The following is a 111808-nucleotide window of genomic DNA, read 5'->3' as shown; positions in this document are numbered from 1 at the left end:
GGTGGCGGGGCCGTCGTTGGTGACGGTGATGCGCAGGCGGGAGCCGGAGTAGGCGAGCCGTACGCAGGCCGCCTCCGTGGTGGCGTGCTTGGTGACGTTGGTCAGGGCCTCCTGCACGATCCGGAACGCGGTCAGGTCCACACCAGGGGACAGCGGCTGCGGCTCCCCCTCCGTGGCGACGACGACGCTCACCCCCACGGACGCGCAGGCCGCGACCAGCTCGGGCAGCCGGGCCAGTCCGGGCGACGGCTCCAGCGGCGGGGAGTCCGGGTCGCCGCTCTGCCGCAGCAGCCCCAGCGTCGCCTTCAGCTCGCGCAGCGCGGCGGAGGTGGTGCCGTTGAGATCGGTGAGGATCTTCTGCGTCTGCTCCGGGTCGGTCAGCGCCAGGTGCGCGGCCGTGCCGGCCTGGGCGTTGGCCAGGGCCATGTGGTGGGCGACGACGTCGTGCAGCTCACGGGCGATGCGCATGCGCTCCTCTGTGACCCGCAGCCGCGCCTCCTCCTCGCGGGTGCGTTCGGCGTGCTCGGCACGGGCCTGCACCGCCGCCAGGTAGGCGCGCCGCAGCCGGGTCATGTTGCCTGCGGCCAGCGGCAGCAGCAGCCAGAAGAACGGGCCGATGGTCCGCAGCAGCAGCGAGACGTGGTCCATGGAGTCGGACATCGCCGCCGCGGCCGTCACCGCGACCATGGTGGCGATGCCGTAGACACGGGTGGTCCCGCGGTCGGTGTGGGTCGCCAGCCAGTAGAGCGCCGCCATGACGGGTGCCAGCAGCAGGGGGGTGAGGAGGTAGCCCAGCGCGATCACGACGACCGTGCACACGGCGGTCACCGCGACCGCGGTCCGCGGATGGCGGCGGTGCCTGAGCAGGGCGAGACAGGCCACGCCCAGCAGGACGGAGGCGGTCGTGTCCTGGTCCGGCGGTTCGGCGCCGGGCAGGGTGAGCATGCTGCCGAGGGTCGCGGAACCCATCAGCGCCGCGGCCAGGACCACGTCGACGACGACGGGGTTGCGGCCCGAGAAACTCTCCAGGCGGTCCGCGTAGCGCCGCTCCGGGGTGGTGATCATGGTGCTCTCCGGTCGGTGGGCTGGGTCCATGGTGGACGCCTCCGGGTGCGAACGGACCCCGGGACCGCCCGTGTCCTCGGTCACGGGCGGTCCCGGGGTGGAGCGGCCGGATCAGGTGCGCGCCGGTTCCAGGTCGGCCGGGACCCGATCCGGTGTCCCGGCCCGGCGGCCGAGCGCCTCGCCCTCCACGTCGACCCGGGGCAGGATCCGGTCCAGCCACTTCGGCAGCCACCAGGCCCGGTCGCCGAGCAGCGCGAGCACGGCGGGCACGATCGCCATCCGGACGACGAACGCGTCCAGCAGCACGGCGGAGGCGAGCCCGAACCCGATCATCTTGATCATGGAGTCGCTCTCCCCGATGAACCCGGCGAACACCGCGATCATGATCAGGGCGGCGGCCACGACCACACGGGCGCTGTGCCGGAAGCCGGACGTGACGGCCTCGGACGCCGACTCGCCGTGGACGTACGCCTCCCGCATCCGCGAGACGAGGAAGACCTCGTAGTCCATGGCGAGTCCGAAGACGATGCCGACCAGGAAGATCGGCATCAGGCTCATGATCGGCCCGGTCTGCTCCACGCCCAGCAGTTCGGCGCCGTGGCCCTGCTGGAAGACCACGACGACCGCGCCGAGGGAGGCCAGCACCGACAGCAGGAAGCCGGCGGCCGCCTTCAGCGGGACGAGCAGCGAACGGAAGACCACCAGCAGCAGCACGACCGCGAGGCCGACCACGACGACCAGATACGGCACCAGCGCGGCCTGCACCTTGTCGGCGATGTCGATGTTCATCGCGGTGGTGCCGGTGACCTCGAAGGTCGCCCCGGTCTCGGCCTCCGTCCCCGGGCGCCCGCCGCGGATGGTGGTCACCAGGTCCTTGGTCCTCTCGTCGGTCGGCGCGGTGGCCGGCACGACGGAGAACACGGCGGTGTCGCCGGCCTCGTTGAAGCGGGCGGGGGAGACGGACACGACGCCCTCGGTGCCGGCGATCTCCCGGGAGACGGTGGTGACGGCGCCCTTCGCGTCGCTGTCGCCCTTGGCGTCCACGACGACGGTCAGCGGCCCGTTGAAGCCCGGCCCGAACGCCTCGGCGAGCGCGTCGTAGGCCCGCCGCTCGGTGGTGGACGTCGCCTTGGCCTCGTCGCCGGGCATGCCCAGCTGGAGCTGCGTCATCGGCACGGCGAGCGCGCCGAGGCCCACGACGCCGAGGAGCAGCACGGGAAGGGGCCGCCGCAGCACGAACCGCGCCCACCGCGTGCCGCCGTTGTCGTTGCCGCTCTCCTCCATACGGCCGCTTTTGCGGGCCCGCCGCGGGAGCACGGCGTTGGGCCAGAAGCCGAGGAACGCGGGCACGAGCGTCAGCGCCACGAGTACGGCGACGACGACCGCGCCCGCCGCGGCCAGGCCCATCTTGGTGAGCATCGGAATGCCGACGACCGAGAGTCCGGCGAGCGCGATGACGACGGTGAGCCCGGCGAAGACGACCGCGGATCCGGCCGTACCGGCGGCGAGTCCGGCGGCCTCCTGGGGAGTGCGGCCCTTGGCGCGTTCCTCGCGGTAGCGCGAGACGACGAACAGGGCGTAGTCGATGCCGACCGCGAGGCCCAGCATCATCGCGAGCGTGCCGGTGGTGGTGGACAGGCCGAGCGCCTGGGACAGGACGAGGATCGTGGCCATGCTGACGCCGACGCCCACGACCGCGGTCAGCAGCGGCAGCCCGGCTGCGGCCAGCGAACCGAACGTCACGAGCAGCACCACGGCGGCTATCGCCATGCCGATCACCTCGGCGGCGCCGCCCGCGCCACCGCCGTCGTCCATCGCGCTCCCGCCGGCCTCGACGGTCAGTCCGCTGTCGCGGGCGTCGTCGAGCGCCTTCTCCAGGTGGGTGCGGCCGGCGTCGGTGAGGTCGTCGGAGGCGACCTTGTAGGTGACGGTCGCGTAGGCGGTGGTGCCGTCCCTGCTCACGGTCTTCGCCCGGAACGGATCGACGACGGACGCCACCTGCGAGCCGTCGCCCAGCTCGGCCACGGCCTCCTCGACGGCCTTCTTGTGGGCGGCGGCGGTGACCTTCTCGCCGTCCGGCGCGACGAAGACGACCCGCGCGGTGGCGCTGTCGGCCGTCGCCCCCGGGAACCGCTCCTCCATCAGGTCGTACGCCTTCTGGGACTCGATCCCCGGCATGGAGAAGCCCTCGTCGGCGGCGCCCGGGGCCTTCAGCGCGCCCAGGCCGACGGCGGCCAGGACGGCCGCCCAGACCAGAGCGACGTACCAGCGCCGCCGGAAGGCCAGACGGCCCAGTCGATACAGGAAAGTAGCCACGGCAAGGGGTCTCCACATCTGGGACTCGAACGTGTGCCCAGGCTCTCGGGGAGGGGGGTGCCGTGTCGTCGTGCGGATGCCGACAATCGCCGGTACTGAGAACGCAGTACGGGAGGGGGGCGGGTCCGCCGGGAGTACGACCGCCCGGTAGGACCCTGGTCTCACCTCCCCCTGGCACCCGACCCGATCTCGACCACCCGCGCCCAGGCCGGTGGGGTGTCCGGCACGTAGTCGGGGTCTTCCTCGTCGCCCGCTCCGCCGCGTGAGCGCGGGAGGCGGGGAAACAGCCCGACCACCGTCCGGCACGGCGGCCGGGTGCTCGGCCACGGGGTCTGACCGTCCGTCAGGGCGACGACGACATCGGGCCGGGGCCGGGCCCGCAGCGCGGTCGCGAAGCCCGCGCGCAGATCCGTGCCGCCGCCCCCGACCAGCGGAATCCCCTCGGCGCGGCACACCCGGTGCACATCGCCGGCCGCCGCGTCGCACGACACCACGCTGACCAGGTCGGAACGCCCGCCCACGGCACGGGAGATCGCGGCGACCTCCAGCAGGGCACTGCCCAGTTCGGCGTCGCTGACCGAGCCGGAGGTGTCGACGACGACACAGACGTGCGGCGGCCGGCGCCGCAGGCTCGGCAGGACCGCGCCGGGCACGGAGGTGGAGCGGCGCGAGAGCCGGCCGTAGGTGTAGTCCTCGCCCGCGCCGGGGGCGGAAGCGGCCGACCGTACCGCCGCGCCGAGCAACTGCCTCCAGGGCTGCGGCGGATGGAAGGCCTCCTCCGCCCACCGCTGCCAGCCGTCGGGGGCGCTGCCCGGGCGGCCGGTGATGCCCTGCGCCACCCGGAACCGGACGGCGTCCCGTTCCTGAGGGCTCAGCCCGTGCGCGCCGTCCGGCCCCAGATCCCAGCCCCGCTCCAGGCCGTCGGCGCCGCTGCCGCAGTCCAGCCAGGCCAGGTCCTGCATGCGCGGGCCCAGCCGGAACTGGCGCAGATAGTCCTCCATCAGCTCGCCGTCGCGCAGCATCAGGCTCGCCGGGTCGACGGCGCCCTCGGGCCGGGCAAGGCCGTCCCCGTACACGTCGTCGTTGATCTCGCAGTCCGCGGCGATGTTCATCCGCAGCCGCTCCCCCGGCCCGGTCAGCCCGCGCTCCCGCGCCACCCGGTCGCTGCGCCCGTGATGGTCCCGCAGCAGATGCGACACCTCGTGCACCCACACCCCGGCCAGCTCCTCCACCGGAGTGCTCCTCACGAACCCCGGCGACACATAGCACCGCCAGTGCCGATCGACCGCCATCGTCGGCACCGACCGCGACTCGACGACATGCAGAGCGAAGAGGGCGGTCGCGAGATAGGGCCGGACTCGTGCGGCGTGCAGCCGGGCGGAGAAGAGCTTGTCCCGATCGAGAGGCAGGACCGCCCCACCCCGCCCCCCGGGCAGGACGTCCCGCCGCCATCGGTCCTGGCCATGGTCCCGGTCCTGGCCATGGTCCCGGTCTGGGCCATGGTCCCGGTCTGGGCCATGGTCCCGGTCTGGGCCATGGTCCCGGTCCTGGCCATGGTCCCGGTCCCGGTCTCGGTCCGGGCCCCGGTCGAGGTCTCCGTCGAGGTCCCTGTACCGGTCCCGGTCTGGGCCACGGTCGCGGTCGCGATCCGGGGCGGGGGTGAGGGCCGCAACCGGGGCGACGGGCGGGACCGGGCCATGGTCCCCGTGACGGCTGCGGTCCGGTGCAGGGGCTGGGGCAGGGGCTGGGGCAGGGGCTGGGGCAGGGGCTGGGGCAGGGGCCGGGGCTGGGGCAGGGGCTGGGGTCTGGGCTGGGGCCGGGGCTGGGGCCTGGGCCGGGTGTCCGTCGTGGGTCATCGGCGTCCCGCCTTCCGCCTCGCCGCGGTCTCCGCCGTTCCGGCCGCCGCCCGGTCCGCTCGGTGGGACAGGGTCACGACGCCGGAGAGGCGTTCGATCGACGTCGGGACGTCCCAGTCCTCCCGGCGCAGGGAGGCGAGGGTGCTTGCGGGGACGACGATCAGGTCCGGGGCGCCGGTCTCCAGGGCGCGGACCAGCAGGGCCCAGGCCGCGTCCCAGCGGGCCTTGTCCGGACGGGCCCGTACCGCTTCCACCACACCGTCCAGCGCGGCCTGCCGCAGATCCCCGCGTTCGGGCAGCTCGGCACCCGACGGGTCGGCGAGCAGCAGCTCCGGGTCCGGCAGGTCCATCCGGTCGACGCACGCCAGCAGTTCAAGGCCGGGCCCGTCCCCCACGGTGCCCCGCACCAGCATCGACAGCACCTCCCGCGAGGACCCGGCGGCGGTGGCGAAGGCGACCAGTGACTGGGTCATCTCCCAGCTGCGCGGCGACGGCCAGGCCCCACCCCGTCGTGCCTCCCCGCTCGGCAGCCGGTGCACGAGCGCCGGACGCCCCGACAGCAGCCCGCCCACCGCGCGCCGCGCGAAGTCCACGGCGTCGGCCAGCCTTTCGGGGTCGAGCCGGGGCAGGGTCGCCCGGGGCCAGGTCCCACCGAGTCCGCGTACGACGACCTCGTGGTCGTGGGCCCACTGCAGATGCACGAACCGGTTGGCCAGCGGCGCGCTCAGTTCCCAGCCGTCGGCGGCCGAGGAGCGCGGGTTGGCGGCGGCCACGATCCGCACCCCGGCCGGCAGCCGCAACGCCCCGACCCTGCGCTCCAGCACCAGCCGTAGCAGCGCGGCCTGTACGGCGGGCGGCGCGGTCGACAACTCGTCCAGGAACAGCAGCCCCCGCCCGGCCTTCACCAGCCGTACGGCCCAGTCCGGCGGCGCCATCGGCACGCCCTGCTCGGCCGGGTCGTCCCCGACGACGGGCAGCCCGGAGAAGTCGGACGGTTCGTGGACGCTGGCGATCACCGTGGTCAGCGGCAGGTCGAGTTCGACGGCGAGCTGGGTGAGCGCGGCGGTCTTGCCGATCCCCGGCTCACCCCACAGCAGGACGGGCAGATCGGCGGCCACGGCCAGCGTGAGCGCTTCGAGCCGGGGGTCGGGCCGGGGTTCGGTCGTGGTGTCCCGCAGCAGCACCAACAGGTCTGCTGCCACGTCGAGTTGGGAGGGGGAAGGCGGGGAGGAGGAAGGTGCGGAGAGGGAAGGTGTGGAGGGAGAAGAGGGCAGGGTGCGAACGGGCATGTGTCATCACCATGGGTCTCGTGAGGGAGGCTGAGGAAGAAGGTGGGGGGCGCGCGGCTCAGGAGAAGGTCGCGTGCCGTGGGCGCGAGCGCCGGGAACCGGGCCGTCGGGGGACGTGCTCGTCGTAGCGGGCGGGTCCGGGGCGGGGACCGGCCAGCCCGGCCCGGAAGAGTCCGTACGTCACCCGCCGCCGAGCGATCGACTCCAGCTCGTCCCGCAACGCACCGTCACGCAGCATCGCGTCCGGCCCCAACAGCCCCTCGACGACGGCCAGCGCGCCCGCGATGTCGCCGTGCCAGAGGCGTTCACGCACGTCGGGCAGGCACTCGGGACGGCGGTGCGCGTCGTCGATGGCCTGGAGACAGGGCAGCGGGGTGCCGGTCAGCGCGGCGAGGAGTTCCTCGCGCCGGATCTCGTCGGGCGCGTGGTCCAGGGGCGCCAAAACCCCGTCGACCAGCCCGATCCGATGCCGGTCGCCCCGGCACCGCACGACCCGCACCGACCCGGCCCGCTCCGGCCCCGCGGCACGCCCCGCCCCGGAGTGCTCCGGTACGAGTGCGGCGGCGACCAGCGGATGCAGCCGGCCGGCGTCGATCGCACCGGCCCGCAGCAACTCCAGGTCGGGCAGGACCCAGGTCGCGGCGTCGGGCAGCACGGGCAGGGCGGACGAGGCGCGGGCGCCGCGCCCGGCGGACTCCACGATCCGCAGCCCACCCGCACCGCCACGACCGTCATCGGTCACCTCCAGCAGCAGCCGCTGCCGGTCCCCCAACCGCACGACCACGGCACCGGAGGACCGCCCCTCGGCACGCAGCAGCAGCGACGCCTCGTCGGCCCACCGGTCGACGGCACAGAGGGGCCCGTACGGAACGCCGTCACCCGGCGGTTCAGGACCCGCCCCGGCGCCACAACCGGCCCGGCTCCGCAGCTCACCGGCACGGCCGGCGTCCCAGAGGTGCCGGTGCAGATCGAGCCGGAACCGGCGGCTGGGCCGGGGGTGCGGGTGGGGATGGGGATCGGGGTGAGGATCGGGATGGAGATCCGGATCGGGGTCGGGATCGAGGGGTGCGTTCGGTGGGGCACCGCCGCCGCCCTGCCCGCGTCCCCCGTCCCACAGCGCCAGGCTGATCCGCTGGCCGGCGTCCGCCCACGCGGGCGGAGTCCGCACCACGAGTTGCAGCGGCTGCCGGCGTCCGCGGCCCGTGTCGCCGTACCGGGCGAGCGCCAGGGTCAGCCCCGGGCGCAGCAGCCCGTCGGGAGCGATCCGGGGCATGTGCCAGCGCAGCAGATCGGGGGCCAGAGCACGCAGATCGGCACGGACCCGGGCGGCTGCTTCCCGCCCGTACTCCCGTGCCAGGGACCGCAGATTGAGATCGACGTCGATTCCCGCGGCGGCACAGGCCCCCGCCCAGTCGCCGACGAGCCGGCGGGCGGTCGCGGTCTCGATCATGGAGGCCGGCACGGCGAACTCGCGCACGCGCGGCCAGAAGGAAACCCGGGGTTCCTCGTTCGCGTTCGGAGTGCCCATCAGCACTCACCTTGCGCGGACGGGTCCCCCAATCTGTCAACAGAGTGAGTCGTCATCGCGGCGAGCGTAGCGCCCAGCGCGCGAACACCGCGAGGGATTTTCCGCGCACCCGAATCCACGGCACCCTTCTCCGAACACCACGGCAACCTTTCCGGCACCAGCGGCCACTGACACATGGCCAGCTCTCACCGAACCGCCCAAGGACCCAGCTGTGGCATCCAGTTCCCGTTCCCGTTCCCGTCCCCATCGCCGGTCCCCGGGGAAGCGGCGTACCGCCCTCGTCGCCGCCGCCCTCGTCGCGACCGTCGCCGTGGCCGTATCCCTGGTCATGGCCCTGCGCCCCGACGGTGAGACCACGGCGGTCGAGTCACCGGCCGCGCCGGCCGCGTCCACCGCCCGCTCGGCAACGGCGACCCCGCGCTCGGCACCCACCCCGAAGCCGACACCCGAGCCGACCCCCACCACGAAGAGACCGGCGCCCGAGCCCTCCAAGGCGGCCGCCACGGCGACACCTCGACCCGCCTCGGCCTCCGCCCCGTTGGCGGGGCGGATCCGCCCAGGTGTCGACTACCGGGGAACCGCCACCTTCTACGACGCCGGAGACGGCGACGGCGCCTGCCTGTACGGCCCGACCGACGACGTCTTGACCGCGGCGATGAACACCACGGACTACGAGACCTCCAAGGCCTGCGGGGCGTACGTCCAGGTCCGTGCGGCGAGCGGCGCCACCGTCACGGTCCGGATCACCAACGAGTGCCCCCTGCCCTGCGCCCCCGGCCAACTCGACCTCAGCGCCCAGGCCTTCGCCAGGCTGGCCGCGCCCGTCACGGGGCAGATCCCGATCACCTGGCGGCTGCTGAGCCCGGCCGTCTCCGAGAAGATCTCGGTCCGCTACAAGACCGGCTCCAGCCGCTACTGGTGCGAGATCCAGGCGGTGGGCCACAGAAACCCCCTGGCCCGCCTGGAGGTGCGGACGGCCGGCGGCTGGCAGCGGCTGCCGCGCACCGAGTACAACCACTTCCTGTCCGAACAGGGCGCGGGCTGCGGGGCGGCGATCCGGCTCACGGACATCTACGGAGAGACGCTGACGGTCGACGGGCTCGCGATACGACCGGACGTGGCGCAGCCGACCGGGGTCCAGTTCGCGGCGCACTGACCCGCCACCACCTGACTACCCGGCGGACGGTGTCGCCCCGTCGCCGGCCCCGCGCGTCGGCTCCACCGACGGGCGGGCCGTGGGAGTCACCGTCGCGTCCGGCGTCCGCGAACCCACAGCCTGTGGATCGCGGGTGGGCACCGAGGTCGGTGTCCCGGGCCGCGGGGTCGGTGTCGGTGACGCCGTCCGGCCCGAGGGCGGGGTGCGGGTCGGGGACGCCGAGGGGGCCGGGGTGGAGGGCGAGGGGGTGGGCGGTGTCGTGCGGTCGCTCGTGGGCGGGGGCGCGAGCGGGGGCGTGGGGTTGGTGGGCACGTCCGGGCCGCTCGTGGTGAACGGCAGCGCGACCAGCAGCGCCAGGGCACAGGTCACGCCCACCCCGGTCGCCGTACGCACCAGGCGCCGGCGGGTCGCCTTGCGGCGCAGCGTCTCGTAGTGGCCGGGCGGTGGGGCGAGGTGGTCCGCGGGCGGGCGGAGGATGACCGCGAGGGGGTCGTCGGGGGCGAACTGCGGGCCGTCCACGTCGTCCTCGTCAAAGCGTGTGGTCAAGGCTTCTCCTCAGATGGACGCGGAGCAGTTCACGGGCCGCGTGCAGGTCGGCCTTGACGGTCCCTTCCTTGCGTCCGGTCAGCACGGACACCTCCCGGATCGGCATGTCAGCGTAGTAGTGGAGGAGGATCGGGGTGCGCAGTCGTTCGGGGAGGGACTGGACCAGCAGGCGCACCGACGGATCCGCCTGTTCCGTGTGCGCGTTGACGGCCGCCTCGGTGGTGGCCCGGCGCATCGCCCTGCGCTCGCGCTCCAGCTTGCGCCAGTGGTCCCGGACGAGGTTCGCGGCGGTGACGTAGAGGAAGCCGCGCGGTTCCTCCACGCGGCTCCAGCGGGCCCACAGCCTGGTGAAGGCCTCGGAGGCGATCTCGTGGGCCGTCTCGTCGTCGTCGACGAGACGGCGGCACCAGCCGGCCAGGCGCGGATACAGGGCAGCGAACAGCTCGGACGCTGCCTTGTCTCGGGACCGTTTCAACGCTCTCCATGGTCGGGACGGCGGAACGACGTTCGTGGCGCCGGCGCCTGCGGGCTCGTAGGGGAGGATGCCGGGCCGTCGGCTCGCGTTCCCTCGGCCGCCCGGCCCGGATCCCCCTCCTTCGGTCAAGGGGCCGCCGAGCTCAGCGACGCGAACACGATCACGTTGTCGCGGTACTCCTCACCCTCGCGCGGGCCGCCGCAGGTGATCAGCCGCAGCTCCGGGCGGTCGACGTCCCCGTAGACCTGCTCGGCCGGGAAGTCCGCCTTGGCCACGGTCCGTACGGCGCCGACCGCGAACTCCGCCGAGGAGCCGTCCTCCCGGCGCGCCACGATCCGGTCGCCGCGCCGCAGTTCCCCCAGGCGGCGGAAGACCCCGTCGCCGTAGGCACCGACCGTGACATGGCCGAGGATCACCGACGGGCCGACCTGGCCCGGCGTCGGGGAGTGCCGGTACCAGCCCGCCCGGTCGTCGGCGGTGATCGGCGGCACCTCCACGGTGCCGTCCCGCGCCAGGCCGAGCCCCATGACGGGGGTGTCGACGCCGATCGCGGGGATCCGCAGCCGGACCGGGGCCGAACGGCCCATCGCGCGCTTGGAGTTCGCGGCGGACGAGGAGCCGGAGGACGAGCCGTCGCCCGCCCCTTCCCGCCCCCTGGTCCTTCTGGCGCTCGCGCTCGCGTTCGCGTCCTGCTCCGTGGCCTGCCCGGCGCAGCCCACCAGCAGCGACGCCGTGGCCGCCGTGGTGAACGCCCGCCTGGTCAGGCCCGTCATGCCCCGGTCGCCCTCCGCCGCCGTACGACGAACGTCGTCGCGCCCCCGGCGAGGAGCAGCGCGGCGGCGCCACCGCCGATCAGTCCGCCGTTCCCGCTGCCGGTGTCCGAGGCCGGCGTCACGCCGGTGTCGGGCGCCCCGGACGGCCGGACGGAGACCTGTCCGCCGCCCGGCGCGCGGGTCGGCTCGGCCGACGGTGCCGTGGGGACGGGGGACGGGTGCCGGGTCGGTTCGGCGGTGGGGGTCGGCGAGGCCGTGGCCGAGGGGACCCGGGTCGGGCTGGGGACGGGGCTCGGGGTGGAAGAGTCGGCGAACGCGGGCGTGCCGGCCGCCAGTAGGGCCGTGCAGGTCAGTGCCAGGGCGCTGAACGTGGTGCGGCGCATGGACTCGCTCTCTTTCGTCGGTCCGCCGGTACTGCCGTACCCGGCGGGCTGGGTGACGGGTCGAGCGGAGAGACGAGGCAGCGATGGGGCAGGTTGTAAAGAGATGGCAAAGTCACCCGTGGGGTCACCTCCCCGTGGCCGATGAGTCGCTCGGGCGCGGCATACGTACGATGAGGGCGTGACAGCCCGTGCACCGCACCACCGTGCGCCGCGGCTCCCGATCCCGGGACCGTGGCGCATGCTTCTGCTGCTCGGGCTGCTCGCCGGTTTGTTCGGGATGCACGGACTCGGACCCGGCGACGTGGTCGCGGCGCACTCCGCACCGGGGCACGGGCACGCCCTCGCCATGAGCGGCCCCACGACGGCCATGACCGACGAGGCCGTCTGCCACGGCGACGGCACGAGCGGCGGACACGCCCAGCACGCCGACCCGACCTGCGCCTCCGGTGCCGTCGGCACCGGCCCCGCGCTCCCGGCCCTGGTGCCCGACCCGGCCGGGGCCGGCGTCACGGGCGCCCTCGACCGCCGCTCCCCGGCCGCGGTGCCGGACGGCGAACGCGCGCCTCCCTCACTGGCCGAACTGCAGATCCTGCGGACGTAGGACAAGGCCGAGCCGTCCCCCGCCACTGACGGGGCGCACGGCGCTCAGCCATGTCCGTGCCACGCCCCCGCGAGGGCGCGGCATCCCCCGCACACCGCAGGAGTCCTCAGCATGACCAGCACCAACCGCACGAACAGCACGACGCGTACGACGCGTACGACGCGTACGACGCGCACAAACAGCACGACCCGGACGACCCGGAGGCTCGTCCGGCGGACCGCCCTGGCCGCGACGGCCGTCACAGCGGCCCTCGTCCTCGCCGCGTGCGGCGGCGACGGCGACGGCGGCTCGGACGCCGCGGCCGACGCGCCCGCCTCGTCCTCCGCGAGCGCCGACGCGCACAACGACCAGGACGTCACCTTCGCGCAGGGCATGATCCCGCACCACCAGCAGGCGGTGCAGATGGCGGAGATGGCCGCCGACCGCGCCTCGTCCGCCGAGGTCAAGGACCTCGCCGAGCGGATCCGCACGGCCCAGGACCCGGAGATCCGGACCATGTCCGGCTGGCTGAAGTCCTGGGGTGAGGACGTGCCTTCGGCCGCGCCCGGCATGGACCACTCCGGTGGCTCAGGTCACTCCGGTGGCTCCGATGGCTCCGGTCATTCCGGTGGCTCCGATGGCTCCGGTCATTCCGGTGGCTCCGGGATGGCCGGGATGATGGACGCGAAGGACATGGACGGGCTCATGAAGGCGTCCGGCAATGCCTTCGACTCCCTGTTCCTCACCCTCATGGTCGAACACCACGAGGGCGCCGTGGAGATGGCCGGGACCGAGAAGGCCGAGGGCCGCTACGGCCCGGCGACCGAGCTGGCGGACGCCGTCGTCACCGCCCAGACGGCCGAGATCAAGGAGATGAACAAGCTGCTCGGCAAGACCGGGGGCTGACGCCCCGCCGGGCGGCGGCCCGGACCCCCGTCCCGGGCCGCCGCCCCCTCACTCCAGCCCCAGCGACCGCCGGTACGGCTCCCCAGGGCCCGCCCGGTCCACGATCGCCGCGCACGCCGGACGCGCCGCGCAGTCCGCGGCGGGGCCGGCCGGGCGCAGCAGGGTGTTGCCCCTGAACTCCAGGTTCTTCGGGTCGCCGCAGTCCGGTGCGGGCGGCCAGCCGCCGGGGTAGTCGCGGCGCGGCAGCCAGTCGGGGACGGTGTCGTCCCAGAAGTTGCCGTGGAAGCGGACGTCGCGCACGGGCCGGCCGCCCCAGTCCTCGCTGCACCCGCCGATCGAGGCCCGGTAGCCGTGCACGGCGTTGTCGCGCACGGTCATCCACCGGCTGCTGTCGTCGGTGTAGATGCCGACGTTCCAGATGCCCCAGGCACTGTCCGAGACCGCGTTTGCGCTGACCAGCGCGCCGTCCGCGTACGACGTGCCCTGCTCGCCGCGCAGATAGACGCCACCGCCGTCGGCAAGGAGCCGGTTGGTCGCGAACACCCTGTTGCCGACGATGCGGTTGCCGCTCATCAGACCGCGCACGTCCTCGGCGGGGCCGGAGAGGATGCCGCTGTAGGGCAGATGGTCGACCTGGTTGTGCGCGATGGTCGTCCGCCGGCTGCCGCCGTCCCAGATACCGGAGGAGGCGCTGTAGTCGGCCCCGGTGTGGTGGATCCAGTTGTTGCTGACGCGGTTGCCGCGGCTGGTGCCCTTGGTGTGGGGCGGCAGGACGCCGAGCGCGATGCCGCCGTCGGAGATGTCGGTGAAGAGGTTGCCGTCCACCGTGTTGTGCGCGCTGTACCCGGAGAACCGCAGCCCCTGGGCGCCGAGATGGACGAACCGGTTGCCCTGGAAGGTGATGCGTTCGGCGCCGTGGAAGGCGACGTTCCCGGGCACGGTGAGCAGCCTGGGCTCGTCACCCTCCCCCGGCCGCAGATACATGCTCCACGCGGCGGCGAATCCGGCGGGCTCGCTGGGCGCCGTCCAGCCGGCGTGCGCGAACGTCAGCCCCTTGAAGGCGATGTCGTGCACCGGCCGGCCCGCGCTGCCGCTCCCGCCGACCAGTGTCCGGAGCACCGGCGCCGTCACGTCCGTGCGCCGCATGTCCTCACCCGTCCTCGGCCGGTACAGCAGCCGGTGGTGACCGGGACGGGAGCGGTCGAGGTACCAGCTCCCGCGCCGGTCCAGGAAGCCGGGGGAGTTCTCGACGTCGGACGGCAGGGCGAGCAGCTCCGGCCCGTACAGTTCGCGGGCCATCCGCCAGCACGGCTGGTCCATGGTGATCGTCGATCCGCCGCCGGGGCCGCGCGAGATGTCCGCGATGCCGCAGCGGCCCTCCAGGTAGTCGAAGCGGAACCGCAGCTCCATGTCGCGGGGCGTCCGCCAGGTGCGGGGGACGGCGCTGGTGGTGGTGAGGCCGGTGCCGGTCACCTTGAGTCTGCCGGGGATCCCGTCGCCGAGACTCGCCCGGTCGGCGCGCCGGCCCGCCACGTACAGCTGCCGGGTCTCCAGCGCGCCGACGTCCGCCCGCCACACGCCCCGCCGCCGCGGATCGGGCCGCCAGCCCCCGATCTCCCGGCCACCGCTGAGGGTCACCGGTTCCTGCCGCGCGGTGCCGTGGCCGTACGCCTGGTAGACCACCCGGTGACCGCCCCGGCCGGAGTCGCCGGCCGCCTCCGACATGCGCAGCGGAGCGGTCAGCCGGTACGTCCCGCCGCGCAGGTTCACCACGATGTCCGAGGTCATCGTGGCCGTGCCGGCCCGCACCGCCTGCTGGGCACGCGCCGGTGTCGCGAACGGACGCTCGTAGGTGCCCGGCCATCGGTCGTTCCCCCAGGTCGCCACGTACAGCTGCCGCGCGTCCGGCCGGGTGTTCTGCGCCGGCACCGCGGGCGGGGCCGCCCAGGTCCCAACGGACAGCGCCACCGCCATCACCGACACGACCGCCCCGACCCGCAGGTACGCCATGTTCCCGCTCCTCCCGTTCGCCGGTCGTGTCCATGGTCGGGCGGGGGCGGGGCCGCGCGCGTCGGCCGATCGTCGCTCGCGGTGCCTCTTTGGTAGCTGTCGCGTCCTACGGAGGTTTCGGTCCCCGGCGGCACGGAGGATCGTTACGGGCATGGCAGAGCAGCGCTTCGACGTGTGGTCGTCGGGAGCCGCCTACGAGCGGTACATGGGCCGGTGGAGCCGTACCGTCGCACGGGACTTCCTGACCTGGCTCGACCGCCCGGCCGGCCTGCGCTGGCTGGACGTGGGCTGCGGCACGGGTGCGTTGTCGGCGCTGGTGACGGAGCGGTACGGCCCGCGCCGGGTGCTGGGGTGCGACCGTTCCGAGGCTTTCGTGACGACGGCCGCCCGTACCACGGCACCGGCCGAGGCACCGCGCTTCGTCGTGGGGGACGCCCTGGCGCTGCCCGTCCACGACGGTGTGTTCGACGTTGCGATCAGCGGTCTGACGCTCAACTTCCTGCCCGAACCGGCCGCCGCCGTACGGGAGTTGACGCGAGCCGTCCACCCCGGTGGCCTGGTCGCGGCGTACGTCTGGGACTACGGCGACGGCATGGGCTTCCTGCACGCGTTCTGGACGGCCGCCGCCGCGACCGACCCGGCCGCCGCCGCGCTGGACGAGGCCCGCCGCTTCCCCGGCTGGGGCCCGGAGACTCTCCACAGCCTGTGGACCGACGCGGGCCTCACCGACGTCTCGACGATCCCGGTAGACATCCCCACGGTCTTCGCGGACTTCACCGACCTGTGGTCCCCCTTCCTCACCGGCCAGGGCCCCGCCCCGGGCTACGTCACCACGCTCACCCCGGCCGCCCGCGACCGTCTGCGCGACGCCCTGCACGCGCTGCTGCCCATCGCGCCGGACGGTTCCGTCCCGCTCATGGCACGGGCCTGGGCGGTGCGGGGCGTACGGCCCCGGGGGAATCATCCGCCTTCGCGGTCGGGTTGACGAAGCACGACCGTCGAAGAGTCGATACGTCGAAGAGTCGAAGATCCGAAGCCTCGATGCCTCGAAGCTCGAAGCCTCGAAGCCTCGAAGAGGAGCCGTTCATGTCCGAGTCCGCAGCACCGGCCGAACGCCACGCCCGCGTCCACGAGCTCCGCCTGGTGGTGACCGCCGCCGACTACGACGAGGCGCTGCGCTTCTACCGGGACGAGCTCGGTCTCCCGGAGCGTGCCGCGTTCTCCTCGCCCGACGGGCGGGTGACCATCCTGGAGGCGGGGCGGGCCACCCTGGAGCTGACCGATCCCCGGCACGCCGACTTCATCGACGAGGTGGAGGTCGGCAGCCGGGTGGCCGGCCACATCAGGGTCGCCTTCCAGGTGGACGACTCCACGGCGACCACCGCGAGGCTGGCGGCGGCCGGGGCCGAGGTCCTGGCGGAGCCGACCCGCACGCCGTGGAACTCCCTCAACTCACGCCTCGAAGCACCGGGCGCCCTGCAGCTGACGCTGTTCACGGAGCTGGGGGAGCCGGACGGACCGGAGAAGCCGGAGGAGCTGGGCGAGCCGGAGGAACGCGCGTAGACCCGCGGACAGACCCGCCGGTGCCGCGGAACCCTTGGTTCCTCGGGGCGCTTATTCATCCGTTTCGGTGATAATTGGGGCATGAGTACGGCGACGCTTGAACTAGCGGCCACGTCGAGCGAAGTACTCAACGTGATCGCCGCCTTCGTTGGTGGAATGGTCATCGCCGGCGCACTGGTCTGGGCCGTGCAGTTCGGCATGCGGGTCCGTGACCGGGAGCTGCCACGGCCCACTCCGGAGGAACAGACACATCTGCCCGACACCGGCCCGGTCCATGAGCTCCGGGAGGTGCGCGAGCCCGACGAGGTCCCGCACGCGGAGGGCAGAGAACGCCTGCTGCCGCACGACCTGCACCATGCGGGCAGCAGAAGGAGCGAGGACCAGCACCGCAAACGCTGGCTGCCCGGCAAGAGCGGCTCCTTCGGCGGCGGCGGGATAGGACACGCCTGAGCCGTGGCCGTAATGGGGGGCCGTAGCCGTAATGGGGGCGACGGGGGCCATGCCCCGATGCCACCCTGTCCTCGTCCTGAGTACTGATGTCGGAACAGGGGGCTGGGGGCCGTTGAGCAGGCGACGCTTCGTGGCCAGGGGTGTGCCCGGCGGCTATCGCATCTGGGACAACCACGGCCGCCGTTTCTGGGGCGACCTCTACGAACTCTGCCCCGACGATCTGCTGACCGAGCTGAACGGCCGGAAGGACCCGGCCAGGATCAGCGAGCTGCTGAGGCGTTACCGCGGTTTGAAGCGCTAGTCCGGTCGGAGGCGTCCGGGGCCAGGGCGAGTGCGAGGATCACGAAGAAGTCGATCCCCACCATGATCACCGACCAGACCGGGGTGTACGGCAGGAACAGGAAGTGGGCGACCATACTCAGGGACGCCAGGAAGATACCGGTGATCCGGGCCCACCAAGCTCCCTGGAGGATGCCGGCGCCGACACCGACGGCGAGGACGCCGAGGCTGAGCAGGATCCAGCCCCAGGCCGTGAGGTTGGCCTCGAAGACATAGTCTCCGATCCGGGCGTACACGTCGTCCTCGGCGATGGCGGAGATGCCCTGGAGGATCGCCAGCAGCCCGTTGACCAGCATCAGCACACCGGCGAAGACGAGTCCGCCGGTCATCCAGTCGGAGCTGGGGGCGCCGCCGGGTGCGGTGCCCGGCGTGGTGCCCGCTCGGGCGGAGGGCCAGGTCGCCCGGGACGTGTCCGAACCTCCGGATCCACCGGGTCCGCCGGCCGCCCGGTTCCCCGGAGGGCTATGGGCGGCATCGCTGGCATGCGACTGCGGCTGCGACTGCTGCTGGCTCATGGCTGCCGTACCCCACTTCTCGCGTGTCCCACGGTCGGGCTCTGCGGTCGGTACGACGATCGACCGGCCAGGGGGTGCCCACCACGGGGGAGACGCCGATCGGGTGACGTCCGGAGTGCGGAGGGGGCGGTGCCGATCTTCACTGAAGGGACTGGAACGCACCCTTGGAGCCCCGCATGCCCGCTCACCGCCCCCGCCGGCGCACGACCACGCCCCTCCTGGTGACCGCCATCCTGGCGGTCACGGCCCTGACCTCCTGCTCGGACGACGACACGCCCGCCTCGGTGGCCACCAAGGCGGCATCGGCCTACGCCTCGGCCACGGCGGAGGCGGGCCGCCAACTCGACGAGATCAAGGGCGGCATCGACGCCAAGAGCTCGGTGCGGCTCGGCGACCCCACGACCGACTCGGACGGCCGTGCGTCGGTGGAGGTCACGGCCGAGAACACGACCGACTCGACGAAGTCCTTCGCCGTCCAGGTCAACTTCAAGGACGAGAACGGCAATCTGCTCGACGCGTCCGTGGTGACGGTGTCGGACGTCGCGGCGAACAAGTCCGGCAAGGCCACCGTCCGCAGCACCCGCGACCTGAGCGGGGACGTGCGGGCGGAGGTGGAACGGGCGGTGCGCTACTAGCCACGGCCCCGGCGGGGCAGAGCCAACCGTGGCCCTCGCCGGGCAGAGCCGGCCACGGCCCTCGCCGGGCAGCGGAGCAACGAGGCCGCGCCACGAGACCGGGCCACGACGCCACGCCACGAGGCCGGGCCACGAGGCCGTTCTACAGCCGCCCGCCCCCACCGTCCGACACCGTGTCGTGCTGCTCCTGTGCCGACCCGCTCACCGTGATGTCGACCTGCTCGCTCGTCGCGCTGACGCCGTTCAGAGTGGCCGTCGCCTGGAGACGGCCCGGGCCGGCGGGAAGGGCCAGGCCGGGGACGCAGGACCAGGTGCCGTCCGGTGCCGTCGTCGCGCAGACCTCCGCCTCCAGCGCGTCGCGGACCGTGATCTGGGCGCCCGGGTAGGCCGTGCCGGACGCCTCGGGAAACGCGCTCAGCGGGGTCCCCGACGCGGGGCGGGAGAGGGTCGGGGCGGGCAGTCCGACCGTCACGGAGCAGGTGCCGCGCAGACGCACGGTGCCGTCGGCGTCCTTCAGGGCGAGGGTGCAGTCGGGGAGACGGGTGCCGGGTTCGGCGTCCGGGGGAACGGACAGGACGAAGGGAAAGGCGGACCCCTCCCGCCCTGACGCGGACGGTCCGGCCGACGGCTCCCTCACCGACCCGGACGGGCCGACGGACGGCGCCGTCCCGTCGAAGGCGTACGCCCCATCGGCGGCGTACGCCCCATCGGCGGTGTACGTCCCGTCGAAGGTGTACGTCCCGCTGCCCCCGCCCCGCGCCACGGCACCCCGGTGTCCGAGCCCGGAGAACGGCGCACCCGTCACCCGCGCGCCGGCCGGCGCGGTCAGCGTCAGGGCCGATCCTGCGCCGAGCGGCTCGCCCTCGTGGCCCCGGACCTCGACGATTCCCTCCCGCCCGGGTTCGATGGTCGCGGAGGCCGCCCACAGCCCCTGACCGCCCGGCCCGCCCGACCCGCCAGGCCCGCCCGACCCGACCGGTCCGCCCGACCCGACCGGTCCGCCCGGCCCGCCAGACCCGCCCGACCCGACCGGTCCGCCAGACCCGCCAGACCCGCCAGGCCCGCCCGACCCGACCGGTCCGACCGGTCCGCCCGACCCGCCAGACCCGCCAGGCCCGCCCGACCCGACCGGTCCGCCAGACCCGCCAGGCCCGCCCGACCCGACCGGTCCGACCGGTCCGCCCGACCCGACCGGTCCGCTCGGCCCACCCGGACCCTCACCGCCGTATGCCGTCCCCGGCACGACCACCGCGACCGCCACCGCGAGCGACCCGAGCACCGTCGTCTTCCAAGACCTGGGGGACCGGCTCATCGTCGGCGGAGCTCCTCACACACGTCGGCGGCACCCCACCCTCACCCGCGATTCTCACGGCCGGGCCCCGCGATGACATGCACTGTTCGGCCGTACGGGCCGACGGGGCGGGGAGCACCACCCGTCCGGGCGCGAGGCCGGATGCCGCGGGCCTTCTCGATCAAGGGGTCGAACAGGCGGCGCACCAGCTCCGCCGCCGAGTCCAGGCCCTGTCGAGAAGTGCACAGCCCTCTTGCGCAAGTGGCCGAGGAACGCCGCTCGCGCGGATCTCGCTCAGCCGGCGGCGGACCGCGCCGTCAACCGCGCCTGCAGACCGTCGAGGATCGTCTCCACGCCGAACGCGAAGACCTCCTCCACCTGCTCCCCGAAACTCTGCCCCCGGCGCGCCTGCGCCTCCCCGCTGGCAGCCAGCCGTGGGTACTTCGCCGCGATCGCCTGGGCCTGGGCGACGGCCGCGGCCTCGTGCTCGGGCTGCTCGGCCCCGTCCCGCGACGCTCGTTCCTTGACCTCGGCGGCCTCGGTCGAGGTCATGAACGCCAGCCCCGTCACGAACATGAAGGGGGTGCTCACGGCCCAGTCGAGGTCCGCGTCGCGGAACCCGGCCGCCTCGAAGGTCTCGTACGCACGCTCCTGGAAGGAGGCCATGCCGTCGCTGTAGCCGACGTACGTGGTGATCACGCGCACCAGCCAGCGGTGCCGGTCGCACAGCTCACGCGCGGCGTACATCAGCTCGCGCGCCGCCGTCCGCCATCCCACCGTCGGGACGTCCGGCAGGGTGATCTCGCGCCACACCTCGTCGGCCGCGAGCACCAGCAGGTTCTCCTTGTTGCCGACGTGCCAGTACATCGCCGTCGCCGCCGAGCCCAGCTTCTGGCCGAGCTTGCGCATGCTCAGGCCGTCGATGCCCTCGGCGTCCAGCAGCTCGATCGCCGCCCGGACGATCTGTTCTCGGTTCAAGGTCTCTCGCGCCATGGGACCAGCGTAACCGCCACTTGCACACCGTAAAAGTTCTTCGCCGAAAGGACTTGCACACTGTGCAAGTCTGGTTTTACGGTGTTCAAGTCTTCGAGTTGCACACCGTTCAAGTCACCGGGGAGAGTCATGACCGCCATCCACGCAGAGGGCCTGCGCAAGTCGTACGGGGAGAAGTTGGTGCTCGACGGCATCGATCTGCGGATCCCCGAGGCCTCGGTCTTCGCCCTGCTCGGCCCGAACGGCGCCGGCAAGACCACCACCGTCCAGATCCTGTCCACGCTGATCGGCGCCGACGGCGGAACGGCCCACGTCAACGGGTACGAGCTCGTGCGGCAGGCCGACGACGTCCGCCGGTCCATCGGCGTGACCGGCCAGTTCGCCGCGGTCGACGGGCTGCTGACGGCGGAGGAGAACCTGCTGCTGATGGCCGACCTGCACCATCTGAGCCGCTCCGAGGGCCGCCGGATCGCCGCCGAGCTGCTGGAGCGCTTCGACCTGGCGCAGGAGGCGAAGACGCAGGCCTCCACGTTCTCCGGCGGTATGCGCCGCAAGCTCGACCTCGCGATGACCCTGGTCGGCAACCCGCGGATCATCTTCCTCGACGAGCCGACCACCGGTCTCGACCCGCGCAGCCGCCGCGCCGTGTGGGAGCTGGTCCGCGGCCTGGTCGCCGACCTGGGCATCACGATCTTCCTCACCACGCAGTACCTGGAGGAGGCCGACCAGCTCGCCGACCGTATCGCCGTGCTGCACGGCGGGCGGCTCGTCGCCCAGGGCACCGCCGACGAGCTCAAGCGCCGCATTCCCGGCGGGCACATCCGGCTCCGGTTCGCCGACGTGCGGCAACTCGACGCCGCCGCCCGGGCCTTCGAGGTCGCCCAGAGCGATCCCGAGAACCTCGCACTTCAGGTCCCGGGCGACGGCACCCCCGCCACCGTGCGCGCGGTCCTCGACCTGCTGGAGGCCGCGGCGGTCGAGGCCGAGTCGCTGACCGTGCACACACCCGATCTGGACGACGTGTTCCTCGCGCTGACCGAGACCCGCCAGACCAGCACCACCACCACTGCCGCCTGACCGCCGCCCGACCCGCCGCCCAACCCCCCGCCCGTCCCGTCCGGCTCCGTCCGGCTTCATCCGGCTTCATCCGGCTTCGTCCCGTCCCGCTCCGTCCCGGTCCCGAAAGGACTTCCCCGATGACCACCGCCACCACCCCGGCGCGCGCCCGCTCCTACGCCTTCCGCGACTCGATGACGATGCTGCGCCGCAACGTCAGGCACATGCTGCGCTATCCGTCCCTGACGGTGCAGATCGTCACCTTGCCCGTGCTGATGCTGCTGCTGTTCGTGTACGTCTTCGGAGGCGCCATCGGCGAGGGAATCGGCGTCGGCGACCGCGATGCCTACATCAACTACCTCGTCCCCGGCATCATCGTGATGGCGGTGACCTCCGGCACGATCACGGTCGCGGTGACCGTGTGCACCGATATGACCGAGGGCATCATCAACCGCTTCCGCACGATGGCGATCTGGCGCAGTTCCGTGCTCACCGGGCATGTGCTGGGCAACATGATCCAGATCGCGTTCATCCTCGCCCTGGTGACCGGGGTGGCGTACGCGATCGGTTTCCGCCCCGACGCCACCGCCGTCGAATGGGCCGCCGCCCTCGGTCTGCTGCTGTTCCTCGCCTTCGGCCTGAGCTGGTTGTCGGCCGCGATGGGCCTGAACTCGAAGACGATCGAGGCCGCGAGCAACGCCCCGATGCCGCTGATCTACCTGCCCTTCCTGAGCAGCGCCTTCGTCACCCCCGACTCGATGCCCACCGGACTGCGCTGGTTCGCCGAGTACCAGCCCTTCTCCCCCATCAACGAGACCCTGCGCGGCCTGCTGCTCGGCACGGAGATCGGCAACGACGCCTGGATCGCCCTGGCCTGGTGCGCCGGCCTCGGCCTGACGGGCTACCTGTGGGCCCGCTCGACCTTCCGCAAGGGCGCCGAGCGCTGAGCCGCCCGGGCACGGCTTTACGGAGCCGATGCCAAGCCAAAAGGCTTCCGGTGCCACGCGATCCCGCCCCCCCCGTACGACCGACCCGGCCCGTCCCCACCGTGGGGGCGGGCCCTCGGGCTACCGGGCGGCTGGTCGACTTCGACCGGGCCTGTTCCAGGAGGTGACGCTGACGCCCTGGAACCCGGCTCCACGGGCGCTACGTCAGCCAGGCCGTGGTGTCCGGGCCCAGCAGCCCGTCCTGGAGCGGCCCGCTGGTGAGGAGCACCTCGCCCGGCGGCAACTCCACCGGCGCATCGGAGAGGTTGGCCACGCAGCGCCAGCCGTCCGAGCGCGCGAAGTGCAGGACGCCGGGCGGGGTGTCGGGCGCCCAGGTCAGTTCCTCGCCGTCCAGCAGCTTGCGGCGCAGCCGCAGGGCCCTGCGGTACAGCTCCAGGGTGGAGCCCTCCACCCCGTCCTGGGCCTGGACGGCGTACGCCGCGAATCCCGACGGCTGCGGCAGCCAGGACCCGCCCGCACCGAAGCCGTACGACGGCCCGGTCGTCGTCCACGGCAGCGGCACCCGGCAGCCGTCCCGGCCCTTGCGCACCCGTCCCGTCTGTTCCCAGATCGGGTCCTGAAGGACCTCGAAGGGCAGGTCGGCGACCTCGGGCAGGCCGATTTCCTCGCCCTGGTAGATGTACGACGAGCCGGGCAGCGCCAGCATGAGGAGGGTCGCGGCGCGGGCGCGGCGCAGGCCGGCCGCCTCGTCGACGGCCGGGGCGTGGCCGCCGGACAGCAGCCAGGCGTTGTCGTCGGTGCCGGGCGGGAGCATCAGGCGTGAGGTGTGGCGTACGACGTCGTGGTTGGACAGGACCCAGGTGGCGGAGGCGCCGGCCGCGCGGGCCGTGGCGAGGGAGTCGGTGATGATCAGCTTGAGTTCCTCGGCGTTCCAACTCCCTTGCAGATATTCGAAGTTGAATGCCTGGCCCAGTTCGTCGGGGCGGGCGTACAGCGCGCGGCGCTCGCTCGGGTCGACCCACGCCTCGGCGACGGCCATGCGCGGCGGGCGGTAGGAGTCGAGGATCTTGCGCCAGTCGCGGTAGATCTCGTGGACCTCGTCGCGGTCGTAGAAGGGGTGGGTGCCGGGCGGCAGGTCCGGGAGGGCGTCCTCGCGGCTCAGCTCGGGTGCGCCCAGGTCGCGCAGCGGCTCGCTCAGGTCCTTGGCGAGGGCGTGGGCCACGTCGACGCGGAAGCCGTCGACGCCGCGGTCGCACCAGAAGCGCAGGGTGGTGCGGAAGTCGGCGCGGACCTCCTCGTGCGCCCAGTTGAGGTCGGGCTGCTGCGGGGTGAACAGATGGAGGTACCACTGGCCGTCGGGAACGCGGCGCCAGGCACTGCCGCCGAAGACGGACTGCCAGTCGCTGGGCGGGAGTTCGCCGTGCGGGCCGCGGCCGTCGCGGAAGACGTAGCGTTCGCGGGCGGCTGAGCCGGGGCCGGCGCGCAGTGCCTCCTGGAACCAGACGTGCTGGTGGGAGGTGTGGTTGGGAACCAGGTCGACGATCACCTTCAGGCCGAGGCGGTGGGCCTCGGCGACCAGGGCGTCGAAGTCGTCGAGGGTGCCCAGGCGCGGGTCGACGTCGCGGTAGTCGGCGACGTCGTAGCCGCCGTCGGCCAGTTCGGAGGGGTAGAAGGGGCTGAGCCACAGGGCGTCCACGCCGAGGGCGGACAGATGGGTGAGGCGCTGGGCGACGCCCTTCAGGTCGCCGAGACCGTCGCCGTCGGCGTCGGCGAAACTGCGGGGGTAGACCTGGTAGATGACGGCCTGGCGCCACCAGTCGGGGTTGCTGGACGAGAGGTCGGGCGTGGTGGTGCGGACGCTCACGCGGTCTCCTCGGGGGCGGGTACGGGCGACACCGGGAACTCTGTCCAGTTGGCCGGAAAAGCGAACACCGCGAAGAGCGGATCGGATCATTCCCCGTGTGACGATATTGTGATTGCGGCTTGAACTTCCTTTGTGTTCCCGCAGGTTGACAGGGGTGTTCCCTCACCCGACGATGTGCTCACGCTGTGGCGCATGTGACCAATGGGCCCAGTGTTTCTTTCTTCGACCACTCACCCCATGAGGGGATACGCATGTCCATAGCGAGACGTGTCATCGCGCGGCGCCTGCTGGGGACGGGCGCCGCGTCGCTCGCCCTGTGCGCGGCCACCGTCGCCTCCGCCTCCGGCGCCTGGGCCCACGGAACGCCCGGCGGTGACGGCTGGAAGTCCGGCGGTACCTACAAGCCCGGCACCGGTGCGGGCACCGAGACCGCCACCGACCGCTGCCAGTTCTCGCTGGACGGCACGAACTTCTACGACTCGGTCAAGGTCGACGACCAGAACCTGAAGGTCACCGACGACGGCAAGGCGCACATCACGGTCCGCGCCGCCGCCGACGCCACGACCTGCACCGCCTCGCTCGCCTCCTACCTCGCCCACGGGGCGACCTTCGCGACCTCCGGCGAGCAGGTCTTCGTCGACTTCGACACGGTCACGGTCAAGCCGGGCGGCACCGACAGCCTCGACATCGCCGTGCCGGACGCGGGCTGCTTCGCGCAGATCGACCTGTACCGCGGTGCGGTGAAGTTCGACGGCAAGCTCGACGCGAACGACGGCTTCGAGCACGGTGACCTGCCCAAGGGGCCGGACCGCCCGGTCATCAAGGACAAGCTGATCGCGGCCTGGAACGGCGGCTCGAAGGACTGCACGACCGAACCTCCGGCGACCGAGGAGCCCCCGACGACCCCGCCGGCCGAGCCCTCGGAGCCGGCCACCGACGAGCCGTCGACCCCGGCCGAGGAAACCTCCCCGCCCGCCTCGGACACCCCGTCGACCGAGCCCCCGTCCCCGCAGCCCTCCGACTCCCCGTCGGCCCCCGCCCCGTCCCCCAACGGCGGTGACGACGACCTCGCCCAGACCGGCGGCAGCAGCGCGACGGGCCCGATCGCGATCGGCGCGGTGGTCCTCGTCGCGGGCGGAGCGGCCTTCGTGGTGGCCTCCAAGCGCCGCCGCACGGCCCGCTCCTGACCGAGGACGCACGAAGGGGCCCGGGGTGATCCCCGGGCCCCTTTTCGTCCGATGGACCGCCGACGGACCGTCAGACCCAGGGGAAGCCCTTGCCGATGCCGAAGAGCACGGTGAACAGGGCCATCCCGCCCAGCGGGGCGCTGTTCCCTCGTTCGTGCTGGTCAGGCACGCTCCACTGTAGTGAGGTACAACTTCGCGAAGCGTTCCACGTCCACGTCCAGCGCGACGTCCACCAGGGACTGTTCGCGGATGCCCGTGTGGAGTTCTGATTCGCCGGGGCGGGGGCGGCGGTCTACGAGGGTCTGGCCTCGGGTGGGGCCGGGGGCCAGGGAGACCTCCACGGGGAGGAGGCGGGTGGTGATGCCCGCCGGGTCGACGACCGCGCAGACCGCGCCCGCGTCGCCGATGCCGCCCGCCTCGGGGTCGGCGGTGATGTCCGGCGCTGAGGGACGGTGGGCGAGGAGCTCGCCGGCGAGCCGGGTGCCGGGTTCGACGTTCTCGCGCAGGCGCCGTACGTCCGCGCCCGGGATCACGACCCGCTGGAAGACGTCCAGGCCGTACATGGTGATCGGCACCCCCGCCGTGAGCAGGATCGCCGCCGCCTCCGGGTCGTGCCACACGTTGAACTCCGCGACCGGCGTGGCGTTCCCGCAGGCCACCGCGCCGCCCATGAAGACGATCCGCTCGATGTTGCGGGTGACCTCGGGGTGCGTGCGCAGCAGCAGGGCGATGTTGGTCAGGGGCGCCGTCGGGATCAGGGTGACCGGGCGCGACGACGCGAGGATCTCGCGGCGCAGCAGCGTCACCGCGTCCACGTCGGCGGGGGCGCGCCGCGGGACCGGCAGGCCGAGGTCGCCCATGCCGTCCTCGCCGTGCACGTGCCGCGCCGAGCGCGAGAACTCGATCAGCGGGCGGTCGGCGCCCCGGGCCACGGGGATCTCGGGCGCACCGGCCTGCTCCAGCACGGTCAGGGTGTTGTGTACGACGCCGTCCACGTCCGTGTTGCCCGCCACGCAGGTGACCGCGCGCAGGTCGAGCCCCGGATGGCGTACCGCGAACAAAAGCGCCAGGGCGTCGTCCACGCCCGTGTCGCAGTCGATGATCACCGGAATGGGCCGGCCGTCGTTCGGCACGAGTGGCTCCCCTCGTCACGGGTGCGGTGGCGCCCCTACGAGAGCGACCTTACGGTGTCGTACAGGTGGAGTGCGTCGTCGTATGGCGCCGCCGTGCGGGTACGTACGCGCGGCGCCATACGGCGTCTTCCCTCCTCGTCCCTCGCTCTACGACGCCTCCCACAGCTGCGCGCCGCGTGCCGCCACGCGGGCGGCGATCCGGGTGATCAGCTCCCCTGCCGGTACGGCCCCCGGCCTGCGCCCGTCCCGCAGCCGTACGGCCACGAGGTCGCCGTACGCCGCCTCCCGCTCACCGATGACCGCCACGTACGGCACAAGGCGTGCCCCGCGGATCCGGGCGCCCAGGGTGCCCTGCTCGGGACCGGCCAGTTCCGCGCGCAGACCCATTCGGCGGGCCCGGTCCAGAATTTTTCGCGCCTGTTCGGTCTGCGCCTCCGCCACCGGCAGGATCAGCAGCTGCACGGGCGCCAGCCAGGCCGGAAACGCGCCCCCGTGCTCTTCGAGCAGATGGGCCACCGCCCGCTCCACGCTGCCGATGACGCTGCGGTGGACCATGACCGGCCGGTGCTTCGCGCCATCGGGCCCGATGTAGTGCAGGTCGAAGCGTTCGGGCTGGTGGAAGTCGATCTGAACGGTCGACAGGGTCGCCTCGCGGCCCGCCGGGTCGGCGATCTGGACGTCGATCTTGGGGCCGTAGAACGCCGCCTCGCCCTCGACGGCCTCGTACGGCAGACCGGAGCCGTCGAGAACCTCCCGGAGCAGGGCGGTCGCGCGTGCCCACAGCTCCGGGTCGGCGACGTACTTCCCGCCGTCGCCGGGGAGCGACAGACGGTGGCGAACGGCCCTGATCCCCAGATCGGCGTAAGCGCGGGCGATGAGGTGCAGGGCGGCCCCGGCCTCCGCCACCGCCTGGTCCAGGGTGCAGAAAACATGGGCGTCGTTGAGGTGGATCGCGCGCACACGGGTGAGGCCGCCCAGAACGCCGGACAGCTCCGAGCGGTACATGCCGCCCAACTCGGCCATCCGCAGGGGTAGTTCCCGGTAGCTGTGCGACCGGGAGCGGTAGATCAGCGCGTGGTGCGGGCACAGGCTGGGACGCAGCACGACCTGCTCGGCACCCAGCTGCATCGGCGGGAACATGTCGTCGCTGTAGTGCGCCCAGTGCCCGGAGATCTCGTACAGCTCGCGCTTGCCGAGCACCGGCGAGTACACGTGCCGGTAGCCGGCCTCACGCTCCACCTCCCGGATGTACTCCTCCAGGACGTGGCGGAGGGTGGCCCCGTCGGGCAGCCAGTAGGGCAGGCCGGCGCCCATGAGGGGATCGGTGTCGAAGAGGTCCAGTTCGCGGCCGAGGCGGCGGTGGTCGTGCATGGCTGCTCCTTCAGATCCTTCGGATGAAGGCGTGTCCTTCGGATGAAGGGACGAGCACCCACGACAAAGCCCCGGGGCACTCGCCCCGGGGCTTCGGAATCGCTCAGCGGTCAGCGCGGCGCCGGGACGGGATCCGGCGTCGTCGTGAGAGACGGGTTGGCGCGCTGCATGGGGGGACCGTAACAAGGGGTGGGCGGGATGTCGCGGCGATTTCTCGGTGCCCGGCATCTGCGGGCTTGCTGCCGAAACGTAACAGCACGCTCGTTCGAGTGAACAGCTCCCGATTCTTTGTACGCTCTCCGCGTCTACCCTGAGAGCGTCGCGTCGAGCGAAGGAGGTCTGTCATGGCGGTGGCGGAGCCGATCATCATGCCGGGGTATCAGGGCGAGGCCATTCATGGGCCGTACGACGACTCTGACAGTGACGCGGACAGCGACGTGCCCGACAACTCGCACACGAGCGTAGAGGCGACCTTCGAGCGCATCAGCGCGGCAGTCCCGATGGGCTGGCGCGTGGAGCTGATCGAAGGAGAGATCTACGTGACGCCGCCCGCCAACGGGGAGCATGAGGAAATCGTGTCGGAAGTCAGTGGCCAGGTCCGGGACCACGACAAGGGACTGGGCCGCTACACGGGCATCGGCCTGAACATCCCCGGCGGCTCCGAGACCGGTCACGTCGAGCCGGACCTGGTCATCGCCCCGAAGGGCACCTTCGACGATCAGGAGCAATGGCACGACCCGTCCGCCGTCCTCCTCGTCGCCGAGATCACCTCCAAGAGCACCGCTGAGCGCGACCGCGAGAAGAAGATCCACGGCTACGCCCGCGCCGGCATCCCCGTCTATCTGCTGATCGACCGCGAGAAGGCGGAGATCATCGTCTACTCCGAGCCGTCCGGCGACGAATACACCCAGAACCCCAAGTTCAAGCTCGGCCTCGCCGTTCCGCTCCCCGATCCGCTCGGTTTCGAACTGGACACCGCCGAGTTCTGAGGCCGCTCCGCGTCCTGACCGGGAAGATCCACCGCCCGCGCCGGGCCCGCGTTCGCCGCCAGGATCAGCGTCGCCACAGCGACCAGCGCAGCGGCCACGCCCCGCGTGTAGCGCTCGGTGGTGCTGGTGCGTTCCTGCATGGCGACCTCGCAACAGCCATGGGTTAACCACGTTTAATACGCGGTTTAACCTAAGCGCTGTCAGACTCGAACGGCAAGAGGCACAGGGCGAGTTGGGGGCGTTGAACAATGTCCGACCGTGATGATCCCGGGACGATCGGGCGCAGAGTGCAGCAGCTGCGGGCCGACCGCGGGCTGACGCAGAAGCAGCTGGCCGAGCCGGCCTACACCCCCGCGTACATCTCCACCCTGGAGGCCGGCCGGGTGCGCGCCTCCGACGACGCGCTGCGGCACATCGCCGACCGTCTCGGCGTCGCCTTCGAGGAGCTGGCCACCGGGCGGGCCGCGCACCTGGTCACGGACCTGCGGCTGAGGCTGACCGAGGCGCAGCGGATACTGGCCACGGGTGACACCGAGGCCGCGGCCGCGCAGTACACCGCGCTGCTCGCGGAGGCGGAGGGCAACGGGTTCGCGGAGGAACGGGCGGCGGCGCTGCTCGGGCTCGGCGAGTGCGGGATCGACGCCGGTGAACTCACCACCGCACGGCATCACTTCGAGCAGGCGGAGCAGGTCCTCACGGAGGCCGGCGCGCCGCTGCCGGCCCGGATCCCGGCCCTGCGCGGGCGGGCCGTGTCGCACTATCTGAGCGGTGAACTGCGCTACGCGGTCTACCTGCTGGAGTCCTCCCTCGACGAGCTGAACCGGGGCGGACTGCACGACCCGGACGCCCTGCTGCTGCTCTACGCCAGCGTCATCGGCCCGTACATGGACATGGGCGCCCACGCTCGGGCCGCGCAGGCCGCCGAGTACGCCCTCGCGCTGGCCCCGCAGGCCGGTGACCCGGCGCTGGTCGCGCGGATGCACCGGTCGGTCGCCCGCACCCTGCTCGCCGAGGGGCGCGTCGCCGAGGCCGACGCCTCGCTGGCCAAGGCCGCCGAGCTGTACCGCCGGCTGCAGATCCGTACCGAACTCGCCAACTGCCACTGGATGCGCGGCTACGTCTACGCCCAGAACGGCGACCTGGAGCGCGCCGAGGCGGAGATGCGCGAGGCGCAGACGATGCTCACCGCCCAGCGCGCCGCGCTGTACACCAGCCAGGTCGCCGTCGAACTCGCCGACGTACTGCGCCGGCGCGGCAAGTCCGACGAGGCCGCCGCCCTGCTGCACGCGGTGCTCAGCGACCTCAGCCCCGAGCGCGGCGCCCTGCACGCGGCCGCCGCGCACCGTCTGCTCGGCATCATCGCCGAGGACTCCCGGGACACCGAGACCGCCGAGGAGCACTACGTCCGCGCCCTGAGCCTGCTGGAGCGCGCGGGCGCGGCCGGCGACCTGGCCGACCTGTGCCGGCTGCTCGGCGACCTGCTGCGCCGCACCGGCCGGGTGGAGGCGGCGCTCGACGCGTACCGGACGGGGCTCGGGCACCGTACGGCACCGGGCACCACCACCCTGGGGCCCGCCCCCGCACAGCCTCCTCTGTGAGGAACCCCAGCCTGTCCACAGCCCCCACCGGTTACCCTTCGCGCAGCTATTCGAACAGGTGGGGACGGACAGGACACGGTGGAGAACCAGCGGACCGTGGTGGACGGGCTGCGGCTCGTCGTACGCACGCTCGTGTACGCCGTGCTCGGCGGCGCCGCGCTCATCGCCATCGCCACGGTCGCCTCGGTCCTCGGACCGCTGCTCGCCCTCGACCTGTACACCCCGCCCGTCGCCGCCTGGTGGACCGTGTTCACGGCCATCGCGGTGCAGGGCGTGCCCTTCCTGCTGCTCGGCACGGTCGTCTCGGCGGCGATCGGGGCCTTCGTACCGGAGAGGGTGTTCAGCCGGCTGCTGCCGCGCCACCAGGCCCTCGCCGTGCCCGTCGCGGGGGCGGCCGGTGTCGTGCTCCCCGGGTGCGAGTGCGCGTCCGTGCCGGTGGCCGGGAGCCTGATGCGCCGCGGGGTCGCCCCGGCCGCCGCCCTCGCGTTCCTGCTCTCCGCGCCCGCCATCAACCCGGTCGTGCTCGTCGCCACCTCCGTCGCCTTCCCCGGGCAGCCGCGGATGGTTCTCGCCCGGCTGCTCGCCTCGCTGGTCACGGCGGTGGTGATGGGCTGGCTGTGGGCGCGGTTCGGCCGCGAGGAGTGGCTGCGTCCGCCGAAGCGGCACGGGGAGCCGGCGGCCGGCGGGCCGCGCGCCTTCGCCGCGGGGCTCCAGCACGACTTCCTGCACGCGGGCGGCTTCCTCGTCCTCGGCGCGGCGGCCGCGGCGACCTTCAACATCGCGGTGCCGAGGTCCGTGCTCGATCTCTTCACCGGGTCGGTGTGGGTGTCGGTACTGCTGCTCGCGCTGCTGGCGGTCGTGCTGTGCGTGTGCAGCGAGGCGGACGCGTTCGTGGCCGCCTCGCTGAGCGGCTTCTCGCCGACCGCACGGCTGGCGTTCATGGTGGTCGGCCCGATGGTGGACCTGAAGCTGATCGCTCTGCAGGCGGGCACGTTCGGACGGTCCTTCGCGCTGCGGTTCTCGTCCGCGACGTGGGTGGTGGCCGTGGTGTGCAGCGTGCTGGGGGGGTGGTGGCTGCTGTGAGGCGGTACGGGCCGGCGGTGCTGCTGCTTCTGACGGGGGCGGCGATCCTGCGCGTCTCGCTGTTCAGCGAGCTGTATCTGCGGTACGTGCAGGCGGGACTACGGCCGTACCTGGTCGTGTCCGGGTGCCTGCTGGTGCTGCTGGCGGTGGCCGCGGCGGTCGTCGGGCGACCGGAACATGAACCGCACGCCGAGCAGGGCCAGCACGCAGAGCACGGCGAACACGCCGGCCGCGATCAGCAACGCGAGCACGGCGAGCACGATGAGTCCGGCGACGATTCCCACGCCCACGATCAGCACGGCGGCCACCATAGCCCCCGCGTCGCCTGGCTTCTCACCCTGCCCGCCCTCGCCCTTCTCCTCTTCCCGCCGCCCGCCCTCGGCTCCTACAGCGCCGAACGCGAGGCGGCGGCGCGGGCGGCCCAGGGCGTCGGGCGCTTCCCGGCGCTGCCGGCCGGGGACCCGGTGGAGCTGACGCTCGCCGAGTTCGGTTCCCGGGCGGTCTACGACAGCGGACGCTCGCTCGCGGGGCGCACGGTCCGGCTGACCGGGTTCGTCACCCACGGCGACGACGGCAGCTGGTACGTCACCCGGCTCCTGGTCGCCTGCTGTGCCGCCGACGCCACCACCAGCAAGGTGGAGGTACGGGGTGGGGAGGCGCCGCCGGTCGACTCGTGGGTCACGGTCACCGGGACGTGGCGCCCCGAGGGCCGGCTCGGCACCGACTCGGCGTGGCCGCCGGTGCTGGACGCGGGGTCGGTGCGGCGGATCGGGGAGCCGGCGAACCCTTACGAGAAGCGGTGAGTGCCGGGGCGGGCCGGTGGTCGACCGCGGGCCGGTGGGGTTGATCGCGCCCACGCGGCGGAGCCGCACATCGATAAGCCCGCACCTCTTCAGGGCGCGGCAGCCGGCCGGTTTTCCGCGCCCCTGGGCATGGTGGTCCGGCCGGGTTTCCGCGCCCCCTCGGCAGGGTGGTCCGGCGGGTTTCGTGGGGGCCGCTTCGGGTAGTCGGGCGGGGTCGGAGGCGAGACCAGGAGGCCGCGCTCGGGAACGAGGAGGCTGCCGTGCGGCCCAAAGACGAGCGAGAGCGAGAACGGAGCCGGGAGTCGCCCGGCGCCGCGGACGCCGTCGCTGAAGGCGTGCGCGGGGTGGGGCCGGGTGAGATACCGGGGCGGCTGTGCGACGTGGCCGTGGACCTGCTGCCCGTGAGCGGCGCGAGCGTGTCGCTGTACAGCGACGGGCTGCCCGTGCAACTGGGCGCGAGCAACGCGCAGGCGGCGTATGTGACCGAGATCCAGGCCACTTTGGGCGACGGTCCCTGCCAGTCGGCCGCGGAGAGCGGCGCACCCGTGCTGGCCCGCGACCTGACGGCGGGGCAGGACGTACAGCGCTGGCCGGTGTTCGCCCAGCAGGCGACCGCCGCCGGGGTCCGCGCGGTGTACTCGATGCCGCTCGGCAGCGAGACGGTGTGCGTGGGCACGCTCGACCTCTATCGCGAGGCCCCCGGTGACCTCTCCGACCAAGAGCTGCGCACCGCACGCACGGTGGCCGGGATGATGACGGTGGCCCTGATGGCGCTGCCGCACGTGGAGGAGGCCGGCCGGCCGGGCGACAAGCGGTGGCTGAGCGGCCTCGCCACCGACCATGACCAGGTCTACCAGGCCACCGGCATGATCATGGCCCAGCTGCACATCGGCACGAACGAGGCGCTGGCCCGGCTGCGGGCGCACGCGTTCGCGCACGGGCGTACGGCACTGGACACGGCACGGGATGTGGTGACACACCAACTGCGGTTCGACGAGGACCCCTAGGGTCAAGACCGCCCAGGGACAAGACCGCCTAGGATCGTCGACCATGGAAATAGCGGGGCTCTTCTTCATCGTGGTCGGTGTCCTGGTCGTCATGAGCGTCCAGAGCCGGATCTCCCAGACCGACAAGCGAGTTGCCCGGGTCGAGCGCAAACTCGACCTGATCATGCACCACTTGGGGGTGGGCGAGCCCGCCGACCCGCGCATGGACGAGGTCGTCGCGTTGCTGCGGAGCGACAAGAAGATCCAGGCGATCAAGGCCTACCGGGAGATCACCGGGGCCGGCCTGAAGGAGGCCGCAGACGCGGTCGAGCGCATGGCCTGAACGTCCTTCACGTCTTCACGTCCTTCACGTTCTAGACGTCCTGCCTGCCCCGCTTTCTGACCTCCGTCAGACGGTGGGCGCCGAGTTCGACGGCGGCCCAGGTGGCGTCGGCCGGTACGTCGGCGAGGCCGCCGTTGATGACGGTGATCGCGTCGTCGCCGACCCGGACGGCGGCGACGTGCAGGGTGAGCGTGGGCGCGTCGCCGGACTCAGAGACACCGTGCAGGACGATCCGCAGACCCTGACGGGCCTCCCCGACCTGGGGCATCTCGGCCTCACCGACCTCCACCTCCAGCTGTCCGCCACGCGCGGTCGCCGTGAACTGCCCGCACTCGTCCGGCAGGCTGCCGAGCCACGCCAGCGTCGCGTCGACGTCCGCGGGCCGGTGGGCCACGATCTGATAGCGCAGCTGGGCCCCGTCCCACGGGTCGTCGAGACCCGTCGAGGCACGGGTGCGGGCCTCCGGCCCGAAGAGGTCCTCCGCGTACAGGGCGTCGAGCAGCCGCCGGCACTCGATCGAGTCGGTGGTCGCCTTCAGCATGGTGTCCCGCCAGGTGGCGAACCCCTCGGTGGGCACCCAGGGTTCACCGAGGTCGGCGTCCGTGATCAGCGCCGACCGCGCCTGGTCCTCGGTCAGCGTCGGGGCGGCCACCGGGGCCCGCGTCCCGCCGCTCGACACCGCGGGGGAGGCGGGCCCGGCCGAGGCCGCCCGGTCCGGCCACGAGACGGAGCACGCGGACACGGTCAGCAACGCGCCCGCGAAGAGCGCCGGGGCGATGACGGCACGGGCCGGGGGACGGGGCATCGCGGGCCTCCTGAGCTGGTGTCTAGGACGCGCCCAAGATCGGCACGTCTTCATAAGGCACCACCCCGGGAGGACGACCACCAGCGCGCCGAGCCGTCCGGGTGATGTTCCGGCGCCGCCCGGAGGAACATCGCGAGACCGTGTGTTCAGCTCGGTCGCGCTGATCTACCGCACCTTCACCCGCTGGACGCTCATCCGCTGACCCCTCACCCGCTGACCTGCAACTCCCGCAGTCGCCGGTGGATGTTCTCCAGGGCGCCGCTGCGGCGCCCCGGCACCCGGCCGCGCAACTCGGCCAGGGCGGAGCCCAGTTCGCGCGCGAGCATCGTGTCGCGGATCTGGCCCCACTGATGATGGGCCCGGTCCACCGCGGCCTCCACCGCGGGCGTCTCGGGGTTCTGCCCCGCGCCGAGCCGGGCGGAGGCGACGGTCAGCCAGGTACGGCAGCTGCGCACCGGGTCCCCCGCCAGCATCGCCAGGTCGGCCCGCACCTCGCTCCAGTGCAGGGCCTCCGGCGAGGCGGGCCCGTGCGCCCGCATCGCCCCGTGCTCCTCCAGGGCCGCCAACGCGTCGGCGTCGTCGTGCTGCCCGGACTGCACGGCGGCCGTGATGGCGGCGTGCGGGTCCACGGGGGTGGGGCGCTGCGCGGGTGGGGGCGGCGGGCCCGGGACGGGGGTCAGGACCAGGGTCGGCGGAGCGCTGGGCATGCAGGCCGGTTCGGGGCTGCTCGGCGGAGGGGGTGGCGCCGCCGGCGCCGCGAGCACGGGAGCCGCTGCGGGCAGAGCGGGCGCCACGGGCGCCGGCGCGGGTGCCGGTGCCGGTGCCGGTGCCGGTGCGGGGTGCTGGACGTAGGGCGGCACGGGCGCCTGCGCGGGGCCCTGCGCCGTCAGCACGATGTCCGTGCCCACGCCCGCCTCCGGCGCGATACGGGCGAGGGCCTGCTGGTGCAGTTGGTCCAGGGGCGGCCGGTGTCCGCTGCGCAGGAGCGTCGCGACCGCCTTCATGTACGCCGGGCCCGCCACCGTACGGCGGTTCGGCGGCGGGGCGACACGGCCGTACACGGCACTGGTGCGCCCCGAGTCGAGGGGGTTGGCCAGCAGCCACTCCCAGGTCTCCGCGTCGGCGTGCAGGTCGACGACGAGCGAGGTCGAACCCGGAGCGCGCAGCCGCAGTTCCTCACGGAACCAGTGCCAGGGGAACCCGGTGTAGCGGACGGTCGCCGGGGTGGAACGGGCCAGCGCGAGGTGCGGAAGGTGCTGGCGGCGGTCCAGCTGGAGCTGGCCGGCGACGAAGACGGTGAGCGGGCCGGGGGCCGCCGCCGCGGCGCGCAGCCGGGTCAGGACGGCCTGCGGCTCCAGCGGGTCGGCGAGCTCGACGACGTTCGCGGTGTCGGTGCCCGAGAGCACCGGGGGCGGCACCGCGGCGAGGACGGGAAGCACGGAGGCGGCGTCCACCAGACAGCCCTTGCCCGCAGGTGAGGCGGCGAGCAGCAGCACGGTTCCGGGCATCGGTCCCTCCCCATCCCCCGTCGATCACGTACGGCAGCACCGTAACCGCTGCGGGTGCAAAGAAGGGATCTCAAGCCCGCAAACGTCCATTTCCGTCCCCATTCCCCCCACCCTTCCCGGTGCCCTCACTTCGTCGTACCGCGAACACCGTGGTGTCGTCGGCCAGATGCCCGCCGCAGTGCCGCAGCGTGCGTTCCCGCACGAAGGCCACCAGCCGCCGGGGCAGGGCGATGCCCGGGTCCGCGGCGACGGCCTCGGTGAGGTCGTCGGCGAGCGGGTAGAAGGCGCCGTCGCCGTCCCGGGCCTCGGTCACCCCGTCCGTGGTCAGCAGCAGGGTCTCGCCGGGACGCAGCGGCACATGCAGCAGGGGCGGCCCCTCGCCGCGGGGGTCGAGTTCGGCCATGCCTAGGGGCAGACCGTGGCCGGGCGGCAGGTGCCGTACGCCGTGGGGGCCGACGACGAGCGGGCGGTCGTGGCCGAGGACGACGGCGTCCACCGCTCCCGGATCCAGGTCGGGGAAGCCGATCAGCACGGCGGTGGCGAACCGGTCCCGGTCCTCCCGGCCGAGGGCCTCCCGCATGAGGATGTGCCGCTGCAGCCGCTCCTCCAGGCGCAGGGCGATCGTCGCCAGGTCCGGCTCCTGGTACCCGACCTCCCGGAACGTGCCGAGCAGCGCGGCCGCCGTCTCGACCGCGCCCAGCCCCTTGCCCTGGACGTCGCCGAGGATGACGCGGGTGCCGTGCAGGCCGATCTGGATGTCGTAGAAGTCGCCGCCGACCCTGGCCTCGCTGTCGGCGGCGAGATAGACGGCCGCGTGCTCCAGGCCGCCCCAGTCCGGTGGCAGCGGGCGCAGCACGGTGCGGCGGATGGTGGCGGCGACGTCCTGGATGTGCACCATGCGGCGCTCGCCGCGCACCCGGACCACACAGGCCGCCGTGGCGAGGACACCACCGATGCCGGCGAGGACGAGGTCGGGCAGCCCGGCCTGGTACTCGTGCGGCAGGACGGCGTCCGCGGCGAGGTAGGTGGCGGGCGCGAGGACCGCGAACGCGGCCGTCCCCCACACCCCGCAGATCGCGGCGGCGATACCGGGCACCAGCACGATCCAGGACAGGATCCGGAAGTCGCTGCTGGTGTGGAAGTCGACCACGACGATGCCGATGAGGAGCAGCAGCGGCGGCAGCCAGGCGACGCTGCGGCCCCGCACGCGCAGCAGCTCCGGCCGGCGCGCGTCGCCCTTCAGCCCGGTCGCACCGTCGCTGACGGCCCTCATGCGCCTCAGACAAGCACGACGTTCGACGCGCCGCATCCGGGTACCCGTGCCGCCGCCGGAAAGACCGGCACGTCATTCGACTTGCCAGCCGACCGCCCCAGGTGTGCGCTGGAGGGCGGGGGCGAGGAGAGAGGAGTGCTCTCATGGCTCACGCGGCACCCGCGCCCGGGGCACGGACCCCGGCGGCGCTCACCCCGCTGCCCGATGTCTTCAGTGCCCGGACGCACCGCATCGCGGGCATCGTGACCCCGGTGGTCCTCGGGCTGATCTACGGCTACTGGGCCGCGGCGAACCGGCGCTCCGGCGGCGAGATCACCGGCTGGAACCTGCTCTTCGGCTTCATGACGACGATCGCTTTCATCATCGTCTACGTCGGTGTCCGCGCCCTCGCCCCGCACCTGAGGCGTGAGCTGCACGCCGTCCTGTGGGCGGCGTTCGTGGGCGGCGCGTTCGGCTTCCTCTACAGCCAGACCGACGCGTCGGTCCTGAGGTCCTCGGTGATGGGGCTCGCGATCGGAGCGGTCACCTTCGTGGTGATGTTCTACCGCTACTACACGCACGAGGACGCCGCGGGCCACCACATCGGCTGAGCAGCGCACGGGCCGGCCCCGCCACGCACCGACAGCGCGGCCGGGCCGGCCCGTTTCCCCTTCATCCACCCACGAACCCGGTCCTCTCCCCTGATCCATGAGACACCCGTTCGGGTGAACCCTCCACCGGAGAGCGGTGCCGTGCGCCCGTATGCAGGCATCCGCCTGGCGCACCCGCCCCCGTGACCCTTGCCTGAAGGTGTGCCCCTCCGTGTGCGGAACGCCCTGTCGGCAGCGCTGATCGCCCTGTCGTGCCTGCTCGTGCCGTTCGGCGTACTGGCGGCCTGGGTGACGTACGGGCTGACCGACACCGGCCGGTACGTCACGACGATGGCGCCGCTCGCCGCGGATCCGGCGGTGCAGGGCGCGGTCGCCGACACCGTCGAGGCCGGGATCCTGGACGAGGCCGACGGCCGAGCGGAGACGGCGACGTCCGAGCCCGGCAGCGTGCGGCCCTTCATGGACGACGCGGTGCGCTCGTTCACCCGGACCGCGGCCTTCCACACGGCGTGGGACGCGGGCAACCGGGAGGTCCACGACGCGGTGCTGCGGGCCCTGCGGGACGGGAGCGAGCGCGCGGTCACCGTCGATCTGGCCCCGATCACCGCCCAGGTCAAACGCCGGCTCGCCGACGAGCAGGTACCGCTCGCCCGGCACATCCCGGTCGAGCACACCGAGGTCCCGGTGCTCCCGGCGGACGACCTCGCGCGGCTCAGGAAGGGGTACGACGTGCTCGAAGTCGCCGGATTCTGGCTGCCGGTCTCGGCGGCCGTCCTGGCCGCGGCCGGTATCGCCGTCGCCGCGTGCCGCCGCCGCGCGGTCACCGCGACCGCCCTGGGCACGGCGCTGGGCGGCGCGCTCCTCGCACTGGCGGTGGCGATCGGCCGCAGGCTCACCCTGGCCGACATCCGGGAAGCGGCTCACCGCCCGGCCGCCGGCGCGGTCTACGACGCCCTGACCCACACCCTGCGCACGGTGTCCTGGGCGCTGGTCGTCCTCGGTCTGACCGTGGCCCTGGTGTGCCGGCTCACGGGGTACCTCGCGCGACGCCGGCGAGCGTCCGCAGCGCCCGCCGCAGATCCGGCTCAGGAGCCGACGCGAGCCCGAGTCTGACGGCGTCCGGGGTGCGGTGGGGGTCGACGGCGAAGGCGGGACCCGGCGTGACCGCGATGCCGTGCGCGGCCGCGGCGGCCGTGAAGGTGTCGGCCCGCCACGGCGCGGGCAGCTCCCACCAGACGAAATAGGCGTTCGGATCGGAGCGTACGGTGAAGTCCCGCAGCTCCTCGGCGACCACCCGCTGTCTGCGCGCCGCGTCCGCCCGCTTCGCCGTGACCAGCCGCCGCACGGTGCCCTCCTCGATCCAGCGCACGGCCGCCTCCAGCGCGAACCGGCCCGCGCTCCAGCCTCCGGACCGTACGGCCGCCGCCACCGTCTCGACGCGCCCCTCGGGGACGGCGACGAAGCCGACGGTGAGCCCGGGGGCGACGCGCTTGGAGAGGCCGTCGACGACATGGGTGAGGCCGGGCGCGTGGGCGGCGAGGGGGTCGTCGTCCGTCAGGAAGGACCAGATCCGGTCCTCCACCACGGGGATGTCCAGGTCGAGGGCGGTGCGGGCGAGCAGCCGCCGGCGTGCGGGGCCGGTCGTCAGCGAGGTCGGGTTGTGCAGGGTGGGCTGGAGGTAGAGCGCGGCCAGGGGAGCGCCGCGGTGGGCGGCGGCGACGGACTCCGGGCGCGGGCCCTGCTCGTCCGTGGCCAGCGGCACCAGGGTGATGCCGAGCCGGGCGGCGATCTCCTTGACCACTGGGTAGGTCAGCGCCTCGACGCCGACCCGGCCGCCGGGCCGGACCAGGGAGGCGAGGGTGGCGGCGACGGCCTGGCGGGCGTTGCCGGTGAACAGGATCCGCTCGGGGGCGGGGTGCCAGTCTGGGGTGGCGAGCAGCGCGGCCGCCGCCGCGCGTGCCGCGGGGGTGCCGGTCGCGGGGGACGGGCGCAGTGCCTCGGTGAGGACGTCGGGGCGCTGGAGCGGTGCGAGGGCCGGGGCGAGCAGCTCCGACTGGCCCGGCGCGGAGGGGTAGTTGAGCTCCAGGTTGACCGGCGCCGCGGTCGCGGCCTCGACGAGGGCCCGGCCGGTGGCCTCGGGGGCGGCCCGTACGAAGGTGCCGCGGCCTACCTCGCCGACGACCAGTCCGCGCCGTACGAGTTCGGCGTACACCCGCCCCGCCGTCGACCCGGCGATCCCGCGCCGGCGCGCGAACAGCCGCTGCGGAGGCAGTCGTTCGCCCGGCTTCAGCCGTCCGGCGGTGATCTCGTCGGCCAGGCGGTCGGCGATGCGCCGGTAGTCGTCCATGTGCCCTCCCCTGACATTGCACCGAGGGCAAAGATCTTATTGCACCGAGGAGTTGAGACGATCTAGGGTCGTTCACATGACCCCTTTCCTCGCATACGTGGACAAAGGCGCCGATCGTTCATCGATTCCCCTCGTCCTCGTCCACGGCCATCCCTTCGACCGCACGATGTGGGCCCCGCAGATCGAGACGTTCTCCGCGGCCCGCCGGGTCATCGCCCCCGACCTGCGCGGCTACGGCGCCTCCCCCGTCGTACCCGGCATCACCCCGCTCTCCGACTTCGCCGCGGACATCGAGGCCCTGCTGGACGACCTGGAGGTGGAGACCTTCGTGCTGGGCGGTCTGTCGATGGGCGGCCAGATCGTCATGGAGTGCTACGCCCGTTTCCCCGGCCGGATCCGGGGACTGGTCCTCGCCGACACCTTCCCGGCGGCCGAGACCGAGGAGGGCAGGCGCGTCCGCGGCGCCATGGCGGACCGGCTGCTGCGCGAGGGCATGCGCGGATACGCCGACGAGGTGCTGGAGCGGATGGTCGCGCCGTACGCGTCCGCCGAGGTCAAGGCCCATGTCCACCGCATGATGACGGCGGCCCCGCCCGAGGGCGCCGCGGCGGCCCTGCGCGGCCGCGCCGAACGCCCCGACTACCGCGAGCTGCTGACCCGGGTCACGGTCCCCGCCCTGGTCGTCGTGGGCGCCGACGACACCTACACCCCGGTGCCGGACGCCGAGGCCATGCACAAGGCACTCCCGCACTCGACACTCCGGGTGATCGGGGGAGCGGCGCACATGCCGAACCTGGAGCGGCCGGAGGAGTTCGACGAGGCACTGGCGGCGTTCCTGGGGCACGTCGACGCCTCCTCGCAACCTTCGCCCCACGGGCCCCGTCTTTGAGGGAGGATTCGGGCATCGCACCCGCGAGCGGAAGGCCGGGACGTGGACACTGCGGCTGCCGAATGGGCGGCACCACCGGACGGCGAGCCCGCACGGCGCGGTCGGCGGCGGTTCGGCGCCTGGGTCGCCGGGCTGCTGTTCCTCCTGGTCAGCGTGGTCGTCGGCTGCCGGATCGCCGACACCGACGGCATCACGCCCGTCCCGCAGTTCCTCGCGTTCCTGCCGTGGCTGCTCGTGCCGGCCGGCTTCGGACTGCTGCTCGCCGTGCTGGCGCGCTGGTGGTTCGGCGTCGTGTGGGCCCTCGCGCTGCTCGGCGCGCTGGCCTGGTTCATCGAGCCGTACGGCAGGACGACCCGGCCGGACGGACCCCCGCTGGTCTCCTTCCGGGTGCTGACCTCGAACCTCGAGTTCGGGCAGGCGACCGACGCCCTGGTCACCGCCGTCCGCCGTGAGAAGCCGGACCTCGTGTTCGTCCAGGAATGCGAGTTCACCTGCGACGACACGCTCGGCAAGGCCCTCGGCGGCGACTATCCGCACCGGACGGCGCAGGTGGCCGCCGGTTCGAAGGGCTCGGTCGTCCTCAGCCGCTTCCCGCTCGACCCCACCGCCCCCGTCACCGGCACCATGGCCATGCCCGGCGCCGTCGCCGACGTACGCGGACACGCCGTACGGCTCCAGCTCGCGCACCCCATGCCGCCGCTGCCCGGCCGGACCGACCTGTGGCGGCGGGAGCTCGGCGAGCTGCGGGACTTCGCCGCCGAGGACCACCGCACGCCCCTCGTCGTCGCCGGGGACTTCAACGCCTCCCAGGACCACGCCGCCTTCCGCCGCATCCTGGACACCGGCCTGCACGACGCCGCCCGGCTCGACGGCCACGACCGCACACCCAGCTGGCCGGCCCGCACGGCACCGATGTTCGGCGCGCAGATCGACCACGTCCTGCTCTCCGAGGACTTCTCCGTCCGCTCCGCCCGCTTCCTCGACCTGCCCGACACCGACCACCGTGCCCTGGTCACGGACGTCACGCTCCACCGGCGACGATGACCTGAACACCGGTATCCGCGAAGCCCCGCGAGCCATGCGCACGCACAAAACCGGCGCGGCCGCCCCGTGCAGGAGGGCGACCGCGCCATGTGGGGGGTGGGTCTGGCCTTACCGGCGGTGTGCCTTACTAGCGGTGTGCCTTACTAGCGGTGTGCCTTGTGCAGGGCCTTGTCCATCGCGGCGGCGAACCCGTTGGCCCACAGCTGCTCGACCTTGGCCCGCTCGTTGGCGTCCGGCTGCGAGTTGGTGCAGGACGGGCCGGGGCCGCCGCCCGACATCAGCTCACTGCACGGACCCTCATAGTGGTCCGGCAGGCCGAGGACGTGCCCCGTCTCGTGCGCCGTGACGCGGGTGGAGTCGTACTCCTGGTTCTGCTGGTAGTCGAGGAAGATGTAGCCGTTGCCGTGACCGTCGGTCGAGGCGTACGAGCCGCGCGGGTCGTTGCCCTCGCGGTACGTGAAGTCGGCGTTCGAGCCCTCCTGGAGCTTCACGTTCGACACCGAGCCGTTCCATATCTCGGTGCTGCGGGCTATCTGCGCGCTGAACGCCGGCGCCCCGGAGGCGTCGTAGGTGACGGTGACGGCCGCGGCGCTCGGGTTCTCGGCACGCTTCTCGGCGACCGACTTCAGCACGGCCTGGAAGAAGGCCTTACTGGCGTCGGAGTCCGAGGACGTGGCGACGTAGCCCGCGTGGTCGGGGGCCGGCGCAGCCGACGCCGGAGCGATGGTGCCGAACCCGAGGGCCGCCACTCCGAGACCGACCGCGACCGCCGAACGCGCGGACAGGGAAAAGGACATACGCATCGATGACTCCTAGGTGGGGGGTGAGTCGTCAAGGCGAGTGTCTGCTTCCGCGTGGCCGCTGTGATGATGGCAATCGGTGATAGCGCTGCCCTATCAGGACCCCAATTAGCAAGGATCGGAGGGGATTTGTGCGGCTGGTGAAAGCTTTGATTCCGTTTTAATGTCCCAGGGCATGGAGCTCGAGGTGAGGCACCTCCGCGCACTGTGCGCCATAGCCGACACCGGCAGTCTGCACCGGGCCGCCCGCCAGCTGGGCGTCGCCCAGCCGTCACTCAGCACACAACTGCGCCGGATCGAGCAGGAGCTGGGCGGCGCGCTGTTCCTGCGCGCGCGGACCGGCTGCCGCCCCACACCGCTCGGTCGCCTGGTGCTCAGCCGCGCCCGGCCGCTGGTGGCCGATATGCGTGCCCTCGTCGCCGAGGCGCGGGCCGCCGCGGCCGGCGGACCGGAGCTGCGGGTCGGCTCCACCGCGAGCAAGGCCCTCGCGGGCTGGCTGCGCCGGCTGCGCGGACAGGGCCAGGACCCGACGCTCCATATGAACGTCTCCCCGAACGCCCTGCTGCGCATGGTCGCCGAGGGACAGCTCGACGTCGCCTTCGTGCACGAGGTCGAGGGCTCACCGCTGCGCATCCCGCCCGAGCTACGGCTGCGCGTGCTGATGGAGCGCGAGCCGCAGTTCGTGTCGCTCCCGACCGACCACCCCGGGGCGAAGAAGTCGGAGGTCACGCTCCTCGACCTGGCCGACGACCGCTGGATGGTCGACCCGACGGTCGACGGGGAGTGGGACGCCGTGCAGCGGATGTTCCGCGCGGCCGGCGTCAATCCGCACGTCCTGCACGGCGACTACTACACGGCCGACGCCCTGGTCGCCACCGGCGAGGTGGTCACCGTCTGCCAGCCGACCCACGCCGACAGCCCCACGATGGCGGTACGGCGCCTGCACGGCGATCCGCTCGGCGTACGCCTCCTGCTCGCGGCCCGCACGGAGACGGACCTCGACGGGGTGTATCCCGCGCTGGCGGAGGCGTACTGGGAGGCGGCGCGGCAGGCGCCCGCGTACCGGGAGTGGCTGGAACACGACGGCGAACCGCAGCCGCCGGTCCCAGCACTCCCGTAGGGCGTAAGGCCACCGGCTCAGACGCCGATGTCGCAGCCGTCCTTGCGCCAGACCGCCACGACGGCGGGCCGGTTGATCTTCCCCGCCCCGTCGGGCCAGGCGCTCAGCGGCTTCTCGGCCGTCGCGCCGTCGATCTCGCCCGGGTGCTGCACGGCGACGAGCACGCGGCGGTCCTGGATGACCGGGCCGCAGGTCTCCGCGCCGTTCGGCATCGTCAGGAACTGCTTCAGCTCACCGCGGCGGTCACCGCGGGTGGCGACGCCGAAGAGGCCGTCGTGGTTGCCGAGGGCGTTGCCGTCGGTGGAGATCCACAGGTTGCCGTAGGAGTCGAAGGCGACGTTGTCCGGGCAGGAGATCGGGGAGACGTCGTCCTTCGGGAACCCGGCGAAGTAGGTGGCCGGATCGTTCGGGTCACCGGCCACGAGGAACAGCGACCAGGCGAACTTCTTGCTGTCGGCGCGGTTCCAGCGCTCGGTGAGCTCCAGGATCTGGCCGTGCTTGTTGGCGTTGCGCGGGTTGGCCTCGTCGGCCTTGGCGTTCGAGCCGACGCCGCGGTTGGTGTTGTTGGTGAGCGCGACGTACACCTTGCCGGTGTGCGGGTTGGGCTCGATGTCCTCGGGCCGGTCCATCTTCGTCGCGCCGACCTTGTCACCGGCGAGACGCGTGAACACGAACACCTCGTCCGCGGTCATCCCCTCGACGTGCGAGACGGCACCCTTGGCGGTGGCGGTGGCCAGCGGAATCCACTCACCGCTGCCGTCGAACTCACCGTCGGCGGGAAGCTTGCCGCTTCCGTCGATCTCGATGGCCGGGGAGTCACCGCTGAGCTTGGCGACGTAGAGCGTCCCCTCGTCGAGCAGCGAGAGATTGTGCTCCCGCACCGCCCGGCTCGACCCCTTCTTCATCCGCTTGCTGCCGATGAACTTGTAGAAGTAGTCGAACCGCTCGTCGTCACCGGAGTACACGACCGGACGCCCGTCGTCGGTCAGCCGGACGGTGGCGCCCTCGTGCTTGAACCGGCCGAGCGCGGTGCGCTTGCGGGGCTTGGCCGTGGGGTCGTACGGGTCGAGCTCGACGACGAAGCCGAAGCGGTGCGGCTCGTTCGGCTCCTGGGCCACGTCGAACCGCTTGTCGAACCGCTCCCACTTGCGCTCGGTCGCACCCGTCCCGAGCCCGTACCGCTTGTCCGTCGCCCGGGTGGCGTTGGCGAAGTACTGGTTGAAGTTCTCCTCGCCGTGCAGCGTGGTACCCCACGGGGTGACACCACCGGAGCAGTTGTTGAGAGTCCCCAGGACCTTGGTGCCGGTCGGGTCGGTGGAGGTCTTCAGCAGGTCCGAGCCGGCCGCCGGGCCGGTGACCTTGAACTCGCTGGTGGCGGTCACACGCCGGTTGAGCGGGTGCCGCGGAACGGGCGTGAGCTTGCCGCTGCGCCGGTCCCCCTCGACGACGACGGCGGACAGGCCGTGCGCGGCCCAGGCAACCTCGACCTGCTGCTTGGTCGGGTTGGCGGCGTCGTAGCCACGGAACATGAGCACTTCATCGGTGTACTCGTGGTTGGCGACGAGAATCTGCCGATTGCGCTCGCCCGGCAGCGGCAGAAGAGCGAGGAAGTCGTTGTTGTACCCGAACTGCTTCGACTGCGACTCGGCGGTCTGGTTCTCCGGGTCGAACGCGGGCGCGCCACGCAGGATGGGCTCGCCCCAGCGGATGACGACGTTCTGCGCGTAGCCGTCCGGGACGGTCACGGTGTCGGCGGTGTTCGGCGCGACGGGGCTGAAGCGCAGGCCGCGCGCGCCGCGGGAGGCATGGCGGGTGCTGGTCGCGGCGGTGGCGGCGGCCGTCTCGGCGGCGCTCGCCTTCGGGGCGGCGACGGTGGCGGAGGCGCCGACCGCGGTGGCCGCGGTGACGACGGCGGCGGCGCGCATCACGGTACGGCGGCTGAGGGCGTCGGCGATGACGTCACCGACGTACGGGTTGGTGGTGGTGTTGGGCACCTCGTGGAAACAGGCGTCACCACACCGGAAACGGCAGGTCAGGGCTGCTCTGCCACCATGATGCGAGTCGTTGTTGACGCTGACGATCGGCAACTGAATACGCATGGCTCTTGGTACTCCCCTTGCTTCCCCTTGAATGCAGCGTGGGGGACGGTAGGGGCACGTTTGTGCGGGAGCGGGGCGTTTGAATGAACGAAGGGTGAACCAGAGGTGGATGTACGGCAGTTGATGCACCGCTGCTGATCGACTCGATGTGGCCCTTGACGCCTGGGGAGCCTACGTGCCCGCCCCTCCCCAAGATCGCCATCCGGGGCCGCTAACCTTACGTGTCCGTCCTGGCCAGGGATCTACGGGCATCAACTCATGCGAAGGGTTGCGCACATGGGCATTCTCACTCTCCTGCGGAACGCGTTCGGCCGGTCACGCAAGGGGCGTACCGCCGAAGCAGAGGGTGCGACGACGCCTTCGCCGGAACCCCGGCCGACGGTCCCGTCCCCGTCCCCGGAACCCCAGCCGACCGCGGCTGCCCAGGTCCCGGAGCCACGCAACGCGGACCGCCCGGCACCGGAGCCCACCGAGCCGAAGACCAACCAGACCGACCAGACCGACCAGACCGACCAGGACATTCAGGACGACGAAGAACACGAACTGGTCTCAGCAGCTTTCGACAACGTAACGGTCCCGAAGCCGACAGAGCCGGTGGAGACGCCGGAGCCGGTGGAGACGGTGGCGGTCGAGGAGGCCGTGGCGGAATCGCCGGTGGCCGAGGAGCCGGTTGCCGTTGCCGAGGAGCCGGTGATTGCCGAGGCTGCGCCGGTTACGGAAGAGCCGACGGCGGTGGAAGAGCCCGTGGCGGTGGAAGAGCCGGTGGTCGCCGAGGCGGCGCCGGTCGCTGAGACGCCCGTCGCCGAAGAGACCACCGTGGAGGAGACCGGGGTCGCCGCAGAGCCGGTTGCCGAGGAGTCGACGCCGGAGCCGGAGCCGGAGCCGGTCGTGGAGAAGCCCGAGCCGGCAGCCGCCGAGGTCGCACAGGCCGAGGCCGCCCCGGTCGAGGCCACCCCGGTCGAGGCCGTCGAGGCCGTCGAGGACGGAGCCGCGGTCGCCGACGGCGAGGACGCCGCACAGGGGCCACTCGCAGCCGACGACGAAACCCGCACGGGTGGTGCGGGTGGGAACAACCCGGCCGAAGGCGAAGCCGAGGCCGCCCCGGCCACCGCCCTCGCAAAGGCCGGCCTGGAATCCGCCCGCGCCAAGGTCTACCTCGTCCTCGACCGCTCCGCGAGCATGCGCCCGTACTACAAGGACGGCTCCGCCCAGGCCCTCGCCGACCAGACCCTCGCCCTCGCCGAGCACCTGGACCCCGACGCCCCGAACCACTCCCTCCACGTCGTCTTCTTCTCCACCGAGGTCGACGGCACCACCGACCTCACCCCGGCCTCCTCCGAGACCGCCGTCGACGACGCCCACGCCGGCCTCGGCCGCATGGGCCGTACCAGCTACCACGCCGCCGTGGAAGCCGTACTCGCCCACTACGACAAGAACGCCGCCCCCGGCACCCCCGCCCTCGTCGTCTTCCAGACCGACGGCGCCCCCGACGCGAAGACCCCCGCCACCAAGTCCCTCACGGACGCCGCGAAGTCCCACCCCGCCGTCTTCTTCTCCTTCATCGCCTTCGGCGACCACGACAACAAGGCCTTCGACTACCTCCGCAAACTGAAGACCGACAACACGGCCTTCTTCCACGCGGGCCCGACCCCCCTGGAACTCACGGACGCGGAGCTCTACGACGGGGTACTGATCGACTGGCGCCCGTAACGCCCAGAGATCATCACCGGAGAACACCACCGAAGATCACCCGGGCCGCCCCTTCCCACCCCTCAAAACGGGAAGCGGGCGGCCCACCCATGTCGGCTACGATTTCAAGGTTCGCAAACACGCAAGAAGACCGACCTGGGAGCAGCCCCCGATGGCTCGACACCTCATCACCAGCGCCCTTCCGTACATCAACGGAATCAAGCACCTGGGCAACATGGTGGGGTCCATGCTCCCGGCGGACGTGTACTCCCGGTACCTCCGCCAGCGTGGCCACGACGTCCTGTACATCTGCGCCACCGACGAGCACGGCACCCCCGCCGAGCTGGCGGCGAAGGAGCAGGGCCTCCCCGTGGACGAATTCTGCGCACAGGCGCACGACGCCCAGAAGGCGGTCTACGACGGCTTCGCGCTGGCCTTCGACTACTTCGGCCGCAGCTCCAGCCCGCAGAACGTCGAGATCACCCAGCACTTCGCTCGCAAGCTGCACGAGAACGGCTTCATCGAAGAGCGCGCGATCCGCCAGGTCTACAGCCCTGCCGACGGCCGCTTCCTCCCGGACCGCTATGTCGAGGGCACCTGCCCCCACTGCGGCTACGACAAGGCCCGCGGCGACCAGTGCGAGAACTGCACCCGCGTACTCGACCCCACCGACCTGATCAACCCGCGCTCCGCGATCTCCGGCTCCACGGACCTGGAGGTCCGCGAGACCAAGCACCTCTTCCTGCTGCAGTCCAAGCTGCAGAACGAGGTCCAGGAGTGGGTCGCCCGCCACGACGGCGTCTGGCCGCACCTGGCGTCCTCCATCGCCCACAAGTGGCTGACCGAGGGCCTGCACGACCGCGCGATCACCCGTGACCTGGACTGGGGCGTGCCCGTCCCGGCGGACACCTGGCCGGAGCTGGCGGCCGAGGGCAAGGTCTTCTACGTCTGGTTCGACGCCCCGATCGAGTACATCGGCGCGACGAAGGAGTGGTCGGACGCGGCACCCGCCGGGGAGACCCGCGACTGGAAGTCCTGGTGGTACGAGGCCGACGACACCGTCCGCTACACGGAGTTCATGGCGAAGGACAACGTCCCCTTCCACACCGTGATGTTCCCGGCCACCGAGCTCGGCATCCGCGAGCCGTGGAAGAAGGTCGACTTCGTCAAGGCCTTCAACTGGCTGACGTACTACGGCGGAAAGTTCTCCACGTCCCAGAAGCGCGGTGTCTTCACCGACCAGGCCCTGGAGATCCTGCCCGCGGACTACTGGCGCTACTTCCTGATCGCCAACGCCCCCGAGTCCGACGACTCGTCCTTCACCTGGGAGCACTTCACGGCCACGGTGAACAAGGACCTGGCCGACACCCTCGGCAACTTCGTCAACCGCGTCCTGTCCTTCTCCAAGAAGCGCTTCGGCGAGGAGGTCCCGGCGGGCGGCGAGCCCGGTGAGGCCGAGGCCAAGCTCGGCGAGCAGATCGCCGAACTCCTCGCCGAGTACGAGTCGCAGATGGAGGCCCTCCAGTTCCGCAAGGCGGCCGCCGCCCTGCGCGCCCTGTGGTCGGCCGGCAACTCCTACCTGGAGGAGAAGGCCCCCTGGCTGGAGATCAAGACCGACAAGGACGGCGCGGCCCTCACCCTGCGCACGGCGATGAACCTGATCCACCTCTACGCGGTGGTCTCGGAGCCCTTCATCCCGGCGTCCTCGGCCGCCATGCGCCAGGCGTTCGCCCTGGCCGACACTGCGTCTGATCAAGAGCGTGCGACCTGGGTGACCCAGGAGGAGGCCAAGTCCCTCACGGCCGTCCCGGTCGGCACCCCCTTCACCGTCCCGCCGGTCCTGTTCGCCAAGCTCACGGACGAGGACCTTCAGGCGTACAAGGAGCGCTTCGGCGGCGAGACCGCGTAAAAGCAGGTGAGGGCCGTCGTCCGCGTGTGATGCAGTGAGTCATGCCGTACTACGTCACGACCCCCATCTACTACGTCAACGACGCCCCGCACCTGGGCCACGCCTACACGACGGTGGCGGCCGACGTCCTCGCCCGCTGGCACCGCGCGCGGGGCGAGGACGTGTGGTTCCTCACGGGGACCGACGAGCACGGCCAGAAGATCCTGCGGGCGGCCGAGGCGAACGGCGTGCCGCCGCAGGTCTGGGCCGACCGGCTGGCCGAGGAGTCCTGGAAGCCCCTCTGGCGGCACCTGGAGATCTCCCACGACGACTTCCTCCGTACGACGCAGAAGCGGCATACGGACCGGGTGCGGGAGTTCTACCAGGATCTCTACGACAACGGCCGGATCCGCAAGGGCGTCTATGAGGGTCCGTACTGCGTCGCCTGCGAGGAGTACAAGCTCCCCGGCGAACTGATCGAGGCGGACGACGGCACTCTTCTCTGTGCGATCCACAAACGCCCGGTGGAACTCCTCAAAGAGGAGAACTACTTCTTCAGGCTCAGCGAGTACGGTGAGCGCCTCCTCGCCCACTACGAGGCCAACCCCGACTTCATCCAGCCGGAGTCGGCCCGCAACGAGGTGATGAACTTCGTCCGGGGCGGCCTCCAGGACCTCTCCATCTCCCGCTCGTCGTTCGACTGGGGGGTCAAGGTCCCCTGGGACGACGGCCACGTCTTCTATGTCTGGGCGGACGCCCTCCTCAACTACGCCACGGCCGTCGGCTACAACGAGAACCCGGAGAAGTTCGGGTCGACCTTCCCCGCCGACGTCCACCTCGTCGGCAAGGACATCCTCCGCTTCCACGCCGTCATCTGGCCGGCCATGCTGATGGCGAACGGCCTGCCGCTGCCCGGCCGGATCGCCGCCAACGGCTGGCTGCTGGTCGGCGGCGAGAAGATGAGCAAGTCCAACCTGACCGGCATCGAGCCGCGGGCCCTGACCGCTCACTTCGGCGTGGACGCCTACCGCTGGTACTTCCTGCGCGCGATCGCCTTCGGCCAGGACGGCTCGTTCTCCTGGGAGGACTTCTCCGCCCGCTACACCAGCGAGCTGGCCAACGACTACGGCAATCTCGCCTCCCGCGTCACCGCGATGGTCGGCAGGTACTTCGGCGGCGAGCTGCCCGCGTCCACGGCCGACGGCGCGGCCGAGCGGGCGATCCGGGAGGTGCTGGCGAAGGCCGTCGCGGAAGCCGACCGCCGGATCGGTGAGGAACTGGACTTCCAGGGCGGCATCCTGGCCGTCTTCGACTTCGTGAAGCAGGTCAACGGCTACCTCACCGAGCAGCAGCCGTGGAAGGTCGCCAAGGACAGCTCCGAGCAAGCCCGGGCCCGGCTCGCCACGATCCTCTACACGGCCGCGGAGTCCCTGCGTGCCGTGGCGGTGCTGCTGGCCCCGGTGATGCCGGAGACCTCCGGCAAGCTCTGGGACTCCCTGGGCGCCGAGGCGTCCCTCGGGGCTCTGGAGGACCAGCGGATCCAGGAGGCCGGCGAGTGGGGCAGGCTCCCGGCGGGCGCCGCGGTCACGAAGGGTGCTGTTCTCTTCCCACGGCTCTCGTGAATTTCTTGACCGATCCGTGGCCAACTCGGGGACATCACGCGGATGTTGTCCATCCGGTTGGCATCGATCCCACCCCGGGGGCACCATGTCCCCCCGCACGACCGTATGGTTTCCGCCATGGCAGTCCCTGAGGTCATCCCGATCGCGTACGAGCCGCACGGCCGTACTGAGGCGATCGGCTTTTACGAGGACGGGCAGTTCATGGGGTCGGTGACCTACGCCTTCCCCAAGGGCTTCGAACTCGACACCGGCTGGGAAGAGCACAAACGCCTCTACGCGGTCCTGCACACCTTCGATCCCGAGGGCAGGTACCGCGATTCGGAGATCTGGTGTGCCGGCACCTGGGCCGAGCAGCAGCGTGCCCCGCAGGGCCCCGATTCGCCGCTGGCCCGTGCCCGCGCCCATCTCGCGACCCTGCTGCGCAGCCTGCCCAGGAGGACGTACACGGACATCGCGATACGTCCCTTCCAGCTCACCGTCGAGGGCGTGCTGTTCGGCCTGGTCGCCGACGAGGACGACGAGGAGGCGTGGGCCGAGCTCCATCCCGACAACCTGGGCTTCGGCGCGCCCTGGGACGGTTCGTACGACACCTGATCGTTTAGCCCTCTATGCCTGGACCCCTCCGAGGCGCTATACATTGCGAAGATCATGTAGAGCCATCACGTGGGGGGATCCATTCATGGCGCTCTTCGGTAACGCGCACACCATCGACTCCGGCCAGGCGCAGCAGGACTTCGCCCGGCTGCTGGGTCACGGTGAGCAGGTGCACGCCGCCTACCTGCTGATACGCGACACCATCCTGTTCACCGACCGCCGTCTGATCCTGGTCGACAAGCAGGGCATCACCGGCAAGAAGGTGGAGTACCACTCCATCCCGTACCGCAGCATCACGCACTTCGCCGTCGAGACCGCCGGCACCTTCGACCTGGACGCCGAGCTGAAGATCTGGGTCTCGGGGACGCCGACGCCGATCGAGAAGACGTTCACCAAGGGCGTCGACATCTACGAGGTGCAGGCGATCCTTACGCAGTTCGTGGCGAAGTAGCCCGTGCGTCCGGCCCCGCCGAGGTCAGCCGTCTCGGCGGGGCCGCCATAATCGGCCCACGATGATCCCGCTCCGCCACCACCTGATGGCCGACGTCCTTGCGATCGGCGCCCCTTACCCGCTCGTGCTGGCCGGCGGGTACGCGGTCCGGGCCCATGGCCTGATGCCGGAGGCCTCCGTGGAAGGGCCGCTGGAGGTGGCCACCGAGAGCCCCGAGCCGATGGAGGGGGTCGCGGCGGCCGTCCGCACGGGACTGACGGAGCGCGGCTGGCTGGTGCGCCCCCTGGAGGTCGACCCGCTCTCCGCCCGACTCCTGGTCACCGGTGTGGCAGGTGCGCGGGAACACCCGGTCGACCTGCTGAAGGAAACACTCTGGCAGCGGCCCGTGACGACCGACCTGGGCCCGGCCCTCTCCCTGGAGGACCTCATCGGCACCGAGGTCCGCGCCCTGGCCGACCGGGGCACCGCCCGCGACCTGACCGACGTCTATGCCGCCGCGGCCCACTGGAGCTTCCCCGACCTGGAGGAGCAGGGCCGCCGCCACGCCTGGGACGAGTTCGACCCGGCCGACCTCCAGTCCCGTCTGGAGGCGACGGAGATGCTGGACGACCGGGAGTTCACCGCCCGGGGCCTGGACCCGGAGGCGGTGCCGGAGCTGCGCCGCTGGGTGCGGGCGTGGGCGGACGACATCGCGGAGCGGCTGCTGGAGCAGGAGGCGCTGGCGCCGCCCACGGAGGAGTGACGCCGCCCGGAGGAGCAACCGACGTCGCCTCCCGCCCCCACAGGTCTTCAGGTCCGCGTCAGCTCGCGGACGCCGACGCTCCGGGCTGGACCGCGTCATCCGTGCCGTCGTGCGTGGCCTCGGGGTCGACGCCCATCGTGATCGTGGCGACGACGCCCTTGGCGATGTCGTTCTTGCGGTACTTCAGCTTCAGCAGACCGCCCTCGGTCCCGTTGTCCGGGTAGATGGTGTCCTCGTCGAGTGTGGTGCGGGTGGTGGTGTTGGTGGAGTACGGCGCCACCTCCGCGGAGGCCAGCACGCTCTCCTCGTCGAAGAAGAACTGACCGGTGTGGCAGGTGTTGCCGCCCTCGTACCCGCCGTCCGTCCAGGTGCCGCTCACATGGACCTTGGTGTGGATGTGGACGCAACGGCCCTGGTACCAGCCGGGGAAGACCGTCTTGAACTCCACCGTGCCGTTGCGGTCCGTCCGCCAGGTGCCGCGCAGATAGCGCTCGTCGTCCGTCGGCTCCTGGTGGACGCCGCCTCCGCCGCCGGGCCCGCCCGAGGGCTCACCGGACGGGGGCTCGCCCGTCGGCTCACCGGACGGCGGGGTGCCGCCCCCGCCGCCACCGCCGCTGCCCATGTCCTCGTAGCCCGAGTACACGCCCAGCGCGTTGCAGTGCCAGATGTCGACCGCGGCGTTCCTGATGGGCTTGCACGTCTCGGCGTCGATCACCTTGAGACGGAGGGTGAGCGGGATGCCCTCCTGGTCCTCGGTGATGTCCTTGCGGAGCTTGTCCGCGTCGATGTAGTACGGGCCCTCGGTGGTCTCGGAGGTCAGCTTGTAGCAGGCCTCTCCGGCGCTGCTGCTCGCCGAGGCCCTGGTGCTCTGCGCGCTCTTCTCGCCCGCGAAGGCGCCCGCGGCGAGGGTGCCGCCCACGCCCACCGCGGCGGCGGCTCCCGCACCGGCGACGACGACCTTGCGACGTGTGAGGTCCCGCTTGTGTTTCGGCCCTTCGGCCGTGTGGTTTCCCGTCATGTGCAGGGAAGTTAGGGACCGCGCCTGTCAGGAGGTTAGGTACGACCTGGGTGAGAGCCCTGCATGCGCCGCACAAAGAAAGGTGGCTCGGAACCGACGCCGGTTCCGAGCCACCTCACGACCTGCCGTCTACTTCGGCTGCGGCTTGCGCACCGAGAGGTGCAGCTCCCTGAGCCGGGCCTCCTCCAGCTCCGTCGGCGCGCCCATCATCAGGTCCTGGGCGTTGCCGTTGAGCGGGAAGGCGATGGTCTCGCGGATGTTGGGCTCGTCGGCGAGGAGCATGACGATACGGTCCACGCCGGGCGCGATACCGCCGTGCGGCGGGGCGCCGAAGCGGAAGGCGCGCAGCATGCCGGCGAACTTCTCCTCGACGGTCTCGCGGTCGTAGCCCGCGATCTCGAAGGCCTTCAGCATGATCTCGGGCTCGTGGTTCCGGATCGCGCCGGAGGACAGCTCGACGCCGTTGCAGACGATGTCGTACTGCCAGCCCAGGATGTCCAGCGGGTCCTGGGTCTGGAGTGCCTCAAGACCGCCCTGCGGCATGGAGAAGGGGTTGTGCGAGAAGTCGATCGTGCCGGTCTCCTCGTCCTTCTCGTACATCGGGAAGTCGACGATCCAGCAGAACCGGAAGACGCCCTCCTCGAAGTGCCCGGCACGCTTGGCGGCCTCGACGCGGACCGCGCCCATGATCTTGGAGACCTCGTCGAACTCGCCCGCGCCGAAGAACACGGCGTGCCCGGCGGCCAGCGACAGACGCTTGGTCAGCTCGGCGACGTTCTCCTCGGTGAGGAACTTGGCGATCGGGCCGGACAGCGAGCCGTCCTCGGCCACACGCACCCAGGCCAGGCCCTTGGCGCCCTGCGAGACCGCGAAGTCACCGAGCTGGTCGAAGAACTTCCGGGGCTGCGCGGAGACGTCCGGCACCGGCAGCGCACGCACATGCTTGCCGGCGAAGGCCTTGAACTCCGAGCCCTCGAAGATGTCGGTGATGTCGACGAGCTCCAGCTGGGCGCGCAGGTCCGGCTTGTCGGAGCCGTACTTCAGCATCGCCTCGCGGAACGGGATCCGCGGGAACGGCGAGGTGACGTGGCGGCCGCCGCCGAACTCCTCGAACAGCTCGGTCATCAGCTTCTCGACCGGCTGGAAGACGTCCTCCTGCTCGACGAAGCTCATCTCGATGTCGAGCTGGTAGAACTCGCCCGGCGAGCGGTCGGCGCGCGCGTCCTCGTCGCGGAAGCAGGGCGCGATCTGGAAGTAGCGGTCGAAGCCGGAGATCATCAGCAGCTGCTTGAACTGCTGCGGGGCCTGCGGCAGGGCGTAGAACTTGCCCGGGTTCAGACGGGAGGGGACGACGAAGTCACGGGCGCCCTCGGGGGAGGTCGCGGACAGGATCGGCGTCGCCATCTCGTTGAAGCCCAGCGCCGTCATCTTGTGACGGATCGCCGAGATGACCGACGTACGCAGCAGGATGTTCTTGTGCATGCGCTCGCGGCGCAGGTCCAGGAAGCGGTACTCCAGACGCCGCTCCTCGTTGACCCCGTCCTCGGTGTTGATCGTGAAGGGGAGCGGGGCGGCGGCGCCGAGCAGCTCGACCTCGCCGACCTCGACCTCGATCTCGCCGGTGGGCAGCTCGGAGTTGATGTTCTCCGCGCCTCGGGAGACGACCTTGCCGTCGATCCGGACCGTGGACTCCTTGGACAGCTTGTCCAGGGCCTCGTACGCGGGGGTGCCGGGACGGGCCACGAGCTGCGTGATGCCGTAGTGGTCGCGCAGATCGATGAAGAGGATGCCGCCCAGGTCGCGCCGATTGTGCAGCCAGCCACTCAGCCGGACGTCGGTGCCGACGTCAGAGGAGCGGAGCTCGCCGCAGGTGTGGGACCTGTACCGATGCATCGTCGTTCATCCAGTCTTCGCGGATCGGGGGCTTTGTTCCCGTGAATCAGGGGCTTTGTTTCACGTGAAACTCCCCCAAGCCTACCGGGCACCCCAAGATCGCCTCCCCACCATTTCCCCGTGGTCCCGGGGCCTGGGGACCGGATGCCCCGTACAGCTTCGGTGGCAGCGTGCGATCACCTCTTCTTAGAGTGGGGCAATGCGCACTGGTGAGCCCCTGCCCGCCGTGGGGGAGGTTCTGGCCGCCCTCGCGACCGGACTGTGGCACTGGAACACCGCCACGGGACTGGTCACGGTCGACGCGGAGGCGGCACGGTTGCTGGGCCTGCCCTCCGAACGGACCACGCTCAGCCAGGCCCAGGTGCGCGCCCGCCTGCACCCGGTGGACTGGAACGAGATCAGCGGGGTGATCCAGCTGGCCGTCGCCGAGGGCACGCTCGGCGAGGTGCGGGTGCGGATCATGGACGACCGGGGCCGGGTCGTCCGGGTCGGCCGCAGCCGCTTCCAGGCGTCCTACGACCACAAGAAGCGGTCGTACGAGGTCACCGGTTCCCTCCAGGAGGTCACCGAGCCGGTGCCGGGTACCTCCGCCGGGCGTACGGCGGTCACCGGCGACTGGCGGCGCTCGCGGGAGGCGTTCCTGCTGGACGCGGGCCGGGCGCTGGCCGAGGCGAGATCGACGGCCGAGGTGCTGCGGGTCGCGGCCGGTCTGTCGATGCCGGGCTTCTCTCCGGACGGGCTGGCGGTCTTCGGGGTGACGGGCGATCGCCTGACGATCATCGGGCACCACGGCCATCAGCCCGGGGACGAGGACCCCTTCACACATATGGCCCTGGACACGGACTATCCGGCCGCGGAGGTGGTCCGCACCGGCCGGGCCGTCTATCTCTCCTCGCCCGAGAAGTACAAGGACCGCTACCCGGTCACCTGGCCGCTCGCCGCGCACTTCGACCGGCAGTCCTGGGCGTTCCTGCCGCTGACCGTGGCCGGGCGCACGATGGGCGCCTGGATGGCGGCGTTCACCTATCCGGTCGCCTTCACCCCCGACGAGCGGTCCGTGCTGACGACGGTGGCCCGTATGCTCGCCCAGGCCCTCTCGCGCGCCGAGGCCGCCGAGTCCGCCCGTGAGCTGACGGACGGCCTCCAGCGCTCGATGCTGCCCAAGCTGGGCCCCGAGATACCGGGCATGGGCGTCGCCGCGCGCTATGTCCCGACCGGCGGGGGTCTCCAGGTCGGCGGCGACTGGTACGACATGATCCCGCTGCCCGGGGGCACCTCCCGTACGGAGTTCGGGGGAGGCCGCTTCGCCCTCGTCATCGGCGACGTCCAGGGCCATGACGTGCGGGCGGCGGGCCTGATGGGCCAGCTGCGGATCGCGTTGCGCGCCTACGCCTCCGAGGGCCACCGCCCCGATGCCGTCCTCTCCCGCGCCTCGCGCTTCCTGCACGGGATGACGTTCGGCGCCCTCGACGAGGACCCGTCCGACCTGCGCTTCGCGACCTGCCTGTATGTCGAGGTCGACCCCGCGTCCGGACTGCTGGACATCGCCCGCGCCGGGCATCCGGACCCGGCGATCCGGATGACCGACGGCACGGTGCTGGCGCGTCCGACGGCCGGCGGTCTGCCGCTGGGCATCGACCCGGACGCCGACTATCCGACGACCAGGATCACCCTGGAACCCGGCGAGACCATGCTGATCTGCACGGACGGGCTGATCGAGACCGGCGGCCACGACCTGGAGACCGGCTGGAAGCGCATCCGCACGATCCTGGAGGAGCACGACGGCGACCTGGAGGGGCTCGCCGACGCCCTGGTCCAGGCCGTGCACGGCCCGTCCTCCCACCACACCACCGGCCCGCTCGCCGATCGGCGCGAGGACGACATAGCGGTACTGCTGCTGCACCGGGAGGGGGACGGCTCCGGTGACCCCGCGACCCCGCGGCCGACGGTCCGGCGCACCGTGCTGTCGGTCGCGCAGGCCGAGCCGGAGCGGGTCGGGGTGGCCCGGCAGCAGTTGCGGGAGCTGCTGCACGACTGGGCCTCCGCGGATCAGGTCGACTCGGCGGTGCTGCTGCTGTCGGAGACGCTGACGAACGTCCTCGTGCACACCGACGCCGACGCGCTGCTGGTGGCGGAGGTGCGGGGCGAGCCGGGCGAGCGCCGGGTGCGCGTCGAGGTCACCGACACCAGCGACGACCTGCCGCACCGGCGCAGCCCCGGGGAACTGGCCTCGTCCGGGCGGGGCCTGATGCTGATCGAGCTGCTGGCCCAGGCATGGGGCGTCGACCCTCGTGGCGAGGGCAAGAGCATCTGGTTCGAGCTCTACGAGTCCGAGGGCTCCGACGGTTCCGGGGGCGGCTCGGGCCCGGTCGACGTCGAGGTCGTCGAGGTCGTCGAGGTCGAGCTGCCGTAGCGCTCTCTCAGTTCGTGTGCGACGCCGAACGCGGCGGCGGTGAGCGGTACGGCGAGCAGCATGCCGAGGATGCCGGCCACGGAGGCCCCCGCGGTGATCGTCACCATGACGACGGCCGGGTGCATCTGCACGGTCCGGCTCTGGATCGCGGGCGTCAGCACATGTCCCTCCAGCACCTGCACGGCGAGCACGATCCCCAGCACCCACAGCGCGATGACGAACCCCCGGTCCGCGAGGGCGACCAGCACCGCCACCGCCCCCGAGATGACCGCGCCCAGATAGGGGATGTAGGCGCCGACGAAGACGAGTGCGCCCAGCCCGACCGCGCCCGGCACATCGAGGACGATCAGCCCGATGGTGATGCAGAGCGCGTCGATGAAGGCGATGAAGGTGGTTCCCCGCATGAACCCCTCCACGCCCTGGAACGCCCGCCGGGCCATGGCCTCCATGAGCTCCCCGCCGCTTCCCGGCACGAGGGACCGCAGAGCGCCGGCCGCCCGGTCGGAGTCCCGAAGGAAGAAGAAGACCAGCAGCAGGGCGAGCACGGCGATGGCGATGGTCTCGCCCACGACGCTCACCCCGCTGATCACCCCGGAGGCCGCCGTCCCGCCGAACTTGGTGAGCAACTCCCTGGCGTTGGCGGCGACGTCGTCCAGCGAGGTCCCGGCGGCCCCGAAGTGGTCGGCGAGATCCCGGCCCGCCTGTTTGAGCGACGCGACGATCTGGTCGCCGCTGTCCACGATCGCGGCGACGACGATGTACACGGCCCCGCCGACGACGGCGACCACGGCGACGCAGGTGAGTCCGGCGGCAACCGACCGGTTGACCCTGGCCTTCACCAGCCGCCGGTGCAGCGGCCCGAGCAGCGCCGTCCCCAGCAGCGCGAGCAGCACGGGCACCACGGCCGTACTGAACTCCACGGCCAGCCGGATCCCGACATAGACCACTCCGGCGACCAGCAGCACAACCACACACCAGGCGGCGAGACGGCGCACGGGGTCGGGGAGCGGCGGGGTGGGGGCCTGCACGGTTCCAGCCGATCACGCACTGGAGCGAACTGTCCTGTGCAGGCGGACCGGTCGGGTGACACGACGTCAGTTGATCGGCACCTCGGTCAGTAGAAGAGGTCGCTGATGTCGAAGTCCCAGTCGATGTCGACGTCGCCGCCGTCGACGTCCACGTCGATGTCGAGGTCTTCCAGGTCGGATGCCGTCACATGGTGACTGCGGGCGTAGTCGTCGAGTTCGTCGAGCACGTCGTCGACCAGCCGCCGGCCCAGCTGCCGTGCGGCGCCCTGCATGATCATGCGCCGCAGTTGGGACGCCAGCGAGGGCTCGTTCCGCTTGAGGTAGGTGTAGAGCTTTTTGACATCTTTTTCGATGTACTTGGCCACTTGATCCCCCATTTCCCTCAAGCGTGGAAAACGCCGGAGTGTCGGACAAGCGTAGCCCCAACTACCTTGCCCTGAAACCCACTTGCGACAACACCCCGCCCACGGGAAGTGGACGGGGTGTTGTCGTTTCCGGATGTCAGGACTGCGGGCCTTCACCGGTCATGCCGTGCACCGCCGGGATCGTGCCGAGTCGGCCCTTCTGGAAGTCCTCGAAGGCCTGCATGAGTTCGTCCTTGGTGTTCATGACGAACGGGCCGTAGTGGGCCATCGGCTCCCGTATCGGCCGGCCGCCGAGGAGGACGACCTCCAGGTCCGGGGTGTGCGAGTCCTGCTGCTCGTCGGCGCGGACGGTCAGCGAGCCTCCCTCGCCGAAGACAGCCGTCTGGCCCAGATGGATCGGACGGCGCTCGGCACCCACGCTGCCGCGGCCCGCGAGCACGTACGCGAGGCCGTTGAAGTCCTCGCGCCACGGCAGGGTGATCTCCGCGCCCGGGGCGAGGGTCGCGTGGATCATCGTGATCGGGGTGTGCGTGATGCCGGGACCGGCGTGGCCGTCCAGCTCACCGGCGATCACGCGCAGCAGCGCGCCGCCGTCGGGCGTGGTCAGCAACTGGACGTTGCCGCCGCGGATGTCCTGGTAGCGCGGCGCCATCATCTTGTCCTCGGCCGGGAGGTTCACCCACAGCTGGAGGCCGTGGAAGAGACCGCCGGACATGACCAGCGACTCCGGCGGAGCCTCGATGTGCAGCAGGCCGGAGCCGGCCGTCATCCACTGGGTGTCGCCGTTGGTGATGGTGCCACCGCCGCCGTTGGAGTCCTGGTGGTCGAAGATCCCGTCGATGATGTAGGTGACGGTCTCGAAGCCGCGGTGCGGGTGCCAGGGGGTGCCCTTGGGCTCGCCCGGCGCGTACTCCACCTCGCCCATCTGGTCCATCATGATGAACGGGTCCAGGTGGCGGTAGTTGATCCCGGCGAACGCACGGCGCACCGGGAAGCCCTCGCCCTCGAAACCGCTCGGCGCGGTCGTGACGGCGAGCACGGGACGGGCCACCGCTTCCGCGGGCGCGGCGACGCGGGGCAGCGTCAGCGGGTTCTCGACGGTCACTGCAGGCATGTCGGTACCTCCTTGTGCGGCCAGTTTAGTTGAGCATTGAACTTCTTGCTACCCCTAACGGGACGAGCGCTGCAGCCATTCCCGCCGGGCACGCCGAAGGCCGACACCCGGTGCGGGCGCCGGCCTTCGTCACGAGGACCCGGTGCTTCGGCGGCGGCTCAGTGTGTCAGGAAGAGCCGGTCCGAGGGGGTCAGACGGCCGGTTCGGGCTGCTCCTCGGGGGCGCCGGCCCCCTGCTGCGGCGCGCTCCGGTCGTCGCGCATGACCAGGGTCGCCAGCAGCGCGGCGGCGAGAACACCGATCGCGCTGACCGTGAAGGTGGTGGACATCGAGGCGGTGAAGGCCTCACGGGCGGCGGCGATGATCCCGGCGTCGCCGCCGGCGACGGCACCGGCGATCGAGTGCTTCGCCCCCTCCGGCGCCCCCTCGGGCATCCGGTCCGCGAAGCCGCTGGAGAGCAGCGAGCCCAGGATCGCGATGCCGAGGGCGGTGCCGGCCTGCTGGATGGTGTCGTTCAGGGCCGAGCCGACGCCCGCCTTGTCCTCGGGGATCGTGCCCATCAGCGCACCGACCGCGGCCGGCATCGCCAGGCCCGCGCCGAGGCCGAGCAGACCGAGCGCCACCGCCGGGACGGTGAAGCCGGAGTCCGCCGAGACCGTGGTCAGCAGGGCGAAGCAGGCCACCATCACCAGCATCCCCGCGAGGATCACCCACCGGTTGCCGTACTTCGCGGCGAGCTTGACGCCGACGCCGTTGCCGACGAGGGCCGTGATCGCCAGCGGCAGGAAGGCGAGGCCCGCCTTGATGGGCGAGTAGCCGAGCACGAACTGCAGGTACTGGGTCAGGACCAGCAGCAGACCGCCGTTGCCGATCTGGACCAGCGCCAGGGACAGCGAGCCGCCGCTGAAGTTGCGGTGCTTGAACAGGACCAGCGGGACCATCGGGGACTTGGTGACGTTCTCCCAGATCACAAAGCCGGCCAGGGACACGAGGGCCACGGGCAGGGCCGCGGTCCACACCCCGTGCTGCGGGAGCTCGATGATCCACCAGACCAGGGCCGTCATCCCGACCGCCGACAGCACCGCGCCGAGCGGGTCCGGCTTCTGCCAGGGCGCCCTGGACTCCGGCATCAGCGTCAGACCGGCGACGACGGCGAGCGCGACGATCGGCACATTGATGAAGAAGATCGACTGCCAGGAGAAGTGCTCGATCAGGACGCCGCCCAGCACCGGGCTGCCGACCAGGCCCAGCATCGACACCGAGCTCCAGGCCGCCATCGCCCTGCCGCGCTCCTCCTCGTCGAAGACGGTGATGAGGATCGACAGGGTGGACGGCATGATCAGCGCCCCGCCGACACCCATCGCGATACGGACGGCGATCACCTCACCGGGGTTCGTGCACCAGGTCGCGGCCAGTGACGCCGCCCCGAAGAGCAGCAGCCCGATCAGCATCACCTTGCGGCGCCCGAACCGGTCGCCGAGGCTGCCGGAGGTGAGCAGCAGACCCGCGAACACCAGGATGTAGGAGTCCAGGATCCACTGGGTCTCCTGCGCGCTCGCCCCGAGCTCGCCGGTCATCACCGGCACCGCGACGGTCAGCGCCATGCTGTCGACGACCAGCACCAGCGTGCTCAGGCAGAGCACGATCAGGATCCACCAGCGGCGTGGATCACGCGTTCCCTTGACGTCCATGACGTTCCCCTCCGGTTCGTGAACACCGTTCCTGCGATGCGAACACTGTACGCATGGCGGAACAGTGTTCGCAACACCTCATTCCTGTACGCTCGATGCGAACGATGTACGCAGAGATGCGAAGGAGTGCCGATGGCCGCCAGGACGACGAAGCAGAGCTCCATCCCCTCCGTGTGGGCCCGCCCCCAGCGCGAGGCCGACCAGCCCACGCTCAGCCGCGCCATGATCGTGCGCGAGGCGATCGTCATGCTGGACGCGGAGGGCGTGGAGGCGCTGAGCATGCGCAAGCTCGCCACCAGGCTGAACGCGGGCGCGGCCTCCCTGTACCGGCACGTCGCGACCAAGGACGAGCTCATGGAGCTGGCCGTCGACGAGGTCGCCGCCGAGATCCACGTACCGCCCGCGCAGAGCGCCGACTGGCGCGCGGCGGCCGCCGAGGCGGCGGGAGCGTTCCGCGCCACGGCCCTACGGCACCCGTGGCTGTCGTCGGTGCTCGGGCAGGCGGGCCTCGCCTATCTCGGCCCGAATCTGATGGCGTTCTCCGAGCGGCTGGCGGCCCTGTTCACGACCGCCGGATTCACGAAGCCGTCCGGTCCGATCGACACCCTGCTGTCCTACGTGATCGGGATGAGCACCACGGAGGCCGCCTGGCTCACCACGGTCGCCCGCTCCGGCGAGACGGAGGCCGACTTCATCGCCCGGCTGATGCCCGCGGCCCAGCAGGCGGCCGCGGCCCACGAGCACCTCGCGGAGGGCTACGCGGAGGCCGTGACCGCCACGACGGACCCGGTGGCCCTGCGCGACGAGAAGTTCGCCTACGGCCTGGAGGTCGTCCTGGACGGCCTGGCGCTGCGTCTGGAAACACCGGCATCCTGAACGTACCCAGGGGCGCGGGGCCGTATCAATATGCGGCTCCGCCGCGTGGGCGCGACCAGCCACAACGGGCCCGCGGACGCCGAACGGACCTCGCGAAGCGCTACCCGTACATCCGGCGCATCGCGAACTCGACCATCTGCTCCACGGCCTTCGCGTCGAAGACCATCCGGTGCTCGCCCTCCATGTCGACGACGAAGCCGTAGCCGGTGGGCAGCAGGTCGATCACCTCGGAACCGGTGATGACGAAGTACTTGGACTCCTTGCCCGCGTACCTGCGCAGTTCCTTCAGCGAGGTGAACATCGGGATCACCGGCTGCTGGGTGTTGTGCAGGGCGAGGAAGCCCGGGTTGTCGCCGCGCGGGCAGTAGACCTTCGACGTCGCGAAGACCTGCTGGAAGTCCTCGGCGGACATCTGCCCGGTGGTGAAGGCCCGCACCGCGTCCGCGAGCGAGGGCGGGGACGGCTCGGGATAGAGCGGCGGCTGCTGGCCGTATCCGCCGACGCCACCGGCCATGGGCTGCTGCGGCGGGGCGTACTGCTGCTGTGCACCGACGTTCTGGTCGTAGCCGTACATGAGCGCAAGCGTACCGAGCGCGGCCGGGCTGCGGACCGGTACGGGGGCTGCGGCAAACCGACAGCGACTTGACAGCGACTCGACAGTCACCGCGCTGGTTTCGCGCCCCGAGCGCTCATAGCGTCGGCCGCAACGCGAGAAGTGCCGCGCACGGCACCGCACCGGCAAGGGGACAGCCATGCACCGACACGACGACGCCGAGATCCACGAGCACGACCGCGGGCTCGCGTACGACCTCCCGGTCCTCGCCCGCCGCCGCATGATCCGGCTGATGGCGGGGGCGGGCCTGATCCCGCTGGTGGGCTGCACGTCCGAGGACGAGACCTCGGCCGGCGCCTCCTCCAAGGGCTCCGGCGACTCCGCCTCCGCCTCATCCGCAGAGTGCCGGCCCATCCCGGACGAGACCGCGGGGCCCTTCCCCGGCGACGGCTCGAACGGCGTGAACGTCCTGAAGGAGAGCGGTGTCGTGCGCAGCGACATCACCGGCAGCTTCGGCGACTCCGCGGGCGGCACCGCCGAGGGCGTGCCCCTGACCGTCACGCTGACCGTCGTGGACGCCGCCTCCGGCTGCGGGACGCCGAAGAAGGGCGCCGCCGTCTACATCTGGCACTGCGACCGGGAGGGCGGCTACTCCCTGTACTCGGACGGCATCACCGAGGAGAACTACCTGCGCGGCGTGCAGGAGACCGACGACAAGGGCCGGGTCACCTTCAGGAGCGTCTTCCCGGGCTGCTACCAGGGCCGCTGGCCGCACATCCACTTCGAGGTGTACGGCAGCCTCGCGGACGCCACCGCGGCGACGGCCATCACGAACACCTCTCAGCTGGCCTTCCCGAAGGACGTCTGCGAGACGGTGTACGCCTCGGAGGGCTACGAGAGCAGCGTGGACAACCTGAGCGGCCTCTCCCTGGAGACCGACGGGATCTTCAGCGACGGCCACGACCGGCAGCTGGCCGCGATGGAGGGAAGTGTGGCGCGGGGATACACGGCGACACTGACGGTTCCGGTGTGACCTGTCACAGATTGCGGATCGGGGTTGCGTCTTATTACTGACGGGTAGCATCATCGTAGCTACTTGTTGGTAAGTGAACTGGCGCGAGGATCCAAGTGCCTCGCCGATCCCGCTACGGAGTCGTCACCATGGGGCACTACAAGTCGAACCTCCGCGACATCGAGTTCAACCTCTTCGAAGTCCTGGGCCGCGACAAGCTGTACGGCACGGGTCCCTTCGAGGAGATGGACGTCGAGACCGCCAAGAGCATCCTGGAGGAGCTGACCCGCCTCTCCGAGAACGAGCTGGCGGAGTCCTACGCGGACGCCGACCGCAACCCGCCGGTCTTCGACCCCGAGACGAACACCGCGCCGGTCCCGGCGTCCTTCAAGAAGAGCTACAAGGCCTTCATGGACTCCGAGTACTGGCGGCTCGGACTCCCGGAGGCCATCGGCGGCACCACCGCTCCGCCGTCCCTGATCTGGTCGTACGCGGAGCTGATCCTCGGCTCGAACCCGGCCGTGTGGATGTACTCCTCCGGCCCGGCGTTCGCCGGCATCCTCTACGACGAGGGCAACGACGTCCAGAAGAAGATCGCGCAGATCGCCGTCGAGCGGACCTGGGGCTCCACCATGGTGCTCACCGAGCCGGACGCCGGCTCGGACGTCGGCGCCAGCCGCACCAAGGCGGTCCAGCAGGAGGACGGCTCCTGGCACATCGAGGGCGTGAAGCGCTTCATCACCTCCGGTGAGCACGACATGGAGGAGAACATCCTTCACTACGTGCTCGCGCGGCCGGAAGGTGCCGGTCCGGGCACCAAGGGCCTGTCCCTGTTCCTGGTCCCGAAGTACCTCTTCGACTTCGAGACCGGCGAGCTGGGCGAGCGCAACGGCGTCTACGCCACCAACGTCGAGCACAAGATGGGCCTGAAGGCCTCCAACACCTGCGAGATGACCTTCGGCGACCGGCACCCCGCCAAGGGCTGGCTGATCGGTGACAAGCACGAGGGCATCCGCCAGATGTTCCGCATCATCGAGTTCGCCCGCATGATGGTCGGCACGAAGGCGATCTCCACGCTGTCGACGGGTTACCTGAACGCCCTCGAGTACGCCAAGGAGCGCGTCCAGGGCCCCGACCTCGCGAACTTCATGGACAAGACCGCGCCCAAGGTCACCGTCACCCACCACCCCGACGTGCGCCGCTCGCTGATGACGCAGAAGGCGTACGCGGAGGGCATGCGCGCCCTGGTGCTCTACACCGCCTCCATCCAGGACGCGATCGCCGTCAAGGAGGCCGCCGGTGAGGACGCCAAGGCCGAGCACGCGCTGAACGACCTGCTCCTGCCGATCGTGAAGGGCTACGGCTCCGAGAAGGGCTACGAGCAGCTCGCGCAGTCGCTCCAGACCTTCGGCGGCTCCGGGTTCCTCCAGGAGTACCCGATCGAGCAGTACATCCGCGACGCCAAGATCGACACCCTGTACGAGGGCACGACCGCGATCCAGGGCCAGGACTACTTCTTCCGGAAGATCGTCCGCAACCAGGGCGCGGCGCTGAACTCCCTCGCCGAGGACATCAAGAAGTTCCTGGCGCTGGGCGAGGGCGGCGAGGAGCTGGGTACGGCCCGCGAGCAGCTCGCCAAGGCGGCCGTGGAGCTGGAGGCGATCGTCGGCCTGATGCTGACCGACCTCGCGGCCACCGAGCAGGACGTCAAGAACATCTACAAGGTGGGCCTCAACACCACCCGGCTGCTGCTGGCCTCCGGTGACGTGGTCGTCGGCTACCTGCTGCTCAAGGGCGCGGCCGTGGCCGCCGAGAAGGTGGCGACCGCCTCCGCCAAGGACAAGGCGTTCTACCAGGGCAAGATCGCGGCGGCCAAGTTCTTCGCGGCCAACGTCCTGCCGGGCGTCACCGGTGCGCGCAAGATCGCCGAGGGCGTCGACCTGGACCTGATGGAGCTGGACGAAGCGGCCTTCTGACCGAACGGGAGGACGCCGGAACGGCTACCTCCACCGGGTCGTTCCAGTCACTCACGGACATTCCACATCGCCCTTACGAGGGCCCGCTCCCCTTCTCCGGGAGCGGGCCCTCGTACGTCGTTAAGGTGAACCCCATGAGCGAACCCCCCCGCTTCGACCGCGGCCACACCGACGACCTCATGTCCTTCCTGGCGGCGAGCCCCACGCCGTACCACGCCGTGGCGAACGCCGCCGAGCGGCTGGAGAAGGCCGGATTCCGGCAGGTCGCCGAGACGGACGCCTGGGACGGGACGAGCGGTGGCAAGTACGTGCTGCGCGGTGGCGCGATCGTGGCCTGGTACGTCCCCGAGGGAGCGGCGCCCCACACGCCGTTCCGGATCCTCGGCGCGCACACGGACTCGCCCAACCTGCGGGTGAAGCCGCTGCCCGACACCGGTGGGCACGGCTGGCGTCAGGTGGCCGTGGAGATCTACGGCGGACCGCTGCTCAACTCCTGGCTCGACCGCGACCTGGGCCTCGCGGGCCGGCTGACGCTGCGGGACGGCTCGACCCGGCTGGTGAACGTGGACCGTCCGCTGCTGCGCGTCCCCCAGCTCGCCATCCACCTGGACCGCTCGGTCTCGGCGGAGGGGCTCAAGCTCGACAAGCAGCGCCACCTCCAGCCCGTCTGGGGCCTCGGCGAGGTGCGCGACGGCGACCTGATCGCCTTCCTGGAGGAGAGCGCCGGGCTGGCGGCGGGCGAGGTCACGGGCTGGGACCTGATGGTCCACTCGATCGAGGCGCCCGCGTATCTGGGCCGGGACAAGGAGCTCGTCGCGGGTCCCCGCATGGACAACCTGCTGTCGGTGCACGCCGGTGCGGCGGCGCTGGCCGCGGTGGCCGGCTCCGGCGCCGACCTGCCGTGCATCCCGGTGCTGGCCGCCTTCGACCACGAGGAGAACGGCTCGCAGAGCGACACCGGTGCCGACGGGCCGCTGCTGGGCAGCGTCCTGGAGCGCTCGGTGTTCGCGCGCGGCGGGTCGTACGAGGACCGGGCGCGCGCCTTCGCGGGCACCGTCTGTCTGTCCTCCGACACGGGCCACGCGGTCCACCCCAACTACGCCGAGCGCCACGACCCGACGCACCACCCGCGCGTCAACGGCGGGCCGATCCTGAAGGTCAACGTCAACAACCGCTACGCGACCGACGGTTCGGGCCGGGCGGTGTGGGCGGCGGCCTGCGAGAAGGCGCAAGTCCCGTTCCAGTCCTTCGTCTCCAACAACTCGATGCCCTGCGGTACCACCATCGGCCCGATCACCGCGGCCCGGCACGGCATCAAGACCGTCGACATCGGCGTGGCGATCCTCTCGATGCACAGCGTGCGGGAGCTGTGCGGCGCGGACGACCCGTGGCTGCTGGCGAACTCGCTGGTGGCGTTCCTGGAGGGGTAGTTCGCAAGACGTGGGGTACTCGCCTCCGACCGGAACCACCGGACAGGGAGGCGACACACATGGGCCTCGGCGGGTGCATCATCCTCATCGCCGTGGGAGCCATCCTCACGTTCGCGACCGACTGGGAGATGGAAGGGGTCAATCTCGACCTCGTCGGAGTCATCCTGATGGTCGTGGGGCTGATCGGCACCACGACGTTCAGCAGCATCGCGCGGCGCAAGCGGGTGGTGGTGCCACCGACGACTCCGGTCGTCGAGGACGAGCCCCACCACCGCCATCGGCGAGACGGGTACAGCGACGGCTACGGCGTCTGAGGGGCCAGGTGATTTCCCCTACATCTCTCCAACTAACTCAGTAACGTACTGAGTTATGGACTTCACCGTTATCGCGCACGCCGTCGAGGTCGACCACGGAATCAAGCGGCTGTCGATGCGCTTCATCAAGAAGTACGCCGCACCGGAACGCCAGCGGTTGAGCGCGGAGTTGTGCGAGGAGATCACGAACGAGTTCGAGAAGCTCGGCCTCATCACGCTGCCAAGACGGCTGCCGACGTCGGAGAACGAGTTCGTGTTCGTCATCGAGAAGGACAGCCTCCTCGGGCAGACCGTGGCCGTCGCGACGGCCGTCGCCCTGCTCGACAAGCTGGGCCAGAGCCCGCTGCCGCAGCTTTTCGACAACTACCCCGAAGCGCGGGGCAACTTGATCTAGTTGCGAATATTCCTCTTGATTCGATCGCGACCAGGCCGGATCGAATGAGGCTTGATTCTGATCAAGTCAGACCCGATCGCGAAATTCCTTTCTTCGGACGAAGTCGCGGACGGTAACGTCGTGACTGCGTGACGCGAGGGGTTCCTGCAACGCGCGAGCACCGCCGTTGCCGCGGACGCTCCATCACATCTCTTGCTGTGCCATGGAGTACGCCATGAACACTTTCGCGAACCAGCCCCTTGCCCATGCCGCCGGCGGCGACACCCCACCGATATTTACTGGTGCGAATATTCGACCGGTCGCCGTCTATGCCGCCGCCCTCTCCGGGGACCGGAGCCTGACCATGGCCGGATGGCTGCGTATCGACTTCGACGCCTTCGAGTCCAAGGCGGTCACCGCCGCCTGGGCCGAGTTCCGCGAGCAGCTGTACGCGGACCCCACGCTGAACATCCGGCGTGGCGACACCCTTCGCGCCCGGAAACTCGCGGCCGGGCAGGGCAGGCCGCTCTCCCACTCGGCCAGGCGCGGACCCAACAGGGCCGAGCAGAGCAGATACCGGCAGGTCCTCCGGCGCGGACTGGCGACCGTCGCCGACCTGCCCGACACCACCGTCGGCACCGCCCATGGACCGCACACCACCGGCAGAGCGGCTGCCAGTGCCCTCATCGAGCGGCTGTCGGCCCGTCACACGGCGGACGGCACATCCGCGCTCGCGGTCATCCGGATGAACACCGCCGCCGTCTGGTACGACCTCGCCGCCGCCCCGGCGCCCGCGCCTCCCGAGAGCCTGCCCTGCGCCGCGGACGCCACGGACGGCCTTCTGGAGGCGGCGGAGTTCGTCGCGTACTGCGCGTATCAGCACCATGCGCGCCCGCACAACCGCCGTTTCCTGGCCGACTGGTTCGCGGAGCTGCACCCCGGCGCCGAAGGCCCCCTTCCGCTCTGACCTCAGGTCACCGGCCCGCCGAGCGGCCGGGTCCAAGGGCGGCCCCCCTCGCCGTGCCGCCCTCCGGCCGCTCCGCACTCCCCACCCGCTTCTTCGTCCCCTCGCCCCGCTCTGCCCTCTCCCGCCTCACTCGTCCCCCGGAGGACGTCCATGCCTTCCCAGGCCCCCCGCTCCTTCCCCGTGCAATGGGGCACCGAGTCCGTACTCGTGTCCAACGTCGATCCCGTTCTGCCCTCCACCTCCTCGGACGCCGACATCACCAAGGTGGTCGACGCGGGCGGCGCCAACCCCATGGCGCTGCTGCCGGAAGCCGCCTGGCAGGCCATCGCCCGTGCCACGACCGCCCCCGACGCGGTTGCCGTACAACTGCGTCCCACCAGCGAGGAACCCGCCGGACTGCTGATGGTGGAGAACGTCGACGGCGCGACGCTGCGCTCGGTTGTCACCCGGGTCCATCTGAGCGAGCTGCTGCCCGGTATCCAGCCCCGTACCGGAATGGAGGTGATGGAGATCCCCGACCCCCAGGTGCAGGGGGTCACCGACGAGGGCCGGCCCTGTGCGATCGTCCGCTACCGGTACCAGAGCCTCACGCACCTGAGGGACCATGTGTGGCAGACCATCCACGGCACGCTCTCGCTCAACAGCTACGCGCCCTCCGTCCTCTCCCGCAAGGTCACCCGCAACCTCATCACGCACCCGGCCGAGATCGCCTTCGAGGACGGCACCGAGTCCTTCCACGCCCTGATCGTCCGGGACGGCATCACCAGGCTCGCGAGCGCCTGGGCCGTGCTCGCCGGACCCGGTGCCGAGGCCGCGGAGGCAGCGACGCTCGCGGTGGACTCGCTGTTCGGCAGGACCGGGACCGTCCGAACCTCCGCCGGTGCCCTCCCGCTCGGGCTGCAGCTGGCCGCGGCCAGGGAGAAGTGGCGCCGGACGCTCGCGGAGGAGTTCGCCCAGGAGATCGGCGTCGAGGAACCGGGGCTGCGTGCGGCCCAGATCGCACAGACCTATGTCCTGCCGACCCAGACGGCCGTCGCCGCGGAAGGCCACCCGGGCCACCTCCTCGCCGCCGAGGACATCTTCGACGACGCCATCCGCTCCGTACTGGCCTCGGTCCACGTCGAGTTCAAGCAGTGGGACGCGGCCGCACAGAACGTCGAGGTCGCCACCCGCGCCCTCAAGCGCGTGATCCAGCTGGGAAGTTCGGAGGTCCGCAAGGACGACCTCCAGGTGGTGTACGGCGTGGCCGTGGGACGTATCCCGGTGGCCGAACTCCCCGACATGGTCCCGGGGGACACGCCCCCGCCCGGCACAGCGCTGTGGCGCAGCGTCTACCTCGTCTACTGGCTGACCAGACCGGAACTGTTGGACCACCTCAAGGACCAGGCCAAGGCCATCAAGGGGGGCAAACGCATGGGTCTCAAGGGGTTCGCCGAGCTCCTCGGTCCGTTGATCGACCTTCCGTGGCGTTCGCACAAGAAGCAGGTCACGACGCAGGCCCGCAACGCCTGGAACAACGGCGGCGTCCTCACCTCCGACGTCCTGCAGGAGTGGACCCCCTGCCCGACGGAGGACTTCACCGACCTCGTGACGCCTGCCATGGCGGGCGACATCGATGCCCGCTGCACCCTGGCCGTGGCCGGTGGTGTGGCACTGATCGCCGACAAGCTGCTCACCCGGAACGTCGGTTCGGCCCTGATGGCCGCCAAGGAAAAGGGGGGCGTCCCCTTCCGCGCCGACGTCAACCAGGTCATCGAGGACCTCTCGCAGCAGCACAACGAGCTGGGCCTGTGGACCCTCGCGCTGGCCGCGAACCGGTTCCGCAGCGACGCCCTCCCGGAGAACGCCGTGACCGCACGCCAGCTCATCCGCCAGGAGCGGACGGGGGACGTCCCGGGATCCCCCTACGTCCACTTCAAGGTCGACCTCGACAGCGACGACAGGATCGAGCGCGACGCGGACGGCGTGCCGGTGACGCTGCACCAGTGGGACGTCGTGTGGGCCTCCAGCCCTGAACGCGCACTCAAGGCCCACCCTCCGAAAGCACCCGTCGTCCCCATCCCCCACCAGACGTTCCCTACCGGGACGTCGACAGCGCTGCCGGACGACACGGAGGCCGCTGTGCAGAGCGAGGGTCCAGGAACCGGCCTCGGCGAAGCGGCGGGCGAGGCGGAGGCTGTCGAGCCGGCCCAGGACGGACCCGGATACCTGGCCGACCGGCAGGCCGCCGCGCCGGCACCCCGGCCACCCAGCCAGCTCGCCGCCGAACAGCGACAGGTGCTGCGCCACAGCGTGACGGCCGCCCGGGACGCCCTGGACCGGCTGCACCTGCTCGAACCCGAGGTGGGCGCCCACACTCCGATCGTCCCGCTTCCCGTCCTCGACGATCTCCACAAGGTGCTCATCGGTCTGCAGACGGACGTCGAGAACCTTCGACGGAAGATCACCCACGCCGAGGAGACCGGCCCGGACGACGAGGACGCCCCGGTGGAAGCCGGAGTCTGAGCGGGTCAGGCCAGCGCATGCCCCGTCGTGGCGTCCACATGGTCCGGGATCTCGTCGTGGTGGTCGCCGACGGTCAGGGTGCCGGTGGGTTCGAGGAGCAGGATGGCGGCGGGGGCAGGGGCGTACGGCTTGTGTTCGGTGCCTCGGGGGACCGTGAAGACCGAGCCCTTCGGGAGGACGACCGTGCGCTCACCCGCCGGTTCGCGCAGGGAGATGTGCAGTTCGCCGTCGAGGACCAGGAAGAACTCGTCGGTGTGGTCGTGGACGTGCCAGAGGTGTTCGCCGTCGACCTTGGCCACGCGGACGTCGTAGTCGTTGACGGTCGTGACGATGCGCGGGCTCCAGGTCTCGGTGAAGGAGGCGAGGGCCGCGTCGAGCGAGATGGGTTCCATGCGCTCATCGTGCGGGGTGGTCCCGGCGGCCCGCGAGTGCTAGGAATCGCATATGGCGCAAGGATCCTCTCAGGCGCCGGCGAGGCATCGGGTGGCCGTGATCGTCGACGAGGGCACCAACCCGTTCGAGGTCGGGGTCGCCACCGAGTTGTTCGGGCTGCCCCGGCCCGAGCTGGGGCTCGCCGGGGCACTGTACGACGTGACGCTGTGCGCGCCCACGCGCGAGGTGCGGATGAACCACGGCTTCTTCACGATGACCGGCCTGGCCGCGCTGGACGCGGTCGACGGCGCGGACACCCTCGTCGTGCCCGGCCGGCCGGACAACGTCGTCCCGCGCGGGGCCGCCGTGCTGGACGCGATCCGCCGCACGCACGCGCGTGGGGCGCGCGTGATGAGCCTGTGCACGGGAAGCTTCGCGCTCGCCGAGGCGGGGCTGCTGGAGGGACGCCGGGCCACCACGCACTGGCGTTGGGCCGACATCTTCCGGGCGCTGCATCCGGGGGTCCTGCTGGAACCGGACGTGCTGTTCGTCGACGACGGCGACATCCTGACCGCGGCGGGCAGCGCCGCCGCGCTCGACCTGTGCCTGCATGTCGTACGGCGGGACCATGGCGCCGAGGTCGCCAACGCGGTCTCCCGCAGGCTGGTGTTCGCCGCGCACCGGGACGGCGGCCAGAAGCAGTTCGTGGAGCGGCCGCTGCCGGATGTGCCCGACGAGTCGCTGGCCCCGCTGCTGGCGTGGGCGCAGGCACGGCTGGGGGAGCCGCTGACCGTGGCGGACCTGGCCGCGCGGGCGGCGGTGTCGCCGGCCACCCTGCACCGGCGCTTCCGCTCGCAGCTCGGGACGACACCGCTGGCGTGGCTGACGGGGGAGCGGGTGACGCTGGCGTGCCGGCTGATCGAGCGGGGCGAGGAGCGGCTGGACGTGGTGGCCGCCCGCAGCGGACTGGGCACCGCGGCCAACCTGCGCGTGCTCGTGCGGCGCGAGACCGGGCTCAGCCCGTCGGCCTACAGACGGCGTTTCGGGCCGGGCGGCGGGGAACCCCTGGTGTCATGAGATTCCTCGTACGCGACCGGCTCCTCGGCTTCGGTGACGACTACTGGATCGAGGACGACCGGGGCAACAAGGTGTTCCTCGTCGACGGCAAGGCGATGCGGCTGCGGGACACCTTCGAGCTGAAGGACACACAGGGAAACGTCGTCATCGACATCCACCAGAAGATGTTCGCCCTGCGCGACACGATGGTGATCGAGCGCGGCGGGGCGCCCCTGGCCACGATCCGCCGGAAACGGATGTCGCTGCTGCGCAACCACTACCGGGTGGCCCTTGCCGACGGCAGCACCGAACTCGACGTCAGCGGCAGGATCCTGGACCGCGAGTTCGCCGTCGAGTACGACGGGGAGCTGCTGGCCGTGATCTCCCGGCGCTACCTGCACATCCGTGACACCTACGGCGTGGACGTCGTCCGGGACGACGCCGATCCGGCGCTGCTGATCGCGGTCGCGGTGTGTGTGATCCACCTGGCGGAGAAGGAGCGGAAGGACGACTGAGGCCGGCCCGCGCGTGCGGTGCCGACGCGGTCCGGGTCAGCGGCGCGGCGCCGCCAGTCCCAGCATGCGGTCCTTGAGCGCCGGGAACTGATCCCGTGTCACCGCGACCTTCCCCGGGTCGAACTCCACCGTCAGGACCTGCTCCCCCGCACCGGCCTGCGCCAGCACCTCGCCCCACGGATCGACCACGATCGAGTGACCGGCCTGCGGAACCCCGGCGTGCGTCCCGGCCGTTCCACAGGCGAGCACGAACGCCTGGTTCTCCACCGCCCGCGCCTGAGCCAGCAGCGTCCAGTGCGCCCGGCGGCGCTCCGGCCAGCCCGCCGGGACGACCAGGGTCTCGGCGCCGGCGTCGACGAGACCGCGGAAGAGTTCGGGGAAACGGAGGTCGTAGCAGGTGGCCACGCCCAGCGTGGTCTCGGGCAGCCGGACCGTCACGAGGTCCTCGCCCGCGGCCATCAGCACCGCCTCGCCCTTGTCGAAGCCGAACCGGTGGATCTTCCGGTAGGCGGCGACCGGCTCACCGGAGGGGGAGAAGACGAGAGAGGTGTTGTAGAGCGGTCCTTCAGGGTCTCGCTCGGGGATCGAGCCCGCGTGCAGCCATACGCCCGCGTCGCTCGCCGCCTTCGCCATCGCCTCGTACGTCGGGCCTTCCAGCGGCTCGGCCTCGTCGGCGAACCCGTCGTAGGCGAACGCCCCGGTGGTCCACAGCTCCGGCAGCACGACCAGATCGGCCCCGGCCTGTTCCCGCACGAGTGCGGCTACGCGGCGCCGGCGGGATTCGACTGATTCGCCCTCGTTGACGTCGATCTGGAGCAGAGAGGCGCGCACACTACCACCGTCCTGGCATTCGAGCCGTCCATACGGGCCTACGATCGTCACACGAAAGCACTGCCGGGGTGCCTCACAGCAGCGTAACTTAGCGTTCCAAGACACCCACCCGCCGACAGCCGCCACCTCCCACTGGCACCGCCGCCACAACCTGCCCGCGTACCGACGTACCAACCGCCGAGGGGTCCCGTTCCGTGAGTCTGCATCCCACCCTCCAGCCCTACGCCGACGCCTGGACCCACTCCATCGAAGCGATATCCGAGCTGGTGACGCCGCTTGTCGAGGGCGAGTGGAACCGGCGAACGCCCTGCCCCGGCTGGTCGGTGCGCGATGTGGTCTCGCATGTCATCGGCCTGGACTGCGAGATGCTCGGCGACCCGCGCCCCATCCACACGCTCCCGCGCGACCTCTTCCACGTCACCAACGACCAGCAGCGGTACATGGAGATGCAGGTCGACGTCCGCCGTCACCACACGGCGCCGGAGATGACCTCCGAGCTCGAGTACACGATCATCCGCCGCAACCGGCAGCTGCGGAACGAGTCCCGTGACCCCGGCACCAAGGTGCGCGGTCCGCTCGGCGCGGAGCTCACCCTGGAGGAGTCGATGCGCGGCCACGCCTTCGACGTATGGGTGCACGAGCAGGACCTGCGTGCCGCGCTCGGCCGGCCCGGCAATCTCGACTCCCCCGGCGCGCACGTGGCCCGTGACGTCCTGCTGGCCAAGCTGCCCGACATCGTCGCCACCAAGGCCGACGCCCCGCGCAGCTCGGCGATCGTCCTCGATGTGCACGGCCCGATCGAGTTCCTGCGCACGATCCGCATCGACATCCAGGGCCGCGGCGCCCTCGAAACGGCCCCCGCGCTCGGCCCCGCCGCCACCCTCACGCTCGACTGGGAGACCTACGTCCGCCTCGCCTGCGGCCGTATCACGCCGGAGTCGGTGGCGGACCGGTTGAAGACGGAGGGCGACCCACATCTGACGGCGGCGATCCTGCGGAACTTCACGGTCACGCAGTAGGGCACCGCCACGTGGGACGGGCAGGGGCGGCGGGCACGAAAACCGGTGTCGCCCCCGGCCCGGCCGCGGCTAACGTCCCGGCGTGACCGACACCGAGACACCCACCACGCCCGCGTCCACGTCCACCCCCGCCGGGCCACCGCGTCTGACCCGACTGACCTTCCACGGCCCGCTGTCCGAGGCACGGGCGCAGGGTCTGGTGCGGCGGCTGACGCGCACGGATCCCCGTACCGTCCTCGACATCGGCTGCGGCTGGGGCGAGTTGATGCTCCGGGTCCTCGCCGCCGCGCCGCGGGCCACCGGCGTCGGGTTGGACCTCAACACCGAGGACCTCGCCCGCGGCCGGCGCACCGCGCAGGCCAGAGGGCTGGCCGAACGGGCCGAGTTCGTCGAGGAGTCCGCGACCGGAACCTCACGCGGCCCCGCCGACCTGGTCCTGTGTGTCGGATCGAGCCAGGCCCTCGGCACGGCAGAGCCGCCCGGGCACCTCGCCGAAGCCCTGCGCGAGCTGCGCCGACTGGTCAGCGACGACGGCCGTGTGCTGCTCGGCGAGGGCTTCTGGCAGCGGTCTCCGACCCCGGCCGAACTCGCCGGCATGTGGCCGCAGGCCGCGGCGACCGACCACCCCGACCTCGCCGGCCTTCTCGACGCCGTGGTCGCCGCCGGGTTCCGCCCGGAGTGGACGGAGACGGCGAACCTCGACGAGTGGGAGGAGTTCGAGTCGGCGTACCAGGCGGACGTCGAGGTGTGGCTGGCGCGGAACCCCGGGCATCCGCTGGCGGCCGAGACCCGTGAGCGCCTCGACCGCCACCGCGGCCAGTGGATGAGCTACCGCGGGGTGCTGGGGCTCGCGTATCTCACGCTCGTCCCGGCCCTCTGACCTCGCAGGCCGATCCGCTCACGCGGGAACGTGCACCGTCTCCACCCTGCTGGCGACCAGCCGTTCCCGCTCCCGGCGCGCGGCCCGCTTGCGCAGCCGCAGGATCTGGCTGATCCCCAGGGCCTGGAGGACGAAGACGAACGAGAAGGCGACGGTGTAGTCGTCCCCGGTCGCGTCCAGCAGCACGCCGATCGCGAACAGCGTCGTCATCGAGGCCACGAAACCGCCCATGTTGGTGATGCCGGACGCCGTGCCCTGACGCTCCGGCGGATTCGCCGGGCGGGCGAAGTCGAAGCCGAGCATCGAGGCGGGCCCACATGCCCCGAGCACCGTGCACAGCACGATCAGCAGCCACATCGGCGCCGTCTCGCCGGGCCAGAGCAGCGTCGTCGCCCACATCACCGCCGTCGCCGCGACGGTGCCGAGCGCCAGCGGGAGGCGCGCCTCGTGGTGCCGGGCCACGACCTGGCCGTAGACCAGGCCGACGACCATGTTGGACAGGACGACGAGGGTGAGCAGTTCGCCGGCCGTGGCCCGGGACAGCCCCTGCGCCTCCACCAGGAAGGGCATCCCCCACAGCAGCAGGAAGACCATCGCCGGGAACTGCGTCGTGAAGTGCACCCACAGGCCAAGGCGGGTGCCCGGCTCCCGCCAGGACGCGGCGATCTGGCGTCGTACGTACGCCGATCCCTGGTGCGGCAGGGATTCCGGCTCGTGTCCCTCGGGGTGGTCCTTCAGGAACAGCAGGGTCAGCACGAGCACCACGGCGCCCGCGCCGGCGCTGCCCGCGAACGCCGCGGTCCAGCCCACGCCGTGCAGCAGCCGCGCCAGCACCAGGGTGGAGACCAGGTTGCCCGCCATGCCCGCGAGGCCCGCGAGCTGGGCGATGAGCGGGCCGCGCCGGGCCGGGAACCAGCGGGTGCCGAGCCGCAGCACGCTGATGAACGTCATCGCGTCGCCGCAGCCCAGCAGCGCGCGGGAGGCGAGGGCCATGCCGTACGACGGCGAGAAGGCGAAGCCGAGTTGGCCCACGGTGAACAGCACCGTGCCGATGGCCAGCACCTTCTTGGTGCCGAGCCGGTCGACGAGCAGGCCGACGGGTATCTGCATGCCCGCGTACACGAGCAGCTGGAGGATCGAGAACGTCGACAGGGCCGAGGCGTTCACGTCGAAGCGGTCCGCGGCGTCGAGGCCGGCGACCCCCAGCGACGTACGGAAGATGACGGCGACGAAGTAGACCGAGACGCCTATGCCCCAGACGGCGACGGCGCGGCGGCCGCCGGGAGGGTCGCCCGGCAGTGCGGCGGACCTCATCGCTCCTCACCCCGCGCGAGGTGCGAGAACCAGTCGATGTGCCGGTGGACCAGGCCGACGGCGGCCTCGGTGTCGCCCGAGCGCAGCGCCTGAAGGATCTCCTCGTGCTCGACGAGGGTCTTGGCGATCCGGTCGGGGTGGGAGTACATGACCGCGACGCCCATACGCAGTTGCCGGTCGCGGAGCTGGTCGTAGAGCCGGGAGAGGATCTCGTTGCCGCCGCTGCGGACGATCTCCGCGTGGAAGCAGCGGTCGGTGACGGCGGCCGCCGCGAGATCGCCCGCGGCTGCCTGTTCCTTCTGCCGGGCGAGCAGTTCCTCCAGGCGCTCGATGAGTCCGGGCGGCGCGGGGACGGCCTTGCGCGCCGCGTGCTCCTCGACGAGGATCCGCGTCTCCACGACGTCCTTGATCTCCTGCGCGGAGACCGGCAGGACCAGGGCGCCCTTCTTCGGGTAGAGCTTGATCAGCCCTTCGACCTCCAGGCGCAGCAGCGCCTCGCGCACCGGGGTGCGGGAGACGCCGACGGCCTCGGCCAGCTCGCCCTCGGTGAGCAGCGTGCCGCCTTCGTAACGGCGGTCCAGGACGCCCTGTTTGACGTGGGTGTAGACGCGGTCGGCGGCGGGCGGCTGCTTGAGGGGTGCGGGCGGGGCGGAAGGCATGCCCACAGCATAGATACAACACGTACGCATGGCGGGATTCGTCCATCATGCGGACCACATCGGAATCCTCCGGCAAAGAAGCCACATTGGCGCCGGTTGTTGCACAACCTTCTGTGCTAGTTACGTGTCACACACGTGCGGCCCCACTTTCTTTCCCCTCCAATTCGGCCGCATATTCGGGGCATTCGACGCAATCGGGGTATTTCAGTTGATAATCGCCACCAAGGGCTTCCGTGTCCGCAGAGCCGCAGCCGTCGCCGTGACGACCGGTGCCGTGCTCGCCACCGGAGCCCTCACCGCGGTTCCCGCGCAGGCCGTGACGGCGCCCACCATCACCGCCAAGGGCGGGTACGTGATGAACGGCGCGACCGGCGCGACCCTCTTCACCAAGTCCGCGGACACGAAGAGGCTGACCGCGTCGACGACGAAGATCATGACCGCCAAGGTCGTGCTCTCGCAGTCGAACCTGAACCTGGACACCAAGGTCACCATCCGCAAGGAGGTCAGCGACTACATCGTCTCCAAGGGCGCCTCGTCGGCCCGGCTGATCGTCGGCGACAAGGTCACCGTGCGTCAGCTGCTCTACGGGATGATGCTGCCGTCCGGCTGTGACGCCGCGATGACCCTCGCCGACAAGTTCGGCTCCGGTACGACGGTCAAGGCCCGCACGGCCAACTTCATCGGCAAGATGAACACCATGGCCAAGAGCCTGGGCATGACCAACACGCACTTCGACTCGTTCGACGGCATAAGCAATGGTTCGAACTACTCGACGCCGCGCGACCTGACGAAGCTCGCCCGCAGCGCGATGAAGAGCACCACGTTCAAGGCGGTCGTGAAGACGAAGTCCTACACGGCCAAGACGATCACCAAGACCGGGGCCACCCGGACCATGGCGCCCTGGACCAACACCAACGCCCTGCTCGGCTGGAACGGCACGCTCGGCATCAAGACCGGCTCCGGCACCGAGGCCAAGTACTGCCTGGTCTTCGCCGCCACGCTCAACGGGGAGCAGGTGATGGGCGCGGTGCTGACCTCCTCCTCGGAGGCCAACCGCACGGCCGACGTCAAGAAGCTGATCACCTACGGCTACGCCCGCATCAGCTGACGCGTCACCTCACATGCGAAGGGGCGGCCACTCGACGGTGGCTGCCCCTTCCGTGTGGCTCACGCCCAGGTGATCAGCCGCTTCGGCTGCTCCAGGATCGCCGCGACGTCCGCCAGCACCTTGGAGCCCAGCTCGCCGTCGACCAGACGGTGGTCGAAGCTGAGCGCCAGGGTGGTGACCTGACGGGGCTTGACCTTGCCCTTGTGGACCCACGGCTGCAGCTTGATCGCGCCGACCGCGAGGATCGCGGACTCGCCGGGGTTCAGGATCGGCGTGCCGGTGTCGACGCCGAAGACGCCGACGTTGGTGATGGTGACCGTGCCGCCCTGCATCGCGGCCGGGGTGGTCCTGCCCTCCCGCGCCGTCGCCACCAGCTCGCCCAGTGCCTCGGCCAGCTGCGGAAGCGTCCGGGCGTGGGCGTCCTTGATGTTCGGGACGATGAGGCCGCGGGGGGTCGCCGCCGCGATGCCCAGGTTGACGTAGTGCTTCTGCACGATCTCCTGGTTGGCCTCGTCCCAGGACGCGTTGACATCGGGGTTGCGCTTGATCGCGACCAGCAGGGCCTTGGCGATCAGCAGCAAGGGGTTCACGCGCAGGCCCGCGAACTCCTTGTCCTGCTTGAGCTCCTCGACCAGCTTCATCGTGCGCGTCACGTCCACCGTCACGAACTCCGTGACATGCGGGGCCGTGAACGCCGAGCCGACCATCGCCGCCGCCGTCGCCTTGCGGACGCCCTTCACCGGGATCCGGGTCTCGCGCGCCGTGTCGTAGCCGGCCGGTGTCGCCGGAGCGGCGGCGGGCGCCGCGGCCGGGGCCACGGGGGCGGCCTGCGGCACCGGTTCGGCGGCCGGGGCCGCGGCCGCCACCGCCGCGTGGACGTCCTCGCGGGTGATGATGCCGTCCGGGCCGGTGGGCGTCACCGTGGCCAGGTCCACGCCCAGGTCCTTCGCCAGCTTGCGCACCGGGGGCTTGGCCAGCGGCCGGGGCGGGACCACCGCCGCGGCGGCAGCGGGCCCATGGCCGTTCAGTTCGGACTGCAGGGCCTGCGCCGCGGGCTCCTGACGCGGAACGTCCGCGCCCTTGCGCGGGCGGCGCTTGGTCGAGGTCTGGGCCACGCCGTAGCCGACCAGCACCGGCTGGCGGCCCTCCGGCTTGGGTTCCTCCTCGGCGGCCGGAGCCGGAGCCGGGGCCTCCGGCTGGGCGGCGGGCGCCTCGGCGACGGGTGCCGCTCCACCGGCGACGTCCACGGCGATGATCGCCGTACCGACGTCCACCGTCGTGCCCTCGGGGAAGTGCAGTTCACGGACCACCCCGTCGTACGGGATGGGCAGTTCGACGGCCGCCTTGGCCGTCTCGACCTCGCACACCACCTGGCCGTCGGTGACCGTGTCGCCCGGCTGGACGTACCACTTGAGGATCTCCGCCTCGGTGAGTCCCTCGCCCACGTCGGGCATCTTGAACTCGCGCACGGACGCTTCAGTCATCGTCGTCACGACCCTCTCCTCAGTACGCCAGGGCACGGTCGACGGCGTCGAGCACCCGGTCCAGGCCCGGCAGGTACTCCTCCTCCAGACGCGCCGGCGGATACGGGGCGTGATAGCCGCCCACCCGCAGCACCGGGGCCTCCAGATGGTAGAAGCAGCGCTCCGTGATCCGGGCGGCGATCTCCGCGCCCGAACCGAAGAACACGGGAGCCTCGTGGACCACGACCAGACGGCGGGTCTTCTCCACGGACGCCTGGATGGCGTCGAAGTCCAGCGGGGAGACCGAGCGCAGGTCCAGGACCTCCAGGCTGCGGCCCTCCTCGGCGGCCGCGTCGGCGACCTCCCGGCACAGCTTCACCATCGGGCCGTACGCGGCCAGGGTGAGGTCGGTGCCCTCGCGGACGACCCGCGCCTTGTGCAGCGGGCCCGGGATGGCCTCGGTGTTGACCTCGCCCTTGTCCCAGTAGCGCCGCTTGGGCTCGAAGAAGATCACCGGGTCGTCGCTCTGGATGGCCTGCTGCATCATCCAGTAGGCGTCCGACGCGTTGGACGGCGAGACGATCTTCAGGCCCGCCACGTGCGCGAAGAGCGCCTCGGGGGACTCGGAGTGGTGCTCGACCGCGCCGATGCCGCCGCCGTAGGGGATACGGACGACGACCGGCAGCTTGACCTTGCCCAGCGAGCGCGCGTGCATCTTGGCGAGCTGGGTGACGATCTGGTCGTAGGCCGGGAAGACGAAGCCGTCGAACTGGATCTCCACCACGGGGCGGTAGCCGCGCAGGGCGAGGCCGATCGCCGTGCCGACGATGCCCGACTCGGCCAGCGGGGTGTCGATGACACGGCTCTCGCCGAAGTCCTTCTGCAGGCCGTCCGTCACCCGGAAGACACCGCCGAGCTTGCCGACGTCCTCGCCCATGATGAGGACCTTGGGGTCCGAGTCCAGGGCGCGGCGCAGCGATTCGTTGATCGCCTTGGCCAGGGCCATGTTCTTGGTCACGGTCTCCGCCATGTCAGGCCCCCTCTACGTCCGCGAACGACGCCTGGTAGGCGGCGAACTGGGCGCGCTCCTCGTCGACGAGCGCATGCCCGTCCGCGTACACGTTCTCGAAGATGGCGAAGTGGTCCGGGTCCGGCATGGCGCGGACCGCTTCGCGCACTCGCTTGCCCAACGCCTCGCTCTCGGTCTCCAGTTCCGCGAAGAATCCCTCGTCCGCGTGGTTTGAAGCCTCGAGGTACCGGCGAACGCGCAGGATCGGGTCCTTGGCCTCCCAGGCCTCGCGCTCCTCGTCGGCACGGTACTTCGTCGGGTCGTCGGAGGTGGTGTGGGCGCCCATGCGGTAGGTGTACGCCTCGACCAGCGTCGGTCCCTCGCCGCTGCGGGCGCGCTCGAGCGCCCACTTCGTCACGGCCAGACAGGCCAGGACGTCGTTGCCGTCGACGCGGACGCCGGGGAAGCCGTAGCCCTGGGCGCGCTGGTAGAGCGGCACGCGGGTCTGCTTCTCGGTCGGCTCGGAGATCGCCCACTGGTTGTTCTGGCAGAAGAACACCACGGGCGCGTTGTAGACCGCGGAGAAGGTGAAGGACTCGGCCACGTCGCCCTGGCTGGAGGCGCCGTCGCCGAAGTAGGCGATGACCGCGCTGTCGGCGCCGTCCTTGGCGATGCCCATGGCGTAGCCGGTGGCGTGCAGCGTCTGGGAGCCGATGACGATCGTGTAGAGCTGGAAGTTGTTGCTGTTGGGGTCCCAGCCGCCGTTGTTCACGCCGCGGAACATGCCGAGCAGGTTGGTCGGGTCGACCCCGCGGCACCATGCGACGCCGTGCTCGCGGTAGGTCGGGAAGACGTAGTCGTCCTCGCGGGTGGCCCGGCCGGAGCCGATCTGGGCGGCCTCCTGGCCGAGCAGCGACGCCCACAGGCCCAGCTCGCCCTGGCGCTGCAGGGAGGTGGCCTCGGCGTCGAAGCGTCGGGTGAGGACCATGTCGCGGTAGAGGCCGCGGAGCTCTTCGGGGGTGATGCCGGCGACGTACTTGTCGTACTCGGCGTTCTTGACGCGCTTGCCCTCGGGCGTCAGCAACTGAACGAGTTCGGGGTCCGTACTCGTCGTTTTCCTTGCGGTTGTGGTCTTGCCGGCCGTGCTCTTGGTACCGGCGCTGCGTCGCGACTTTCGCGCGGCAGTGCTCTCCACGGTCACGTGTGCTCCTCCGTCGGTCCGGCTACCCGGGTTCGCCGGGTGCCAGTGCGGCTCACCTGCAACCCTCGGGGCGCACAGGGTGGGAGCGCTCGTACGGGAACAGGCGTGACAGGTGCCCCGGCGAGCGCCCTGCAAAAAGCACGTTACCCAGTGCTCCACATTTCTGTGAAACCCCTCCTGACCTGCGATTTTGCTTGGATTTCCAAGTAAATCGCGAAAGTCGGGAACAACTCCTGGTCACAGCCTTGCAGGGGGCCGGAACAACGGCACGTTATATCGGTGAGCCAGGTCACGGGAAGAGTCACCGAGGGGCAGATCACCGGACCGGTGTGACATCGCCCTCATGGACGAAGAAGGAAATGTCCGGGTATCACCCCTGGCCGAAAAACGATCAAGAATCGAGGAGTGCCGCTGACCGTTCCCGCGACCAGAAGTGACTGACGGCGACTGGCTACGACTGACTGCGACAACGCCCAGCTCACGGGATCCGCCGTTGCCCTAGCATCGGCGCGTGCCGCGCTCCTGTGTACCACCGCTTGTGCCTCACGCGCCCCCTCTGGGCCCCCTTCTCCGCCAGTACTCCGCCGGTTCCGCCCTCGCCTGCGACCCCGTCGACCAGGGCCTGCTGAACCGCGGCTACCGACTGCGCACGACCCGCGGCCGCTTCTTCCTCAAGCACCACCACGATCCCGACACCGCCGACCCGGCCGCCATCGCCCGCCAGCACCTGGCCACCCGGCGCCTGGCCGACCTCGGCGTCCCGGTGGCCCCGCCGCTGGCCGACCGCGAGGGACGCACGGTCGCCGTCGTCGGCGGCCAGGCGTTCGCCCTGCACCCCTGGATCGACGGGCGGCACCGCCACGGCGGGCAGCTCACGCGCGGGCAGTGCGAGCGGCTGGGGGCGCTGCTGGGCGTCGTGCACGCGGGCCTGGAGCGCGTGATGCCGCTGGCGGGGCGGACGCCGGCCGAGAGCGCCGACCCCGCCCACACCTTCGCCCTCATCGACGACCTGCTCGCCCGGATCCGCCGCCACCGCCCCGCCGACCGCTTCGACGAGCTCGCCCGCCACCGTCTCCTGGAACGCCGCGACCTCCTGGAGCGGCACGCCTGGCGGCGCCCCCCGCACGCCGCCGCGGTCGGCTGGGTGCACGGCGACTTCCACCCCTTCAACCTGCTCTACCGGGGCGACGCGCCGGCCGCGATCGTCGACTGGGACCGGCTCGGCGTGCAGCCCCGCGCGGAGGAGGCCGTCCGCGCCGCCGCGATCTTCTTCGTACGGCCCACCGGAACCCTCGACCTCACGAAGGCGGCCGCCTACACGCGCGCGTACCGGCACATAGCCGGCGCCTCCCCCGACGAGCTCGCGGCGGCCGTGCACCGCGTGTGGTGGGAGCGGCTGAACGACTTCTGGATGCTGCGCTGGCACTACGAGCGCGGCGACACCCGCGCGGACGCACAGTTCCCGGCGGTCTCGGCACTGGCGGTGTGGTGGACGCGGGAGTACGCGGCGGTCCGGGACGCCTTCACCGGCTGAGCCCGGCGCCTGCCCTTTCTTCGGGTGCCCTGAAACGGCACGCGCGCGTGGAGCCCGTTTCCGGGCTCCACGCGCGCGTGGGGTGTCGAGTGCCGATCCGCTGTCGGCCGCCGGCCTGTCAGCCCGTGGCGGGCGGCGTGGTCGGCAGCGTCGGCTCCTCGGTGGGCTCCTCCGTCGGCTCCTCGGTGGGCTCCTCCGTCGGCTCCTCCGTCGGCTCGGCCGTGGTCGGCTCCTCCGTCGGCTCCTGCGTGGGCTCCTCGGTGGGCTCCTCCGTCGGCTCGGACGTCTCCGTGTAGTCCGGGTCGGTGCCCGTGCCGGAACCGTCGTCCGTGACCTCTTCGGTCGGCTCCTCCGTGGGCTCCTCGGTCGCCTCGTCGGTCGCCTTGTCCTCGTCGGTGGTCTGCGACGTGGTCGGCGTCTCCTTGGTGCCCCCGCCACCACCGCCACCGCCGCCGTTGTTCAGCGCCAGCGCGACACCGGCCGCGATGGCGATCACCGCGAGGACGGCGAGGATCCACAGCTTGCCGCGGCCGCCGCCGCCCCTGTTTCCGTGTCCCTCGAAGCCGCCGTCGTCGCCGCCCCCGTACCTGTTGGGCAGGATCGGCTGCGGGATCTGCGTCGTGCCGGAGGCCGGGTCTCCCGGGTGCCCCATGACGGTCGTGTTCGCGAAGCCCGACGCCGGGGTGTTCCGACCCTCGTGAACGGCGACCGGGCCGGTGTTCCAGGTGCCGGTGTGGCCGCCCTGGTCGTACAGCATCTGCAGGCCGTACTGGACGAGGCCGCGCATCTCCTCGGCCGTCTGGAACCGGTCGTCCGGCTCCTTGGCGAGCGAGCGCATGACCAGGCCGTCGAGCTCCGGCGGCGTGGCGTCGGAGACCTCGGACGGCGGGGTCGGGATGTCCTGGACGTGCTGGTAGACCACCGACAGCGGGGTCTCGCCGGTGAACGGGGGCCGCAGCGCGAGGAGTTCGTACAGGAGGCAGCCGGTCGCGTACAGGTCGGAGCGGTGGTCGACCGCCTTGCCGAGCGCCTGCTCCGGGGAGAGGTACTGCGGGGTGCCCATGACCATGCCGGTCTGCGTCATCGTCGACTGCGCGCCGTGCAGGGCACGCGCGATGCCGAAGTCCATCACCTTCACGGCGCCGTTGTTGGTGATGATGACGTTGGCGGGCTTGATGTCGCGGTGCACGATGCCGTGCTGGTGCGAATAGGCGAGGGCCTCCAGGACACCGGAGACGATGATCAGCGCCTGCTCGGGGCCGGGTGCCTCGGCGTTGAGGAGGAGGTCGCGGATCGTGCGGCCCTCGACGATCTCCATCACGATGTACGGCACGCTGTGCGCGCCCACGACATCCTCACCGGAGTCGTACACGGCGACGATCGCGTGGTGGTTGAGGCCGGCCACGGACTGGGCCTCGCGCGTGAAGCGGGCCTTGGACACCGGGTCCTCGGCGAGGTCGGAACGCAGCAGCTTGACCGCCACGGTGCGCCCGAGACGCACGTCCTCGGCCGCGAACACCTCGGCCATGCCGCCCCGGCCGAGTCTGCGGGTCAGCCGGTAACGGCCGTCCCCGACAAGTCCGCCATTACCCCACATTTCCGGCGCGTCTGACATACCGCCGCCAGCCGCCTCGGGGTCGGACGGGCCCTGAGCGCGCTGCTGCTGCTCCATCAGTCCTCGCCGTCGTTTCTGCCCGCGGTGCGCGCGGTGTTGTTACGGTCTCCGTCGGCCACGCTACAGCCTCGGCGCAAGCCGTCGGTCCGAGACGGTGGCCCGGGCCGGACGAAGGCGGACCGGCCATGAAACCGGTACCCCGTCTCCTCGTGCAAATTCTGTGCACCGACCGTACGGCCCCTGTAACGCTTCCGCGACGCTCCCTTCGCGTACGGTCACGGAACGGGCACCGCGCTTGACCTGTCAGTGCCGTGGGGCAGACTTGGCCGGGAATAGCACATTGGATCACTCGGGACCACCCGGTCCACGGGGTCGCAGGCGCCCAAGAGGCACGGGGGACGCAGAACATGAGCCAGGACGGCGCACAGGGCACAGGCGCGGGGCGGGCGCTGGCCGGCGGCCGGTATCAGCTGCGCGACCTGCTCGGCCAGGGCGGCATGGCCGCGGTGCATCTCGCGTACGACTCCGTGCTCGACCGGCAGGTCGCGGTCAAGACCCTGCACACCGAGCTCGGCCGCGAGCAGGCGTTCCGCGAGCGCTTCCGCCGCGAGGCCCAGGCAGTGGCCAAGCTCACGCACACCAATATCGTCTCGGTCTTCGACACGGGCGAGGACACCGTCGACGGCATGACGACGCCGTACATCGTCATGGAGTACATCGAGGGCCGTCCGCTCAGCTCGGTCTTCGACGAGGACGTACGGCAGTTGGGCGCCGTGCCCGCCGACAAGGCGCTGAAGATCACCGCCGATGTGCTGGCGGCCCTGGAGATCAGCCACGAGATGGGTCTGGTCCACCGGGACATCAAGCCGGGCAACGTGATGCTGAACAAGCGTGGCGTGGTCAAGGTCATGGACTTCGGCATCGCGCGCGCCATGCAGTCCGGTGTGACGTCGATGACGCAGACCGGCATGGTGGTCGGCACCCCGCAGTACCTCTCGCCGGAGCAGGCGCTCGGCCGGGCCGTGGACGCCCGCTCCGACCTGTACTCGGTCGGCATCATGCTGTTCCAACTCGTCACCGGGCGGCTGCCGTTCGACGCGGACTCCCCGCTGGCGATCGCGTACGCGCATGTGCAGGAGGAGCCGGTGGCTCCGTCCTCCATCAACCGTGCGCTGCCGCCGGCCGTGGACGCGCTGGTCGCCCGCGCGCTGAAGAAGAACCCGAACGAGCGTTTCCCCAGCGCGGAGGCCATGCGCGACGAGTGCCTGCGCGTGGCCGCGTCCTTCCAGGCGGCGCCGCCGAGCATCGTGCCGGGCGCGCACACGCAGAGCGGGCAGGGCGTCGGCGCCTCGGTGTTCCCGCCGGTCGGCCAGACCCCGCCACCCGGTGGCCCCGTCCAGACCCCGTACCAGCAGCCGACCCCGGCCCCGAACCCGTACGGCACGCCGCCGCCGTCGGCGCCCTCCCCGGCGTACGGCTACCCGCAGCAGCAGCCCGGCTTCCAGACGCCCGCGCCGGCGGCGTACTCCCCGCAGCCCGGCCTCGCGACGCCGCCGCCGTACTCCATCTCGCCCCAGACACAGAGCACTTCGGGCGGCGGCAGGAACAACCGGCCCGTCATCATCGGCTCGATCGTCGTGTCCATCGTCGCGGTGGTCGGCCTGATCGCCGCGCTGGCACTGAACGGCGACGGCTCGAAGGACGACGAGGGCGGGGGCGGCGACGCGACGGCGACGTCCCATGAGCCGGGATACCGCGCCGGAGACAAGAGCCGCACGATCGAGACGAGCAAGTGCACGGAGCCGTGGGAGTCGAACCTCGACCCCGACAAGGTGCAGATGCCGAACTTCACGTACAAGGACTGGGACTCGGTGGTCGCGTGCCTGAAGGCCGCCGACTGGGACTACAAGCTGACGCCGGTCGACGAGAACACGTTCGGCGACGGAACGGTCATGAGCCAGTCCCCCAAGTCAGGAACGGACTTCGACCCGGAGGACCCGCCGGAGATGGTGTTCGACGTCTCCACCGGTAACCCCTCCTAGCACGCGGCCAGGGCCGGGCCCGGCGTACCTGGCATGGGCATGTCCGTCATATGATCCCGCTCCGGTCACCGTGACCGATCTTGGAAACAGGGGGATCCCTATGAAGAACAAGCTCAGCCGTACCCTCGCCGTGGGGGCCGCCGTCCTCGGGGCGCTCGCCTTCACTGCGAGCCCGGCGTCCGCCGGGACGGTCGGCGCCTCGAACGCCGGGGTGAGCGGCAGTGGAGATTTCCACTACGCGAGCAAGACCTACGCGGACAACATCTACCTCGAGGTGCTCGACCGTGCGGCCGACGGACACCACGTCCGCATCAGAGTGCAGTCCCTGACTCCGAACCGTGAGGTGACCAGCTACTCCTGGCGTTCGGTGACCACAGGTGCCGGAACCGTCGGCACGTGGCTGACCTCGCTCAAGGACACCCGCGGCATCTGGGCGCTGCGCGTCCAGGCCTGCGTCTTCGAGGGGGACACGGCCCTGGGCTGCGACGAGTCGGCGTGGGACGGCAACATCTACTACTGACCCGATCGGGACCGGTATGAGGCGGCCGTAGTCGGTATGTGACGGCCGTAGATCGGTATGAGGCGGCCGTAGATCGGTATGTGACGGCCGTGGATCGGCATGAGGCGGCCATGAAGGAGCCCGGCACCTGGGTGCCGGGCTCCTGTCGTCGTGGGCTGGGGGTGCTACAGGTAGGGCCCGCCCGCACGGCCCCCCGGGTGCTGCTCGCCGTCCTCGTGGCCGCCGACTCCCGGCGGGAGGGCGCGGCGCATCTGCTCCAACTGGGCGCGTGCGGCCATCTGCTGGGCGAAGAGCGTGGTCTGGATGCCGTGGAAAAGGCCCTCCAGCCAGCCGACCAACTGGGCCTGCGCGATGCGCAGTTCCGCGTCGGACGGCGTCCCTTCGTCCGTGAAGGGCAGGGAGAGCCGCTCCAGCTCCTCCACGAGCTCCGGTGCCAGGCCGTCCTCCAGTTCCTTCACCGAACTGGCGTGGATCTCCTTCAGCCGGACCCGGCTCGCCTCGTCGAGGGGAGCGGCGCGCACCTCTTCGAGCAGCTGCTTGATCATGCTGCCGATGCGCATGACCTTCGCCGGTTGCTCGACCTGCTCCGTCACCGGGATCTCGCGGGAGTCCTCGTCTCCGTTGCCGCCGGTGAGCGCCATCCCGTCCTGGCCCACGACCAGGATCTGGGGGTTCTCGGGCGACCTTTCGTTCCTCGGCATCTCCATGCCGCCATTCTCTCGCACCCGTACAGCTCATCATCGTGGTGCCCCCGGTGTGGGGTGATCCACCGTTTACGCCCCCACGGTTTTCGTCAGGGGCCGGGCGGCGTGGCCGGGCGGGAGCCGTGGCGGAACCCGTGGCGGGAGACGGGTTCCAGGGGTGCCGACAGCACGCGTCGTGTCGGCAGCCCCGGATTGTGCGCCGGATGGGGTCGGGTGGGGTCGGGTGGCGGTGTCCGGAATGCCGGGTCCGGTAGGTGCTGTGAGGGTTGTTCCATGACTTCATCGCCGGGGTTGGTGCGGGGGCGTACGCGAGCGGCGTCCGGTCGTTCGCGCGCCCTGTCGTGGCCTGCGGGGACGCTGACCGTGCTGGTGGCGGGGCTGGCCGTCGCACTGTCGGGGGCCGGTGTGTCGTACGGCATCGATGATCCGCGCGGTGCGGTCCCGTCCGGCTCGTCCTCCGGCTCCGCGGCCGCGTCCTGGTCGTCCGGGTCGTCCCGGCCGTCCGGGTCCTCCGGGTCCTCCGGGTCGTCCAGGGCGTCCGGGCCATCCGGGTCCTCCCGGTCGCCCTCGAAGCCGTCGGGTTGGCCCACGCCCGCCTCGGGGGCCTCTCAGGGCTCCGCGGGCAGGACCGGGGCCGAGTCGTCCGCCGGTTCGCCGCCGCGGGACGAGAAGCCCTCGGTGACCGCTCCCTCGGCCGGCGGGACGTCCGAGGAGAGCGCGGAGGAGGCGTCGGACGAGGCCGAGGATGCGCAGGAGTCCGAGGGGTCCGACGGATGGTCCGAGAAGCCGGGGAAGCGGCCCCGGCCCGGGGAATCGTCCACGCCCACCGCTCACGGTCCCGCCGCGTCCTCCGCCGACCCCTCCGACCAGCCGTCCCGGGCCGGCAGCCGGGCGGGAGAGGGGCGGCAGCGGCCCGGTCGGGAGAAGGGGCCGCTGGAGGACCAGGAGGCGGCGCGGGACAGGCTCGACGGCGGGAAGCGGGCCGATGAGCGCGAACGCTCCGGGGCCCCGGAGGCGGAGCGTGAGCGGGATGGGGACGACGACGGCGGCACCGTGCCCGAGAGCTCGGACGCCGCCGACACCCTCACCCAGGACCCGTTGCCCACCACCCCACCGACCCCTCACGCGCGCCCGGCCGCCCCGCACGCCGACGGGCCCGCCGAACCCGTACTCGAAGTGCTGCCGCTCGGCGCCGGGCTCGTGCTCATCGGCCTGGGCCTGGGCCTCGCCTTCGTGGGTCTACGGCTGCGGCGCGGCTAGCGGGTGCCCACGGAGCGTGGCCCCGGTCCACGCGGCGTGAGTCCGCGACTCCGGCGCGGCTAACGGGAACCTACGGAACCTGGACACCGTCCACGCGGCGTGAGTCCGCGACTCCGGCGCGGCTAACGGGAACCCACGGAACCTGGACACCGTTCACGCGGCGTGAGTCCGCGACTCCGGCGCGGCTAACGGGAACCCACGGAACCTGGACACCGTCCACGCGGCGTGAGTCCGCGACTCCGGCGCGGCGAGCGGGAACCCACGGAGCCTGGACCCGGTCCGCGCCGCGCCGTCCCGCTCCGCCGTGCGGCCCGCCTACCGCGCGACGAGGAGCACCTTCCCCACGTGCCCGCTCTCCTCCACCACCCGGTGGGCCTCGGCCGCCTCGCTCATCGGCAGCTCACGGTCGACGACCGGTCGCACATGCCCGGCGTCCAGCAGGGGCCAGACGTGTTCGCGTACGGCCGCGACGATCGCCGCCTTCTCGGCGAGCGGGCGGGCCCGCAGCGAGGTCGCGCTGATCGCGCCGCGCTTGCCCAGCAGCGTCCCGATGTTGAGCTCGCCCTTGATGCCGCCCTGCATGCCGATGATGGCCAGACGGCCGTTGACGGCGAGGGCCCGGACGTTGCGGTCGAGGTACTTGGCGCCCATGTTGTCGAGGATGACGTCGGCGCCCGCCCCGTCGGTGGCCTTCCCGACCTCCTCGACGAAGTCCTGTTCCCGGTAGTTGACCAGGATGTCCGCGCCCAGCTCGGCGCACCGGTCCAGCTTCTCCTTGCTCCCCGCCGTGACGGCGACCTTGGCCCCGACGGCCTTGGCGAGCTGGATGGCCATGGTGCCGATGCCGCTGGAGCCGCCGTGCACGAGCAGCGTCTCGCCGGGGCGCAGGTGGGCGACCATGAAGACGTTGGACCACACCGTGCAGACCACCTCGGGCAGTGCGGCGGCCCGCGTCAGACTGACGCCCTTGGGCAGGGGCAGCAGCTGACCGGCCGGCACGGCGACCTTCTCGGCGTAACCGCCGCCCGCGAGCAGCGCGCACACCTCGTCGCCGACCGCCCAGCCGGAGACGCCGGGGCCGACCTCGGCGATCCGGCCGGAGCACTCCAGGCCGGGGTAGGGGGAGCTGCCGGGCGGCGGGTTGTAGAAGCCCTGCCGTTGCAGGATGTCGGCGCGGTTGACGGCTCCGGCCACCACTTCGACCAGCACCTCGCCCTCACCGGCCACCGGATCGGGGACCTCGTCCCACACCAGCGCCTCGGGCCCACCAGGTTCGGGAATCGTGATCGCATGCATGGGACGGACGCTACTCCCCGGCCTCGTTGCCGCTGCGCCGAGGACCTCGTCCCCGTATCCCTGGGACCTTGTCCCTGTATCCCTAGGACCTCGTCCCCGTATCCCCTCGGTCCTTCGGCGTATCCCCTCGGTCGTTCGACGGGTCCTTCGAAAATCCCTGTGCGCCACCGATGAGTTTGCGCGACCGTAAAGGTCTCCCCATGCGTAGTCCAAGAACTCGGAAGGACCACCCGGAAGGACCCCGAAAGCATGAGCACGCAGACGACGTCCGGTCTCGCGATCGAGACCGCGGGCCTGGTGAAGACATTCGGCGAGACACGGGCCGTCGACGGCGTGGACCTCGCGGTTCCGGCCGGCACGGTCTACGGCGTCCTCGGCCCGAACGGCGCCGGCAAGACCACCACGGTGAAGATGCTCGCCACCCTGCTACGACCCGACGGCGGGGAGGCCCATGTCTTCGGGCACGATGTCGTCCGCGAGGCCGACGCGGTGCGCGGCCGGGTGAGCCTGACCGGGCAGTACGCCTCCGTCGACGAGGACCTCACCGGCACCGAGAACCTGGTCCTGCTGGGCCGGCTCCTCGGGCACGGCAAGCAGGCCGCACGGGAGCGTGCCGCGCAGCTGCTGGAGGCCTTCGGACTGACGGACGCGGCCGGGAAGCAGGTCAAGAACTACTCCGGCGGCATGCGGCGCCGTATCGACATCGCCGCATCCATCCTCAACACCCCCGACCTGCTCTTCCTCGACGAGCCGACGACCGGGCTCGACCCGCGCAGCCGCAACCAGGTGTGGGACATCGTGCGCGCGGTCGTCGCCCAGGGCACCACCGTGATGCTGACCACGCAGTACCTCGACGAGGCCGACCAACTGGCGTCCCGGATCGCCGTCATCGACCGTGGCAAGGTGATCGCGGAGGGGACCAAGGGCGAGCTGAAGGCGTCCGTGGGCGCCGGCTCCGTGCATCTGCGGTTGCGTGATCCGGAGCAACGGCCGGAGGCCGAGCGGGTGCTGCGTCTCGCCCTGGACGCGGACGTGCAGTTGGAGCCCGACCCGGTGGCGCTGACCGCCCGCGTCGGTTCCGGGACCGCCAACGGCCGGGGCGCCGCGGAACAGGCGGGCCGTGCGCTCGCGGAGCTGGCCCGCACCGGCATCACCGTCGACAACTTCTCGCTGGGCCAGCCCAGCCTGGACGAGGTGTTCCTCGCCCTCACCGGACACGACACCCACGACGCCCACAAGACGGCCGCCGACAAGGACGAGGTGACGGCATGAGCACCGTGACGCAGACCGAGAGCAAGGACCTCGCCCCCGTCAGCGCCGAGTCGCTCGCCGCGCTGCTTGTGGCCAAGGAGCGCCCGCCTCGGCCGAGTGCCTTCTCGGCCTCCATGACCTTCGGCTGGCGCGCGATCCTGAAGATCAAGCATGTGCCGGAGCAGCTCTTCGACGTCACCGCGTTCCCGATCATGATGGTGCTGATGTACACGTACCTGTTCGGGGGCGCCCTGGCCGGCTCCCCGAAGGAGTACATCCAGTTCCTGCTGCCGGGCATCCTCGTGATGTCGGTCGTGATGATCACGATGTACACGGGCGTCTCGGTGAACACCGACATCGAGAAGGGCGTCTTCGACCGGTTCCGTTCGCTGCCGATCTGGCGGCCGTCGACGATGGTCGGCTATCTGCTGGGCGACGCCCTGCGCTACACCATCGCGTCCGTCGTGATGCTCACCGTCGGCATCATCCTGGGCTACCGCCCGGACGGCGGGGTGGCCGGAGTGCTCGCCGGGATCGCGCTGCTGGTGGCCTTCTCGTTCGCGTTCTCGTGGATCTGGACGATGTTCGGGCTGATGCTGCGCTCCGAGAAGTCGGTGATGGGCGTCAGCATGATGGTGATCTTCCCGCTGACCTTCCTGTCCAACGTGTTCGTCGACCCGAAGACCATGCCGGGCTGGCTCCAGGCGTTCGTGAACAACAGCCCGATCACCCATCTGGCCTCGGCCGTGCGCGGGTTGATGGCGGGTGACTGGCCGGCCGACGAGATCGCCTGGTCGGTGGGCTGGGCGGCCCTGTTCGTGCTGGTCTTCGGGCCGATCACGATGCGGCTGTACAACCGCAAGTAGTCGGGCCGACCGTCAGATGGGCTTCATCCCTGGGGGCAGGCGCCGGTCATCGGGTGTGACCTGAGTGACCGGCGTGGCCCGCATGATGGTGATGAGACGGTCCGTCAACTCCAGTGTCCCGACGGCCGAATCGTCGTATCCGAGCACCCGGTGCCCACGGATGACACTGATCACCAGGTCGTCGACCTGCCGTGGGGTCTTGCCCACCTCGGCCTTTATGACGGGCCGTTCGATGATGTCGAGCCCGCTGCCCTGGTGGATCAGGTCTTCGAGCACCATGCCGGCGGCGGGGCTGAGCACGGACAGGCCCAGCAGCCGCCCGGCCGCGCTGGCGCTGGTGATGACCGCGTCGGCGCCGGACTGCTTCAGCAGCGGCGCGTTCTCCTCCTCGCGGACCGCGGCCACGATCTTGGCGCCACGGTTGAGCTGCCGGGCCGTCAGCGTCACCAGCACCGCCGTGTCGTCCCGCTGGGTCGCGATGATGATCTTCCTCGCCTTGTGCACCTCGGCACGCTTGAGGACCTCGCTGCGGGTCGCGTCCCCCGTGACCCCCGCGAATCCGTCCGCGACGGCCGAATCGATCACCTTGGAACTCGGGTCGACCACCACGACCTGGTCCTTCCTCAGACCCGTCGCACAGACGGTCTGGATCGCCGAACGGCCCTTCGTGCCGAAGCCGACGACGACGGTGTGGTCACGCAAGGTGGACCTCCAGCGGTTCAGACGCCATTCCTCACGGGTCCGTTCGGTGAGGACCTCGAGCGTGGTGCCGACGAGGATGATCAGGAACAGCACACGCATCGGTGTGATGACGAAGATATTGGTCAGCCGGGCGCCGTCGCTGACCGGGGTGATGTCGCCGTACCCGGTGGTGGAGAGGCTGACGGTGGCGTAGTAGAAGGCGTCGAGGAGGTCGACGGACCCGTCGGAGCTGTCGTTGTAGCCGTCGTGGTCGGCGTAGACGATCAGGGCGGCCGCCACGAGCAGCGACAGGGCGATCAGCACCCGCTTGGCGACCTGCCGGAACGGATGCTCGACCATCTTCTTCGGGAGCTTCACCCGATAGGTGGCGACCCGTTCGTCAGCCTCACGCGCTATGGCGTCCTGGCCCGGAAGTTTCACGTGAAACACACCTCGATACCGGCGCTCGCCCAGGGCAGATCGAGCAGTTCGGTCTCCTGGCCGGCGCGTGCACCGCCCGGCGGCACGACGGCGACGGCATCGGCCGCCGCCATTCCCCGCAACATGGCCGGCCCCTGGTAGTGCAGCGGCACGGCGTGGTCACCGCGCAGCACCACGGGGATGAGCCGGGTGTCGTACGGATGCCCGTGCGCCGCGTCCTTCAGGGGCATCGTGTACGGCTCCGGGGCCGGGCGGGCCGCGAGGGTACGCAGCAGGGGCTCGGCGAGCGTGAGCAGGCCGGAGACGGCGGCGAGCGGGTTGCCGGGCAGACCGACGAGGTGCTGGTCCTCCTTGGTCCGGGCCAGCAGCATGGGGTGTCCGGGACGCACCTTGACGCCGTCCACCAGGAGTTCGGCGCCGATGCGCTCCAGGGTGGGGTGGACGTGGTCGACGGGGCCGGCCGCGGTGCCGCCGGTGGTGACGACGAGGTCGGCGGCGGACTTGGTGAGGGCCTTGTGCAGGGCCTTGGCGTCGTCACCGAGCCTGCGCACCGCGGTGACTTCGGCGCCGAGCGCGCGCAGCCAGGGCGGCAGCATCGGGCCGAGGGCATCACGAATGAGCCCGTCATGCGGGAGCCCCTCGGTGAGCAACTCGTCGCCGAGGACGAGAACTTCGACGCGGGGGCGGGGCACGGCGGTGACGGTGTCGTATCCGGCGGCGGCCGCCAGTCCGAGCACGGCCGGGGTCACCAGGGTGCCCACGGCGAGGAGTTGGTCGCCGTTGCGGCACTCCTGGCCGCGTGGACGGATGTCCTGGCCGTGCTGGATCTCCCGGGTGGCGTGCAGCTGGCCCTTGCCGTCCGTGCGGCCGTGTTCGCTGCGCAGGACGGCGGTGGTGTCCAGGGGGATACGGGCACCGGTCGCGATCCGCACGGCCTCGCCGTCGGTGAGCGGTTCGGACTCGCCGTGCCCGGCCAGGACGCCCTCTTCCCGTACGGCCCAGGGGCCGGGGCCCGCGACCGCCCAGCCGTCCATGGCCGAGGTGTCGAAGGAGGGCAGGTCGGTCAGGGCGGTGAGCGGGGCGGCCAGGGTGAGGCCGAGGGCGGCGTCGAGAGGGACGGAGACCGGAGCGCGGCGGGTGGCGCCGCGGGCGGCGTGGGCGGCGATCTCGCGGGCCTCGGGCCAGGGGGTGGCCCGGTGGTGGCGGTCGGGGTTGTCGCCGTGCCGGCGGTCGGAGCCGTCGCGGTCCGGCTTGCGCGCGCCCCGGGTCTGCGGGGTGGGTGCGGGCATGTGGTCGCCGGAAGCGCGGTGACCGTGGTCTTCGTTCACGAGGGCGAGCACCTCCTCGACATCGAGGTCCTCGGCGTCGCCGTCCATGCGGATGCCGCGGGCGGTCATCCGGCGTCCGGGCCGGTGCGGGGGGTGTCGTCGGGGGCGGCGTCGGACTTGGCCGCGGCGGCCTCCTCGGCCCAGCGCAGGGCGAGCGCGGCGGCCTTGCGGGCGGCCTCGGCAACGGCTTCGGGACCGCCTTCGCCGCCCTTGGCCTGTGCCGCCGCGTACCCGACGAGAAATGTGGTCAGCGGGGCCGCGGGCCGGGCCACGCCGTGGGCGGCGTCGCGGGCGAGGTCCAGCAGCACCTTGATGTCGACGTCGAGGTCGATGCCGAGTTCGTCCTTGACTGCGGAAATCCATTCATCCAACACGTGCCCATGCTCCCTGATCCGTGCCCTGGCGGTGGCGATGTCGTCCCAGGTGTCGCAGTCGAAGGACGCGACGGGGTCGGGGACGCGGGTGAGGTCGAGCGCGCCGGTCAGCCGGCGCAGGGGGAGGCCGGTGAGGCCGTCGTGCTGCTCGGCGAGCGCGTCCAGCTCGCGGCGCAGCGCGGACGCGCGGTACGCGGCGACGAGCGGCTGGTCGCGGCCGTCGGCGTCGGTGAGCAGCGCGCCGTCGGCGTCGCCGTCGCGCAGGGCGGCGAGCAGGCGCAGGACCGTGGCCTCGTCGAGGAACGGCAGATCGGCCGAGAGGACGACGACCGACTCCGCCGAGGTGTGCCGCAGGCCGGCGCCGAGGGCCGCCAGGGGGCCGCCGCCGGGCGGGTCCTCGCGCGCCCAGGTCACCGGCCGCGCGGTGGGCCGGGGGCCGGCGACGACGACGGTCGTGCGCGCGTCGGCGCAGGCGGCGAGCACCCGGTCGAGCAGCGGGCGCCCGCCGACGCTGACGCCGGGCTTGTCCACACCGCCGAGCCGCCGCGCGGCACCGCCGGCGAGGACGACGGCGTCGTACATGACGCCGTGCCCGGCAGCGGCGGCGCCCGGCGCGCCCGTCGGTTCGTACGCGGTCATCCCCCGAGTATGCGTGCCTCGGCGATCACAGGGAACGTGGGGGAAGCAGCGGACCGCGGCGGCCGGGTCAGAGTGTGCGCACGAGCACCGCCGGCTGTTCGACGCAGTCCGCCACGTACCGCAGGAAGCCGCCCGCCGTGCCGCCGTCGCAGACCCGGTGGTCGAAGGTGAGCGAGAGCTCGACGAGCCGGCGCACGGCCAGTTCGCCCTCGTGCACCCACGGCTTGGGGATGATGCGGCCGACGCCGAGCATGGCGGCCTCGGGGTGGTTGATGATCGGGGTGGAGCCGTCGACGCCGAACACTCCGTAGTTGTTCAACGTGAAGGTGCCGCCGGTGAGTTCGGCCGGGGTGAGGGTGCCCGTGCGGGCCGCCTCGGTGAGCCGGGCGAACTCCGCGGTCAGCGACTCCGCGTCCCGCGCGTGCGCGTCCCGCACCACCGGAACGACCAGTCCCCGCTCGGTCTGCGCGGCGAACCCGAGGTGCACCTGGTCGAGCTGGACGACCTCCCGGGCCTCCATGTCGACGGTGGAGTTGAGCTCGGGGAAGCGGGCCAGGGCCGCGGTGCAGATGCGGGCCAGCAGGGCGAGCAGGGAGATCTTCGGTCCCCCGGCGGCGTTCATCGCGGCCCGTGCCCGCATGAGCTCCGTCGCGTCGGCGTCCACCCAGCAGGTCGCGTCCGGGATCTCCCGGCGGCTGCGGGAGAGCTTGTCGGCGACGGCACCGCGGACGCCCTTGAGGGGCGTGCGCATACCGCCGGCGGGGGCGGAGGAGCGGACCGGAGCCGGCGCGGCCGGGACGGCGGCGGGCGCCGGGGCCGGCGGTGCCACCTGGGTGCGCGGCTCGGCCACCGGCTGCACGGTCCGCCCGTGCACCTGGGCGGCCCGCAGCGCGTACTCGACGTCGGCCCGCAGGATCAGTCCGTCCGGACCGGAGCCGTGCAGCTCCCGCAGGTCCAGGCCGTTCTGACGGGCGAGGCGGCGCACCAGCGGGGAGATGACCGGTACCGGTCCCTCCGCCACTTCCCTGGCGACGGCGTCCCCGTTGGCGGACACCGGCTCCCCCGGGCGCACCCTTCTGCGGCGCGCGGGTGCCTCCGAGGTGCCGTATCCCACCAGGACGTTCCCGGAGCCCTCGCTCTCGCCGTCGGTGGCCGGCGCGCCGACGGCCACCGTTATCAACGGCGCCCCGACGGGCAGTTCGGTGCCCTCCTCGCCGAAGCGGGCCGTGACGACGCCGCCGTAGGGGCAGGGGACCTCGACCATCGCCTTGGCCGTCTCGACCTCGACGACCGGCTGGTCGATCGCGACCACGTCGCCGACCTGCACCAGCCAGCGCACGATCTCCGCCTCGGTGAGCCCCTCCCCGAGGTCGGGGAGCTTGAACTCGAGCACCTGTGCCATCAGCTCTCGGCCTCCCACTGCAGACGCCCCACGGCGTCCAGGATCCGGTCCACGCCGGGCAGGTGGTGACGCTCCACCATCGGCGGCGGATAGGGGATGTCGAACCCGGCCACCCGCAGCACCGGCGCCTCCAGATGGTGGAAGCAGCGCTCCGTGACCCGGGCCGCGATCTCCCCTCCCGGTCCGCCGAACCCGCCCGACTCGTGTACGACGACCGCCCGTCCGGTCCGCCGTACCGAGGCGGTGACCGTCTCGTCGTCGAACGGCACCAGCGAGCGCAGGTCGACGACCTCCAGGTCCCAGCCCTCCTCCCGCGCCGCCTCGGCGGCTTCGAGGCAGACGGGTACGGACGGTCCGTACGTGATGAGCGTGGCGCTCCGGCCGGAGCGCCGCACCACCGCGCGGCCGATCGGTTCAACGGTCCGCGGGTCCTCCGGGTTCCAGGAGTCCTTCGACCAGTACAGACGCTTGGGCTCCAGGAAGACGACCGGGTCGTCGGAGGCTATGGAGGCGCGCAGCAGCCCGTAGGCGTCGGCGACGGTCGCGGGCGTGACGACATGGAGCCCCGGAGTCGCCATGTAGTACGCCTCGGACGAGTCGCTGTGGTGCTCGACGCCGCCGATGCCGCCGCCGTAGGGGACGCGGATCGTGATCGGGAGCGGCATCCTGCCGCGGGTGCGGTTGCGCATGCGCGCGACGTGCGAGATCAGCTGCTCGAACGCCGGGTAGGCGAAGGCGTCGAACTGCATCTCCACGACCGGGCGCAGCCCGTACATGGCCATGCCGACGGCAGTGCCGAGGATGCCGGCCTCGGCCAGCGGGGTGTCGGTACAGCGGTCCTCGCCGAACTCCTTGGCGAGTCCGTCGGTGACGCGGAAGACGCCACCGAGGGTGCCGACGTCCTCACCCATGACGTGCACGGACGGGTCGGCGGCCATGGCGTCGCGCAGCGCGCGTGTGAGGGCCTGCGCCATGGTGGCCGGCTTGACGGCGACGGTGGTCATCGGTGCGGTCCTTCGGACTCGGCGTGCAGCTCCGCCTGCAACTGGGCTCGCTGTTCGCGCAGTTGCTGGGTGGGCTCGGCGTAGACGTGGTCGAACAGGTCCATCGGGTCGAGCGCCGGGTCCTGGTTCATGCGGTCGCGCAGGTCGGCGGCCATCGTCTCGGCGGCGTCGCGGGCGGCCTGCTTTCCGGCGTCGTCGAGCAGACCGCGCTCGGTCAGCTCGTGCTCCAGCAGGGCGATCGGGTCGTGCCCGCGCCAGGTGTCCACCTCGGTGTCACCGCGGTAGCGGGTGGCGTCGTCGGCGTTGGTGTGGGCGTCGATGCGGTAGGTGATCGCCTCGATCAGAGTGGGACCGCCGCCCGCGCGGGCCTGCCGCACGGCGTCGGCGAGCACTTCGTGCACGGCGGCCGCGTCGTTGCCGTCGACGAGGCGGCCGGGCATGCCGTAGCCGACGGCCTTGTGGGCCAGCGACGGGGCCGCGGTCTGCTTGGCGAGAGGGACGGAGATCGCGAAGCCGTTGTTCTGGACCAGGAAGACGACCGGCGCCTGCCACACGGCGGCGAAGTTCAGCGCCTCGTGGAAGTCGCCCTCGCTGGTGCCGCCGTCGCCGACCATGGCGAGCGCGACCACGTCGTCGCCCTTGAGGCGGGCGGCGTGCGCGAGGCCGACGGCGTGCGGAAGCTGGGTGGCGAGCGGCGTGCACAGGGGGGCCACGCGGTGCTCGTGCGGGTCGTAGCCGGTGTGCCAGTCACCGCGCAGCAGTGTCAGGGCCTCGACGGGGTCCACGCCGCGTGCGACGGCCGCGAGGGTGTCGCGGTAGCTCGGGAAGAGCCAATCGCGCTCCCGAAGGGCCAGTGCGGCGGCGACCTCGCAGGCCTCCTGGCCGGTGCTGGACGGGTAGACGGCGAGGCGGCCCTGCTTCGTGAGCGCGGTCGCCTGCGCGTTGTACCTGCGGCCCCGCACCAGCTCGGCGTAGAGCCTGCGCAGCAGGTCGGGGTCGGCCTTCGCGGCCGCCTCCGTCCCGAGGACGCGGTAGGGCTCTGCGTCGGGCAGCAGCGGCGCGGGGTCCATACGGGGCTGCCAGGCGGGCGGCGGCGATGGCCGATACGCGCCTCGCTGCTCCATGACCGTCATGACGGCACCTCCTCGTGGGAGTGGCTACGGGAGGCGCGGCTCCTGTGATGCGCCTCACCTACCGATTGTTCGGTCGTCGGCACATTTTGGCTACAGGCCCCCCGAGGCTGTGGACAAACGGTTCTCCACAGCCTCCAATGAACGCAGTACGTCCACGGAAGGAAGGTGGGGGGACATGACGCCTGAACAAATGGCCGAAAGCCCGGACGACGGCATCCCCCTGCCGCCGGCCCGGCCGCTCGACGCCATAGATCAGGACATCCTCCAGATGCTCCAGGCGGACGGCCGCGCGTCGATACGCTCGGTGGCCGAGCGGGTCCATGTCTCGCGCGCCAACGCCTACGCCCGCATCAACCGCCTCATCGAGGACGGCGTCATCCGCGGTTTCGGCGCCCGCGTCAACCATGAACGCGCAGGCCAGGGCACCTCCGCGTACATCACCCTGAAGATCGTCCAGAACTCCTGGCGCACGGTCCGCGAACAGCTCCGCCAGCTGCCCGGCGCCTCGCACATCGCCCTGGTGGGCGGCGACTTCGACGTACTGCTCCTGGTGCACACCCCGGACAACCGCGCCCTGCGCGAACTGGTCCTCACCCGCCTCCAGGCGATCCCCGAGGTGCTCAGCTCGCGCACTCTGCTGGTCTTCGAGGAGGAGGACCTGGAACCGCAGGGCTGAGCGTCCGTGCCGGGCGTCAGGCCGAGGACCACACCATGGCCAGCAGCACGAGCATCACCAGGGGGAGCACCGCGCACCCCAGCCCGGAGACGGCCGCCGTCACCCGCAGGGGCTGCAACGACCGGCGGTGCGGCAGCACCCAGGAGAGCACGAGCAGACCGAACGCCCAGTAGACCGCGCCGCCGAGGAACCCCAAGCCGTCCTCGGCCCCGAGCAGGACGTACTCGAACACCAGGATCGGCAGTCCGGGCACCGTGGCCACCAGCGGCGCCTTCCACCAGGTCGGGTGGTACGCGTCGCCCTGCGCATCATCGGCAATCATGCGGCCCACCCCACCACCGGCGGCCCGGCCACGGCATCCGCCGTCGTACTCAGCGCCGCCACGCGCGCGTACTCAGGACGCGGGCGGTGTCAGCCTTCGGGCGGCCGTCAGCCTGCGAGCGGTCCTCAGCCCGCCTTGCGCAGTCCCCCGAAGACCAGCCGCACGACGGTCTCGGCCACCTCACGCTCGTTCATCCCGCGGCCGTCCGGGCGGTACCACTCCACGATCGAGTTGACCATGCCGAAGACGAGCCTGGTCGCCAGGCGGACCTCCACGTCCGCGCGGACCTCGCCGTCGGCGGCGGCCGCCTTGAGCAGTGCGGCCACCTGGTGGTCGAAGTCGCGGCGCCGCTCCAGGGCCCAGCGCTCGGTGTCGGTGTTGCCGCGCACCCGCAGCAGCAGCGTGACGTACGGCAGCTCGGCTATGAGCACCTCGACCATGCGCCGGACGACGTACTCCAGGCGGTCGGCGGCGTGCCCCACGCGCGCGTGCTCCTCGTCGAGGATGCCGAAGAGCCCGTCGAGGGCGCGGCTGACGGCGCGGCGCAGCAGCTCCTCCTTGCCCGTGACGTGGTGGTAGATCGACGACTTGGAGATGCCGGCCGCCTTGGACAGGTGCTCCATGGAGGTGCCGTCGTAGCCGCGTTCGTTGAAGACCTGCACGGCGACGGAGAGCAGTGTCTCCGGGGTGTACGTGTCGCGCTTGGCGGTGGTCATGAGGTGCTGCCCTCCCGCTTGTCGGAGGCGTACGCGTGGCGGTACAGCGCGAGGGACGGCGCGTAGCGGCCGGAGGGCTCGCGTACGTGCAGTTCGTCCAGGAGGTCGTAGGCCCAGCCGCGGCCGAGGCGGCGGCTCCATTCGAAGGGCCCCATGGGGTAGTTCACGCCGAGCCGCATCGCGGTGTCGATGTCCTCCACGGTGGCCACGCCCTTGGCGACGGCGTCGTGCGCCAGGTCGACGATCCGGGCGACCGTGCGGGCGACGATCATGCCGGGGACGTCGCCGATGACGCTGACGTTCTTGCCGAGCGCCTGGAACAGCCCGATGGCCTCGGTGAGGGTCTGCGGCGCGGTGTCCTGGGAGGCGGACAGGGCGATCCGGGTGGCGCGGCGGTAGTCGACGGCGAGGTCGAAGTAGACGACGTCCCGGAACTCCACCGACGTCTGGCCGTCGGCGAGCGCCAACTGGCCGCCGCTGGGCAGCACCAGGCGCGTGCCGTGATCCTCTTCCTCCTCGCGCACCGGGATGCCCGCCTCGCGGATCAGCGAAAGGAGCTCGGAGGCGGGGCCCAAGTCACCCTCGGCGACGACGTAGGCGGGCTGCTGCTGCTTCTCCGCGGTGTGCGGCTCGTCCCGCTCGGCACCCTCCGCGTAGTCGTACCAGCCGTGGCCGCTCTTGCGGCCGAGCCGGCCCGACTCGACCAGGCGGCGCTGGGCGAGTGAGGGCGTGAAGCGCACGTCGTTGAAGAAGGCCTGCCACACGGAGTGCGTGACGGATTCGTTGACGTCCTGCCCGATCAGGTCGGTGAGCTCGAAGGCGCCCATCTTGAAGCCGCCGCACTCGCGCAGCACCGCGTCGATGGTGGCCGGATCCGCCCCTTGCGCCTCGTGGACCGCGAAGGCCTCGGCGTAGAAGGGCCGGGCGATGCGGTTGACGATGAAGCCGGGGGTGTCGGCGCAGGCCACCGGCGTCTTGCCCCAGGCGCGTGCCGTCTCGTACGCGCGCGTGGCGTACGTGACGTCGGTGGCGAACCCGGAGACGACCTCGACCAGCGGCAGCAGCGGCGCGGGGTTGAAGAAGTGCAGCCCGACGAAACGGCCCGGGTTCGCGAGGGCCCCGCCGATGGCGGTGACCGAAAGGGACGAGGTGTTGGTGGCGAGCAGGCAGTCTTCGTCGACCACGCCCTCCAGCTCGCGGAACAGCTCCTGTTTGACGTCCAGGCGCTCCAGGACGGCCTCCGCGACCAGGGCGCAGTCCGCGAGGTCGGCGAGGGACGCGGCGGGCAGCAGCCGGGCGCGGGCCGCGTCGCGGTCGACGGCGGTCAGCCGGTCCTTGGCGACGAGCCGGTCGAGGCGGGCACCGATGGCGTCCGCCGCCGCCTGCGCGCGCCCGGGAACGGTGTCGTACAGCCGTACCGGGTGGCCGGCGACCAACGCGACCTGGGCGATGCCCTGGCCCATGGTGCCGGTGCCGACGACGGCCACGGGGCTGCTGAGGTCGAGAGCTGTCATGTGCGCGATCCTCCCGCACGGGGTTTTCCACAGATGCGGCGGACCCCCTTGAACCGACCGATCGTTCGGTTACTCTAACTCTGTCTGGCTGTTCCTGCCCATGTCTGTGCCCAGGTCATGAGCTCGACGGAGAGCTCTGGAAACGAGGAGTTGGTCCCGCATGGCCGCCGAACTGACCACCCACGAGCTGATCGCCAAGCACCGGCCCACCCTCGACCAGGCGCTGGAAGCGATCCGCACACGTGCGTACTGGTCACCGCACCCCGAGCACCCCAAGGCCTACGGCGAGAACGGCAGCCTGGACGCGGCGGCGGGCAGGGCCGCTTTCGACGCCCTCCTGGGCAACCGCCTCGACCTCGGCCAGCCCGGCACCGACGGCTGGGTGGGCGGCGAGACGTCCCCGTACGGCATCGAGCTGGGCGTCGAGTATCCGCACGCGGACATCGACACGCTGCTGCCTGCCATGCAGGCCGGCCGGCGCGCGTGGCGCGACGCGGGCGCGGAGATGCGCGCGGTGGTGTGTGTGGAGATCCTCAAGCGGATCAGCGACCGGACGCATGAGTTCGCGCACGCGGTCATGCACACCTCCGGCCAGGCGTTCATGATGGCGTTCCAGGCGGGCGGCCCGCACGCGCAGGACCGCGGTCTGGAGGCGGTGGCGTACGCCTACGTCGAGCAGGTCCGCACCCCCGACACCGCGGAGTGGACCAAGCCGCAGGGCAAGCGCGACCCGCTCGCCCTGAACAAGCAGTTCACGCCGGTCCCGCGCGGGACCGCCCTGCTCATCGGCTGCAACACCTTCCCGACCTGGAACGGCTACCCGGGTCTGTTCGCCTCCCTCGCCACCGGCAACCCGGTCCTGGTCAAGCCACACCCGCGCGCGGTGCTGCCGCTCGCGCTCACCGTGCAGGTCGCGCGCCAGGTCCTCACCGAGGCGGGCTTCGACCCGAACCTCGTCGCGCTGGCAGCCGAACGCCCCGGCGAGGGCATCGCCAAGACCCTGGCGACCCGCCCCGAGATCCGGATCATCGACTACACCGGCTCGACCGTGTTCGGAGACTGGCTGGAGGCCAACGCCCGCCAGGCGCAGGTCTACACGGAGAAGGCCGGCGTCAACACGGTGATCGTCGACTCCACCGACAACTACAAGGGGATGCTGTCCAACCTGGCCTTCTCGCTGTCCCTGTACAGCGGCCAGATGTGCACCACCCCGCAGAACCTGCTGGTGCCGCGCGACGGCATCCGCACCGACGAGGGCCCCAAGACCTTCGACGAGGTCGTCGCCGACCTCGCCCGCTCCGTCGACGGCCTCCTCGGCGACGACGCCCGCGCGAACGCGCTGCTCGGCGCGATCGTGAACCCCGACGTCAAGGCCCGCCTGGAGGCCGCCGCCGGGCTGGGCGAGGTCGCCCTCGCCTCCCGGGAGATCACGAACCCCGAGTTCCCGGACGCGGTCGTCCGTACGCCGGTGATCGTGAAGCTGGACGGCGCCAAGCCGGACGACGAGGCCGCGTACATGAGTGAGTGCTTCGGGCCGGTCTCGTTCGCCGTGGCGATGGACTCGGCCGCCGACGCGGTGGAACTGCTGCGGCGCACGGTGCGCGAGAAGGGCGCGATGACCGTCGGCGCGTACACCACCGACGACGAGGTCGAGGGCGCGATCCAGGAGGTGTGTCTGGAGGAGGCGGCCCAGCTGTCGCTGAACCTCACGGGCGGCGTGTACGTCAACCAGACGGCCGCGTTCTCCGACTTCCACGGGTCGGGCGGCAACCCGGCGGCCAACTCCGCGCTGTGCGACGGGGCGTTCGTCGCCAACCGGTTCCGCGTCGTCGAGGTGCGCCGGGAGGCCTAGGCCCGCGCGACGCCCCCGGTGAGACTCCAGTGGTACAGCGTCATCGCGACGCTCGTCGCCAGGTTGTAGCTGGAGACCTGGGGGCGCATCGGCAGGGACAGCAAGTGGTCGGTGCGCGCGCGTAGTTCGGGCGACAGGCCGCTGCGTTCCGAGCCGAAGGCGAGGACGGCGTCGTCCGGGAGCTTCACGCCCCGGATGTCGTCGCCCTCGGGGTCGAGGGCGAACAGCGGGCCGGCGGGCAGCTCGGGCACCGTCAGCCGCTCCACGACCGTCGCGAAGTGCAGGCCCGCACCGCCGCGTACGACCGTGGGGTGCCAGGGGTCGAGGGTGCCGGTGGTGACCACGCCGGTCGCGCCGAACCCGGCGGCCAGGCGGATCACGGCGCCCGCGTTGCCGAGGTTGCGGGGGTTGTCGAGGACCACGACCGGGGCGGTGCGCGGGGTGTGCGCCAGCTTGTCGAGGCCGGCGGCGCGGGGCGGTCGTACGGCCAGGGCGGCCACCGCCGTGGGGTGCGGGCGCGGCACCAGGGATGTGTACGTCGCCTCCGGGACCTCGGTCAGGAGCGCGGCCAGGGCGTCCCGTACGTCCGGCGCCAGCTCGTCCGCGAGGGCCAGCGCGGCCTGACGGTCCACGGCGACCGCGACCGGGACCTCGGCGCCGAAGCGCAGGGCGTGCTTGAGGGCGTGGAAGCCGTCGAGCAGGACGGAGGTCCCGGCGAGCCGGTTCCAGGAGGTCACGGTCATGCCGAAGAGCCTACGTGCGCGTGCTCGGGGTTCTCCGGGGTGCGCGCCGCCGGGGGCTTGACCGGGTAGTCGCCGCGCCGCACCAGGCCGGCCAGCCGGCCACGCGCGCGTGCCGCCAGGTCGCCCAGGCGCCGCAGGAACGACGTCGGCAGGAACACCGCGTCCGCCGCGATCATCGCCAGGGAGAAGAACGGCAGGCCGAGGACGACCGCGATCACGGCATGCTCGGTGATCATGGCCGCGAGCAGGACGTTCTTGACCCGCCGGTTGAACAGCGTGAACGGGAAGGCGACCTGCACCAGGACCGTGCCGTAAGTGATGAGCATGACCATGGTGCCGCTGGACGACAGCACGTCGGCGAGGGCGGGCCAGGGCGAGAAGTAGTCGAGGTGGAGCGGGTAGTAGACGGCGGTGCCGTCCTGCCAGCGCGAGCCCTGGATCTTGTACCAGCCGGCGGTCGCGTAGATCAGACACGCCTCGGCCATGATCACCAGCAGGGCGCCGTTGTGCACGACGTTGCCGATGACGTCCAGCAGGATGCGCGGCTCGGCGGTCCGCGCGCGGCGGTTCACGATCCACCACACGGCCGGGGCCAGCCAGCTGAGCCAGAGGATCACCGGCACGGTCAGGTCGCCGTCGAGCCGGCCCGCCGCGGTGACCGCGACCAGCAGGAACCCGGACACGCTCCACAGGGCCGGGCCCACCCGGTCCGGTGCCAGGCGCTCGCCACGCGCGTGTGCCCCGCGCGCCAGCCGGGCCCGGCGCTCGTCCAGCGACCAGACCTGACCGCAGCGCGTGAAGACGAGATAGACGCACATCAGGTGCAGGACGTTGTCGCCGCCGTCGCCCATGAAGATGGACCGGTTCTGGAGCGAGAGCACGCCCACCATGAACAGCGCGGACATCGCGCGGGTACGCCAGCCGATCAGCAGCAGCACGGCGGTCAGGACGGCGAAGACGTACACCGTCTCGAACCAGATGCCGCCGCCGAACCAGATCAGCGCGGTGAAGGAGCCGTTCGTCCCGATCAGCTGCTGGGCGAGGTCGAAGTCCCAGGGTCCGTCGGGGCCGTACAACTCCTGGCGGTGCGGGAACTCGCGCAGCAGGAACAGCAGCCAGGTCGCGCTGAAGCCGATGCGGATCACGGCCGTCTGATACGGGCCGAGAGCGGACTCCGTGACGCGGGCGATGGCGGCGGAGACCGCGAGGGCGAAGCGGTTCACCGTGCGCCTCCCGTGCCGGTCCCGGCCGCCTCGGCCGCGGCGGCCCGGTCCTCCGGCACCGACCACCAGGGCAGCACTCGGTAGCTCGGCTGGTCCGAGATCTTCTCGTCGCTCCACTTCGGCGGCGGCACATTGGTGGTGCGCGAGCGGACCTGGACCCGTTCGACGACGCCGCCCTCGCCGGCCGCGTCCGCGCGGTCGAGCCGCAGCTCCACTATGCGCCGCAGATACGTCTCGGACAGGGCGCCCCGAAGGCCCACGGGCCGGTTCTCGGTGTCATGCGTGGCGACGAAGAAGTCCCAGGCCCGGCGCAGCTCGTTCTGCTGGGTGTGGCTGGGCAGCAGATTGCCGTCGATGGCCTCGCCGTCCTGGGCGGACAGGTCGTACCAGCCGGTCGTGCGCGTGCCACCGCCTGTCGTGTCGACCTGGGCCCTGACCTGCACCGCGATGTTCTGCTGAAGCGGGTTGGGAGCGAACAGCTTCCAGTTCTGTTCGAACTCCGGGTATATCCAGTCGTCGATCGCCCGGCCGTGCGCCTTGGTGACCGTGTTGGGCGGGGCGACATGCAGAAAGACCATCCCCGTGTGGACACAGACCGCGATGGCCACCACCGCGACGGCGAGCGCGGCACAGATCTGGTAGCGCAGGGACAGGGCTGCCACGCCGGCACGGGGTTCCGGTTCGGGTGCGAGCGGCGGGTCGGCGGGCGGGGCGGGCTGCGGCACGGGCCGCGGCTCCTGGTCCGGCCCGTGCCGGGCGGCCGAGCCTGCGTCGTACGCGTCCATCCTGCCCCGATTCCCGATTCCGGTCCGTCCTGCCTCAGCGCTCGCACGGGAACGGTACTCAGGCTCACCCGCCGCGCACAGCCCCTGCCGGGCCGCCGTTGCCCACACCTTACGGGGGCGCCGACGGGACCATTCCCTTCTTCTAGAACCTGTTCTATCTTGACGCACCGTCAGATCGCCGTGCGTGTGGAAGGGCAGGGACCGTGGACTTCACCTTCACCGAGGAGCAGCAGGCGGCGGCCGAGGCGGCGCGCGGAGTGTTCGCGGGGGTCGCGCCGGACGCGGTGCCCTCTCCCGCGCTCACCCCGGGCGCCGTCGCCGACACCTTCGACCGCCCGCTGTGGGCCCGGCTCGCGGACGCGGACCTGCTGAGCCTGCTCCTCGCGGAGGAGTACGGCGGCGCGGGCCTCGACGCCGTCGCCCTGTGCCAGGTGCTGCGCGAATCGGCCAAGGTACTGGCACGGGTGCCGCTGCTGGAGCACAGCGCCGCGACGGCCGCCGTCCAGTCGTACGGCGGCCCGGAACTGAAGGCCGACCTGCTGACCCGCGCCGGACGCGGCGAGCTCGTGCTGACGGCCGCCGCGCACGGCCGCACCGGCCACGACCCGGCCGAGCTCGCCACGACCGCCCGGCAAGACGGCTCCGGGTGGGTGCTGGACGGGGTGCAGACCGCGGTGCCCTGGGCCTACGACGCCGATCTCGTCGCCGTGCCGGCCCGTACGGACGCGGACCTGACCGTCCTGGCGCTGGTGCCGCGCGACACGGCGGGGGTCTCGCTCGCCGAGCAGTTCTCGACCAGCGGGGAGCGGCTGGGGGAGCTTCGGCTGGAGTCGGTGCGGCTGCCGGCGCGGAATGTCCTCGACACCGAGGGGGCGTGGGAGTGGCTGCGCGAGCTGCTGGCCACGGGGACGTGTGCGCTGGCGCTCGGGCTGGGGGAGCGGGTGCTGGGGATGACGTCGGAGTACGCGAGCAAGCGGGAGCAGTTCGGGCATCCCATCGCCACGTTCCAGGCGGTCGCGGTGCAGTCCGCCGACCGCTACATCGACCTGCGCGCGATGGAGGCCACCCTGTGGCAGGCCGCCTGGCGGATCACCTCGGGGGCAGCGGGCGCGCTGCCCGCCTCCGGGGACGTGGCCGTGGCCAAGATCTGGGCCTCGGAGGGCGTACGGCGGATCGTGCAGACCGCGCAGCATCTGCACGGCGGCTTCGGCGCCGACGTCGACTATCCACTGCACCGGTACCACGCCTGGGCCAAGCACCTGGAACTGGCGCTCGGCCCGGCGGCGGCACACGAGGAGGCGCTGGGGGATCTGCTCGCGGCACATCCCCTGGCCTGACCCGCGGGCCCGGATGCCCGGGTGCCCGGATGCCCGGGTGCCCTAGATGTACTCGGCCGGGAGGTTGGTGACACGCCTGCTGCCGGTTGTTGATCATGGGGGGACC

At 71.6% G+C, this 111808-nt stretch carries 103 protein-coding genes (1 of these 103 cut by a window edge); 51 read left to right on the top strand and 52 right to left on the bottom strand.

From position 1 onward, the window contains the following. The 5 genes from ACFPQ9_RS36080 to ACFPQ9_RS36060 all read right to left on the bottom strand — a co-directional run. Window positions 1–1065, bottom strand: the 5' portion of a protein-coding gene (locus ACFPQ9_RS36080; RefSeq protein WP_380862873.1) for a sensor histidine kinase. 183 nt of this gene lie to the left of the window's left edge; only the first 1065 of its 1248 coding nucleotides appear in the window; it begins with the start codon at window positions 1063–1065; its stop codon lies beyond the left edge, outside the window. A gap of 111 nt (window positions 1066–1176) precedes the next feature. After that, window positions 1177–3381 (bottom strand): MMPL family transporter, encoded by a 2205-nt coding sequence (locus ACFPQ9_RS36075; protein ID WP_380862871.1) that lies wholly within the window; start codon window positions 3379–3381, stop codon window positions 1177–1179. 161 nt (window positions 3382–3542) lie between these two features. Further along, on the bottom strand, window positions 3543–4817 hold the full coding sequence (locus tag ACFPQ9_RS36070; RefSeq protein ID WP_380862941.1) for a vWA domain-containing protein: 1275 nt from the start codon (window positions 4815–4817) through the stop codon (window positions 3543–3545). 416 nt (window positions 4818–5233) lie between these two features. Continuing rightward, on the bottom strand, window positions 5234–6526 hold the full coding sequence (locus tag ACFPQ9_RS36065) for an AAA family ATPase (protein WP_380862869.1): 1293 nt from the start codon (window positions 6524–6526) through the stop codon (window positions 5234–5236). Between the two features lie 58 nt (window positions 6527–6584). Then, a complete protein-coding gene (locus tag ACFPQ9_RS36060; protein WP_380862867.1) occupies window positions 6585–8054 on the bottom strand; it encodes a hypothetical protein in 1470 nt (489 codons plus the stop codon). A gap of 211 nt (window positions 8055–8265) precedes the next feature. On the opposite strand from ACFPQ9_RS36060, the gene ACFPQ9_RS36055 reads away from it, so the two are divergent. Beyond that, on the top strand, window positions 8266–9210 hold the full coding sequence (locus ACFPQ9_RS36055; protein ID WP_380862865.1) for an expansin EXLX1 family cellulose-binding protein: 945 nt from the start codon (window positions 8266–8268) through the stop codon (window positions 9208–9210). Window positions 9211–9225: 15 nt separating this feature from the next. On the opposite strand, the gene ACFPQ9_RS36050 is transcribed toward ACFPQ9_RS36055, so the two are convergent. The 4 genes from ACFPQ9_RS36050 to ACFPQ9_RS36035 all read right to left on the bottom strand — a co-directional run bounded on the left by ACFPQ9_RS36050 (window position 9226) and on the right by ACFPQ9_RS36035 (window position 11387). Continuing rightward, window positions 9226–9756 (bottom strand): hypothetical protein, encoded by a 531-nt coding sequence (locus ACFPQ9_RS36050; protein WP_380862863.1) that lies wholly within the window; start codon window positions 9754–9756, stop codon window positions 9226–9228. Continuing rightward, entirely contained in the window at window positions 9740–10231 is a 492-nt protein-coding gene (locus ACFPQ9_RS36045) for an RNA polymerase sigma factor (RefSeq protein ID WP_380862861.1), read from the bottom strand. The genes ACFPQ9_RS36050 and ACFPQ9_RS36045 overlap by 17 nt, the downstream gene beginning before the upstream one ends. Before the next feature lie 125 nt (window positions 10232–10356). Next, window positions 10357–11004, bottom strand: coding sequence for a class F sortase (locus tag ACFPQ9_RS36040; RefSeq protein WP_380862859.1), 648 nt, complete (start codon window positions 11002–11004; stop codon window positions 10357–10359). Beyond that, window positions 11001–11387 carry a sortase-dependent protein gene (locus ACFPQ9_RS36035; protein WP_380862857.1) on the bottom strand — a complete coding sequence of 129 codons (387 nt, stop codon included), beginning with the start codon at window positions 11385–11387 and terminating at the stop codon, window positions 11001–11003. Before ACFPQ9_RS36035 ends, ACFPQ9_RS36040 begins: the two co-directional genes overlap by 4 nt. A gap of 178 nt (window positions 11388–11565) precedes the next feature. Here ACFPQ9_RS36035 and ACFPQ9_RS36030 point away from each other — a divergent pair, with 178 nt between their 5' ends. Further along, complete coding sequence (locus ACFPQ9_RS36030; protein WP_380862855.1) at window positions 11566–11988, top strand: DUF6153 family protein; 423 nt, start codon at window positions 11566–11568, stop codon at window positions 11986–11988. A gap of 111 nt (window positions 11989–12099) precedes the next feature. Next, window positions 12100–12873 carry a DUF305 domain-containing protein gene (locus ACFPQ9_RS36025; RefSeq protein ID WP_380862853.1) on the top strand — a complete coding sequence of 258 codons (774 nt, stop codon included), beginning with the start codon at window positions 12100–12102 and terminating at the stop codon, window positions 12871–12873. Window positions 12874–12921: 48 nt separating this feature from the next. On the opposite strand, the gene ACFPQ9_RS36020 is transcribed toward ACFPQ9_RS36025, so the two are convergent. Continuing rightward, window positions 12922–14883: a right-handed parallel beta-helix repeat-containing protein gene (locus ACFPQ9_RS36020; RefSeq protein ID WP_380862851.1), complete on the bottom strand. Its 1962-nt coding sequence runs from the start codon at window positions 14881–14883 to the stop codon at window positions 12922–12924. 151 nt (window positions 14884–15034) lie between these two features. Between ACFPQ9_RS36020 and ACFPQ9_RS36015 the strand changes: the two genes are divergently transcribed. From ACFPQ9_RS36015 to ACFPQ9_RS36000, 4 genes are all read left to right on the top strand, one after another. Continuing rightward, window positions 15035–15868: a class I SAM-dependent methyltransferase gene (locus ACFPQ9_RS36015; protein WP_380862849.1), complete on the top strand. Its 834-nt coding sequence runs from the start codon at window positions 15035–15037 to the stop codon at window positions 15866–15868. A gap of 101 nt (window positions 15869–15969) precedes the next feature. Further along, the gene (locus ACFPQ9_RS36010) at window positions 15970–16446 is read left to right on the top strand and encodes a VOC family protein (protein WP_380862847.1); all 477 of its coding nucleotides are present in this window, start codon (window positions 15970–15972) and stop codon (window positions 16444–16446) included. An 81-nt stretch (window positions 16447–16527) separates the two neighbouring features. Beyond that, the gene (locus tag ACFPQ9_RS36005) at window positions 16528–16896 is read left to right on the top strand and encodes a DUF6479 family protein (protein ID WP_380862845.1); all 369 of its coding nucleotides are present in this window, start codon (window positions 16528–16530) and stop codon (window positions 16894–16896) included. A gap of 112 nt (window positions 16897–17008) precedes the next feature. Beyond that, window positions 17009–17197 carry a hypothetical protein gene (locus tag ACFPQ9_RS36000; protein ID WP_380862843.1) on the top strand — a complete coding sequence of 63 codons (189 nt, stop codon included), beginning with the start codon at window positions 17009–17011 and terminating at the stop codon, window positions 17195–17197. On the opposite strand, the gene ACFPQ9_RS35995 is transcribed toward ACFPQ9_RS36000, so the two are convergent. Further along, a complete protein-coding gene (locus ACFPQ9_RS35995) occupies window positions 17157–17750 on the bottom strand; it encodes a DUF7144 family membrane protein (protein ID WP_380862841.1) in 594 nt (197 codons plus the stop codon). The genes ACFPQ9_RS36000 and ACFPQ9_RS35995 overlap by 41 nt on opposite strands. Window positions 17751–17926: 176 nt before the next feature. Between ACFPQ9_RS35995 and ACFPQ9_RS35990 the strand changes: the two genes are divergently transcribed. Then, on the top strand, window positions 17927–18385 hold the full coding sequence (locus tag ACFPQ9_RS35990) for an FxLYD domain-containing protein (RefSeq protein ID WP_380862839.1): 459 nt from the start codon (window positions 17927–17929) through the stop codon (window positions 18383–18385). Window positions 18386–18527: 142 nt separating this feature from the next. Here the strand turns inward: ACFPQ9_RS35990 and ACFPQ9_RS35985 are convergent, their stop codons facing one another. Together ACFPQ9_RS35985 and ACFPQ9_RS35980 are read right to left on the bottom strand one after the other, a co-directional pair. After that, window positions 18528–19148: a hypothetical protein gene (locus tag ACFPQ9_RS35985; RefSeq protein WP_380862837.1), complete on the bottom strand. Its 621-nt coding sequence runs from the start codon at window positions 19146–19148 to the stop codon at window positions 18528–18530. Between the two features lie 822 nt (window positions 19149–19970). Next, a complete protein-coding gene (locus ACFPQ9_RS35980; protein ID WP_380862835.1) occupies window positions 19971–20669 on the bottom strand; it encodes a TetR/AcrR family transcriptional regulator C-terminal domain-containing protein in 699 nt (232 codons plus the stop codon). 129 nt (window positions 20670–20798) lie between these two features. Between ACFPQ9_RS35980 and ACFPQ9_RS35975 the strand changes: the two genes are divergently transcribed. Both ACFPQ9_RS35975 and ACFPQ9_RS35970 read left to right on the top strand, forming a co-directional pair. Continuing rightward, window positions 20799–21746: an ATP-binding cassette domain-containing protein gene (locus ACFPQ9_RS35975; RefSeq protein ID WP_380862833.1), complete on the top strand. Its 948-nt coding sequence runs from the start codon at window positions 20799–20801 to the stop codon at window positions 21744–21746. Between the two features lie 119 nt (window positions 21747–21865). Continuing rightward, entirely contained in the window at window positions 21866–22672 is an 807-nt protein-coding gene (locus ACFPQ9_RS35970) for an ABC transporter permease (RefSeq protein WP_380862831.1), read from the top strand. Between the two features lie 199 nt (window positions 22673–22871). Here the strand turns inward: ACFPQ9_RS35970 and ACFPQ9_RS35965 are convergent, their stop codons facing one another. After that, entirely contained in the window at window positions 22872–24536 is a 1665-nt protein-coding gene (locus tag ACFPQ9_RS35965) for a glycoside hydrolase family 13 protein (protein WP_380862829.1), read from the bottom strand. Between the two features lie 251 nt (window positions 24537–24787). Here ACFPQ9_RS35965 and ACFPQ9_RS35960 point away from each other — a divergent pair, with 251 nt between their 5' ends. Further along, window positions 24788–25723, top strand: coding sequence for an LAETG motif-containing sortase-dependent surface protein (locus ACFPQ9_RS35960; protein ID WP_380862827.1), 936 nt, complete (start codon window positions 24788–24790; stop codon window positions 25721–25723). Window positions 25724–25884: 161 nt separating this feature from the next. Here ACFPQ9_RS35960 and ACFPQ9_RS35955 read toward each other — a convergent pair whose 3' ends face one another. Next, window positions 25885–26856: a nucleoside hydrolase gene (locus ACFPQ9_RS35955; RefSeq protein WP_380862825.1), complete on the bottom strand. Its 972-nt coding sequence runs from the start codon at window positions 26854–26856 to the stop codon at window positions 25885–25887. A gap of 147 nt (window positions 26857–27003) precedes the next feature. Beyond that, window positions 27004–28341, bottom strand: coding sequence for a threonine--tRNA ligase (thrS, locus tag ACFPQ9_RS35950; RefSeq protein ID WP_380862939.1), 1338 nt, complete (start codon window positions 28339–28341; stop codon window positions 27004–27006). 230 nt (window positions 28342–28571) lie between these two features. On the opposite strand from thrS, the gene ACFPQ9_RS35945 reads away from it, so the two are divergent. The 6 genes from ACFPQ9_RS35945 to ACFPQ9_RS35920 all read left to right on the top strand — a co-directional run bounded on the left by ACFPQ9_RS35945 (window position 28572) and on the right by ACFPQ9_RS35920 (window position 34029). Next, a complete protein-coding gene (locus tag ACFPQ9_RS35945) occupies window positions 28572–29216 on the top strand; it encodes a Uma2 family endonuclease (RefSeq protein ID WP_380862823.1) in 645 nt (214 codons plus the stop codon). A 248-nt stretch (window positions 29217–29464) separates the two neighbouring features. Next, a complete protein-coding gene (locus tag ACFPQ9_RS35940; RefSeq protein ID WP_380862821.1) occupies window positions 29465–30814 on the top strand; it encodes a tetratricopeptide repeat protein in 1350 nt (449 codons plus the stop codon). Between the two features lie 78 nt (window positions 30815–30892). Then, entirely contained in the window at window positions 30893–31897 is a 1005-nt protein-coding gene (locus tag ACFPQ9_RS35935; protein WP_380862819.1) for a permease, read from the top strand. Beyond that, window positions 31894–32700 (top strand): TIGR03943 family putative permease subunit, encoded by an 807-nt coding sequence (locus ACFPQ9_RS35930; RefSeq protein ID WP_380862817.1) that lies wholly within the window; start codon window positions 31894–31896, stop codon window positions 32698–32700. Before ACFPQ9_RS35935 ends, ACFPQ9_RS35930 begins: the two co-directional genes overlap by 4 nt. Window positions 32701–32960: 260 nt before the next feature. Continuing rightward, the gene (locus tag ACFPQ9_RS35925; protein ID WP_380862815.1) at window positions 32961–33707 is read left to right on the top strand and encodes a GAF and ANTAR domain-containing protein; all 747 of its coding nucleotides are present in this window, start codon (window positions 32961–32963) and stop codon (window positions 33705–33707) included. A 43-nt stretch (window positions 33708–33750) separates the two neighbouring features. Further along, window positions 33751–34029 (top strand): ribosomal protein L7/L12, encoded by a 279-nt coding sequence (locus ACFPQ9_RS35920; RefSeq protein ID WP_380862813.1) that lies wholly within the window; start codon window positions 33751–33753, stop codon window positions 34027–34029. Window positions 34030–34060: 31 nt separating this feature from the next. Here the strand turns inward: ACFPQ9_RS35920 and ACFPQ9_RS35915 are convergent, their stop codons facing one another. The 3 genes from ACFPQ9_RS35915 to ACFPQ9_RS35905 all read right to left on the bottom strand — a co-directional run bounded on the left by ACFPQ9_RS35915 (window position 34061) and on the right by ACFPQ9_RS35905 (window position 37615). Then, on the bottom strand, window positions 34061–34834 hold the full coding sequence (locus tag ACFPQ9_RS35915) for a hypothetical protein (protein WP_380862811.1): 774 nt from the start codon (window positions 34832–34834) through the stop codon (window positions 34061–34063). A 206-nt stretch (window positions 34835–35040) separates the two neighbouring features. Continuing rightward, complete coding sequence (locus ACFPQ9_RS35910; protein ID WP_380862809.1) at window positions 35041–36342, bottom strand: hypothetical protein; 1302 nt, start codon at window positions 36340–36342, stop codon at window positions 35041–35043. A 70-nt stretch (window positions 36343–36412) separates the two neighbouring features. Further along, complete coding sequence (locus ACFPQ9_RS35905; protein WP_380862807.1) at window positions 36413–37615, bottom strand: PP2C family protein-serine/threonine phosphatase; 1203 nt, start codon at window positions 37613–37615, stop codon at window positions 36413–36415. Window positions 37616–37758: 143 nt separating this feature from the next. On the opposite strand from ACFPQ9_RS35905, the gene ACFPQ9_RS35900 reads away from it, so the two are divergent. After that, the gene (locus ACFPQ9_RS35900) at window positions 37759–38205 is read left to right on the top strand and encodes a hypothetical protein (RefSeq protein WP_380862805.1); all 447 of its coding nucleotides are present in this window, start codon (window positions 37759–37761) and stop codon (window positions 38203–38205) included. Window positions 38206–38406: 201 nt separating this feature from the next. After that, window positions 38407–39318, top strand: coding sequence for a hypothetical protein (locus ACFPQ9_RS35895; protein ID WP_380862803.1), 912 nt, complete (start codon window positions 38407–38409; stop codon window positions 39316–39318). Here ACFPQ9_RS35895 and ACFPQ9_RS35890 read toward each other — a convergent pair. Next, entirely contained in the window at window positions 39233–40552 is a 1320-nt protein-coding gene (locus tag ACFPQ9_RS35890) for an aminotransferase-like domain-containing protein (protein ID WP_380862801.1), read from the bottom strand. The two genes, ACFPQ9_RS35895 and ACFPQ9_RS35890, sit on opposite strands and share 86 nt — an antisense overlap. A 76-nt stretch (window positions 40553–40628) precedes the next feature. Between ACFPQ9_RS35890 and ACFPQ9_RS35885 the strand changes: the two genes are divergently transcribed. Continuing rightward, complete coding sequence (locus ACFPQ9_RS35885) at window positions 40629–41441, top strand: alpha/beta fold hydrolase (RefSeq protein WP_380862799.1); 813 nt, start codon at window positions 40629–40631, stop codon at window positions 41439–41441. A gap of 42 nt (window positions 41442–41483) precedes the next feature. Beyond that, the gene (locus tag ACFPQ9_RS35880; RefSeq protein WP_380862797.1) at window positions 41484–42485 is read left to right on the top strand and encodes an endonuclease/exonuclease/phosphatase family protein; all 1002 of its coding nucleotides are present in this window, start codon (window positions 41484–41486) and stop codon (window positions 42483–42485) included. 143 nt (window positions 42486–42628) lie between these two features. Here the strand turns inward: ACFPQ9_RS35880 and snpA are convergent, their stop codons facing one another. Beyond that, on the bottom strand, window positions 42629–43282 hold the full coding sequence (snpA, locus tag ACFPQ9_RS35875; RefSeq protein WP_380862937.1) for a snapalysin: 654 nt from the start codon (window positions 43280–43282) through the stop codon (window positions 42629–42631). Window positions 43283–43460: 178 nt separating this feature from the next. Between snpA and ACFPQ9_RS35870 the strand changes: the two genes are divergently transcribed. Further along, complete coding sequence (locus tag ACFPQ9_RS35870; protein ID WP_380862795.1) at window positions 43461–44405, top strand: LysR family transcriptional regulator; 945 nt, start codon at window positions 43461–43463, stop codon at window positions 44403–44405. 17 nt (window positions 44406–44422) lie between these two features. Here the strand turns inward: ACFPQ9_RS35870 and ACFPQ9_RS35865 are convergent, their stop codons facing one another. Further along, entirely contained in the window at window positions 44423–46504 is a 2082-nt protein-coding gene (locus tag ACFPQ9_RS35865) for a PhoX family protein (protein WP_380862793.1), read from the bottom strand. A 276-nt stretch (window positions 46505–46780) separates the two neighbouring features. Between ACFPQ9_RS35865 and ACFPQ9_RS35860 the strand changes: the two genes are divergently transcribed. From ACFPQ9_RS35860 to ACFPQ9_RS35835, 6 genes are all read left to right on the top strand, one after another. Beyond that, window positions 46781–48214, top strand: coding sequence for a VWA domain-containing protein (locus ACFPQ9_RS35860; protein ID WP_380862791.1), 1434 nt, complete (start codon window positions 46781–46783; stop codon window positions 48212–48214). Between the two features lie 151 nt (window positions 48215–48365). Further along, on the top strand, window positions 48366–50102 hold the full coding sequence (gene metG, locus ACFPQ9_RS35855) for a methionine--tRNA ligase (protein ID WP_380862789.1): 1737 nt from the start codon (window positions 48366–48368) through the stop codon (window positions 50100–50102). 41 nt (window positions 50103–50143) lie between these two features. Then, complete coding sequence (gene metG / locus ACFPQ9_RS35850) at window positions 50144–51703, top strand: methionine--tRNA ligase (protein ID WP_380862787.1); 1560 nt, start codon at window positions 50144–50146, stop codon at window positions 51701–51703. Between the two features lie 117 nt (window positions 51704–51820). Beyond that, on the top strand, window positions 51821–52297 hold the full coding sequence (locus ACFPQ9_RS35845) for a hypothetical protein (protein ID WP_380862785.1): 477 nt from the start codon (window positions 51821–51823) through the stop codon (window positions 52295–52297). Window positions 52298–52382: 85 nt separating this feature from the next. Then, a complete protein-coding gene (locus ACFPQ9_RS35840; protein WP_030950219.1) occupies window positions 52383–52748 on the top strand; it encodes a PH domain-containing protein in 366 nt (121 codons plus the stop codon). 61 nt (window positions 52749–52809) lie between these two features. Next, window positions 52810–53490, top strand: coding sequence for a nucleotidyl transferase AbiEii/AbiGii toxin family protein (locus tag ACFPQ9_RS35835; protein ID WP_380862783.1), 681 nt, complete (start codon window positions 52810–52812; stop codon window positions 53488–53490). A gap of 58 nt (window positions 53491–53548) precedes the next feature. Here ACFPQ9_RS35835 and ACFPQ9_RS35830 read toward each other — a convergent pair whose 3' ends face one another. Further along, a complete protein-coding gene (locus ACFPQ9_RS35830) occupies window positions 53549–54508 on the bottom strand; it encodes an intradiol ring-cleavage dioxygenase (protein ID WP_380862781.1) in 960 nt (319 codons plus the stop codon). 129 nt (window positions 54509–54637) lie between these two features. After that, complete coding sequence (aspS, locus tag ACFPQ9_RS35825; RefSeq protein ID WP_380862779.1) at window positions 54638–56401, bottom strand: aspartate--tRNA ligase; 1764 nt, start codon at window positions 56399–56401, stop codon at window positions 54638–54640. A gap of 199 nt (window positions 56402–56600) precedes the next feature. On the opposite strand from aspS, the gene ACFPQ9_RS35820 reads away from it, so the two are divergent. Next, complete coding sequence (locus ACFPQ9_RS35820) at window positions 56601–58814, top strand: ATP-binding SpoIIE family protein phosphatase (RefSeq protein ID WP_380862777.1); 2214 nt, start codon at window positions 56601–56603, stop codon at window positions 58812–58814. On the opposite strand, the gene ACFPQ9_RS35815 is transcribed toward ACFPQ9_RS35820, so the two are convergent. From ACFPQ9_RS35815 to ACFPQ9_RS35800, 4 genes are all read right to left on the bottom strand, one after another. Then, a complete protein-coding gene (locus tag ACFPQ9_RS35815) occupies window positions 58724–59842 on the bottom strand; it encodes an AI-2E family transporter (RefSeq protein WP_380862775.1) in 1119 nt (372 codons plus the stop codon). The genes ACFPQ9_RS35820 and ACFPQ9_RS35815 overlap by 91 nt on opposite strands. Window positions 59843–59928: 86 nt before the next feature. Further along, a complete protein-coding gene (locus ACFPQ9_RS35810) occupies window positions 59929–60219 on the bottom strand; it encodes a hypothetical protein (RefSeq protein WP_380862773.1) in 291 nt (96 codons plus the stop codon). A 124-nt stretch (window positions 60220–60343) separates the two neighbouring features. Continuing rightward, window positions 60344–61321, bottom strand: a complete 978-nt coding sequence (locus tag ACFPQ9_RS35805) for a pirin family protein (protein WP_380862771.1) — start codon at window positions 61319–61321, stop codon at window positions 60344–60346. 190 nt (window positions 61322–61511) lie between these two features. Next, complete coding sequence (locus ACFPQ9_RS35800; protein ID WP_380862769.1) at window positions 61512–63011, bottom strand: MFS transporter; 1500 nt, start codon at window positions 63009–63011, stop codon at window positions 61512–61514. Window positions 63012–63143: 132 nt separating this feature from the next. On the opposite strand from ACFPQ9_RS35800, the gene ACFPQ9_RS35795 reads away from it, so the two are divergent. Continuing rightward, window positions 63144–63887: a TetR/AcrR family transcriptional regulator gene (locus ACFPQ9_RS35795; RefSeq protein WP_380862767.1), complete on the top strand. Its 744-nt coding sequence runs from the start codon at window positions 63144–63146 to the stop codon at window positions 63885–63887. Window positions 63888–63987: 100 nt separating this feature from the next. Here ACFPQ9_RS35795 and ACFPQ9_RS35790 read toward each other — a convergent pair whose 3' ends face one another. Continuing rightward, window positions 63988–64461: an SseB family protein gene (locus ACFPQ9_RS35790; protein WP_107904901.1), complete on the bottom strand. Its 474-nt coding sequence runs from the start codon at window positions 64459–64461 to the stop codon at window positions 63988–63990. Window positions 64462–64639: 178 nt separating this feature from the next. Here ACFPQ9_RS35790 and ACFPQ9_RS35785 point away from each other — a divergent pair, with 178 nt between their 5' ends. The 7 genes from ACFPQ9_RS35785 (at window position 64640) to ACFPQ9_RS35755 (ending at window position 73017) form a co-directional block, all read left to right on the top strand. Then, window positions 64640–65473: a dioxygenase family protein gene (locus ACFPQ9_RS35785; RefSeq protein WP_380862765.1), complete on the top strand. Its 834-nt coding sequence runs from the start codon at window positions 64640–64642 to the stop codon at window positions 65471–65473. A gap of 128 nt (window positions 65474–65601) precedes the next feature. Continuing rightward, window positions 65602–67428 (top strand): acyl-CoA dehydrogenase, encoded by a 1827-nt coding sequence (locus ACFPQ9_RS35780; RefSeq protein WP_380862935.1) that lies wholly within the window; start codon window positions 65602–65604, stop codon window positions 67426–67428. Window positions 67429–67562: 134 nt separating this feature from the next. Beyond that, entirely contained in the window at window positions 67563–68858 is a 1296-nt protein-coding gene (locus tag ACFPQ9_RS35775) for a M18 family aminopeptidase (RefSeq protein WP_380862763.1), read from the top strand. 59 nt (window positions 68859–68917) lie between these two features. Continuing rightward, window positions 68918–69172: a DUF6458 family protein gene (locus ACFPQ9_RS35770; RefSeq protein ID WP_380862762.1), complete on the top strand. Its 255-nt coding sequence runs from the start codon at window positions 68918–68920 to the stop codon at window positions 69170–69172. Window positions 69173–69227: 55 nt separating this feature from the next. Further along, the gene (locus ACFPQ9_RS35765; protein WP_380862761.1) at window positions 69228–69566 is read left to right on the top strand and encodes a hypothetical protein; all 339 of its coding nucleotides are present in this window, start codon (window positions 69228–69230) and stop codon (window positions 69564–69566) included. A gap of 214 nt (window positions 69567–69780) precedes the next feature. Then, on the top strand, window positions 69781–70512 hold the full coding sequence (locus tag ACFPQ9_RS35760) for a hypothetical protein (protein ID WP_380862760.1): 732 nt from the start codon (window positions 69781–69783) through the stop codon (window positions 70510–70512). A gap of 150 nt (window positions 70513–70662) precedes the next feature. After that, window positions 70663–73017, top strand: coding sequence for a hypothetical protein (locus tag ACFPQ9_RS35755; RefSeq protein ID WP_380862759.1), 2355 nt, complete (start codon window positions 70663–70665; stop codon window positions 73015–73017). A gap of 5 nt (window positions 73018–73022) precedes the next feature. Here the strand turns inward: ACFPQ9_RS35755 and ACFPQ9_RS35750 are convergent, their stop codons facing one another. Further along, window positions 73023–73409 (bottom strand): cupin domain-containing protein, encoded by a 387-nt coding sequence (locus ACFPQ9_RS35750; protein ID WP_380862758.1) that lies wholly within the window; start codon window positions 73407–73409, stop codon window positions 73023–73025. A 52-nt stretch (window positions 73410–73461) separates the two neighbouring features. Between ACFPQ9_RS35750 and ACFPQ9_RS35745 the strand changes: the two genes are divergently transcribed. Both ACFPQ9_RS35745 and ACFPQ9_RS35740 read left to right on the top strand, forming a co-directional pair. Then, window positions 73462–74466, top strand: a complete 1005-nt coding sequence (locus ACFPQ9_RS35745) for a helix-turn-helix domain-containing protein (protein ID WP_380862756.1) — start codon at window positions 73462–73464, stop codon at window positions 74464–74466. Continuing rightward, window positions 74463–74960: an LURP-one-related/scramblase family protein gene (locus tag ACFPQ9_RS35740; RefSeq protein ID WP_380862754.1), complete on the top strand. Its 498-nt coding sequence runs from the start codon at window positions 74463–74465 to the stop codon at window positions 74958–74960. Before ACFPQ9_RS35745 ends, ACFPQ9_RS35740 begins: the two co-directional genes overlap by 4 nt. A gap of 36 nt (window positions 74961–74996) precedes the next feature. On the opposite strand, the gene ACFPQ9_RS35735 is transcribed toward ACFPQ9_RS35740, so the two are convergent. After that, window positions 74997–75791, bottom strand: coding sequence for a carbon-nitrogen family hydrolase (locus tag ACFPQ9_RS35735; protein WP_380862752.1), 795 nt, complete (start codon window positions 75789–75791; stop codon window positions 74997–74999). 194 nt (window positions 75792–75985) lie between these two features. Between ACFPQ9_RS35735 and ACFPQ9_RS35730 the strand changes: the two genes are divergently transcribed. Further along, complete coding sequence (locus tag ACFPQ9_RS35730; RefSeq protein ID WP_380862750.1) at window positions 75986–76810, top strand: maleylpyruvate isomerase family mycothiol-dependent enzyme; 825 nt, start codon at window positions 75986–75988, stop codon at window positions 76808–76810. Between the two features lie 82 nt (window positions 76811–76892). Next, complete coding sequence (locus tag ACFPQ9_RS35725) at window positions 76893–77690, top strand: SAM-dependent methyltransferase (RefSeq protein ID WP_380862748.1); 798 nt, start codon at window positions 76893–76895, stop codon at window positions 77688–77690. Between the two features lie 18 nt (window positions 77691–77708). Here ACFPQ9_RS35725 and ACFPQ9_RS35720 read toward each other — a convergent pair whose 3' ends face one another. Continuing rightward, window positions 77709–79004, bottom strand: a complete 1296-nt coding sequence (locus ACFPQ9_RS35720; protein ID WP_380862746.1) for an MFS transporter — start codon at window positions 79002–79004, stop codon at window positions 77709–77711. Then, window positions 79001–79663, bottom strand: coding sequence for a GntR family transcriptional regulator (locus ACFPQ9_RS35715; RefSeq protein WP_030953275.1), 663 nt, complete (start codon window positions 79661–79663; stop codon window positions 79001–79003). Before ACFPQ9_RS35715 ends, ACFPQ9_RS35720 begins: the two co-directional genes overlap by 4 nt. 208 nt (window positions 79664–79871) lie before the next feature. Here ACFPQ9_RS35715 and ACFPQ9_RS35710 point away from each other — a divergent pair, with 208 nt between their 5' ends. Then, a complete protein-coding gene (locus ACFPQ9_RS35710; protein ID WP_380862743.1) occupies window positions 79872–80771 on the top strand; it encodes a D-alanyl-D-alanine carboxypeptidase family protein in 900 nt (299 codons plus the stop codon). A gap of 59 nt (window positions 80772–80830) precedes the next feature. On the opposite strand, the gene ACFPQ9_RS35705 is transcribed toward ACFPQ9_RS35710, so the two are convergent. The 3 genes from ACFPQ9_RS35705 to pdhA (ACFPQ9_RS35695) are packed head-to-tail and all read right to left on the bottom strand — an operon-like array spanning window position 80831 to window position 84444. Beyond that, window positions 80831–82264: a dihydrolipoamide acetyltransferase family protein gene (locus ACFPQ9_RS35705; protein ID WP_380862741.1), complete on the bottom strand. Its 1434-nt coding sequence runs from the start codon at window positions 82262–82264 to the stop codon at window positions 80831–80833. Between the two features lie 10 nt (window positions 82265–82274). Continuing rightward, complete coding sequence (locus ACFPQ9_RS35700) at window positions 82275–83264, bottom strand: alpha-ketoacid dehydrogenase subunit beta (RefSeq protein ID WP_380862739.1); 990 nt, start codon at window positions 83262–83264, stop codon at window positions 82275–82277. Window position 83265: 1 nt separating this feature from the next. Further along, entirely contained in the window at window positions 83266–84444 is a 1179-nt protein-coding gene (pdhA, locus tag ACFPQ9_RS35695; protein ID WP_380862737.1) for a pyruvate dehydrogenase (acetyl-transferring) E1 component subunit alpha, read from the bottom strand. 538 nt (window positions 84445–84982) lie between these two features. On the opposite strand from pdhA (ACFPQ9_RS35695), the gene ACFPQ9_RS35690 reads away from it, so the two are divergent. After that, entirely contained in the window at window positions 84983–85978 is a 996-nt protein-coding gene (locus ACFPQ9_RS35690; RefSeq protein ID WP_380862735.1) for a phosphotransferase, read from the top strand. Window positions 85979–86096: 118 nt separating this feature from the next. On the opposite strand, the gene ACFPQ9_RS35685 is transcribed toward ACFPQ9_RS35690, so the two are convergent. Beyond that, on the bottom strand, window positions 86097–87650 hold the full coding sequence (locus tag ACFPQ9_RS35685; protein WP_380862732.1) for a protein kinase domain-containing protein: 1554 nt from the start codon (window positions 87648–87650) through the stop codon (window positions 86097–86099). A gap of 350 nt (window positions 87651–88000) precedes the next feature. On the opposite strand from ACFPQ9_RS35685, the gene ACFPQ9_RS35680 reads away from it, so the two are divergent. Together ACFPQ9_RS35680 and ACFPQ9_RS35675 are read left to right on the top strand one after the other, a co-directional pair. Further along, entirely contained in the window at window positions 88001–89635 is a 1635-nt protein-coding gene (locus ACFPQ9_RS35680) for a protein kinase domain-containing protein (protein WP_380862730.1), read from the top strand. A gap of 100 nt (window positions 89636–89735) precedes the next feature. Continuing rightward, complete coding sequence (locus ACFPQ9_RS35675) at window positions 89736–90155, top strand: hypothetical protein (protein ID WP_380862728.1); 420 nt, start codon at window positions 89736–89738, stop codon at window positions 90153–90155. 164 nt (window positions 90156–90319) lie between these two features. Here the strand turns inward: ACFPQ9_RS35675 and ACFPQ9_RS35670 are convergent, their stop codons facing one another. Continuing rightward, entirely contained in the window at window positions 90320–90862 is a 543-nt protein-coding gene (locus ACFPQ9_RS35670) for a bacterial proteasome activator family protein (protein WP_380862726.1), read from the bottom strand. Window positions 90863–90948: 86 nt separating this feature from the next. Then, window positions 90949–91449, bottom strand: a complete 501-nt coding sequence (locus ACFPQ9_RS35665) for a hypothetical protein (RefSeq protein ID WP_380862724.1) — start codon at window positions 91447–91449, stop codon at window positions 90949–90951. A gap of 88 nt (window positions 91450–91537) precedes the next feature. Here ACFPQ9_RS35665 and ACFPQ9_RS35660 point away from each other — a divergent pair, with 88 nt between their 5' ends. Then, a complete protein-coding gene (locus tag ACFPQ9_RS35660; RefSeq protein ID WP_380862722.1) occupies window positions 91538–92119 on the top strand; it encodes a hypothetical protein in 582 nt (193 codons plus the stop codon). Window positions 92120–92434: 315 nt separating this feature from the next. Here the strand turns inward: ACFPQ9_RS35660 and ACFPQ9_RS35655 are convergent, their stop codons facing one another. Beyond that, the gene (locus ACFPQ9_RS35655; RefSeq protein WP_380862720.1) at window positions 92435–93415 is read right to left on the bottom strand and encodes an NAD(P)H-quinone oxidoreductase; all 981 of its coding nucleotides are present in this window, start codon (window positions 93413–93415) and stop codon (window positions 92435–92437) included. A 249-nt stretch (window positions 93416–93664) separates the two neighbouring features. On the opposite strand from ACFPQ9_RS35655, the gene ACFPQ9_RS35650 reads away from it, so the two are divergent. Beyond that, window positions 93665–94687 (top strand): ATP-binding cassette domain-containing protein, encoded by a 1023-nt coding sequence (locus ACFPQ9_RS35650; protein WP_380862718.1) that lies wholly within the window; start codon window positions 93665–93667, stop codon window positions 94685–94687. Further along, window positions 94684–95532 (top strand): ABC transporter permease, encoded by an 849-nt coding sequence (locus ACFPQ9_RS35645; RefSeq protein ID WP_380862716.1) that lies wholly within the window; start codon window positions 94684–94686, stop codon window positions 95530–95532. The genes ACFPQ9_RS35650 and ACFPQ9_RS35645 overlap by 4 nt, the downstream gene beginning before the upstream one ends. 12 nt (window positions 95533–95544) lie before the next feature. Here the strand turns inward: ACFPQ9_RS35645 and ACFPQ9_RS35640 are convergent, their stop codons facing one another. The 6 genes from ACFPQ9_RS35640 to pdhA (ACFPQ9_RS35615) form a co-directional block, all read right to left on the bottom strand. Next, window positions 95545–96663 (bottom strand): potassium channel family protein, encoded by a 1119-nt coding sequence (locus tag ACFPQ9_RS35640; RefSeq protein WP_380862714.1) that lies wholly within the window; start codon window positions 96661–96663, stop codon window positions 95545–95547. After that, the gene (locus ACFPQ9_RS35635) at window positions 96651–98051 is read right to left on the bottom strand and encodes a molybdopterin molybdotransferase MoeA (RefSeq protein WP_380862712.1); all 1401 of its coding nucleotides are present in this window, start codon (window positions 98049–98051) and stop codon (window positions 96651–96653) included. The genes ACFPQ9_RS35640 and ACFPQ9_RS35635 overlap by 13 nt, the downstream gene beginning before the upstream one ends. Beyond that, window positions 98048–98995, bottom strand: coding sequence for an NTP transferase domain-containing protein (locus tag ACFPQ9_RS35630; RefSeq protein WP_380862710.1), 948 nt, complete (start codon window positions 98993–98995; stop codon window positions 98048–98050). Before ACFPQ9_RS35630 ends, ACFPQ9_RS35635 begins: the two co-directional genes overlap by 4 nt. Before the next feature lie 67 nt (window positions 98996–99062). Continuing rightward, a complete protein-coding gene (locus tag ACFPQ9_RS35625; protein WP_380862708.1) occupies window positions 99063–100397 on the bottom strand; it encodes a dihydrolipoamide acetyltransferase family protein in 1335 nt (444 codons plus the stop codon). Further along, window positions 100397–101401: an alpha-ketoacid dehydrogenase subunit beta gene (locus tag ACFPQ9_RS35620; RefSeq protein WP_380862706.1), complete on the bottom strand. Its 1005-nt coding sequence runs from the start codon at window positions 101399–101401 to the stop codon at window positions 100397–100399. Before ACFPQ9_RS35620 ends, ACFPQ9_RS35625 begins: the two co-directional genes overlap by 1 nt. After that, window positions 101398–102534 carry a pyruvate dehydrogenase (acetyl-transferring) E1 component subunit alpha gene (pdhA, locus tag ACFPQ9_RS35615; protein WP_380862704.1) on the bottom strand — a complete coding sequence of 379 codons (1137 nt, stop codon included), beginning with the start codon at window positions 102532–102534 and terminating at the stop codon, window positions 101398–101400. Before pdhA (ACFPQ9_RS35615) ends, ACFPQ9_RS35620 begins: the two co-directional genes overlap by 4 nt. 190 nt (window positions 102535–102724) lie before the next feature. On the opposite strand from pdhA (ACFPQ9_RS35615), the gene ACFPQ9_RS35610 reads away from it, so the two are divergent. Beyond that, window positions 102725–103210, top strand: a complete 486-nt coding sequence (locus ACFPQ9_RS35610; protein ID WP_380862933.1) for an Lrp/AsnC family transcriptional regulator — start codon at window positions 102725–102727, stop codon at window positions 103208–103210. A gap of 16 nt (window positions 103211–103226) precedes the next feature. Here ACFPQ9_RS35610 and ACFPQ9_RS35605 read toward each other — a convergent pair whose 3' ends face one another. From ACFPQ9_RS35605 to ACFPQ9_RS35595, 3 genes are all read right to left on the bottom strand, one after another. After that, entirely contained in the window at window positions 103227–103532 is a 306-nt protein-coding gene (locus ACFPQ9_RS35605; protein ID WP_380862702.1) for a hypothetical protein, read from the bottom strand. Window positions 103533–103657: 125 nt separating this feature from the next. Further along, complete coding sequence (locus ACFPQ9_RS35600) at window positions 103658–104248, bottom strand: TetR/AcrR family transcriptional regulator (RefSeq protein WP_380862700.1); 591 nt, start codon at window positions 104246–104248, stop codon at window positions 103658–103660. After that, entirely contained in the window at window positions 104245–105762 is a 1518-nt protein-coding gene (locus tag ACFPQ9_RS35595; protein ID WP_380862698.1) for a 3-hydroxyacyl-CoA dehydrogenase, read from the bottom strand. The genes ACFPQ9_RS35600 and ACFPQ9_RS35595 overlap by 4 nt, the downstream gene beginning before the upstream one ends. A 160-nt stretch (window positions 105763–105922) precedes the next feature. Here ACFPQ9_RS35595 and paaN point away from each other — a divergent pair, with 160 nt between their 5' ends. After that, entirely contained in the window at window positions 105923–107614 is a 1692-nt protein-coding gene (paaN, locus tag ACFPQ9_RS35590; protein WP_380862696.1) for a phenylacetic acid degradation protein PaaN, read from the top strand. Here the strand turns inward: paaN and ACFPQ9_RS35585 are convergent. Genes ACFPQ9_RS35585 through ACFPQ9_RS35575 form a run of 3 tightly spaced genes read right to left on the bottom strand, consistent with a single transcriptional unit; the run spans window position 107611 to window position 110365 of the window. Next, window positions 107611–108357, bottom strand: a complete 747-nt coding sequence (locus ACFPQ9_RS35585) for a TrmH family RNA methyltransferase (protein ID WP_380862694.1) — start codon at window positions 108355–108357, stop codon at window positions 107611–107613. The genes paaN and ACFPQ9_RS35585 overlap by 4 nt on opposite strands. Then, a complete protein-coding gene (locus ACFPQ9_RS35580; RefSeq protein WP_380862692.1) occupies window positions 108354–109580 on the bottom strand; it encodes an HTTM domain-containing protein in 1227 nt (408 codons plus the stop codon). Before ACFPQ9_RS35580 ends, ACFPQ9_RS35585 begins: the two co-directional genes overlap by 4 nt. Next, window positions 109577–110365, bottom strand: coding sequence for a DUF5819 family protein (locus ACFPQ9_RS35575; protein WP_380862690.1), 789 nt, complete (start codon window positions 110363–110365; stop codon window positions 109577–109579). The genes ACFPQ9_RS35580 and ACFPQ9_RS35575 overlap by 4 nt, the downstream gene beginning before the upstream one ends. Before the next feature lie 203 nt (window positions 110366–110568). On the opposite strand from ACFPQ9_RS35575, the gene ACFPQ9_RS35570 reads away from it, so the two are divergent. Then, window positions 110569–111702, top strand: coding sequence for an acyl-CoA dehydrogenase family protein (locus ACFPQ9_RS35570; protein ID WP_380862688.1), 1134 nt, complete (start codon window positions 110569–110571; stop codon window positions 111700–111702). The last annotated feature ends 106 nt before the right edge of the window (window positions 111703–111808 follow it).

The organism is Streptomyces coerulescens (genome assembly GCF_042657965.1).
GTDB classification, from domain to species: domain Bacteria; phylum Actinomycetota; class Actinomycetes; order Streptomycetales; family Streptomycetaceae; genus Streptomyces; species Streptomyces coerulescens.
The sequence above is the reverse complement of the archived record's forward strand: the minus strand, read 5'-3'. Positions and strand labels throughout refer to the sequence as shown.

Excerpts from the sequence above, each read along its gene's own strand:
- ACFPQ9_RS36065 (WP_380862869.1), bottom strand. The coding sequence starts at position 6,526 with ATGCCCGTTCGCACCCTGCCCTCTTCTCCCTCCACACCTTCCCTCTCC.
- ACFPQ9_RS36060 (WP_380862867.1), bottom strand. The coding sequence starts at position 8,054 with ATGGGCACTCCGAACGCGAACGAGGAACCCCGGGTTTCCTTCTGGCCG.
- ACFPQ9_RS36040 (WP_380862859.1), bottom strand. The coding sequence starts at position 11,004 with ATGACGGGCCTGACCAGGCGGGCGTTCACCACGGCGGCCACGGCGTCG.
- ACFPQ9_RS36035 (WP_380862857.1), bottom strand. The coding sequence starts at position 11,387 with ATGCGCCGCACCACGTTCAGCGCCCTGGCACTGACCTGCACGGCCCTA.
- ACFPQ9_RS36025 (WP_380862853.1), top strand. The coding sequence starts at position 12,100 with ATGACCAGCACCAACCGCACGAACAGCACGACGCGTACGACGCGTACG.
- ACFPQ9_RS36020 (WP_380862851.1), bottom strand. The coding sequence starts at position 14,883 with ATGGCGTACCTGCGGGTCGGGGCGGTCGTGTCGGTGATGGCGGTGGCG.
- ACFPQ9_RS36015 (WP_380862849.1), top strand. The coding sequence starts at position 15,035 with ATGGCAGAGCAGCGCTTCGACGTGTGGTCGTCGGGAGCCGCCTACGAG.
- ACFPQ9_RS36010 (WP_380862847.1), top strand. The coding sequence starts at position 15,970 with ATGTCCGAGTCCGCAGCACCGGCCGAACGCCACGCCCGCGTCCACGAG.
- ACFPQ9_RS36005 (WP_380862845.1), top strand. The coding sequence starts at position 16,528 with ATGAGTACGGCGACGCTTGAACTAGCGGCCACGTCGAGCGAAGTACTC.
- ACFPQ9_RS35995 (WP_380862841.1), bottom strand. The coding sequence starts at position 17,750 with ATGAGCCAGCAGCAGTCGCAGCCGCAGTCGCATGCCAGCGATGCCGCC.
- ACFPQ9_RS35990 (WP_380862839.1), top strand. The coding sequence starts at position 17,927 with ATGCCCGCTCACCGCCCCCGCCGGCGCACGACCACGCCCCTCCTGGTG.
- ACFPQ9_RS35980 (WP_380862835.1), bottom strand. The coding sequence starts at position 20,669 with ATGGCGCGAGAGACCTTGAACCGAGAACAGATCGTCCGGGCGGCGATC.
- ACFPQ9_RS35975 (WP_380862833.1), top strand. The coding sequence starts at position 20,799 with ATGACCGCCATCCACGCAGAGGGCCTGCGCAAGTCGTACGGGGAGAAG.
- ACFPQ9_RS35970 (WP_380862831.1), top strand. The coding sequence starts at position 21,866 with ATGACCACCGCCACCACCCCGGCGCGCGCCCGCTCCTACGCCTTCCGC.
- ACFPQ9_RS35960 (WP_380862827.1), top strand. The coding sequence starts at position 24,788 with ATGTCCATAGCGAGACGTGTCATCGCGCGGCGCCTGCTGGGGACGGGC.
- ACFPQ9_RS35945 (WP_380862823.1), top strand. The coding sequence starts at position 28,572 with ATGGCGGTGGCGGAGCCGATCATCATGCCGGGGTATCAGGGCGAGGCC.
- ACFPQ9_RS35940 (WP_380862821.1), top strand. The coding sequence starts at position 29,465 with ATGTCCGACCGTGATGATCCCGGGACGATCGGGCGCAGAGTGCAGCAG.
- ACFPQ9_RS35920 (WP_380862813.1), top strand. The coding sequence starts at position 33,751 with ATGGAAATAGCGGGGCTCTTCTTCATCGTGGTCGGTGTCCTGGTCGTC.
- ACFPQ9_RS35915 (WP_380862811.1), bottom strand. The coding sequence starts at position 34,834 with ATGCCCCGTCCCCCGGCCCGTGCCGTCATCGCCCCGGCGCTCTTCGCG.
- ACFPQ9_RS35910 (WP_380862809.1), bottom strand. The coding sequence starts at position 36,342 with ATGCCCGGAACCGTGCTGCTGCTCGCCGCCTCACCTGCGGGCAAGGGC.
- ACFPQ9_RS35905 (WP_380862807.1), bottom strand. The coding sequence starts at position 37,615 with ATGAGGGCCGTCAGCGACGGTGCGACCGGGCTGAAGGGCGACGCGCGC.
- ACFPQ9_RS35900 (WP_380862805.1), top strand. The coding sequence starts at position 37,759 with ATGGCTCACGCGGCACCCGCGCCCGGGGCACGGACCCCGGCGGCGCTC.
- ACFPQ9_RS35890 (WP_380862801.1), bottom strand. The coding sequence starts at position 40,552 with ATGGACGACTACCGGCGCATCGCCGACCGCCTGGCCGACGAGATCACC.
- ACFPQ9_RS35885 (WP_380862799.1), top strand. The coding sequence starts at position 40,629 with ATGACCCCTTTCCTCGCATACGTGGACAAAGGCGCCGATCGTTCATCG.
- snpA (WP_380862937.1), bottom strand. The coding sequence starts at position 43,282 with ATGTCCTTTTCCCTGTCCGCGCGTTCGGCGGTCGCGGTCGGTCTCGGA.
- ACFPQ9_RS35870 (WP_380862795.1), top strand. The coding sequence starts at position 43,461 with ATGGAGCTCGAGGTGAGGCACCTCCGCGCACTGTGCGCCATAGCCGAC.
- ACFPQ9_RS35865 (WP_380862793.1), bottom strand. The coding sequence starts at position 46,504 with ATGCGTATTCAGTTGCCGATCGTCAGCGTCAACAACGACTCGCATCAT.
- ACFPQ9_RS35860 (WP_380862791.1), top strand. The coding sequence starts at position 46,781 with ATGGGCATTCTCACTCTCCTGCGGAACGCGTTCGGCCGGTCACGCAAG.
- metG (WP_380862789.1), top strand. The coding sequence starts at position 48,366 with ATGGCTCGACACCTCATCACCAGCGCCCTTCCGTACATCAACGGAATC.
- metG (WP_380862787.1), top strand. The coding sequence starts at position 50,144 with ATGCCGTACTACGTCACGACCCCCATCTACTACGTCAACGACGCCCCG.
- ACFPQ9_RS35845 (WP_380862785.1), top strand. The coding sequence starts at position 51,821 with ATGGCAGTCCCTGAGGTCATCCCGATCGCGTACGAGCCGCACGGCCGT.
- ACFPQ9_RS35840 (WP_030950219.1), top strand. The coding sequence starts at position 52,383 with ATGGCGCTCTTCGGTAACGCGCACACCATCGACTCCGGCCAGGCGCAG.
- ACFPQ9_RS35835 (WP_380862783.1), top strand. The coding sequence starts at position 52,810 with ATGATCCCGCTCCGCCACCACCTGATGGCCGACGTCCTTGCGATCGGC.
- ACFPQ9_RS35830 (WP_380862781.1), bottom strand. The coding sequence starts at position 54,508 with ATGACGGGAAACCACACGGCCGAAGGGCCGAAACACAAGCGGGACCTC.
- aspS (WP_380862779.1), bottom strand. The coding sequence starts at position 56,401 with ATGCATCGGTACAGGTCCCACACCTGCGGCGAGCTCCGCTCCTCTGAC.
- ACFPQ9_RS35820 (WP_380862777.1), top strand. The coding sequence starts at position 56,601 with ATGCGCACTGGTGAGCCCCTGCCCGCCGTGGGGGAGGTTCTGGCCGCC.
- ACFPQ9_RS35810 (WP_380862773.1), bottom strand. The coding sequence starts at position 60,219 with ATGGGGGATCAAGTGGCCAAGTACATCGAAAAAGATGTCAAAAAGCTC.
- ACFPQ9_RS35805 (WP_380862771.1), bottom strand. The coding sequence starts at position 61,321 with ATGCCTGCAGTGACCGTCGAGAACCCGCTGACGCTGCCCCGCGTCGCC.
- ACFPQ9_RS35800 (WP_380862769.1), bottom strand. The coding sequence starts at position 63,011 with ATGGACGTCAAGGGAACGCGTGATCCACGCCGCTGGTGGATCCTGATC.
- ACFPQ9_RS35795 (WP_380862767.1), top strand. The coding sequence starts at position 63,144 with ATGGCCGCCAGGACGACGAAGCAGAGCTCCATCCCCTCCGTGTGGGCC.
- ACFPQ9_RS35790 (WP_107904901.1), bottom strand. The coding sequence starts at position 64,461 with ATGTACGGCTACGACCAGAACGTCGGTGCACAGCAGCAGTACGCCCCG.
- ACFPQ9_RS35785 (WP_380862765.1), top strand. The coding sequence starts at position 64,640 with ATGCACCGACACGACGACGCCGAGATCCACGAGCACGACCGCGGGCTC.
- ACFPQ9_RS35780 (WP_380862935.1), top strand. The coding sequence starts at position 65,602 with ATGGGGCACTACAAGTCGAACCTCCGCGACATCGAGTTCAACCTCTTC.
- ACFPQ9_RS35775 (WP_380862763.1), top strand. The coding sequence starts at position 67,563 with ATGAGCGAACCCCCCCGCTTCGACCGCGGCCACACCGACGACCTCATG.
- ACFPQ9_RS35770 (WP_380862762.1), top strand. The coding sequence starts at position 68,918 with ATGGGCCTCGGCGGGTGCATCATCCTCATCGCCGTGGGAGCCATCCTC.
- ACFPQ9_RS35765 (WP_380862761.1), top strand. The coding sequence starts at position 69,228 with ATGGACTTCACCGTTATCGCGCACGCCGTCGAGGTCGACCACGGAATC.
- ACFPQ9_RS35760 (WP_380862760.1), top strand. The coding sequence starts at position 69,781 with ATGAACACTTTCGCGAACCAGCCCCTTGCCCATGCCGCCGGCGGCGAC.
- ACFPQ9_RS35755 (WP_380862759.1), top strand. The coding sequence starts at position 70,663 with ATGCCTTCCCAGGCCCCCCGCTCCTTCCCCGTGCAATGGGGCACCGAG.
- ACFPQ9_RS35750 (WP_380862758.1), bottom strand. The coding sequence starts at position 73,409 with ATGGAACCCATCTCGCTCGACGCGGCCCTCGCCTCCTTCACCGAGACC.
- ACFPQ9_RS35745 (WP_380862756.1), top strand. The coding sequence starts at position 73,462 with ATGGCGCAAGGATCCTCTCAGGCGCCGGCGAGGCATCGGGTGGCCGTG.
- ACFPQ9_RS35740 (WP_380862754.1), top strand. The coding sequence starts at position 74,463 with ATGAGATTCCTCGTACGCGACCGGCTCCTCGGCTTCGGTGACGACTAC.
- ACFPQ9_RS35720 (WP_380862746.1), bottom strand. The coding sequence starts at position 79,004 with ATGAGGTCCGCCGCACTGCCGGGCGACCCTCCCGGCGGCCGCCGCGCC.
- ACFPQ9_RS35715 (WP_030953275.1), bottom strand. The coding sequence starts at position 79,663 with ATGCCTTCCGCCCCGCCCGCACCCCTCAAGCAGCCGCCCGCCGCCGAC.
- ACFPQ9_RS35700 (WP_380862739.1), bottom strand. The coding sequence starts at position 83,264 with ATGGCGGAGACCGTGACCAAGAACATGGCCCTGGCCAAGGCGATCAAC.
- ACFPQ9_RS35685 (WP_380862732.1), bottom strand. The coding sequence starts at position 87,650 with ATGGAGCAGCAGCAGCGCGCTCAGGGCCCGTCCGACCCCGAGGCGGCT.
- ACFPQ9_RS35680 (WP_380862730.1), top strand. The coding sequence starts at position 88,001 with ATGAGCCAGGACGGCGCACAGGGCACAGGCGCGGGGCGGGCGCTGGCC.
- ACFPQ9_RS35675 (WP_380862728.1), top strand. The coding sequence starts at position 89,736 with ATGAAGAACAAGCTCAGCCGTACCCTCGCCGTGGGGGCCGCCGTCCTC.
- ACFPQ9_RS35670 (WP_380862726.1), bottom strand. The coding sequence starts at position 90,862 with ATGGAGATGCCGAGGAACGAAAGGTCGCCCGAGAACCCCCAGATCCTG.
- ACFPQ9_RS35655 (WP_380862720.1), bottom strand. The coding sequence starts at position 93,415 with ATGCATGCGATCACGATTCCCGAACCTGGTGGGCCCGAGGCGCTGGTG.
- ACFPQ9_RS35650 (WP_380862718.1), top strand. The coding sequence starts at position 93,665 with ATGAGCACGCAGACGACGTCCGGTCTCGCGATCGAGACCGCGGGCCTG.
- ACFPQ9_RS35645 (WP_380862716.1), top strand. The coding sequence starts at position 94,684 with ATGAGCACCGTGACGCAGACCGAGAGCAAGGACCTCGCCCCCGTCAGC.
- ACFPQ9_RS35635 (WP_380862712.1), bottom strand. The coding sequence starts at position 98,051 with ATGACCGCCCGCGGCATCCGCATGGACGGCGACGCCGAGGACCTCGAT.
- ACFPQ9_RS35630 (WP_380862710.1), bottom strand. The coding sequence starts at position 98,995 with ATGACCGCGTACGAACCGACGGGCGCGCCGGGCGCCGCCGCTGCCGGG.
- ACFPQ9_RS35625 (WP_380862708.1), bottom strand. The coding sequence starts at position 100,397 with ATGGCACAGGTGCTCGAGTTCAAGCTCCCCGACCTCGGGGAGGGGCTC.
- ACFPQ9_RS35620 (WP_380862706.1), bottom strand. The coding sequence starts at position 101,401 with ATGACCACCGTCGCCGTCAAGCCGGCCACCATGGCGCAGGCCCTCACA.
- pdhA (WP_380862704.1), bottom strand. The coding sequence starts at position 102,534 with ATGACGGTCATGGAGCAGCGAGGCGCGTATCGGCCATCGCCGCCGCCC.
- ACFPQ9_RS35610 (WP_380862933.1), top strand. The coding sequence starts at position 102,725 with ATGGCCGAAAGCCCGGACGACGGCATCCCCCTGCCGCCGGCCCGGCCG.
- ACFPQ9_RS35605 (WP_380862702.1), bottom strand. The coding sequence starts at position 103,532 with ATGATTGCCGATGATGCGCAGGGCGACGCGTACCACCCGACCTGGTGG.
- ACFPQ9_RS35600 (WP_380862700.1), bottom strand. The coding sequence starts at position 104,248 with ATGACCACCGCCAAGCGCGACACGTACACCCCGGAGACACTGCTCTCC.
- ACFPQ9_RS35595 (WP_380862698.1), bottom strand. The coding sequence starts at position 105,762 with ATGACAGCTCTCGACCTCAGCAGCCCCGTGGCCGTCGTCGGCACCGGC.
- paaN (WP_380862696.1), top strand. The coding sequence starts at position 105,923 with ATGGCCGCCGAACTGACCACCCACGAGCTGATCGCCAAGCACCGGCCC.
- ACFPQ9_RS35585 (WP_380862694.1), bottom strand. The coding sequence starts at position 108,357 with ATGACCGTGACCTCCTGGAACCGGCTCGCCGGGACCTCCGTCCTGCTC.
- ACFPQ9_RS35575 (WP_380862690.1), bottom strand. The coding sequence starts at position 110,365 with ATGGACGCGTACGACGCAGGCTCGGCCGCCCGGCACGGGCCGGACCAG.